Genomic DNA, 115343 nt, shown 5'->3' on the forward strand with positions numbered 1-115343 from the left:
GTCCCGGTTGGGTCTGAATGCGAATCGCCAGTTGATTGGACATGGTGCCGGAGGGGACGAAAAGGCAGAACCGCTTACCCAGCATTGCTCCGGCCATGTCTTGAAGCCGATTGACGGTCGGATCTTCACCATAGACGTCATCGCCCACATCGGCGCGGGCCATCGCCTTGCGCATCTCATCGGTCGGTTTGGTGACGGTGTCGCTACGTAGATCGATCATCCTTACGACCTCCCTAGGAGCCTGTCCGACATTGACCGTTCGACTGCAGCAAATGATCTGCAGCCATCTGCGTCGTTCTCGGCCTCGAAAAATCCTCGCTGTATTCCTGCGAATGCACGTCCGGTTTTTCATGGCCTGCGGCCTTGCAGCTCGCCGGATCTCCTTCGCTTCGTTACGAAGGCAATGTCGGACAGGCTCCTAGCCTTCCGCCACGCATTGTAGCAGATCTTCTACTTGCAGGCGACGATACACCTGATACACTGCGGGCCCATGGACGATCCACGATATGCTCGGCTTCAGCGATGGGCTGACTTCCTTGGGGCGAAGCGTGAAGAGCTGGTGCCGTTGACCTGGGCGTTCGTCTATTTTTTCTGCTTGCTGTGCGGGTATTCCATCCTCCGTCCCGTGCGTGACGAAATGGCCATCGAAGGAGGATTGAAGCATCTCCCGTGGATGATGACTGCGACGTTCCTCACCATGCTTGCGGCCACACCGTTATTCGGGTGGCTCTCTGCACATTGCTCACGCTATCGATTGCTGCTGACGGTCTACGGTTTCATTATTGTAAATCTGCTGATCTACTACGCGTTCATGACGAGCCATGCCTATCCCGAGTGGGTGGCCCGCAGCTTTTTCGTATGGCTTTCGGTGATCAACCTGTTCATTGTGTCGGTCTTCTGGAGCTTCATGGCCGACCTCTTCACACCTGAGCAGGGAACGAGACTGTTCGGAGTGATTGCGGCAGGTGGAAGTAGCGGGGCGTTGATCGGCCCCTTGATCACAACGGGGCTCACATTTGTCTTCCCGGTGCCGGTGCTCATGCTCGCCTCGGCGGGATTTCTGTTCCTCTGTCTGGGATGTATCTATCGACTCGAGCGATGGGGACGTGAACAGTCAGCGCATCATCAGCCCCAACCGGGTGACCCGCTTCACGGGAGTTTTCTAGCGGGAGTTCGCTTGACCTTCTCCTCGCCCTATTTGATGGGGATCTGCGGATATCTGGTCTGTCTGACCATGACCGCCACCTTTCTCTATCTTGAGCAGACCCGCCTGGTTTCGGAATATTTTGACCAACCAGAAGCCCGCACCCGTCTCTTTTCCAGCCTGGACTTTACGACTGGCCTGTTGACGTGGTTGACCCAGCTATTCCTCACGCAGCGAGTCATTCGGCGATTCGGTCTGGTCGCGCCCTTGCTGTTTCTGCCGGTGATCAGCGTGGTGGGGTTTTTAGGCATTGCCTTGTGGCCGACTCTTGGACTCTATGTCGTCTTTTCCGTCCTGCGGCGAGTCGGGGAATATGCGCTGTCGAAGCCGGCGCGTGAAGTGTTGTTCACCGTCGTCAGTCGAGAAGAGAAATACAAGGCGAAGAATTTCATCGATACAGCCATCTCTCGCGGCGGCGATGCCTCGACTGGGTGGCTGGTCACGGGTGTGAAGGCGCTCGGAGCCACGACGGCTCAGATCGCTTGGGTGATGGTGCCCTTGATGCTGGTCTGGGCCTGGTTAGCCACGGTGTTGGCTCGGCAAGAAAAACGTCGATCGACAGAATGAAGATCGTGAGAAGAGGGACCCTGGTGTTCATCTATTTGGGCGGAGGAAGTTCCTATGATGTTAGAAAAATGTAATCCTACTCACAATTCTCGATATGGTGCGCGAGATGTGCGTTTACAGAAATGCTGTTTGCGCTGAGCGGTTCAGCACGCCCAGAACAGGCTTCTCGCAGCACGAACGGATGTGGGAGGACGCTGTGTTTAGTCCCGGACCGTCACTGAACCGATCACGTAGGAGCTGGTTCGACCTGCTTTGGCTCCACGGATCCGTACTTCCGAGACATCACGCACATGGTCACGAAGTGTCCAGGTAGCGTTGGCCTGCAGTTCGGGCCAGAACCACCAGGTGCCGTCGCGTTTTCGGAACCAGAGCTGGATTGAGGTATCGGGGAGCACCTGGATCGATTCCAGGTCGAAGTACATAGGCGCACGGGTGTCGGTCGTGCTAAGCCAGATTTTCACCCACTGACTTTGGTCATGGGAGGTCAGGACACGCGGGGTTCGCACCCAATCCACATCGGTGCATTTCCATTCCACGAGTCTGCCGAATCCTCGGCCGAGGCCGTCTCCTGGATCAGGAAGGGTATAGCACTCGATACCTGTTTCCATGCTCAAATGATAATGGGCCGAGCCGATGGTGTCGAGGTTGATGTCGCTGCGCGAACAGTGCTGGCGGTAGGTCCAGCAGTTGGTGTGCTTGGTACTGTCGCAAATCTGCAGTTGTCCATTCGATCCACGGCTGGTTTTGAGAGCCAAGGTCGAGCGGGCCTGTCCGTAGATTTGTCCGAGTGCGGCTTCATCGTCAAAGGTGACCCGACAGGATTGATGAGAGTTTTCGGCTGAACGGGCCTGCACCGCCTTCGGCAATTGGCTTTCCCGCTCTCGTTCCGCAGCTTGTTCAGGAGTGGCCTGTGTTGGTGTCGATAGTGTATGGGCGGACTTCAACTGAGCACAACCCCCCAAAGTCGCTGCCAGGATCAGGCAGAGCGCCAGGTCGCACCCGCGTCTGTTTATCTGTACTCCAGACCGCATTGTTCCTCCTTTATCCGGCCCACTTCACGTGCCTGTGCCGGCTTGTTATTCGTTACCCTTATTGATCGGTGCCGTGCTCGACACATCCGAGCTCGTGTCCGTGGTTTACTGATCGAAAAAACGCGTGTTATAGTCCGCCGATACATCCGTCCGTGTTGTGCTCAAGGAGAGATCGTGATGATAACGACTCAGCTGAACCTGTCTGGATTGGATCATGAGGCCTATGACGATTGACGTTCCTGCCAAATTATACATCGAGAAACTGCTCAAAGATTCACGGCGTCTTGCTCGCGCACTGGCACTCCTTCCCGGCGCGGTCAAGGCGGCTGCCCTCCATGCCATGGCAGAACGCGTGAACTCGGACCACGACACAATTTTAACTGCGAATGCGAAGGATGTCGAGGCAGTTGGGAAGTCTTTTGGGGAGGGGGCTGCGAAGGAGCGAATGAAGGCGGCCGTGGCGCATGTCCGGGTGACGGCCGAGCAGATCCGCGACATGGTCGAGCAACTTCATCAGATTGCCGAGTTGCCGGATCCTGTGGGGCTGGTTGTGTCACGGCAGGAGCGTCCTGACGGCTTACAAGTCTCGCGGGTCAAGGTGCCGATTGGAGTGCTCGGGGTGCTTTCGGAGCGCAGTCCGCTCATCACGGTGGAATCGATTGCGCTGGGGATGAAGTCGGGGAACTTCTGTGTTCTTCGCGGCGCACCAGAATGGCGGCATACGTATCAGGCGATTGACACGGGATTGCGTGAGGCCGCCGTGAAGTGTGGAGTACCGACCGGGGCCTGGGTTCTGATCGATCGGTCGGACAAGGATGTGGCGCTTGAGCTGATGCGAGCGGCAAAAGGGATTGACGCACTCATCGTGCGCGGCGGAGCCGGGTTACGCAAGGCGGTCGCGGAGCAGGCGAAGGTGCCGGTGCTCTGTGATGACGGGGGGCTGACGTATCTGTACGTCGACGATGACACCGATATCCCGATGGCCCAAAATCTGGTAATCAACTCGAAGGTCCAACAACCGGGATCCTCTAACTCGCTGGATACCCTGTTGGTCCAACAGGTCATCGGTCGGCAGTTCCTGCCGCCGTTGATCAATCGGTTGCTCGACCAATTTAAAGTGGAAGTGCATGCTTGTCCGAAGACAGTCGCCCTCATGGGACAGATGGCCATGACAGGCCATACGGCAATTGTCCCTGCAACGGAAGCGGATTGGCAGACTCAGTTTGCCGGACCGACCGTAGCCATTAAGATGGTGGAAGGGTTGGACGAGGCGTTGGCTCACATGGCTGCCCATCGTCCCTGTCTGACGGCGGTGATCGCCACCAATCGGTACGAGTCCGCGATGCGATTCACCAAAGAAGTCGATGCCGGTGCCGTGTTGGTGAATGTGTCGACCAGGCTTCACGCCGGTGACAGTTTCGGAATGGGACGTGACATGGGGTTGAGTGTCGGTAAATTGCACGCGAAGGGCCCGATTGGCCTGGAGCAGCTGACCTGTGAGAAGTATGTGGCATTCGGTTCCGGCCAGCTGCGGTTGCCCCATCCGGTGCCGGAGACGTACTTCGACGCAATCATGCTGAAGAGGCCTTAAGCGCCTGCTGAAAACGTTCCCCAGCTTCGTGCTCAGCTGTTCGAGCCACTCAATGTACCCTCACCGCGTACGCCTCGTGGTCCTCACTCCTTGCGGTCTTGCCGGGAACTGTGTTGAGCAGGTGTGTGCCGAATGGCGAATGATTCTCTGCGACAATTGCTCCGTGAGCATCTGGCCTGGTGGGGACTCCGGCAGTTCACGTCCGATCGCGACTACTTTGCCTGGCAGCAGCGACAGTTTTCCTCTGAAGATCTGAAACAACTTGCGTCACGCGCTGAACGAAAACGTGACGGTGGTCGTTACGATGAGATTGCCTTCTATGACATCGCTGCCCATCCGAAGATCTTTCCGGTGCTGTACAGTCAGCGGTACGACTATTACGAAGCGATTGGCCCGCTGATTGCTGCACATTGCGGTGAGGCGAACGACATCCTCGATTTCGGTTGTGGGTTGGGTATCCTGACTTCCTTTTGTGCGCGACTATGTCCGGAAAAGAATTTTGTGGGGGTTGATCGATCATCCGCTTCTCTCGCCATCGCACAGGAAAAGGCCAATCAGCTCGGATTGCACAACCTCCGATTTGCATGTGTCGATATCGAGGTCGAAGAACTATCAGGCTCGTACGATCTCATTGTGGCGACCCATGCGTTGATGCAGGCTGAGCAAGACCCCGGTCTTCCAAGCCACAGTTGGCAGACCTTTGAACGAGCGCGAGATTCAGTTCAGCAGGCGTCATTCGAACAGCGAACCGGGCTTGGCCGTCGGTTGGACAATATCATGAAGGCCTTGTCCTCAGATGGCCGCATGATGCTGTGTGAAAAAACACGGCAACTGGCTAGACGAGTCCCCTTTCAGCGAGCCCTGGCGGCCAGGGATTTGCAGCTCATCCAACCTCCAACTCCAGTCAGCTATCACTCAGTCGAAGAACTGGTCGGCGACGGGCCATTCTATCGGTTACAGCGCGGAAGTCAGAAGCGGGTTGCCTGGGATGAATTACCGGAAGCAGATGACGGTCGTCCATTTTCTCCTGAAGTGATTACGCCCCCCACTGATCCCGAGCATCCTCTCTATGAGAATCATTGGCCTTCGGCTCAAGCCGCATGGGAGCGGTTAGCTGATCGTGACGTGCTCGCAGACACCACACGCCAGGACCCGGATGGTCGGCAGGTCCATGTCGAGCGCGGAAGGTTTCCAGGGTTTCACTATCTGTACTGCGCGAATACCTTCGACCAACGCCAATTGGTCATTGTGGAGCAGGCTCGCGCCGCGATACTGGAGACGTACTACCAAGAAATTGTGCGTGGGCTCTCTTAGGACAGCGGCTGGTTCGTATTGAGTCGAGTAGATGGGGAAGAATCCTCATCAGCAAATGGGTGATATCTTCATCCCCCTCCCTTATTTCTGGAGCATGCTGTATGTGTCCTACAACTTGTTGCTCCTCTGGTTGACAGAGATGATTGAAGAGGAGTAATGAAGAGTTACTTCGATACACTGGATCAGACGGTGCAGGTTGATATGGTTATGTACACCCTGTGCCGAGGCGTCCAGCAACAGGAGGAGGTGGCGATGGAAGACCTCAGTCCACCGGATCACACAGGCCCGCCGAGTCTTGGGTGGGTGTTTCGCCAGCTCGGTTAGCGGGTTCCTCATCGGCTGTCGCTGTCCCATGTCGGGAAGCCATTGGCTAAGCAAATGAAGCCTGGTGTGGGCCGTCGCTAATACCGTGATGTAAGAGCTGGCGTTCCTTTTTTTCCTCTTGCAACAAACACGTCTCACCCTATTTCTCGCGCGGGTCTTTCTTAGTACGGATAAAAGTTGATGGCGTCCTAAGCGCCGTAGGCGGGCGACTCTTCTCATCAGAAGAAAGAGTCGCCCGTAACTGCTTCGTTGGAACGTGCAGGGGAGAGTAATTTTCCTCATGACAGTTGCAGAGAGTGTGGGGGGTGTTGAAACTACTACAGCATTCCACTTCATGGAATGAATGGGAGGAGTAAACCATGGACAGCACATTGCTCATGTTCGCATCCGTCATGCTTGCCATCTTCGTCGGCGGCCTCTTCGTGTACAAGAAAAGCCAGTAGCAACTGAACGGGGGAGTTTTTCACCCACCTACGCAAGAAGCCACAACTGTACAACTGTGGAGGCATGTGCAGTGGGTGTCCTCCGACCCGTCGGTCATCGCAGCCGGAAATGGCTGCTTCGGCGGGTTCCCCCGAAGACAGAAAAGGGACCACGGCTGTCAAGCCGTGGGGCGCCACTTTCCTGTATGGGAAGTGAGCTGAGGCCACAGCACCGGTAGCGGGCGATAAGCAGTGTCAAACAGCTGGTGGAGGGGATGTCGCTAATGCGCCGGTCCTGGCGGTCCACGGCCGTACAGAGAACGTGCAGATAACACATTGAAGATGAGGCACGGGTGGTTTCGCCCTGCGGCACAAATGAGAAGTGCTCCGGGTCAAGCAAACGAAAAGGATCCGCGGCGGTGCTTATCCGTCGACGTCAGTGACGATACGACGATAACGAGTCAGTGCCACGTACGAGGTGTGATATCAAGGGAGGAAGACACTGCAAGCGTGGTATGGAGCCGGTGAGAAGCAGCGACCGTCCAACCGTCGCTGCTTGGCTCTGACGCCTGCCTCACAACTTCTACAGAGGGGGCCGCCCCCTTTGCAGGCTCGCTACGAAGGGACATATCCCCTTTGGAACACCGTGGGTGGAGGTTCGCTGTGTGTGGAAAGGGTTGGAGCTGGCGAGAGGAATCGAACCTCCAACCTGCGGTTTACAAAACCGCTGCTCTGCCGATTGAGCTACGCCAGCATCCTAATGATTTGAATGAGTTGCAGTTTTACAGACTCTCGGCCTTGGGGTCAAGTGTTCCGAGCCTGTTCTCCTGGCGAACCTCGCTCGGTTAAGACCGAAGCGAAGTTGCCATGCCCTGCTCCCACCGCGCAATCATGTGGTTGCCGACGTCCTCGAACTCCGGGTGATCTTTGATGTAGGGGCGTATTTGCGTGGTGACGGCCTCCATCGCATCCACAACGCGTTGCAGGATCTCACGGATACGGGCTGGAGAGCCGCCTATGCGTGTCTCTCCAAGCCGTTGGAGTTCTTTCGCGGTCGGCCAGTTCGTCGAGCCATTGAGCGTCAAGGCCATACTGTCTTTAGGCAGATAGACCGAGGTAGTCACCAGATCATAGACGGGAGCCAGCCTCGCCTCGCCTTGGATGTCGTCATAGACGATGCCGAAGTTCTTGAGATGCGCATCGCCGTTCCGTATGGCGCAATTGATGACGATGAGGGTGAAGAGCCGTTCCAGGCCTTCGCCAACCTGCGATGAGCTCGCAAACTGGGTGAATCGCTTCATGATCGAGGTTTCGTAACTGCCGCTATATTTCTGATCGGTGCGCTTGGCATTCAGCACACAGAAATCCTCGAAGCCATAATAGGTGCCGTCCGACCGCAAGTCGAAGCGGTCAATGACCAACGCGAGTGCATCCTCAGCAAGCCGACAGGGCGGCACCTCAAGGCCGCACAGTTCGGCCACTTTGAGGCAAAAAAACTCATTCGCCGCGAGTTGAGGGTATTCGTGTTGTTCCCAAAACTTCACAATATGCGTCGCGCCCTGATAGCTCTGCGAGAGCCTGTGGTCTGCCTTGTTGAGTGGCACGGAGGTGCCTTCGTCGCGCACGAGAATTTTGGGCTGCACGCCGCTGATACCGGAGAAGGATGCGAATTTATCGAGCAGGTAACGAAACAGATCCCCACCGCGGCGCTTTTCTAAAATTTCATCGATGGACTGAAAGGGGACGCTTTCCTGAAGTTCTTCTTGTGCGCCGGTATAGCGGATACGTCCGACCTGCGAGCGTCCGACGATGCCAAGCAGGTCGAAGTCATCAAAGGTGCCCGTGGCCTTGGCGAAGGCGAGCCGGAGGCGTTCGCGAAGCACGCCCTCGGGTAAGTTCATCTCAAAAATGGGAAGCAGTCCGAAGGAGGCGTTATACGAGGGTAGGCGAACGGGCATGGTCACGGACACCGCACGGAGAGGCAGCGTGTTCGTGTGATAAGCGAAGGTACTGCCTCTCGCACCGAAGCGATCCAGCAGACCCGCTTCAGCGGCGTCGGTCCAGACCTTGATCATCCTGCTCCTCGCTCATGAGATCGTCGAGCGTGGGGCGGCGCGCACTGGCTTCCTGCAGTTTGAGCTCCAGCCCCAGGGCCGTCAGAATATTGGTGATTTTCGCATAGCCGAGCTCGCCCAGACGCGCGTTCTCCAACGCCTCAAGTGTGGAGCGTGCGACTCGTGCCTTCTTCGCGAGTACAGTCTGACTCCAGCCCAGCGCGTTACGCTTTCTTGCGATTGCTTCTCCTAAGGAGAACAGAGGGAGCATGTGACTAATATACTAGTCATTAATCAATATTTCAAGCTTATATGCATCGTATATTAGGCATTCTGTATTGCCTGAATACGGACCACTCACAGGCTAAACCATGAGTTTGATCAAAATGTTCGAAGGCTGGTATTCAGGTCTCAGATCAAGGTCGGCTGCTGTGAGGCGACCGCGAGAGTCCTGTCGGAACTTCCTCAATCATCTTTTTAAGCAGATGAAGTCTGTCGATAAGTTCGGAAGATTCCAGATCCCTACCACGAGTGGTGGTCTGCTTCTGACACAGCGGACGCCTAGAAAATAGGCAACATGCTGCAAAGGCCATGTGGCGCTCTCACTCATAAGTTCAAATCGACTTGTGCGCAAGGTTCTTCCCTGGAGTATTCAAGCCGACAGTGTGCAGGTCATCGCGAAGAAATTTACAGAGTTCCTCGACCGACTTGTGGGTGAAGAAGGACGCTATTATTTTAACGAGCCTTCTTTTCAGTCTGAGCCGTTGTTCTAGGCAGTTCACGGAACAATTCCGACGCCGGTTCTTCAATTTGTGCTGTCGATAAAAATAAACATATCGAGTCAGTCTGGCAATTCGATTGAGCGATGCCAGCCTATCGATGTCTGTATAAGCATGCCGTGTGCCGAACAGTCTTAATAGGCCGACAAGCCTGTCAAGAAACCTGCTTCTCCTTTCGATCCTTGTCACACTAATTGATATCGCTTGCAATGGGTGCTCCGGGCCATTATTCTAAGCGCGCCACGCATTTCGTATTCCAAATTGTATGAGTACCAATCAAGTCAACGTGCTGGTAGTCGATGACGATGCCGCCGTCCGGGCGATTCTGCAGGAGGTGCTGCTGCAGGAAGGTTATGGCGTGACCATGGCTGAGGACGGCACCACGGCGATCCAAATTGCCAAGGAGTCAGTTGTCCATATCGTCATCACGGATTTGCAGTTGCCTGATATCGATGGGTTGGAGATCATCGATCGTCTGGTCAAGCAGGATGCCAAGATCATCTCCATCATGATGACCGGGTTCGGGACGATTGAAACCGCGGTGCGGGCCATGAAGTCCGGGGCCTTCGATTTCATAACCAAGCCCTTTGATCTTGAGACTGTGGCGGTGGTGGTGCGAAAGGCGGCGGAGTTTTATCGGCTGCGACAGGAAAACCACCTGCTACGGAAGGCCGTCCGGGATCAGTATCGGTTGGAACAGTTGGTCGGAGTCAGTGAGCCGATGCAACAGGTGCTGGAGTTTGTGCAAAAGGTCGCCGACAGCGACAGCACGGTCATGATCCAAGGTGAGAGCGGCACCGGCAAGGAACTGGTCGCCCGCATGCTCCACTTCAACAGTCTGCGACGAGACCGACCGCTCGTTCCGGTGAATTGCGGGGCGATTCCTGAAAATCTACTGGAGTCTGAACTCTTCGGACATGAAAAAGGCGCGTTTACCGGTGCCACCCATTCGCGGATGGGTCGGTTTGAATTGGCGAACGGCGGGACGATTTTTCTCGATGAAATCGGCGAAATGAGTCTTCCCTTACAGGTCAAACTGCTGCGGGTATTGCAGGAGCGGGAATTTGAACGGGTCGGCGGCAATCGCACGATTCATGTGGACGTGCGCATTATCGCGGCGACGAATCAGGATTTAGAGCTGCAGGTGGAGGAACGGCGATTTCGGAAGGATCTCTTCTATCGGCTCAATGTCATTCCCATCCTGATTCCTCCTCTTCGAGAACGGCGAAGTGATATTCCGCTGCTCATTGAGCACTTTCTGACACGTTTCAATCAGAGCAAGCATACGGATGTGTCGGGTTTTTCGTCGGATGCGCTGCAGGTTTTGATCGAGTACGATTGGCCCGGCAACATCCGTGAGTTGGAGAACATGATCGAACGCTTGGTCGTCCTGAAAAAGCAGGGGACCTTGGTTGTGGAGGACTTGCCTCCCAAAATCGGTCGCCGGTCACCGGCGCCTGAATTCAAGGAGCAGTTCATTCGGTTCAACGATGACGGGATCAATCTCTCGAGAGAGGTGGAGCAGTACGAGAAGCATCTCATCATGGAGGCGTTGCGCAAAGCCAACGGCGTCACCTCCAGAGCCGCGCAGTTGCTCCATCTGAATCGAACCACTTTGGTTGAAAAATTGAAACGCAAGGGAGTTGATCCACGCTCCCACGTTGAAACCCTTCCTCTCTGGCCCCGCTCATCCAGTCAAAAGATTGACGACCTTCCGACCTAGGCGACGCCTGCCCTGACGCCATTCGCACAGGTTTTCAACTTCTGGCGCTAACTCCGTTGATTTCATTCGAATTTTTTATTGTAACGAGGGGCATGAGCTTTGCTGATGTCTTCGCGCTGTGGATCTCTGTCGTCTCCCATATGTCCGGGTGATCCTCCAGTTCGTTGTCTGGGCGGTCGTGCCTCCTGTGGCAATCGGGCAAACGCTTCCCTCCGGGAAGAGTGCCGGTCTTCCGGCCAGTGAACGTCCGGCAGCCGTGAAAAACCAAGCCCCGGTCGAACGACTGACACTCTTGTTGCCGGACGACGGTCCACGCTTCGAGGGGCAGTCCACCGGGATCGATGGGTTGGCCTGGCAGGAGGGGCAGTCTGCGTACAAGAAGCAGACCTGGGCGGAGGCGCAACGATTCTTTGCGAAGATTGTCACGGATTATCCTGAAAGCCCGCTTGTGCCGTCGGCGAAGGCGTTCCTCATTGAATTGGCCCTTCGTGAGGACTCCTCAGGCCAAGGTCGTTCTCTGGGAATCCAAGAGTACAAGAAACTCCTGCGAGACCATCCGCAGTCGCTGAATGCTCGGAGAGCAGAGTGGCGGATTGCTGACTTGTATTTTGAGCAAGGATGGTATCAAGAGGCGAAAGTGTTCTATGAGCAAGCCCTGGCTCACAGTGAGGGCCATCAGTTCGATGGTCCGCGGTCGTTGCTTGGTCTGGGCTATGCGTGCATGGCGATGGGAAAGTGGAGCGAGGCCGAGCATGCGTTTTCGAATGTCCGCACACGAACTGAGCATGAGCCGCTGTTGCAAGGGGCTACGCTGGGATTAGCCCATGCCTTGTATCGACAGCAGCGATATGCCGATGCCCAACCCTTCTTCGATCTCGCCTATCGACGATGGCCGCATCTGGTGAAAGCGGATCCTCTTGCGATTCAGCGTTTTGCTGTGACCGAAATCAGGCTTCAACATGAGGCTTCCGCAAGGGAGTTGCTGCTGTTGTTGTACAACCTCTACCCCCGCCATGAGCATACGCCTGCGGCGCTGTTGCAGCTTGCCGAGAGCCTGCGGGCCGGCGCCAACCAGCGACTCGCGGAGTTTGTCTACGCCCTGATTCCGGCGCTCTACCCTTATAGCCTGCCGGCCGCGACCGCCAAGCTCCGCTTGGCCGTTCAGCGGGCTGAGACAGCACAGGCCACGGGAATCGAGTCGCTGGAGCGGACCGTCAGCGCCATGATGCGTGATGTTCCGCAGGCAGCCCAGACTGCCGCATCGTATCGGTCGTTGTTGGAAGACATTGCCGCGCGAGAAGCCGCGAACCCAACCGGGAATGAAGCGCTCTTTTATTTAGCGAAAGAAGCGGAGCAGGCCAATGAGATGAATCAGGGCGTTCGTCTCTACCGAGATATCACCCTGAGGACGGCGAATGGGAATGACCCTTGGGCTGTGAAGGCGGCGGACCGCCTTGTCGCACTGTTGACTCCATGGATTGAAGCGGCCGTCGCATCGCAGGATGATCTGACGGTGGTCAGTTTGTTCCACCGGCATGGGGCTGTGGCCAGGCAACGCTATGCCCGCTTGCCTCTGCTGCTGCAGATCGCTGAAGCACATCGTCGACTGGGGTTTGCTGCGGAAGCCATCAGTCTTTATCAACAGGTGATCAAGATGCACAACGATCCGGCATTGATCGAGCCGGCCTTGATCGGGCTTGGAAAGATTTATCTCGATCAGCGTGATCCCGATGCGGCGCGGAAGGTGCTTGAGCGGTATCGTTTTCAGTATCCGCTGGGTACCTACGAAGGGGAAGTCGTGCTGTTGCTTGTGCAAGCCATGCGGCAGCAGCGAGATATGCAGGGGCTCCTCCACCTGTGTCGGACGTGGCTACTGCGCCATCCCGGTCATCGAGAGCGTCCTGCGATGTATCTCGAGCTGGCCAAGACGTTGGGAGAACTTGAGAAACTTGAAGAGTCGGTGCTCGCCTATGAAGAAGGCTTTAAGGCCGGGGCAGTCGCGTCCCCCAATGCATTGCTGGCCTATGCCGATACGTTATCTCGACTCAATCGACATGAACGGGCGATCGCGGCGTATCAGTCGGTATTGGAGAAGAAACCCAAGGCCCGCCAAGCAGAATGGGCTCGCCTGCAAATGGCTCAGCATTGGACTGCATTGAAACAATACGATCGCGCCACGGTGGCACTGGCGGAACTCGGCCGTGCGGATGATGAGATGGTCAACCGGCTCTCAGCATCGCTCAAGGGGGCTGTGCAGACGGTCAGGAGTTCCGGAAAGGCGGAGGGGCTATGACCAGCATCACGACGAATCCTGAGGAACGGGCGCTCCTGCAGGCAGCGTTTCGGAGTTTCGATGAAGCCGCGCACACGTTACAGCAATCCTATAGCGCTCTTACGGCGCGTGTGGAGGAAATGGATGCGGAACTCGCGCAGAGCAACGATGCGCTCCGTCGGCAGCTTGCCGACAATGAAGCCATGCGCGTGCGGTTGGACGGCATTCTGGAGTCGTTGTCGACGGGGGTGGTGGTGGTGGATGAGTGCGGGATCATCACCCGCAGTAATCGAGCCGCCGAACATCTGCTTGGGGCGGGTGATGTGGGATTGCGAAGCCGTTCCGTTCCGGAGGTGTTAGAGCGCCGGGGTCTTACGGTCTCTGATCGTCCTCAACGCATTGGACAGAGCGTGGTCTCCATCAGCCAAGTTCCGCTCCGAAACGCCTCCGGTGGGGATTCCGGACACCTCGTTCTGCTTCAGGACATCACCCAGGTCTATCAGCTCGAGGAGCAATTGCAGCGCAAGGATCGGCTTGCTGCGATGGGTGAGTTGATCGGTCGGATCGCTCATGAGATCCGGAATCCATTGGGCAGCGTGGAACTCTTTGCGTCTCTGCTGCAACGTGACCTTGAGGAACATCAGCCCACGCAACGGTACGCGCAGCAGATTTCACAGGCCGTTCAGTTGATGGATGGCCTCTTGGCAAACCTGTTGCTGTATATGCGTCCGGTGCATTTGACGCGGGCCTGGCATGAGGCGGAACCGTTACTGAACGAATCCATAGAGTTGGCCGCCCATGCCATCACGAAAGTCCCCGTGGAGATCCACGTAGACATCAGCCAAGAGGTGCCGTTGATCTGGTGTCATGACGGGCAGTTGAAACAAGTCATCGTCAATTTGGTGGTCAACGCGGTACAGGCGATGCCGAATGGGGGGGAGCTGGCCATCAGTCTCTGCCGAGAGCCGCTTCAGACGCTGGGGAGATCTGCCGTGCGATTGACCGTCCGTGACTCCGGAGTCGGCATCGATCCTGCCCATCGTTCGCGCCTGTTCGACCCATTTTTTACGACGAAAGACGAGGGAACCGGCCTAGGGCTCGCCATCGTCCACTCCATTGTGGAGGCTCACCATGGGCGGATTGATGTGGAGAGCACGGTCGGGCAAGGCACGGCCTGTTCAATCATCCTCCCTCATCCCTCGGTCACTGGAGATACGGGCCCCACGTTCAGCCCAGGCTGCGAAGCGGATGATATCGGGGACGCTGAGCGAACGGCGCGCGAGGTCGTCTTCATGGAGGATTCGTCTTATGACTGACCGTGAGAAACACACGCAGACGGCGGAAGCCGGCGAGGAGCAGGAGCGCATTCTGGTCGTCGATGACGATCCGTCGATGCGCATCGCCTTGATGGAAACCATGAGGCGACTCGGTTATGACGTGCAGGGAGCGGCTGACGGAACGGAGGCATTGGAGCGCCTCACCAAGTTTCGTCCCTGGTTGGTGTTGACGGATTTGCGCATGCCGCGCCTCACCGGTCTCGATCTGATCAAGGAGATGAAGGCGCGTGCTCCTCACACGATGATCGTGCTCATGACGGCGTACGGGACGATTGAAACCGCTGTTGAGGCCATGAAGCTGGGGGCCAGCGAGTATCTATTGAAGCCCTTTTCCATGGATGTGCTGGAACGAGCGATCGCCAATCTGAAAGTCGGTCGTGAGGAGGGGATTGGAACTGGGCAGCCTATCCATCAGGTAGAGCACCGAGCGCTGCTCAGTCAGGACCCCGGGATGGTGCGGTTGCTGAGCACGATTGAAGGGGTCGCCTCGAGCCAAGCCACGGTGCTTATTCATGGCGAAAGTGGAACGGGCAAAGAGCTGCTGGCACGGTTCATCCATCTGCGGAGTCCACGGGCCCATCGTCCGTTTATTGCCGTGAACTGTGCCGCGCTTCCCGATGGACTATTGGAGAGTGAACTCTTCGGACATGAGCGAGGTGCGTTTACCGGCGCCGTCATCAGAAAAGTCGGGAAGTTTGAGATGGCTCATACCGGCACGCTGCTCTTGGACGAAATCAGCGAGATGAATCTGGCCCTCCAGGCAAAACTGTTGCGTGTTCTGCAGGAACGTGAGGTCGATCGGATCGGTGGGCGTGACCCGGTTCCAGTCAATATTCGGGTCATCGCGACGACCAATCGTATGCTCTATCGGGAGGTTGAGCAAGGCCGTTTCCGTGAAGATCTCTACTACCGGTTGAACGTCTTTCCCGTGACGGTGCCTCCATTGCGTGAGCGCCTCGCCGATATTCCCTTGCTTGCACGTCATTTTGTGAACCAATCGGCGATGAGAAATGGTGTGCCACCGCCGAGCCTATCGGACGGTGCGATCGCGCACTTGCAGCGGTTGCCGTGGAAAGGAAATGTACGTGAGTTGGAAAACGTGATGGAACGAGCCCTGTTATTGGCCGGTCAGGGGCCCATTTTACCGGGACATTGCCCTCCGGACAGGAGCGAAGAGATGACGATCCCGCTTGTGCGCGCGTCACAACCGGCGAATGGCTCGCTGTGGGAAATGGAACGAGAGCTGATTTTCAAAACCTTGGCGCGTGTGAAAGACAATCGGACCCATGCGGCGAAAGAGTTGGGCATCAGTATTCGCACGCTCCGCAACAAACTTCGGGAATATCGGGAAGGAGAACACTCGGCCTCCAGTTCACTATGAAGGTGGCCAGAATTGCCGATGGGCAAATTTGTTCTAGTCAATCACCGCTCTCGACAGGGTTCTGGAGGTACAGAACTGCTGACGGCAGGAGGTGTGGTCTGGCGGAGCGCTGTTGGGTGAAATCTACGGAAAGAGATAGGCACTCGGGTTGCAAGGACGACGGTGTGGCACATCGAAAGGAGTGGAGAGCATGACGATCTTCGATCGAACGATGCGGTTGCTGGAGCGTACGTTGGACCTTCGCAGTGGTCGGCAACGGGTGATTGCCTCGAATCTCGCCAATGAAGAAACTCCGGGGTATCGAGCGTCCGAGCTGACGTTTATGGATCAATTGCGGTCAGCACACAAAGGACGTCTCCCCATCGTCTTGGCAGCGACCCAGTCGGGACATTTCGGTCTACAGGGACCGCAGGGGATGCAGTCTGTCACTGGAAAACTCAATGAAGTGCCGGCCGGAGATATTCCCCTCGATGCCAACTCCGTGAATCTCGAATTGGAGATGGCGAAATTGTCCGAGAACGTGATGCAGTACAACGCCGCTGCCACCATCCTCACAAAAAAGTTTAACGGATTGTTGAGCGCGATACGGGAGGGAAGATAACGGAGTGTTGAGCCTTCCACGGTAGGGAGGCTGATGATGCGTCACTATTGCTATCAGGAGGTTCACCATGGAGATGTCCGACAGTTTGGCCGTTTCGGTTTCAGGGTTAGACGCCCAACGGCGACGACTCAACGTCATCGCCAGTAATCTTGCCAATGCGCAGTCGACCAAAACACCGTCCGGCGGTCCGTATAAACGCCGAGATGTGGTGTTTCGATCGACGGCCGTTCCCAGCGCATTTCAGCGATCCTTTCGGCAGGTCGCGTTGGGTCCCTCGGCCCATGCTCTTGAAGGGGTCTCTGTCTCACGGGTGCTGGAAGATCCCAAGCCTGGGCAGCTGATCTATGATCCGCATCATCCGGATGCCGATCCGAAAGGATTCGTCAAGTTGCCCAACGTCAATGTCATGGAGGAAATGGTGAATATGATCGGGGCGTCCCGTGCCTATGAGGCGAATGTGCAGGCGATCAATGCAACACGCGCCATGTGGAACAAGGCGCTGGAAATCGGGAGGTAATGATGGGGCAGATTACGGGTGTGACGACCGGCATCGCTCCCATCGCCGATGTCGCATCGGTCGGATCGACGGGAACAGCCGGAAGAGCGGGAGGCCCAGGCTTCGTCGATTCACTCAAGTCGGCCATCGGCAACGTCAATGATGCCCAACGAGAGGCGAGCCGAGCGGTAGATGCGCTCATGACCGGCGATACGCAGGATATTCATCGGACCATGGTCGCACTGCAGCAAGCCGATGTGTCGTTTCAATTGATGATGCAGGTCCGAAATAAGCTCGTGGCTGCCTACGAGGAAATTCAACGGATGCAGATTTGATCGAAGCCGGCGACTGACGACTAAGGGGTGGGCATGTTTTCCAAGTTCTCCATCAATCAACGGATGATCGTCCTTGTTGCGTTGGCGGGGTCGATCGCAGGATTGATCGCCATCGCATTGTGGACGCAACAGCCTGATATGCAGGTGTTGTTTACCCATCTCGGCAGCGAAGATGCCGCAGCCATCATCGACAAGCTCAAAGAAACCAAGGTGCCGTACGAAACGACCGGCGGGGGGGCGACCGTACTGGTGCCTAGCGACCAGGTTCATGAGCTGCGCTTGCAACTGGCGACTCAAGGGCTTCCCCACGGCGGTGGAGTTGGGTTCGAGATTTTCGACAAGACCTCGATCGGGATGTCTGAATTTGTTCAGAAGCTGAACTATCGTCGCGCGTTGCAGGGTGAGTTGGCGCGAACCATTGCGCAGATGCCGGAAGTGGAACGGGCACGCGTTCACCTGGCCATTCCGGAACGGCGATTGTTCGCGAGCGAACAGGAGAAAGCGAGAGCCTCCGTGATCGTGACGCTTCGTGGCGGACAGCAACTCTCACCATCACAAGTGCAGGGGGTCATTCATTTGGTGTCGAGCAGTGTGGAAGGGCTTCAATCTCGTGATGTCACGGTGGTGGACGGGCATGGACGTCTCTTGTCGACGACGGCGACGGATGAGACGGCCGGGCTTACCAATACGCAACTCGATTATCAACGAAACATTGAAAAAGATATCGAGACCCGCATTCAGACAATGTTGGAACGCATCGTCGGGCCCAATAAGGCAGTGGTGCGTGTGTCCAGCGTGGTGGATTTCCGAAAGGTCGAGACGACGGAAGAGCGCTATGATCCGAATAGTCAGGTGGTGAGGAGCGAACAGCGAGGCCAAGAGAAGTCCAACGGGACCAATGGGGTCGGTGGTGGCGTGCCCGGTGTTCAATCGAATGTGCCGCCGGGGACGGATCTTGAGCCGTCACAAACCAGTTCGAACAGTAGTCAAACCAAGAACGAAACCGTGAACTATGAGATCAGCCGTACCGTCTCAAAAATTGTGGAACCTGTCGGGGCCATCAAGCAGTTGTCCGTCGCCGTGTTGGTCGACGGGGTGTATGAAACGGCAAAACCCACTGAGGGCCAGACGGGGGAGGCAACGACTGCAGCACGAAAATATACGCCACGATCGGAGGAGGAGCTCAAACGTATCGAAGACATCGTGAAGAAGGCGATGGGGTTCTCGGCTGAGCGACAAGATCAGGTACAAGTCGTGAACGTTCAGTTTGGAACCGAGCCGGAAGAACCGCAGACCGCCGCGGCAGAAGCCGCGTCCGAGGGACTGAAACCCTGGATGCCCTACCTTCGCTATGGGGTCGGCATTCTACTCTTTGCCGTCATTCTGTTGTTTGTCGTGCGGCCGTTGCTGGTTATGTTGGGGGCAACGACGGAACAGGCGCGGGCAGAGACGTCTGTGGCTGAGCTTTCCGGTGCAACCGCATCGGCTGGATCGAGCTTGACGAGTGGTCCGGATCGAGCCCAAATCATTGATATGGCCAGAAAGAATCCTGATGCGACGGCGGTGGTCGTCAAAGAATGGTTAAAGAATCCAACGTAGCGTGTGGCGATGGCACATACACTGACTGGTGAACAAAAAGCGGCGATTCTGCTTCGTGCGATCGGAGAAGAAGCGGCGGCCCAAGTCATGAAGCAACTGGATCCGAAGGAGATCAAGAAGCTGGGAAGCTTCATGAGCGGGACTGCCCAGATTTCCCGGGAGGATGAAGAAGCGGTCATTTCAGACTTCCAGACGGCGAGCGCTTCCGGCGGCGTTCAATTTCAAGGGCGAGAGTTCATCAAAACCGTGCTGACAAAGGCACTGGGGCCAGAGAAAGCGGCGCGGATCATGGAGTCGATGACGCAGAAAAACTATCCTGGGATTGAGGCCTTGAAGTGGGTCGACGTGAAAACGCTCACGCAAATGTTGAAGATAGAACATGCGCAAACAGTCGCCGTGATTCTTGCGCATCTGGAGAGCGACCAGGCCGGGCAGGTCCTGGCCTCGCTCCCCGAGGATATGCGAGGGGATGTCGCGCTTCGGCTTGCCACAATGGAAGAGGTGCAGCCGGATGTGTTGGAGGAACTGAGCGATACGTTGCAGGAAACCTTGTTGACGGGCACAGGGGGGGGCGCACATAGCGTCGGAGGGGCCGAAGTTATCGCCAATATTCTGATGCGAATGGATAAAACCAATGAAGGCGGGATCATGGCTCGTATCACGGAGAAAAGCCAAACGCTCGCCGATAACATCCGGGCGCTGATGTTTGTATTTGACGACATGGTGAAAGTGGATGATCGTGGAATCCAGGAACTCATGAAGGAAATCAGCAAGGAAGACTTGCCCGTGGCTCTGCGTGGCGCAAATCCGGAGGTGAAGGACAAGTTCTTGAAGAATATGTCGAGTCGTGCTGCAGAAATGTTGAAGGATGATATGGAAGCCAGGGGACCGGTTAAAGTGTCGGATGTCGAAAAATCGCAACAAAATATCCTGAAGGTCTGTCGAAAACTGGAGGAAGAAGGCCGTATTGTCATCGCCGGGGTCGGAGAGGAGATGCTCTAGTGGCAGCATCGGCTATGCCGGCGGTGACCACTCACAAGCGAGAACGCTCCCGGGTTCAGGGCACTGTCCTTGTCGTCGATGACGAGGAAAGCATTCGGAATCTCTTCCTGGAACTATTCGGGTCGGAGGGCATCGGTGTCCGCGTTGCCAGTTCAGGACAGGAAGCGATGGCGATGGTCAAGCAGATAGCGCCGACTCTGTTGATTGTCGATGTGTTGCTGCCGGATGGAGACGGCATTGCCGTTCTGGAAGAAGTACAGAAAATCGACAATCGGATCATCGGAGCGGTGATGACTGGTGCGGCGACCATCGAGCTTGCTGTCCGAGCGATGAAGGCCGGGGCTCTGGAGTTCTTCTTGAAGCCGTTTCAGACTGAGGTGCTCATTGCCGCAGTCCGTCGTTTGCTGGGGATTCATCGTGCACGGGCGGAGAATTCGGTGGTGAAACATGCGACCGTGCAGTCTGGTGCGGTTCGACTGCAGAATTTGCCCTTTCATACATTTGAAGAGGGAGGGGTATCACGAAGAGCTGATGGGCCGGAGGAATACGCACGCGGAATGGCGGACGGACGGCGGGAAGTGGAGGTCCAACGGCGGCAGGACCTGACCGTGCTGATCAATGCCGCCCAACAGTTTGACATGGCGAGCAAGACGGTGCGGCAGACGATGGAAGAGGATGTGATCAGACTCGCGTTTCAAGTGGCCTCCAAAATCCTGCACGAGTCGGCCGACTCGTGCAAGGAACAAATCATTGTCCAGGCTAAGGCTGGAATCAATGCGCTGCGAGACGCTGAGAGCGTGCTGATACAGGTACACCCATTAGACGTCAGCGTGTTGGAGGCTGCCAAGGCTGAGCTGTTGTCAGAACGGGACACCGCTTTGGTGATTAACGTGGAAGCCGTCCCATCACTCCCACGGGGAAGTTGTCTTCTGCATACGAGTACGCGATTAGTCGATGCGTCCCTTGATACGCAGTTGGCCCGGTTGGGCCATGCCGTGCAGCATAGGGGCCAACGTGAGTCTTAGCCATTTCATCGAGCACGTTGAACCCCTTGAGATCTCAGGACGTGTGGCTCAGGCCGTAGGGATGGTGGTCGAAGGATATGGTCCGATGACGACCGTCGGCGAGCTCTGCCATATCACGAGGGAGGTGGGTGAGGGCCCGATCATCGCAGAGGTGGTCGGATTTCGTGGAGATCGTGTGCTCTTGATGCCGCTTGGAGAAATGCGCGGAATCGGACCTGCCAGCCGCGTCACCATGACAGGGCAGGTGGCGAGTCTGGCGGTCGGACCTGACTTGTTGGGTCGGATTCTGGACGGATGTGGGAACCCAATTGACGGGAAGGGGACCGTGAAGACGAGCCAGTGGTATCCACTACACGCCGAGGCACCGAACCCACTCCAACGGGCCCGTATCCAGGATCCACTTGATCTTGGCGTTCGATCGATCAATGGATTCCTGACTTGCGGACGCGGGCAAAAGATGGGGATTTTTTCAGGATCAGGGGTCGGAAAGAGTGTGCTGCTTGGGATGATCAGCCGCTATACCAAAGCGGATGTCAATGTTATTGCCCTGATCGGGGAACGAGGGCGAGAGGTGAACGAGTTTCTTGAGCGTGACCTGGGAGCGGAGGCGCTTGCGCGGACCGTTGTGGTCGTCGCCACCTCAGACCAGGCCCCTTTGATACGTCTGCGAGCTGCGTTGGTGGCCACGACGATTGCCGAGTATTTCCGTGATGCCGGACAACAGGTTCTCTTGTTGATGGATTCACTCACACGATTAGCCTATAGCCAGAGAGAGGTCGGATTGGCCATCGGCGAGCCACCGACGACAAAGGGGTATACACCGTCTGTGTTCGCACTCCTGCCGAAACTCTTGGAGCGTGTGGGAACAGGGCCGGGGCCTGGAACGATTACTGGCCTGTACACAGTGTTGGTAGACGGCGATGACCTGAGTGATCCCATTGCCGATACGGCCCGTTCGATCTTGGACGGCCATATTGTGCTGTCACGCACCTTGGCTGCGCGCAATCACTTCCCGGCCATTGATCTGCTCCAGAGCACAAGCCGTGTCATGCGGGACATCGTCGGCAAAGCACACCATGATGCCGCCAGACGGGTTCTTGAATTGGTGGCTCGGTATCAGCAGTCCGAAGACCTCGTGTTATTGGGCGCTTACAAGTCTGGAATGAATGCGGGACTCGACAAAGCCGTTCAAGCCCAAGATGCGATCAACGGGTATCTCCGACAAGCGATCGACCAGCCGGCGAGCTTGGCGTCATCGGTGCAGGAGCTGGAGGTGCTCGCCAGGCAGGCGGCATGAGTCTTGATTCAATCCGGAAGGTGCACGCGCAGACCGTTGAGTTACTGATGATGGAACTGTCCGATATTGCCCACACACTCACACGTAGTGAAGAGCAGTATCGCAGTATGGAAATTCAGATTCAGAGGGATGCCGAGACCTATGCACAACGGACCAGGCAGGGCATAACGATCGAGGAACTGTTGGAATGGCAGGGGAAAATGAGTGCCCATCGGGACGCGCTGCAGGAAGTCCATGCCTCGATTAATCGTGCGACTGGTTTATGGCAGCAGACCCAGGAGCGTCTTATTCAAGCCAGGCAGGAGTGCAAGCTTCTTGAGCGAGTTGCTGAACGGCGGAAGACAGCCGTGTGTGCGGTGATGGCCAGACGGGAGCAACGAGAGACGGATGAAGCGGCACATCGTCAGGTCTCCATTCGAGGAAACGGCAAATCATGAAGAGCCGAGCGAGACATATGAAGAGTTCGCCGTTCATCCTCAGTAGTCGGTGGTCATGGGCTGTGCCAGGATTGAGGATGAATCGGCGTGGGTCGCTCTGGACGATGGTCGGGGGATTGGTCGTCTCGACGGTCCTGTTCTGGGTCATGGTTCAACTGGGTCAAGCCTCTTCGGATCCCAAGCTCAAAGCCCAGACACCGCAACCTGCTGTCAAACAAGAAGGGCAACCATCTGCCTCAGGGGGGGCACATCATGAACCCGAAGCCAAGGACGGGATAAATGCTCCAGCCCGATCGACACCGCAGGGGCCGGCGATCGAGATACCCCGTGAAGTGCTTGAGATGTTGGACCAACGAAAGCGTGATCTCGATCGACGTGAAGAGGTCCTGCGTCAGAATGAAGAGCGGCTCATGATTGTGAGGGGTCAGGTTGAGGAGCTGCTTGAGCAAAACGAGGCCCTGGAAAAGCGAGTACAGAGTGCAAAGGCCAAAGAGGAACGGCCTGCAGCCCAATCGACCAAGATCCATGCGGACAAAGATCGTGCGGCACAGGAACAACGGACTCAGCTGGCCAAAATCTTCGAATCGATGCCGTCGGAGGATGCCGCGGCACGTCTTGAGCGGATGCCGGACAGAAAAGCGATTGAGATTCTACGGATGGTCAAGTCCAAGACTGCAGGGGCGATCCTTTCTCAGGTGAAGGCAGATCGAGCGGCAAAGCTCACCGAACAGTTGCTGGTGCAAACTCCCTAGCCCACATTACTCCCGATCGTTTCGACAACCGTCGATACATCACCGTGCAGTTTCATCCCTCGACCGTCGGCTTATCGCTGGGTCGATCCTGAACGGGGTCGAAGTCTCAACGGACTCAGTACGAGCGGCATGCCCTACGCGTTGACCTATTCTCATTGAGAGATTAGGATAGACCTATGTTTCGATTGTTCTCATCAGTCGCGTTGGTGGCAATGTGTCTTGGAGGACCGGCTGTTTCCAGGGCTGGCGACACCGTGAATTCTGATCAACCGTTCCAGGAGGTGCTGAGCCTGAACCTTCTTCGATCGTTATTCAACCAGGCGGTGAATCAGCTGGAAGATCACGTGGAAATCTCCGGTCACCTGAGCCAAGCTGACTCGACCACAAATGGCCAACGGTCTCTGCGTTTCAAGTACTATCCAGAAGGCAAGTCTAGGTCCAATCGGCATCTCAGTGCGGAAGGCTCGTTCAGTTCTGCTCCGGAGTCCGGACAACTGGATTGGCATTTCCGCTTCAAATTGCCGGAGGAGCGCGCCAAGGCCAATCTGCAGCACATCGAGAGCCCGTTATAAGGAGCGTTGAAGCGGGCTCGTTTCTCTCCGGATCCCTTTTGCCTACCGCTCAGAAAAAAATTCCCCCTTCACGATGAGAGTGGTCTCGAGTCTTCTTCCCACGTCTTTGTAATTCGCTTACTTAGAAATGACTGATTTGGCATAGGGCTTGTATTCCACTTGCCAGAATTCTAACAAGGACTGGTCTAGGTGGACTTCGCTGCTCTCAATGTGCCTCTCGCTCCAGCCGGTTCCCCGGTGACTAGGAGTGCCGTAACAAGTCGGACTGTCAACTCCTCTGAATCCAGTTCTGTTGAAAAAGGCTTCTCGTCGGTACTCCATAGAGTTCGGAGCGAGGAGGGCAAGGGCGGTAGTAGTACAACGGAGGATGTTCGTTCATCGAACAAGACGGAGCACCCTCCCCGTTTCAAGGAGACCAAGGGCCTTCGTGCTTCGTCGTCTCACATCGAACGTTCCGACACCATGTCCGATCAGGTGACAAACGAAAGTATAAGCAAAAATGGTAAGGACAAGGACGAGAAGAATTCAAAGGCCGAGCCAGAATCTTCTCAGCAGGGCACTGTCGGTTCAGCCTCAGAAGAGCAAGGCCTTGCGGTACTTGCATCAGCCATAGTGGTGCCGGGGCAAGGGCACGTAACAAATCAGACGGAGCTCGATTCCAAGGACGACGTTCAGTCAGTCAAGAGCGGAGATGAATCTGTCGGAGGCTCGGCGAAGCCTGCCGTGCAGGCTTCTGTCTTGATGAATTCTTCTCTGACTACACCTGAGCCTACTGAGAGCCATTTTTCCGATCATGATGCGGTTACCCCGCCGCAGAGTGCACCGGAGCAGAAAGTGGATGCCTCGATGACTCAGAAGAAAGCCAATTCGCAAGTTGCGTTAGTTGACAATAAGGGTCTGCCGATCGTGGTCGATCAGAGCGGGAACAAGGCAACCGAGCATGTTGACACTCGTCCAGTTCCCATAGAGGCGCAAGCGGAAGCGACCATTTCGTCTCTTCCCGAACCTGGCGCTCAGCGTGTGGCTCAGGTGTCCACCGACACGATGGTGTCAGACGTGAAGTCAACCCTCGTCAAGGTCGTCGCAACTGAAGGCAAAAACCTTCCACCCGCTGCTTCACCCATTGATCAGCCTCATGCGTTTGCACAGCCTTCCGGAGAGCAGGAAGACCCCAGTTCGAAACCACAAGTGGTACTTCCTCATGAGCAATATGTGAATGATGAAAGGACGGAACATATCAGCGAGTGGTGGGCAGATCAACATGGTCGACAACCAAGCACCCCTGAGAACCAGGCTTCTCAAATGAAAGCTGATCCTCTCCCCGTCATGAACGGTCAGACCGTGGAATCTTTTGCTGTGGCCTCACAGAGTCAGGCGACTCTGGCTCCTACAACGTCTTCTGGCTCGCCTACATCTCATACACATCCACCTCTGCCTGTTGTTGAGCTCAGTCCACAACCCCTTGCCTCAACGATTCGATCAGTGGTGGTGGATGTGGCTCAACCGGATTTGGGACATGTGAACATCCGCGTCGCCATGATGAACGATTCCGTCCATGCTCATTTCTCGACCGATCGAACCGAGGTTGGACAGTTTCTTATCAATGGACAAGACCGGCTTCAAACGACGCTGCAAGCGAGTGGACTTGATATGGGGCAATTCCGGGTCGACATCGATCGTCAGAATGGTGGGCGGTCGTTCCAACAGGGATTGTTTCAAGAACAGGGGCAATCCGGACATCAAGGATTCCAGGGGGGCGCGAAAGAGCAGGCTCAAGGATGGCCGGATGACACTCGCTCGTTACTCCAGGGGCGACTGAATTTGGTGGCCTAAGAAAAGGGAGACGCCAGATGGCCGAGATATCAGGAATCAACTCAACAACGCCTACGCCGGCATCGCAACAGACCGGGCCAAAAACGCTGGGGCAGGATGATTTTCTCAAGCTGCTGGTAACGCAGCTCAAGAACCAAGATCCGTTGAAACCGACCGACAATACGGAATTCATTTCTCAACTTGCTCAATTCAGCCAGTTGGAACAGAGCTCGAAGCAGGCTGATCTTCTGCAAAAAAGCCTCGATGCGCAAACGGCCTCCCAAGAGTTCTCATTGGTTCCCATGATCGGACGTACCGTGACCGTCGGTCAGCCGCTTATTCAGCTCGGTTCTACACCGGCTACGTTTGGATACACGCTGGATAAGAACGCCACAAAGGTTGATATCAGTATCATAGATTCCCAGGGGCAGGTTGTGCGGAATTTAGAATATCGTGACCGATCATCTGGAGCCAATGTTGCCGATTGGGATGGCAAAAACAACAATGGAGTCACCATGCGATCGGGTCTTTATCGCTATGTTATTTCTGCGACGGACTTAGAAGGCAATGCCGTGAAGGCAGAGGGCCGTGCCTCTCTTACCGTGTCCGGTGTCCGAATGGACCAGGGGCAAGCCAAACTTCTTGTTGGTGATGTGGCAATTGATCCGTCCACAGTCGTCGAACTGCGATAATTAAGAGGAGGATTGAACCGATGGGAATTCTATCGTCGCTGTTTACAGGCGTCAGTGGGCTCAATGCAAACGGAAATGCATTATCAGTCGTGGGAAACAATATCGCGAATATAAGCACGGTCGGGTTCAAATCGAGTCGTTCCGTGTTCGCCGACTTGGTCAGTTCGTCACTGGGAGGGGCGGGTGGCGCGATTCAGACTGGTTTGGGAGTTGCGCTCAACGGAGTACAGGGAGACTTCAGCCAGGGGTCGCTCAGCACCACGAGCAATTCGCTCGATCTTGCCATTGACGGCAACGGCTTTTACGTCCTTCGCGATGCAGCTGGCGCGGCGTACTATTCTCGCGCAGGACAGTTTCATCTGGATTCGCAAAATCGTATTGTCGACCCAAGCGGATTCTTTCTTCAGGGGTATCAGGTCGATGCCAGTGGTCTCACTACTGCCAACATCAGCGGTGTCACGCTTCCCACGACAACGGCTCCGCCGAATCCGACCAGCACGGTCGACATCGGCGCCAATCTTAATTCGCAATCGACGTCCGGGACGTTCTCGCTTACAGACCCCGCTGGGACCGCTCAGTTTTCTACGTCGCTCACTGTGTATGATTCCGTCGGCAACAGTCATCTCCTCACCACTTATTTTACAAAGACCTCAGCGAATACCTGGACCTATAACATCGTGGGCAGTTCGAATGAGATCGTCACGGGCAATTACAATGCCGCCAACATTAATACTTCGAATGGGATCGTGCGGTTGGCGTCCGGCAGCCTGACGTTCACGACATCCGGTGCGCTTGACACCGAGAGTGTGGTCACAAGCTATGATAGCGGCACCGCCGGAGGCACGGCCGGAAGCACGGTCGGACAGTCTCAAATCGATTTTGTCGGCGCGACTCCGAATCAGGCGATTACCTTCAATTTCGGCACAAGTGTGACGACTGATGGAGGGGCCGGAATGAATTTGACGACGCAATTCGGAGCGGCCTCAGGGTTGGTTCAACAATCTCAGAATGGATTTGGCGCCGGAGCGCTCCAGACGTTCAGCGTGGAGACCAATGGGATGGTCAACGGGAGATTCTCCAATGGGCAGGTTCGTCCGTTGGCCCAGTTGGCGTTGGCGAGATTCCCGGATCCGCTCGGTCTTGTGCGAACCGGAAAGAACACGTTTGCCGAATCCGGCACCTCCGGACAACCCTTAATCGGCGCGGCGACCTCTGCCGGCCTTGGGAGAGTCCTCTCCAATACCCTGGAGTTGTCCAATGTGGATCTTGGCGAACAGTTCATTGACATGATTGCCGCGCAACGAGGGTTCCAGGCAAATTCCAGAGTCATCACGACTTCGGATGAGGTGCTTCAAGAGTTGGTCAACTTGAAACGATAGGTTCATCGGTTCTAGCCCGGGAGGAACAGTCTTCCCGGGCCGTACGTTCAGCCTGAAACGCGTCCGCCCATCACGTCAGTTTCTTGACGGTGTCAATCACTCGCCTGACGGTACAGTCGTAAAGTGCCGGTTACCTGGGCTACTTCTTATAAAACTTCGCGTCAAATACATCTATTGCGAAGTATCGAGGCCGGTGGCCACAAATCGTTCAATGGCATATGCATTGCAGACGCTTTAGGGGGCGTTGAGGCCTTCAAGGAGGAGCTATGGCAGATGCAGCCGAGACGGATGACAAAACTTCGGGAGTGGCCCCTGCTCCGGCATTTCCAATCAAGTTGCTCATCATTGTGTCAGTGGTCGCCCTCCTCTTCGGCGTCGGAGGAGCGATCGTGGCCGTCAAGTTCTTCGGCGGATCCGACAAAAATGCCGAACATGCCGACGAGCATAAAGCCGAGGCAGCGGCCAAGACCGACCCTCATAGCGAAGCGGGTGGCAAACCAGGACAGGCGACAGCCCCAGGGGTCATGTTTGACCTGGATCCGTTCATCGTGAATTTGGCGGATGTGCCGGATGTGCGCTACCTGAAGCTGACGGTCAAGCTTGAAGTCGACAATGATGCGGTGTCCGCCGACCTGTCGGCGCGCGTTCCTCAGGTCCGTGATGCGGTGTTGGTGTTGCTCAGCAGCAAGGATGTGAATGCGGTGAGGACCACGCAAGGGAAGTTTCAGTTGCGGGATGAGATCACACAGCGGATCAATGGGCTGCTCCCCAAGCCGGGCGTTCGTTCGGCCTATTTCACGGATTTCGTCGTTCAGTAACGATCGCCAGCATGGAAAAAATCTTATCACAAGACGAAATCGATGCACTTCTGAAGGGGGTCGTCTCAGGAGACGTCGACACGGCTCCCAAGGAAAGTGAACCGACCGCAAAGGGAGTCACGGCATACGATTTATTCAATCAGGAGCGGATCATTCGCGGGCGAATGCCTACGATGGAAATGATCAACGATCGGTTTATTCGCCGTCAATCCGTTGCCTGGACCAATATGTTTCGTGATGCCATTGATTTTTCGGTGGTCGGGACCCAAGTGGTCAAGTTCGGCGAATTTCTCAAAAAGATCCCACAACCCGCTTCATTGAATGTGTTTCACATGTCCCCCTTGCGCGGGAGCGCGCTCTATGTAATGGACGCATTTCTCGTCTACTTGATCATCGATTACTTCTTTGGCGGCAAGGGGCAAACTCACGTGAAACCGGAAGGTCGAGACTTTACCCCGGTGCAGTTACGCGTGATCAAAAAGCTATTGCTTCAGGCGTTGGCTGATCTTGAAAAGGCGTGGCACGCTGTCGCGCAGGTGAAAGTGGAATACGTACGATCGGAAAGCAACCCGCAATTTGCAATGGTGGTGACGTCTTCTGAAATCGTGATGGTCGTGACGTTGCAGGTGGTTCTTGGGGAAACCGCCCGTGAGCTCTACATTGTGTATCCCTACACCATGCTCGAACCGATCAAGGAAAAATTGTATTCCGGCTTGGTTTCCGACCAAATCGACCAGAATGGTGACTGGAGTCAACGATTCCAAGACCGCCTGCAGGAATGTCCTTTGCCGATTGTGGTCCGGCTGGGAACCGCCACGGTAACCGTCAAGGATGTGCTCAACTTCTCCCCCGGTGATGTGGTGTTACTGGATCAGCGACCGGGAGATCCGCTCGAATGTTTTATCGAAGGATACAAGAAATTAGAAGGGAGTCCTGGGATTTACAAGGGCAATCACGCATGTCGCGTGACCAAAGTGCTGACCTAAACAGGACCGGAGGACGCGAACGACCATGGCCGAATCAGAATCCACGACATCTCCGAATCTTCAGGCCAGTGGAGGGACTTCTCCACAGCTCGCATCGTTTCCGCCTGTTCAGGGTTCCGAAAGCGGAGGCAGTCCGAAGAATATCGATTTTATTCTGGATATTCCCATGAACGTCACGGTGTATGTGGGATCCAGCAAAATGGCGATCCGCGACCTGTTGCAGTTGGCGCAGGGGTCTGTCATCGAGCTTGACAAATTAGCAGGCGAACCAATGGACGTGATGGTGAACAATAAACTGGTTGCGCGCGGCGAAGTCGTCGTGGTGAACGAAAAGTTCGGTGTTCGGTTGACTGATGTTGTCAGTGCGGCCGAACGTGTTCAGCAATTGCGGTGAGTGCTGAGAAGGAGAGCCTGTGATCGACATATGGGACAGCCTGATTCGAACGGTCTCGGCGCTGGCCGTGGTGTTGCTCTGTATCGGCATCGTCGCCTGGGTGGCTCGTCGGATGATGGGAGGGCGGGCAGGGAAGTCCAATGGTCAGCCACTGGTCCAGGTGCTGGCCAGTGGCTACCTTGCTCCACGCAAGACGATCAGTCTTGTGGAGGTCGCCGGCGAGTACCTCATTGTTGGGGCGACAGCGACGGATCTCATTCCCCTCGGACGGATCAGCGATACCGCGCATCTACGGAAATTGCTCGGGTTACGAGATCAAAAGCCGTCCACTGAGACGACCTCGGTCCCAGGAGGGGATATTGCCTCATGGCTTCAACGACAACCGCTTCAGTGGGCTGATCATGAGAAGGAACCGCATGGTCGCTGATCACGTTCATTCAAGATTCCTCGGCAGGTTGATTGTCGTCGGGGTGGGGATGCTGCTTGTGGCGTCGACCGCGGACGCAGCCGCAAACGGCCCATCCGTCAGCATTGATTTGGGGACCGGCGGGCCGAAACAGATTGCCGTGGTTCTCCAGATTCTCATCCTCCTGACGGTGCTCTCTTTGGCGCCGGCCTTATTCATCATGGTCACGTCGTTCACCAGGATCGTTATTGTCTTGGCGTTCTTGCGCCAGGCGCTTGGGACTCAAGCAGTGCCCCCGAATCAAGTGTTGTTGTCCTTAGCTCTGTTCCTCACGGTGTTCATTATGGCACCGGTCGGACAGTCGGTGTACAGCAACGCGCTGCAGCCGTTGCTTGCCGAACAAATCTCCTATGAAGATGCGTGGAAGAAGGGGATCGAACCCGTTCGAGGGTTCATGCTGAAACAGGTGCGGGACAAAGACCTTGAGTTGTTCATTCAGTTGAGTCGCATCCCCAAGCCTGATCGGGTGGAAGAGGTTCCCACCCATGCCATCATTCCCGCATTTATTCTGAGCGAGTTGCGGATTGCCTTTCAAATCGGGTTCTTGATCTATATTCCCTTTTTGATCGTCGACATGGTCGTTGCGAGCATCTTGATGTCGATGGGTATGATGCTCCTGCCGCCGGTCGTGATCTCCCTCCCATTCAAATTGATCCTCTTCGTGTTGGCTGACGGCTGGTATCTGGTCGTCGGCTCGATGGTGCGCAGCTTTCAGTGACTTCACGATCCTTCGTGTGCGTGGGGCGACAGGGCTTGTGGATGAGTCTGCTGGCAACGAGTTGAGACGAGGACCTGTGAGGAGAAAGCCATGACACCTGAAATAGTAACGGAACTGGGTCGGCAGGCGCTGGAAACTACGCTCCTCGTTTCAGCTCCGATCCTCGGACTGAGTCTGATCGTCGGGCTGCTCATCAGTGCGTTTCAAGCCATGACTCAGCTCAACGAGGCCACGCTGACGTTCGTCCCGAAAGTGTTGACGCTTTTCGGAGCGCTCTTGGTGTTTCTTCCGTGGATGTTGAACGTCATGACGACGTTCATGGCGAATCTCCTGATGAATATTCCCAACTACGTGCACTGACACATTGCTGAACGACGATGGTGATGTGTGACGTTCCGGGGGGGATGGCGAGCTGCTCAGCGACGTGAGGATGAGGTTGAACGGACCGTTGTGAGGTCTGCTAGGAAGGGATGATGGGGTTAACCCAGACCATTCAGATACTGCTTCCTGAATTCCAGGCGTTTTTAGTCCTCATTTCTCGAATCGGAGGACTCCTCGCCGCATTGCCGGTGCTGAGTGGACGCACGGTCCCAATGAAGATCAAAGGAGCATTGGTACTGTCGTTGGGAGTGCTGCTGGCGCCCTTCATCAATCTCCCGACGGTGCCCTACGATCCCCTTGTCCTGGCCGTCGGGCTGCTCAGCGAACTGGTGATTGGATTAGCGATTGGTTTGGCCGTCCGGCTGTTTTTTGGAGCCTTTGAGGTGGCGGGAGAAATGATCGGCATCCAAATGGGGTTCGGTGTTGTCCAGCTTTTCGACCCTGCCACGTCCCGTCAAACACCGATTATGGCTCAGTACTTTACACTCATCGCGTCTCTTGTTCTGCTCTCGTTGAATGGACACATGCTGATTGTCGCCACGATCTTGTCCAGCTACGAATCTATCCCGGCATTCGGGGCCTCGTTTCCGTCCGGAGCCGGAGATGATGTCCTGCGTCTCTCTCAACAGATGTTCATGGTGGGGCTCAAACTTGCCGCGCCGGTGCTGATCATCATTCTAATGATCAATATCCTACTGGCCATACTTGGACGGGCGGTCAGTCAAATTAACGTGTTCGTGCTGAGTTTCCCCATCACCATCGTCGGAGGCCTGGCGGTTCTTAGCTTGTCGATGCCTTTTACAGTGGAACTGTTGATTCAGGAAATCGAGCGATTGCAGTTTACGATCCTCGGTCTCATGAGGGTACTGGGACATGGCTGACGACTTGGGAGATAAGACGGAGCCGGCGACCCCCAAACGCAAGGAGGAGGCGCGCAGGCAAGGGCAGGTCGCAGTGAGCCGCGACGTGTCGACGGCGGCCGTGCTCCTCGGTGGTGTGGGGTTGTTGGGGGCCATGTTGCCGGTCGGTCTCCAGAAAATGACGGAGATGACTCGGCAAGGGTTAACCCTCTCGTTTCCCGGAGAGTGGTATCGAGACATCTCGATCGATCAGGTCTACACGATCCTGATTCAGACCGGTGTGACGGTGGGTGCTTTGAGCCTTCCGATCGTGCTGGGGATCGTCGCGCTGGGAAGCCTGGCCACCCTCCTCCAAACGGGGTTGTTGTGGCGAACGACCGCCTTCAAGCTCGATTGGAGCCGAATCAATCCGGCGAAGGGATTCTCACGTCTGGCCTCGCTGCGTTCTCTCGTCGAACTCATCAAGGGGCTGCTCAAGATTGCGATCATCACCGGAATTGGGGTTTGGGTGACCCGTCATGATGTGCTGAGGGTTCCGGAGTTGATTCAGTTTGAGTTGAGTGCCGTGTTGCCCATGGCGGGGAGCCTTGCGTTCAAGATCGGATTGGCCGTGTCGGGGGCGATCGCCCTACTGGCTGTCTTGGACTATGCCTATCAGCGTTACGAATGGGAACGCAGTCTCCGCATGTCGAAGCAGGAGATTAAAGAAGAACAGAAAGCGGCGGAAGGCGATCCTCTGATCAAGAGTCGCGTGCGAACGGTGCAGCGGGAGTTGATCAAGAAGCGCATGCTGGCGGCCGTCAAGACTGCCGATGTCGTGATCACGAACCCCACGCACTTGGCTGTGGCGCTGAAGTATGACACGGCCACGATGACAGCCCCGGTCGTGGTGGCTAAAGGCGCCGGCGTGCTCGCGGAACGGATTCGGGAATTGGCACGGCACCATAGCGTGCCGGTCGTGGAAAATAAGTTCGTCGCGAGGACGGTCTTCAAGCTCGTCGATGTCGGCAAAGAAATTCCACAGGATCTGTATCGCGCGGTAGCGGAAATCTTGGCCTTTGTGTATCGCGCGAAAGGGGTCACGGCGTAAGTCGGGCGTATAGGCTCTAACCACGATGGCAACCGTCACAGAACCAGCGGGTTCATCTCCGCTCGTCAAACACCCGGACGTGCTCATGTCCGTGGGGGTGGTCGCCATTCTGATGGTGATGCTCCTACCGTTGCCGCGGTTCATCCTCGACTTGTTGCTCAGCTTTGACATCACCCTCTCCGTCATCATTCTCTTGGTTGGGCTCCAAGTACGTCGGCCCATCGAATTCTCGGTGTTCCCATCCATTCTCTTGATGATTACGTTGTTTCGCTTGTCGCTGAATATCGCCTCGACGCGGCTCATCCTCCTGCATGGCAATGAAGGGGCCGGGGCGGCGGGTGAAGTCATCCGGGCGTTCGGCAATTTCATTGTCGGCGGCAATTACACTGTCGGCCTCGTCGTCTTCACGATCCTCGTCGTCATCAACTTTGTGGTGGTCACGAAGGGAGCAGGCCGTGTGGCTGAGGTCGCGGCTCGGTTCACGTTGGATGCCATGCCCGGTAAACAGATGAGTATCGATGCGGATCTGAATGCCGGTTTGATCAATGAAACCGACGCACGGCGACGAAGGCGGGAAATCACCGAAGAAGCGGACTTCTACGGGGCGATGGACGGTGCGAGTAAGTTTGTTCGCGGCGACGCCATCGCGGCGGTGATCATCACCCTCGTGAATATCCTCGGTGGGCTTGCCATCGGTATTTTGCAGCAAGGGATGAGTCCGGGACTCGCAGCTCAAACCTATACGGTGTTGACCGTCGGCGAGGGGTTGGTGGCACAGATTCCTGCCCTGATCGTGTCGACGGCAGCCGGTATTGTCGTGACGCGGGCGGCTTCCGAAATGGACCTCGGGGGGGCGATGGCGAAGCAGCTGCTGATGTCCTCAAAGCCCGTGGGGATTGCAGCGGGGATTCTTCTCGCTCTCGGGTTGGTCCCGGGTTTGCCGCATCTGGCGTTCCTGGTGTTGGGCGGTGCGGTTGCGTGGATGGCGTACCACTTGTACCAGGAGGAACTCCGGGAAGCCGCTCCACCCCCAGCACCTGCGTCTCCTAAAGCTGATGAAGGGCCAACCCGTGTGACGCCGTTGGATCTGATGGAAGTTCAGGTGGGCTATGGATTGATCGGTCTGGTGGAAGGGACGCAAGGCACCGCGTTGCTTGATCGGATCAAAGCGATCCGGCGGCAGTTTGCAGAGACCATGGGATTTCTTGTGCCCCCCATCCATATTCGTGACAACCTTCAGTTGAGGCCGAACGAATATGCCATCCTTTTGAAGGGGGTGGAGGTGGCCAAGGCGGATGTCTTGCCGGGGCATCTGCTGGCAATTGATCCAGGGACGGGGCAGAAGGGGTTGGTTCAAGGCATTGCGACGAAGGAGCCTGCCTTTGGGCTGCCGGCGCTCTGGATTCCTGAAGATGGGCGAGAACAGGCTCAGATGGCCGGCTATACCGTTGTGGATGCGAGTTCGGCGATCGCCACCCATCTGTCCGAGCTGGTGAAGCGGTATGGTCATGAATTATTGGGACGCCAGGAAGTTCAGGCACTTCTGGATGAGGTCGGCAAATCCCATCCGAAGCTCGTGGAAGAGCTGATTCCAACGATGGTCCCGTTGGGAACCGTTGTCCGGGTTCTCGGCAATCTGCTTAAGGAAGGCATTCCGATTCGAGATTTGCGTTCCATTCTGGAGGCCATTTCCGATCAAGCCGCGCATAGTAAAGATCCGGAACTGCTGACCGAGTATGCCAGGCAAGCGCTTGCGAGGACGATCACCAAACAGTATCAAGCATCGGACGGCAGCCTGCAGGTGATTACCTTGGATCCCCGGCTGGATCAGTCGTTGGCTGACCAAGTTGCGGCGCTTCCGCCGGGCGCTGCATTACAGCTCGATCCGACCGTCCTGCACAAACTTCTGACGGGGATCAAACAGGCAGCTGAACGGGTGGCGGCTCGTGGGCAACAACCGATCATCATTTGTTCACAGGCCGTTCGGCGGCATCTTCGTCGCCACAGCGATCGCATTCTTCATTCGGTCCCAGTGATGGGATTCAATGAGGTCGATTCGTTTGTCCGATTACAGTCGCTTGACACGGTGCGGGTCGATTTCGAGTTGGCTCAGCCGTCCTAGGATAGCCGATGAAGGTCAAGACATTTCATGCGCTGACGATGCAGGATGCCCTTCGGGCTATCAAAGAGGAATTGGGACCCGATGCCATCATCCTGTCCTCCAAAGAGGTGCGGGAGGGGGGGCGAATTCTGCGAGCCTTCAACCATCCCGTGTTAGAGGTCATGGCGGCCGTTGAGCGCGAGCGCCCGCTGGTTGTACCGGAGGGCGTCAGAGTTCAAGCATCCGCTCCCGCAATACCACCGCCTGGAGATCATCCCTCGACCGTTGTCTCGATGACGACCTTCCAGCAGACCTTGCGAGGTGTCTTGGAGCCCATCAGTGAGACCAGGACCGTCGTGCGCAATAGACCAGAGACGCCCAAGAAGTCTGCCGTGTCGAAAGGCAAACCAAACCGCCTCCGTCAGGTACGGGCAGTGTACGGCGAATTGAGTCGGTTACTTCAGGACCTTTCGCCAGAAACACGTGAACCACGGGCCGGTCAATCATTGCCGTTTCTTTCGACGCTCCGTCGATCGTTGTGTGATCAGGGGATGCAGCCGTCCACGATCGAATCGCTCTTGAGTGAGGCGCTGAAAGCAGAGCGCGTGGTCGACCTCTCCGACGAGCAGTCAATAAAACGCGCATTTCATCAGGAGATCATACAGCGTGTGCGCGCGGCGGGACCGTTGCTCCATGACCATGCACGTCCTGCGATTGGATTGCTGATCGGCCCGAGCGGATCCGGGAAGACCTCCGCCGTCGCCAAGCTCGCCGCGTACTATCGCCTGGAACAGCGCAAGTCGGTCGCCCTGATTACGTTTGATACCTATCGAGAGACTGCAGTGGAACAGCTTAGGCGGTATGCCAAGATCATCGGCGTCCCCTTTGCCTGTGCGATGTCTGCCCGACAGGTGCAAGCCGGACTACGTCGTCATGCCCAAGTGGACCTTGTGTTGATGGATATGCCGGGGATTGCGCCGGAAGATCTGGCATTGGCGAACGAACTGCGACGGCTGTTGAAGCACGAGACGATCACGTCGCATCTGGTCTTGCCGGCTTCCACCAGCGCACGAGAAGCCTGCCGGATGATCGGATGCGTCAAGACACTTCCCCATCTCCGTCTCCTCTTCAGCAAACTCGACGAAACGGAATCTTGTGGCACGATGTTCGAAGTAGCACATGCCACGGGTATTCCGCTGTCGTACTGGAGCGTCGGGCGGCGAGTTCCAGGGGATATTGAGATCGCGTCTCCGGAAGCGCTGGCGATCCGGCTCACGACGTCCGTCGCTGAGGATGGGCACGGGCAGGTTCGACAGGCCGTTCGATCAGCGGGACTCAAAGCGGTGTTGGCAGCAACGGGAACTTATCACCGATAACTTGGTTGGAGGTCACACTATGCCACTCAGATCCAGATCATCTGCCCTGCTGTCGGATCATGTCGGATCGGAAGGTGCGTCGTTTCCCAAAGTGATTGCCGTCTCCAGCGGAAAAGGCGGTGTGGGGAAAACCAATGTCGTGGCGAATGTGGCCATGGCGCTCACGAAACTTGGGAAGCGGGTCCTGATTCTGGATGCCGACCTCGGTCTGGGTAATCTCGATGTGCTCCTTGGTCTCGTTCCTCGGCATACGATTGAAGATGTGCTGGCCGGGACCCATACGTTTGACGAAATCGTGTTGAAGGGCCCTGCGGATGTGTATGTATTGCCGGCGAGTTCCGGGGTTCCGCATCTGACGACATTGACGGAATCGCAACAGTTGATCATCCAGGAACAGTTGGCGCAGTTTGCCGGCGGGATGGATGTGCTGTTGATAGATACCGGTGCCGGTATTTCCACAAGCGTGACATTTTTTGCCTCCTCGGCTGATGACACCCTGGTTGTGGTGTCGCCAGAACCCACATCACTGACCGACGCCTATGCCTTAATAAAAGTCTTGGCACGCCAATATCGAGAACGACGCTTCAAAATACTCGTGAATCAAGCGAAGAGTCCTCGGGAGGCATCCGAAGTGTTCGGGAAGCTCGATGTCGCGGCGGATCGGTTTTTGCATGTCGCTCTCGAATTGGTTGGGGCCATTCCCTACGATGATTATGTGCCGATGGCGGTGATGCAGCAGAAAGCCGTCTTGGAGGTATTCCCGGAGGCTCCGTCATCGGAAGCGTTCAAGAAACTCGCCAGGCAGATCGTGCAATGGCCGAAACCTGTCCTTCCGAAGAGCTCGATGCAGTTGGTGTGGCAACGGTCGGCGGCGCATGCCGGTAACTAGTGAAGGGTTAGACAATTACTATGAGTAAGGCGGCATTACCACACGAGCGGAAATCTTTCTCGGCACAAGTGGGAAGGCGGGAGCAACTGATCAAGGAGTTTGCTCACGTCATTCGTGCCATGGCCCATCGGTTGGCCTTCCGGCTTCCGGCCTACCTGGATGCGGAAGATCTGATTTCGGTCGGTACCATCGGATTGATGGATGCCATGACGAAATATGATCCGACACGAGAAGCCAAGTTTAAGACCTATGCGGAGTTCCGTATTCGAGGCGCCATGCTCGATGAGATCCGTGCCATGGATTGGATTCCACGATCGGTCCATGAACGCATTTCCCTCCTCCAAAAAACACACACCGTCCTGATGAGTCGCCTCGGTCGGCCGCCGCAGGATGAGGAGGTCGCGGCCGAGTTGAAGATGTCGTTGGAAGAGCTGGATGAGTTCATCACACGGGCTCGGGGAGCGGTCATGATCAGTGTGGACGATCTGAGCCTCCATGAGCCGGACGGTCACAAAGTGGTGAAGATGTTAGCGGACACCCATACCCCCGATCCCCTCTCTTCACTGGTGAACGAACGTGAGCGCGAGTCGATTGCCGGGGCGATTCAGATGTTGCCGGAAAAAGAACGGCTCGTCCTCACGCTGTATTACTATGAAGAACTCACCATGAAAGAAATCGGAGAACTTCTCAAGGTCACTGAATCGCGAGTCTGCCAAATCCATACGAAAGCCATCATCCGACTCAAAGCAACCCTGGAAGCGATCAGCTAGCCCGCACGATTGATGGTTGCTTCTCCGGCACCTTCCGATATGCCGCTCTGACAATATTCGTGGCTCGTTGTTCGCAAGGCGTGAAGCGCATGTCGTTTCCACATTTGGACACATCGTGCACGACGCTCCATGAAATACGTTGCCCAGGTCGTTTCATCGCTCGATAGTGGTCGGGGGTCTGAGTTGCTGAACGGTCATGAATCATGTGGCTGAGGGTGAGGTGTCGGCCAGGAATAATGTGCCGCTCGCTGGGTAGAATCTATCCTGCTTAGACGAACGCTGATCTGCCACGATGACATTGCTCAGGCTGCACCATCGTCATTCGCCCATATTTTATGGATTTTGAAGTCTGAGACAATGAAATGGACGAAGTGAAGCCCTGGCACAAGGGTTGCTGTCTTTGTGGAGAGACTGAGAAGGAGTTATCCAGATGAATCGTGGCATTTATCCAATTCTATCGGGCGCGTTGGCGCATGAGCGGCGGATGCAAGTCTTTGCCAACAATATGGCGAATGTGAATACGGCCGGCTTCAAGCAGGACGAGCAGGCCTTCCAAGCAATCTTTCCCAGATACCAAGCCGTGATTCCAACGATTAGCCAGAGTGCAGGATTAGCACAGCAGATCGTGGCCAGACCATTTGGAGCGACGGAACGTGCGTTCGTTGCGCCGCACACGATGAAAACGACGTTCGAAGCGGGTCGCATCCGGCTGACCGGCAATCCGCTGGATCTCGCGATTCAGGGGAGAGGGTTCTTGGAAGTCGAGACGCCTCAAGGGGTTCGTTACACCAGGAACGGCATGCTGTCACTGGACAATCAACGCAGGTTGGTGAATGGGCTGGGCTATCCTGTGATGGGATCAAAAGGGGAAATCAAGATTCCTGCCGGGAAGTTGGAAATCACTCCTCAAGGCGATATCAGAGTGGACGAGAAACCAGTGGCGACAATTAAGATCATGGATTTTCCCGATGAGGCGATGCCGGTCAAGTCTGCCGAAGGGCTGTTCACGTCTGATAAAGGCAAGCCAGTCAAGAATCCGCAGATTCTGGCCGGACATATCGAGGAATCGAACGTCAATTCCATCGGTGAAATGGTGAAGATGATTGAGGGGATGCGGAGTTATGAGTCTGCACAAAAACTCATTCAAACACTCGATCGCATGGCTGAAGTGGCCATTCAAGACATTGGGCGAGTCGCATAGGGATAGCGTGTAGAGTGCCGCAAGTTTGATCTGTATGAATCACCAAGGTAGGGGAGAGAAACAATGATTCGTGCTATGTGGACAGCCGCGACGGGGATGACGGCGCAACAGATCAATGTCGATACCATTGCGCACAACCTTGCCAACGTGAACACGAATTCCTTTAAGCGAAGCCGGGCGGAGTTTGCTGACCTGGTCTATCAAATCCAACGACTCCCGGGCACGAACGCATCGAATGTCGGCGTCTTCCCCGTTGGGATTCAGGTTGGGACCGGGGTTCGTCCGACCACCGTGGCAAAAGAATGGCTGCAAGGGAATATGCGTCAAACGAATAACGAGACGGATCTGGCGATCGATGGTAACGGATTTTTCCAAGTGTCCCGTCCTGACGGCACCATCATGTACACCAGGAATGGCTCATTCAAGCGAGACAACGTCGGGAACCTCGTCACCGGTGACGGCGATCTTCTGAATCCAGTCATTACGATTCCATCCGGTGCGCTCAAGGTGGATATCGGTCAGGATGGTACCGTGTCGGTGTTGCTTCCGGGTGTGACTCAAGCCTCACAAGTTGGTCAGATTCAGCTGACCCGGTTCGACAATCCTTCGGGTTTGGTGGCGATGGGGAACAACCTGTTCATCGATAGTTTTGCATCGGGTCCTCCCACACAAGGAACCGGCGGTTTCACGACCGGGTTCGGCACGATTCAACAGGGATTCTTGGAGAGCTCGAATGTCAACCTTGCTGAGGAGATGGTCAATATGATCATCGCCCAGCGAAGCTATGAGATCAATTCGAAGACGATTCAAGCCTCAGACGAGATGATGTCCATCGCCAATAATCTTCGTCGATAGTGAGGGGTAGTATGGTGAAGGTCGGGATCGTTCTCATGTCGCTCTGGGTGGGGTGTTTGAGCTGGACTTCTGTGGCCTCAGCCGGGACACGAGTCGACACACGCACCGTCACACCGGTGAATGCGGGACATGAGATGCGATCTGTGGAGAAGGAGCGTGAAAGACCCACGATGCAGGAGCTCAAGGCCGAACTGCTGCAGGGGGCGATTCATCAATATTTGGAGCATGCCTGGTCTCATAAAGTGAGGACGATCACGGTGGCGGTGCTCGATCCTGCTGAACCGATTTCTGTACCGCCGGGAATCATCGAGTTTCAAGTATTGTCGACTGGTTCCGACGATGGCCTAGGGAGGCGGGTCTTCCCAGTGGCGGTTGCAGTGGGCGGAAAAGCGTGGAAGACCATTCAGGTGTTGGCGGATGTATCGGCGATGATCGACGCCATCGTGCCCGCACGACTGTTGAAGACGGAGGAGCTGATCGACGACGCAGATCTCAAGACCGCGCGTATTCGAATCCACCAGTGGAATCATCCGTTTCTGACGGATCGTGATGAGGTAATCGGCAAGAGCGCTGCACGACCATTACCCCCTGATACCCCATTGCGACCAACGTTTGTGAAGCTTCCCCTTGTGGTGAAGAAGGGGGATCGGGTCATGATCGAGGCGCGTCGAGGAGGTCTGTCGATTCAGACCTATGGCATCACAAAATCAAGCGGCCAAGTCGGACAGACCATTATGGTTGCCAATCTTGATTCGGGCCGAGAGTTGAGAGCGAAAGTCGTGGCACCTAGCCTGGTACAGGTGGAGTTCTAGGAGAGCATGGCGAGCCCTACAATGTCTGGTCATCGAATTCAGTCGGATCTCGCTCTTGCGAAACTTGCAATTGTCGCAGCCGTGTTCTTTCACGGCTGTTCAAGCCCACCAAGCCCATCGAGCAAGGTGACTGTGCCGTCGCTTCCTCCTCCGAAGACGCTTGGCTCGCTCTGGCAGGAAGAAAACGGACGAGCCTATCTCTATGAAGACATGCGCGCCATGCGGATCGGGGATATTCTGACCGTGAAAGTCTCCGAAGTTCATAAAGGGTCAAAGTCGGCGGATACGGCGGTTCAACGTGATTCGACAATTAAGAATAGTATGATCGGCAGCGGCGCCGGGTATATCGGATTGCCTGGCATTCGATTCAGTGATGAGACAAAACGTGGGTTCGGAATCAATGCGAGCGCCAATAACAAGTTCGACGGGAAAGGTTCCACTAATCGTGAAGGCACATTGACAGGGACTATCTCTGCGATTGTGACGGAGGTGCTTTCCAACGGGGATCTTCGGATCGAGGGGCGACGCGAAGTCACCGTCAACAGTGAGAAACAGCTGATGACCATTGCCGGTATCGTCCGTCGTGTGGACGTGGATACCAAGAATACCGTGGCGTCGAGTGCCATTGCGGATGCCAAAATCGAATACTCAGGCCTAGGTGTGCTGGATGATGTTCAGCGTCCCGGCTGGTTTATTCGAATCCTCGATTGGATCTATCCGTTCTAAGGAGTAAGTGTCGCTATGCCGACTCCGATGAAACGCACAGTCCTCAGAAAAACGCTTTCCAAACGGCGAGTGGTGAACGTGCAATCGCTGCAACTCATGGTCAGAAGCGGCGTCGTCCGGAGGGCAGACTCCATGCCCCCGCTTCCACTCAGACAAGCTCGCGTGCAACTATCGGATGAACAGAAACGAGCCGTTTGCAAAGAAGTGGTGCAAGCGCAAGGGTGGTTGTCACGTGTCATTTTTGGCCCAAAGCCCCAAGCTGCACTCACGAAGCGTTCCTAACTCAAAGGAGGACAATAGCAGTATGGTATTACGGTGGTTGGTATTGCTGTCCTTCTTGACTGCCGGCTCCCTCTGGCCTGTGAAGGCCGAAGCGGTGAGGATCAAGGACATCGGTGCGATTGAAGGGGTTCGTGAAAACCAGTTGCTCGGTTATGGTTTGGTGGTTGGGTTGGACAGTACGGGTGATCGTGTGATCGGTGGGCAGTTTACGATTCAAGCAATGATGTCGATGTTGAACAAGATGGGGGTCCATCTGGTCATCGATCCCATTCAGCTCCTGACGAGAAATATTGCGTCGGTGATGGTCACCGCGAAACTTCCTCCATTCTCGAAGCCCGGCATGACGTTGGATGCCGTGGTCTCCTCGATGGCCAACGCAAAGAGTTTGCAAGGAGGCACGCTGCTGCTCACGCCGCTCAAATCTGCGAACCAGCAAGTATTTGCCGTGGCACAGGGGCCCGTATCAATAGGAGGATTTCTTGGCGGCACTGGTGGGGCGGGCGGGGCGACGGTGACCAAGAATCATCAGGCGGCGGGCGTGGTGCCGGGTGGAGCCATTATTGAAAAGGAACTTCCCGTCGACATCGAGTCGTGGGAGACCGTCTCTGTTCTGCTGCGCCAGCCGGACTTCACCACTGCGATCCGGACGGCAGAGGCTATCGAACATGCCTTTGGAAAGGGCAGTGCGTCAGCCGTCAACGCCGGCTACATTAAGGCCACGATTCCTCCGGTCTTTCATGGCCGGGTTGTTGAATATATTGCGTCGATTGAAGGGCTTGATGTTTCCGTCGATGCCATTGCGAAGGTCGTTGTCAATGAGCGGACGGGTACGGTCGTACTTGGCGAACACGTTCGGATTTCAACCTGCGCCATTTCTCATGGGAATCTCACGATTTCAGTCAAAAACACGTTGAACGTGTCTCAGCCGACGGCACCGCTTGTGGGGAATGCTGCAGGACAAACCACTGTCACCCCTGATGTCCAGACTGAGGTGAAAGAACAGGAGTCTCGTCTGATCGTCGTCGATGAAACAGTGACATTGGGAGAGGTTGTTCAGGCACTCAACGCCGTGGGCGTCACGCCTCGGGACCTGGTGGCGATTCTCTCAGCGCTCAAGTCAGCCGGCGCACTTCAGGCGAATCTGGAGATCATCTGAGGGCTCCTATGGATGAGATTACCCAAACAGGTCTGGAGAGGAGTCGAGCCTTGATGGTGTCGTCATTATATATGGACCCTGGGGTGCTACTTCCGCCTGGTCAACTGAATGGTCCTCATAACTCATTGACAGTACAGGATGTTATGAAGGAGCGTCAGAAGCTTATCGAGGCCGGGAAACAGTATGAGTCCTATTTTGTCTCGTATTTACTGAAGGTTATGAGAGAAACCGTCCCTCAGGGAGCTATTGCCAATAAACAGGGCGCGTATTTCTATTCATTCTATGATGAGGAAATCGGACGGCGAGCGGCGGAATCCGGAGGAATCGGCATTGCTCAGATGGTCCAAGAGCATGCCGAAAAATATTTTTCAGGCTCCCCGGCAGAACCCTCAAGTTTTCCTGTGAGAGACCGATAAGGCACTCGACAGGGATAAAGGGCACCGATCGTTTAGGACACGAGTCGGGGAAGTGAGGGAAGGAGTAGGACGATGCAGATTTCAGGTCATGGGAAAGTTGACCATCTTGCAAAAGTGTTGCTTGGAGTGCATGAGGCAGGGAATGCAGGCGCTCGACAAGCGGTGGTCCAAACCAAGGCCGGTAAGGATGAGGTCCAGATATCCGCGCAGGCAAAGGAGCTGCAACGGATTCGAGAACTAGCAAATCAGCCCGATCCTGAGCGTGACGCACGTGTGGAACGTATCAAACAGAGCATTGACAGCGGCACATACGATATTACTGGTCGTGCAGTTGGGGACGCTCTGATAAAACAAGTTTTGACCGACGCCGTGCTCTAGGCGGCTGAAATTCAGTAGGTCGGGGCACAGCAAATTGGCCTTGATCTGGTCCATGGATGGGCAGGTTTTCAATCGTGAATGCCTCAATCTCTCTCGATCAGTTGATACAGATCCTGACCCGTGAGTCCGCTCAGTGCGATCTTCTTGCTCAGAACATCGTTCATGAACGAAACGCCGTCAAGAGCTTGGCACTCCAAGAGTTTCACTCGATCAACCAGGCCAGGACTTCGATTCTTAATTCTCTAGGCCTTCTCAGAGAAGAGTTGGACGCGTTTCTCAGAGAACTTGGGGAGAGATGCCATGTTCCTGCCGCAAATCGAACGCTGTCCGAAGTCTTACACCAGGCTTACGGCACGCAGGCTGAGGTCGTGCTGCAGCAGTACGAGAGGCTTGCCGAAAAGGCTCGGGCGGTGAAACAAGATATTGCGGTCAATCAGCTCCTGATCAAGAATGTTCAATCGTTTTTGATGCGAGCGGCAGAAGCGTATCGCCAGGGCCCGCAAGAGGATGAACTGTATTCGGCCTCGGGTGTTCGAGGTGCGGCCGCTGGTCAAGCCGTGATGTTGAAGCGGAAAGGCTAAAGATCGATGGGACTGGATTCGCTCATGAGCATCGGGAAGACGGCCCTCTTCACTGCTCAACAGGCGTTGACGGTAACCGGGCATAATATCAGCAATGTCAATACACCGGGTTATTCCCGGCAGCAAGTTGTCTTGACGGAGGAACGACCGGCAGATGGCAGCCCCGGCCAAGTCGGTACCGGCGTGAAGATTGCCGAAATTCGCCGTGCGGTCGATACATTTATCAATCGGGAATTTACGGCTTCCCAGCAAGATCTCGGACAGTTCACGGTTGCACGAGACGAACTCAGCAAGCTGGAGGGGCTTCTGGGAGATACGAGCGGGCAGGGTTTGGCCGGACAATTGAACGAGTTTTTTAAGGCGTTGCAGGATGCAACGACGGCGCCGTCTCAGGTCACGCCACGCTCGGTGCTGCTGGGGAAAGCCGCGACGCTGTCCAATTCATTCCATCAGCTCAGTGCGGATTTGACCGATACTCGCCAGGCAATTGACGTGCAGGTTGATGTGACGATCAATGAAATCAACAATCTCGCCAAAAAAGTCGCTGAGCTCAATACACAAATCAAGTCTGCTGAAGTCAGCGGCCAGAATGCGAATGATCTTCGGGATCAGCGTGACTTGGCTATCAATGATTTGGCGACAAGAATCGATGTATCGACTCTTGAACGCACTGACGGTACCGTTTCCGTTTTCACGGCTCGTGGACTGGTCCTGGTCGATCAAGAAACGACACGCAATCTTGTTGGAGTGGAATCTCCGGACAATCAAGGGTTGCTGGATGTCGGGTACGACATCGGAGGAAATCGACCGGCTATCATTGGCAGCCTGATTTCCAGCGGGAAACTTCGCGGACTCTTGGATGTGCGAGATCAGACGATTCCTTCGGTCTTGCAGGGAGTCGACGCATTAGCAGGATCCCTCTTGACGGAGGTCAATCAAGTTCATCGTCTGGGATACGGCCTCGATGGCTCGACCGGGCAAGACTTCTTTTCCGGCCTATCCGTCTCGACCAAGGCGCCCAGCTCAAACGTCGGGTCTGGTTCGATCGGCAACGGCGCCGTGACTGCACCCAGTCTTCTGACCTTCCATGACTATGAAATCAAATTCAGCGGACCCAGTAATTATTCGATTGTCGATGCCACGACAGGGAACGGGATCCGAGGCAACTACACTGGAACTGCCCTCACTCCCCCGACAGTGGATGCGCCATTAAGTATCGTGACGGGTGTCAATGATACCCTGGTTGTGTCCGTCGATGGGACCACCTCAGGTACGATCACGCTGAACGGTGCTGCCTCACCGGGGCAGCCGTATACATCCGGCTCTGCACTTGCAGCCGAACTAGAGAGCAAAATCAACACGGATTCGACACTCGCCTCAGCCGGCCGAAAGGTGACAGTGGCTTTTGACAGCACGACGAACAGACTGGTCCTACAATCCAACACGATCGGCGGGAGCAGCTCCGTGAACGTGACAGGCGGGACCGCGAGGGCGAATCTTGGTCTCTCCGGCGGTACCAGCACCGCGGCGTCTGGAACCTATAGTGGGCCGCAAACGTTCCAAGTCGACGGCATCGCGGTGACTGTTTCCGGCACGCCGGCCGCAAACGATATTCTGACATTTAACTCACGGGAAAACGCCGCTCGTGATCTCTCTGTGGAGCTATCCGATCCATCAAAGGTGGCTCTGTCGTCGACACGCGCTGGGGTTCCTGGGAATAATCAGAACGGATTGGCGCTAGTTGCTCTGCAATCCAAAGCCGTTGCTGGTCTCGGCAACACAACGGTTTTTGATGCGTATCGAAAGACGGCAACCGATCTTGGCGTCTCTTCTCAGGTTGCGAGTCAGCGTTTCGACGCCGAGAACGTTCGCAGCGAACAACTACAAACGTTTCAATCTCAGGTTTCCGGTGTGTCGCTCGATGAAGAGTTGGTTAATTTGCTCAGGTATCAGCGGGCATTCCAGGCCGCATCACGTTTGATTACCGCTGCTGATGAGATGATGGCTACCTTGATCTCGCTCAAACAATAGGAAGAGGAGCGCTCTTATGCGCGTCACTGATCAGCAGGTGTTTGGGTTTCTTGTCAACAACTATCAGAGAGCCCGCTTGAAAGAAATCCAGCTGCACGAGCAGCTGGCCACCGGAAAGCAGGTCCTGCAACCTTCAGATGATCCGGGTCGTTTTAATCGGATTCTGGGAGAGCAGACAACGTTGGCCAAGCTTGAACAACGCATTCGCAATGTGGCAACGGCCACCACGCGTGTTGATCTAGCCGATACGTCTCTTCAAAACACGACGACTACGCTCTCGCGAATCAGGGAATTGGCCGTTCAGTATGCCTCCGACACGAACAATGCCTCTGATCGAATCAATGGGGCGCAAGAAATCGAAGCCTTACTGCAACATCTGCTTCAGTTGGGAAATACCACATTCGACGATAATCAACCGGTCTTCGGTGGGACGAGCCGACATGGGTTTGCCGCTGGATTGGCGCTCTCGACACCGGTTACGCTGACGAATGCTGTTGGAGATTCTTTGACGGTGAAGATTGATGGTGTGACATCGGGAGCGATTGATCTGACCAGCGGTACTGAGACGTTAAACGGGTCGGAATTGGCCGCGAGGGTGCAAAGCCGTATTAATGCGGATTCTACCCTGAGTGCTGCAGGGAAGAGCGTTTCCGTCATCTACGCGAATGGACGATTGGCCATCGCCTCGGATTCCGACGGTTCGACGTCGAATGTCGAAGTTCTCAGCGGATCGGCCCGCACATTGCTTGGGTTCAATGGGGGAAGTGCCGCTTCCGGTGGAGCGACCTTTGCGGCGACGGTGGCAACGGATGTGGCATCTACCAATAGCGGTGGTGCGTTGGTGTCGCAAGGGCAGGTTGTGGATACGAACAAGACGTCCTTCGATAACTATGTGGTCCGATTCACGGGCGCAGGGAATTTTGATGTCCTGAACATCTCTGCGCCGGTCGCGGTCGCTCAGAATTCCGCCAATGTAGGCAAGGTTGGTGCAACCGATACCGGAATCGTAGACCCTCAGCGGGTGACACTTGATACCTATGAGGTACAGTTTACTTCCACCTCCCAGTACTCTGTTCGGAACACGACGACTGGCGCGACGCTCTCAACCGGAAACTCCTATGTATCCGGAGGGGCCATCGAATTCGACGGTCTCCGCGTGGTGCTCTCGAACGGGCAGGGGAGCGGGCCGGCCGCGGGAGATCGATTTACCGTCGCTGTCGCTCCGAAATCGGTGCTCACCAACCAGACGTATACGTCCGGCGCTCCCATTGAGTTTGACGGAATCCAGGTCCGAATCACCAATGGTTCGTCGGCGCCGGCTGCCAGAGATCTGTTTCATGTTGTCAGTCAGACTCAGTACGCTGGAGATTCCGGTAGTCATCAGGTGGAAGTAGCGGACGGAGAAGTCATCACGACCAATGTCCCGGGAGACCAAGTGTTTAGCGGTTCCGATATCAATCTCTTTGACACAGTGCAACAACTTGTTGCCTCACTGCGCGGAAATTTCAAGGCTGGGATTACGGCGAGCTTGGGCGGGCTCGACCGAGCCTTGAGTCAGGTCACTACCGGCCAGGGGACCATCGGTGCCTTGGCGAACCGATTGGAATCCACCACTTCGGCGTTAAATGATACGAAATCGTCGGCCACGAACACACTCTCGTCATTTCAAGACATCGATTTGGCCAAGACCATTTCCGATCTGACGTTGCAAAGTTATGCCATTCAGGCGGCCGGTCAGACGCTGTCTCGGATCTTCGACAACTCCCTTCTGAAATATTTACCCTCTTAAGTTTAGCGGATTGTAACCGATAGTTCTATGCAGCACCGTATGGCTATGGAAGGCAGGTATGCTGGTACTGACCCGTCGATGTGGAGAAAGTGTCACGATCGGCCAGGATATCCGTGTGGTCGTGCTCGGTGTGAAAAGCGGGCAAGTTCGTCTTGGGATAGAAGCTCCACCGGCGGTCGCCGTCCATCGGGAAGAGGTGTATACGCGAATCCAAGAAGAGAATCGATTGGCCGCCAAGATACAGGCTGTTCCCCTCGATGCATTTCGTCGACTGATTCCCAGGAAACGTGGAATGGCCTCATGAGGATGTCGCGATGAAATGCAGATCGACCCGGTTCGGGTCATTCGACGTCTCTGACGACAGCATCATCAGGTTTCCTGCCGGCGTGTTGGGGTTTCCGGAGTCCCAACGGTACGTCATTCTCGATCATGACACGGAGGCTCCATTTAAATGGCTCCAGTCGATCGATGAACCTGGGCTTGCATTTGTGATCCTTGATCCAGCCATATTTCATGCCGACTATCATGTCAGTGTGCCTGCCGATATCTTGGCCGAGATGAATAACGAAGATTTGGCATTGGCCGTCATCTTGACCATTCCTTCCGACGATCCAGCTCAGATTACAGCGAATCTACGAGGTCCGTTGGTCATGAATCACAAGACCAGATCGGGCATACAGCTGGTCCTCTCCGAAGAGTATCCAACGCGGTATCCGCTCTTCCCTACATCGTTTTTCCAGCCATCAACCTCCGATAAGGCACGACCCGCTGCAAAGTGTCCTGCCTAAGATGTTGTAAGTGTCAGGTTTGAGGGTCGCTGCGCAGCTTGAAACGCTGAACATGAAACCTGAAGCGTAGAGCAGAAGGAACGCGCGATAAATCTTATCGCCGCGGTGTAGTGGCATACCTGTGCGTGCCGCACGCAGGCGGTTGCAGTCGATGCGTTCGTGAATATTGTGGGTTAGGCGGCCGCCTGTCTCAGGGGAAGGTACCCATTGCGATAGGCTTCCAGGGCATGGACCAGCCGTTCGACTTCGATTTCAAGTTGCGCATACACGGGAGGGGCGTCGTGAAGGGCTTGCAGACGGCCGACTGCCTCAAGACGACTGGCAATCAAGCCAACCTCCGAGGCACATAGGTTGCCTGCCGTTCCTTTAAACGAATGTGCTGACCGCTCGACTGCGGACGAGTTCCCATCGGCCAGGGCCGTTCGAATGTCGGCCAACATTGTCTGATAGCGATCCAAAAAGAGACGGATGAGTTGGCCAAACAACTCATTGTCATTCCCGATGTTTTGATACATCTGTGCGTGATCGAAAATGCATTGCGCAGGATCCGTGGTGCCGGGGGGTGGCGTGTGCTTGCTCAGATGGACCTTCTGAGGTGGAGTCGGCGTCCAACGTGCCAGTGCGGCTCGTAGTTCCTCGAGCTTGATCGGTTTCGAGAGATAGTCGTCCATGCCGGAGGCTAGGCAGCGTTCACGATCACCCTGCATGGCATTGGCGGTAACGGCAATGATCGGTATATGTCGGCGGGTTTCAAGTTTCGAAGCGCCGGTGTTGTGTCGGTGGTCTGTATTTTCAGGTCTTGAATCTGAAACCCGGGACTCGGGACTCGAAACGGTTTCTGATGCCTCGCGTTCCCGAATGATTCGGGTTGTTTCAAAGCCATCCATGAGGGGCATCTGACAATCCATCAGGATGGCGGCATATCGTCCTTTTGAGAGCGCCGCCAAGGCTTCTCGTCCATTATCGACGACATCCGGTCGGTATCCCAGTTTCTCGACCATTCGAACGGCAAGTTTTTGGTTGACCATATTGTCTTCTACCACTAACACATGCTGGTGCTGAACATTTTCGGCGACCGTATGTCTCGTAACCAGTTGTGGGACGATGGAGCCGGTGTGCTCGGTTTTCCGTTCTTGATCGTCCTGTATCCCAAGAACGGTTCGGAGACATCCTCTCAATTCGTCGTGACGAACCGGTTTGGGGAGATAGCCCATTGCGCCGGACGATCGCGCCTGTTCCGCGTGTCCTCGTTGAAGAATGGACGTCATGACAACAAGACGAGTATGAGATCCCTCAGGATGGCTGGTGAGCTCGCGTGCGAGCTGCAAACCGTCTTTCCCGGGCATAATGACGTCCAAAATGGCGAGATCGTACGGTGTCCCTTTCTGGTTGGCCTCTGAGATACGCTGCCATGCCGACTCGGCATCTTCGGCCAGGTCGTCCACCATTCCCCATCCGGAAACCAGATGGTGGAGAATCATCCGGTTTGATTCGTTGTCGTCAACAATCAGGACGCGTTTCCCAGCGAGCTCACCGGAGGGAAGAATGGCACGGAGAGAACCAATTTGTTTCTGGAAGCGTGCCGTACACCAGAAGGTACTGCCTTGACCTTCGACACTCCGTACTCCAATCCGACCTCCCATCAACTCCACCAGCTGTTTTGAAATCGACAGACCCAGGCCGGTCCCTCCGTATTTTCTTGTCGTCGAGCTGTCCGCTTGAACGAAAGGACGAAAGAGCTTGTCGATAGTCCTGGAACTCATGCCAATTCCACTGTCCGTGACTTCGAATCGGATCTCCACAGTATCCGTGGAGTCGTTCTCGAGATAGGCTTGGAGGGTCACCTCTCCGTTGTCCGTAAACTTCACGGCGTTGGCTACCAGATTGGTAAGGATTTGGCGTAGACGTCCTGGGTCCCCTTTGAGCCCTGTCGGAACGGCCGCGTGTACCAGCCCCGTGAGTTCGACTCCTTTGGTCTCGGCTCGTTCGGCGAATTGTGCCAGGACCTGTTCCACAGTGGTTCTCAGATTAAAATCCAGACACTCCAACTCCAGTTTGCCGGCTTCGATTTTGCTGCATTCGAGTACATCATTGATCAACTGCAAGAGTGCTTCACCGCACTGACGAATGGTTTCAGCGTACGAGTGTTGTTCAGGCGTCAGAGGAGTCTCCATCAGCAGGCTGGTCATGCCGATCACCCCGTTCATGGGCGTACGCAATTCATGGCTGACCGTTGCCAAGAATGCCGACTTCACGCGTGCGGACTCTGTTGCCTTCTCAAGCGCCTGATCGAGGCGTTGATTGCTCTCGCGAAGTTGAATGGCTGTCTGTTGGAGTGCATGTTGTGTCTCGTAGACGGTCGTCATATCCGTCGCGTACCCTCGGACGACTCCGTGGGAAAGGATCGGACAAAAGGTCCATGAAAAATTGGCTTTCGGAAGCATGACGTCTTCCCCATGTACGGTTTGGCCGGTCGAGAGGCAGCGTTGGATGATGGCCATGAGCGGAGTGGGTGCCACGCTGGGAAATCCTTCGAGGCTATAGCCGAAGCGAGAGAGCAACGAAATCATGGCGGGATTGGCATACAAGAGGCTGCCATGTCTGTCCAACTCAATCATGGGTGAGGGACTTTCATGCGCAATGGCGGCGAGGCGGTCACGCTCGTGCTTGACTTCCATTTCCTGAGACAAGTCACGGACACAGACCATCAGCACAGCGCCGTCGCCAAATATGTTGGGGGTACATGTCCATTCCACGGGAATGAGTGCCTCCGTCCGTTTCATATGGAGGTGTTGTCTTGAGGCAATTGGATGACCACTGCGCAAGACTCTGGTCAGTTGTGCCGTGATCACGTCTGCATCGGATGCCGTGAGCACCGACCAGAAGGCTGGAAAGGATTGTTTCATGGGGAGCCGCGAGCGTGGTCCCAGGAACCGGCGTCCTTCGCGGTTGACGGCAAGAATCGTGAGATCGGGGTTAAGGATGATGGCACCGATCGGCAAGCCTTCGAGCATGTCAGCGACGTTGGCGATAGGCCACGAGTTGGTTGCCGTCCGTCGGCTGGATCGTCCGTGCTTTCTCTGGGATCGAGGCATTACGCTGCTCGCAAGTCAGAACTGTCCAGAAGTACGCCGATGTTGACTCGTTCACGCGTCGGGTCGAGTACACGGAGGACCGAACGTACCGTATGGTCCGCAGATGGGGCGGCGAGATCGACCTCAATTGGTGTGGGATAGGAGCCTCCCTGTGGGTCGGTCGTGATCTTGACGAGTGGTTTGAGTCGTTGCTGAGGGTTGACCCCAACGACCACCGCGTGCTCTCCAGTATTGAGTCTGACCAAACTTCCCACAGGATAGACGCCGATGCTGCGAATCATCACTTCTACGAGAGGTTTCTCGAATTGACCTCGCTCGCCGGCCAGGAACAGTTGACGAACCGCATCATGGGGCATCATGGACGGACGTGTCCCACGTCGGCTCACCATGCCGTCATAAAAGTCGACGATGCCGACGATTCGCGCGAGGTGCAAGGTCTGGTCGTTTTGTAGAGCGGCAGGAAATCCGCTTCCATCGCTCCGCTCATGATGCTCCCTGACGATGCGCAGGACATCCTCAGGCATGCCGGGTTGTTCGGCGAGCACTGCGACTCCAAGCTTGCAGTGCTGCTCCAGAAGGGTCTTGTCTTGCCCGGTGCACTCATCTCGCTTGCGCACTAAATTGCGGGGCAACCGCACATATCCCGCATCGTGCAGCAATGCTCCCATTCCAACGAGTTCCTGTGCTGATTGATCCAGTCCGCTCTCAAGAGCCAAGATGAGCGACAGGATGCAGGTATCCAGTGCATGAGTCGTCAGGGACCGGTCGAACTGCTTGATCTTTTGAATGGCGAGCTGAGTGACCATCGCGGCATGATCGCGGAGCACGTGCTCTAGGACGGTCGACACGAGCGCTTTGGTCGCTTCAGGTGAAGGAGGAATACCACGTTCAAGGTCTGTGAAGATGCGCTCCACGGCTTCTTGAGCTTGGGCATAGATGACTGAGGCTGGTTGTGAGATCGGTTGATTGGCGTCGTGTGCTGCGGTGACTCCGACGACGGTGGTCGTGTTGGCAGAGGGTGGTGATTCAAGGAGGGCCGGTGGGGTGGATGCGGTGTGCTCAGCACTGTCCTGGCTAGCAGGGGGAGGAGCCGGTGGAACGTCAAGCCCCTTGCTGGTGTCGATCTTGACCATCCTGATCCCATGCCGCTTCATGAGTTGAACGGTCTCTAGGTCTTTGATAGGAAATTTATGAGACAGAAACGGCGTGCGGTACCAGGGGACGTCCATTTCGACGAGATACATCCCTGGGATCAGCTGATCGATTGAGATCCGGTTTATGGCCATAGATCGTGGGCTCCAGGTCAGAGACGTGGTCCAACGGGCGTTCCTCTTGCAGCTGGTTCGCGTGTGTTATCGGCGAAGCAGGCGTCGAACTTGATCGGTGCGTGTACGACCTTGCACGTTGCCGTTCATTTTGAATCAATAGGCCTCATCTCATGTCCTTGCTGCTCAAGAAAAGTCTTCGACAGGCCGATAGAGCCCATCAGAATCCGTTTGTTGAGACTGCTCAACTGGGAAGGAACACGATGAACGAATTAGTCGAGCCGACTCCCTCACCAGCATCGTTCTTATCAGTGGGATTGCCTATCAAACTGTCACTGACGCTTGAAGGGCAGAAGGTAATGTACGGCTCAACGCTGTTGGGGTGGAAGGACCACGCGTGGCTTGTCTGTGAATGGCCGTTGCCGTTGAGTCATGATCAGCGTGTCGAGAGTGGACGCCCGTGCACCGTGAGTTATCTTCACGAGGGCAAACTGGTCGGGTACCGCAGTGAAATTCGCGATCTGATTGCGTCACCGGTGCCGCTCCTCTTCGTGGCCTATCCGAAGACCGTGGAGGAAATGCACCTGCGCAAACATATTCGGACGTCTGCGAACGAACCAATTCTGTTAATGCAAGCGGACGCCACGAACCTATCGGCCTCCGTATTACCCACGAACGGTTGTTTTGGTGGTTTACTGAAGGATCTCAGCGGAGGAGGATGTCGTGTGTTGCTGGATCAACGACCGGTGTGGTTGCGACAGGGAGCGACTGTTCGTCTGGAGTTCGAGTTGCCGGGGATTGGACATATCACAAACTTGACGGGCTTCGTGAAAAACACCGATGTGTGGCAGGGCAGTGAAATGATCGGCATCGAATTCCGATTCAATGAACTGGAATATATCGAATACCGAGGGTGGGGTGGTTCAGTTCGTCAGGCGATCGAGCAGTCTGTCTGCCAGAGAACCAGCACGGCAGTTCGCTCTTTCTAGACAGGCGTCCTCTTGTTCTGTTGCGCAACAACCCGAGCCGTCCTTGTAGTTTCTCGCTGGTGACAGAAACACCTGCTCATGAATGCGATGAAACACGTCGAACTCTCCTGATCGAAGTACGTTCGGCTCCTGGACAAGTTCACGATCATTCACGGCATCGAGGTTGAGGCTTTGTAACAAATCGCCCCTCATTCATCCTTCCGTTGCCGGGTAGACGGCCAGGCCTGGCAGTTCCTTCCGCTCCTACTCGGCAAGACTTGCCGATGTCGTTCCGCCTGGATCCAGGGATCTCACGATTTCCCCAAAAACGACACTATTCTCAGAGTTGCAGCTGGCATGCAACTTGTTACGGGGGAGGGAGAGGAGTTGCAGATATGCCAATTCGTTCCACAGTAATGTTCGCTGCAGATATGGTCATGGATCATCCTGAACTGGTCGATCTCCGCGGGCATCAGCACGGAACAGAGGCGAAGGTCAGTGCAAGCGACTCGGGCGGTATGGTCCTACTTACGTTGACGGGAAACCGTTCGTACGATGCGATCTCCTGGATCTTTCTCACAGGCCAGATCAACTCGCGGTTCCTGCGTCCCGACCCAACGATCGGGCAGATCGGGTTTCAAGAAACGGATATTGTCGCGATGGCGGCTCCCGTAACCAAGTACGCCAAGACGATCGTCAGGCCCGAGGACGTCCGCTATCTTTCCCGCGAGGAATTCAGGAGCAATATGCTGATCGAACCGGCGGAAGGCTGGATGAGCCCGGAGTATCCGGACGTCGTCAAACCGAGAGACACTTCGAGAAAGGAAGCGGCATGAGTAGCGAGCAGAGCAGGGGCGACGGCCGGAGTTCGTTGGAATTCGAATACTACCGGTACTGTCGAAGCCAAAACAAACCGTACTTTGGGCGCGTGATGTGGGCTTCGCAAGGCCTGCCTTTGCGACACGTCGTCATGCAAGAGCTGGTGCGCCTGGAATCGGTCCGTGTCGGTTCCGGCCCGCTTCACATTCTCGAGGTGGGATCTTGGGCGGGAGGGTCGGCTATCACGTGGGCCGACGCCCTCAAGCGACATCATGGGGGAAATGGCCGCGTGATCTGCGTCGATCCATGGAAGCCCTATTTCGACCTTACCAAACGACCGGAAGCTCCGGTCTATCGTGAAATGTGGAACGCGTTGCAGGATGATTCGATCTATGATTTGTTCCTGCACAACATTGCGGCTGCCGGCCATCGTGATGTGGTGCTTCCGTTCCGCGGTCAGAGCAGGGAGATGCTGCCCGCTTTTCCGTTTCGGTACTTCGACATTGTGTTCATCGACGGCGATCATTCCTATGCCGCTGTCGCGGCTGATCTGAAGCTCGCCTCAGCGCTGGTGAAGGACGGCGGCATTTTATGCGGTGACGATCTGGAGCTTCAGATCGAAGAAATCGATCAGGCTTACGCAAGAACGCAGACCGAGTCCGATTATGTCCGCGACCCGCGATCCGGCCGGGAGTATCATCCGGGCGTCACCTTGGCTGTGGGAGAGAGCCTCGGTCGAGTATCAAGTATCGTCGGCTGCTGGGCGGCCCGCAAAAATGGAACAGGATGGGAGGCTACGGAGATGTCCAAAGTGGTCTGCGCCGCAGATCACATTCCAGCCCATCTTGCCCCACAGGAACCTCTCAGCGACTCTGCATTCTTGGCCTGGAGAAAAACGTTAGGGACGGCCGTTAAAAAGCCGGCAAGTTCGGCGGCGGCGGATGTGCCGGCGCATCGGACACGGGTACTCCTCATTCAACTCGATTTTCTGACATGGAAGACCGCCCGCCCGTGGAGTTACAGCGGTGCGTACGGCGTCAGTGACGGTCTGCGAGCGAACGGCGTGGAATGTATCACCATTCCAGCCATCGCGGAGATTCCTTGCTCTTCGCCTGCCTCCTGGCTGTCCCACGCCAAGCAGTTTTTTCAAGGCCAACGGTTCGATCAGGTGTGGATCTGGCTTGTTCATACCGCTCTCGATTCCAGGACGTTGGAATGGATCGCGGAGCTGGCTCCGATCCGCGTCGGTGTTCTGATGGAAACGCTTCTCTATGACGAGGACGACTATCTTTGGGCGCCTCACCTTCGGCACCGGATGCCAGAGCTTGAAAAACAGCTTCCTTATCTCACGCACCTACTGGCTCCGGACGAGCGCGATGCCGTCGCGTTGAAAAACCGAGGGAAGACGGAAGTACTCTGGTGGCCGCCCATGGTGCCGAGGCGATACATCCCCTCGTCCGAGTCGACTCCTCGCTTTGATCGAGCCGTATTCCACGGCGTGCCGTATGGGCCGCGGCGGAATTGGGTGGCTCATCCCGCGCTCCGTGACCTCATGACGTTCCAGCAGCCCGCTGATCCACCCACTGATTATCAACGCATGTTCGATCGTCTGCAACAGGCGTCGCAGCAGCTCTTGACCAGCGGTCGGCCTGTGTCCGAATCGCAATTGAACGACTATGCGGCTTGTCTGCAACAAGTCCGCGAAGGTGAGTTCACGGAATGGATGGCGGCGCTTGGCCACTGGGCCGCGATCGTGAACTTGCCGAGCCTCGCGAAGTTTTATGGCGGCCGCGTATTCGAAAGCATGGCATCCGGACGCCCGGTCTTGTCCTGGTCGATCCCGGCTCATCCAAAGAATCGCAATCTATTCGAAGCGGATAAGGAGATCATCCTGTTTCCCGGCGATCAGCCGGCAGCCTTAGCGGCCAAGCTGGAGCGGGTGCTTCGCGATCGTCCCTTTGCCGAAAGAGTCGCGCGGGCCGGGCGGCGGAAGGCTGAGCGATACCACACCAGCGAATACCGGATTCAGCAAACCTTGAGATGGATTGAGACAGGAGCAGAGCCGGATTACGGCACCAGGGCAGGTTTCCACTTACCGATTAGTTTAGGCGCGTCCTCGGCATCTTGTCCCCCATCATACGACACCAAAACCACGGTTTTCGTGCTCACAGTTGATGACCCTGCCTTTCCGGCGTGCAAGACAGCGTTGGATGCGCAACTGGGCACGACGTTCAAACTGGAGATCATCCGGAATGTTTGCCCTTTCAGCGCGGCCGCTCAACGCATGATTTCGGATTGCCGGACCGAGTACTTCATCCAGGTCGATGAAGACATGATTCTCCAGCCGGATGCCGTGGCGTCCATGGAAGCGGTGATGGAAGCCGCACCTGACGACGTCGGAATGATCTGTTTCCATTTGTTCGACGAGGATCGCGGCATCCCGATCCAGGGAGTCAAAATCTATCGAGCCGCGCTCATGAAGCCGCTGATGTTCCAAGACGTCAAAGCCAGCGAAATGGATCTGCTCGATCAGATGGGGCGACAGGGGATTGCTTGGATTCTGCATCCCGATGTCATGGGCCAGCATGGTACTCACTACACGCCGGCAACGATCTATCGTCGATACAAAACGATGTATGAAAAGGATATCCGGCAATGGAATACATTGACCGTCGATATCCGGAGAAAAGCGGACCAGTTTAGGGAATCGGGCGATTTGTTGGCACTCTTTGCCTTGTTGGGAGCGGCCCATGGCATTGTGTTGGCCCCGCTGGTGTCAAATCGGGAAAAGGATGCCCGCCAGTATGCGTTGAAAGAGCTAGAGGTCTTCACGCGCCTCTTCCTGTCGGAGCAGCCCACGACTCAGCCGTATGATCCATCGAAATCTGACATGCCTCTCTCGAATCCGCCCATTCCGTTCGATCAGGTCCAGTGGAAGCCGGGTACGTTGGAGTCAAAGATAACTAAGGTCAGCAATTCCGCGGCAAGATCGAAACCGATCCTGATCGTGACGCCCCATTTCTGGCCCTCTGTCGGTGGGGTAGAAATGGTGGTGGAGGACTTGGGGATTGGTTTGACGGAAGCGGGATTTTCAGTACAAGTCGCGTGCCATCGTCAGGCGGATCGAGCGTCTCGAATGTATCGGGGCATCGAGATCATCGAAGTATCAGGTCCCGAGGTGATGCACGATGGTTTGCCTGTGGCTGGAGGCGAAGTGGCGCAATTGGTGGCGTCGGGCCGGTATGAGGCGGTGATTGTGCTTGGGTCCCCGATCCATCCGTTTTTCTACGTTATGCTGGAGATTCCGGATCTGAAGTCCCGGCGCATTTTCTTCCAACCCACGATCAACCAGGAGGGGTATGACTTCTTGCGCAGCTGCCAACATGGTCAGTCGGTGCTGAGGCAGCTCGCGGATCAGTCTACCGCGGTCATTGTCCTGGGCGAGCAGACGCCGGATGCCCGTTACTGTCGGGAAGAACGGATTCCCACCATGATGATCCCAAATGGCACCAAGCCACTCGCACCAACGGGAGATTTCCGGAGGCGGCATGGGATTGCCGAGGATACATTCGTGCTGCTCCAGGTCGCGAATTTGTATCGGGTGAAGAATCATCTGAGATTGCTTAACACCTTCACGCCGGTTCCGTCAGGGGTCAAGCTGGTGATGATTGGGCATGAGACGTGTGAAACGGAGTATGTCGCTGAGGTGCGTACGGCGCTTGCCGCCAGACCAGAGGTGCTGTTTATCCCAGGACTGGATCGGCAGGGGGTGGCTGAGGCGATGCAGGCGGCTGATCTGGTCCTGCTCTGCTCCGAGGGGGAAGTTTCTCCGCTGTGCTTGCTGGAAGCCATGAGTCTCCGGCGTCCGTGGCTCGCGACTCCTGGGTGTGGGACCGCGACAGCACAAGCCGGTGGGTTGGTACTACCGCTTGCGGAATTCCCGGAAGCTGTATGGGTGCTGAGGCAGCATCCGGATTACCGATCCCGGTTGGGCCAGGCTGGATATGAACATTGGGACATGTGCTTTCAATGGGAGCCGATACTGGCTGCTTGGATCACTCTGCTGGAGACCGGCCGGTTAGCCACGCTGTTTGAAATGCCTGCGACTGTGGCGCGGGAGCGGGACGAACTTTTGGCTACGTATGGACGGCTTAAGACGGGTAGCTCTGCAGGATTACAGGACCGCATAAGCTCTCCGGCTGAAGCTCCGGCGACGAGAGCAACAATAGCATGTGTGAAACAACAACCGACTACGCATGACGTGATAATCCCATCATACGAGGGTCTCATGGATCAGGATCAGTTCTACGTCAACCTGTTCGTTAACAGCCCCTACTGGTCGATGCCTGAGCCGAATCCTGACGAGGCGGCACGCTGGGTGAAGATCGCTGTATTTCTCGAGCATATCCTGCAGCGTGTGCGTAAAAATCATCCGGACGCCTCGTTGCGGATCATTGAGATCGGATGTGGGCGCGGGTGGTTGACTAACCTTGCCTCTGCGTACGGCACGGTGGAAGGGGTCGAGCCGGTGGCTGGAGTTGTGGCGCACGCCAAAACGCTTTTCCCTCAGTATCGATTTGAGCCGGGGACAGCTGAGACGGTGCTCGCGCGGTCTGATTTCCGTCCCTATGACGTGGTGTTGTGCTCCGAAGTCATCGAGCATGTGCCGCATGAACAGAAACCGACCTTCTTGGAGGGGCTCAAGCGGCTGTTGACACCGGATGGCTATCTGATTCTTACCACACCGCGCGGGGAGATGTGGGAACGCTGGCAAACTATTGCGCCGCCTAACCAGCCGGTTGAGGCTTGGGTGACCGAACAACAATTGGAAAACTACCTCATCGGGCAGGAATTCGCCCCTGTGGGGATCGAACGCGTTCATGTCGAGATTCCTTCTCTGCGGTATATCCCGTCGGTGACGGCGCATGACCTGAAGACTCGAGAGCTGGTCCCTATTTACCAGGTGTGGGCGGCGCAACGGGCGGCAGCAAAGATGGGTCGGCCATCGATGAAGCGGCCGCCCATGGTCAGCGTCATTATCCCGACCTACAATCGGCCCGACCGTTTGCGGATGGCCATCGAGAGTGTGGCGAGCCAGGAGTACCAGGATTTTCAGATCATCGTCGTGAATGACGGCACCGTTCCGGTCGAGGCTATTGTGTCGGACCTGAATCGAGATGGACGGATCATGCTGGTGACCCATGACCGCAATCGTGGTCTTGCAGCCTCCCGTAACACCGGACTGCGTCAGGCTACGGGCAAGTATGTGTGTTATCTGGATGATGACGATCGATTTCTTCCAGACCACCTGAGCACTTTGGTGAAGCGACTGGAAGTCGGTGACTGCAAAGTGGCCTATACGGATGCCTGGCGTGTGCATGAGCGGGTGGTTAATGGACGGATCACTGAATACCAACGTGATCGCCCATATTCTCACGAGTTCAATGCCCACCAACTCTTGATCAATAACTACATGCCGGTGCTCTGTGTCATGCACGAGCGGGCATGTTTGGATGAAGTCGGGGGATTCGACGAAAGTCTCTATGTGCATGAAGACTGGGATCTGTGGATCAGGCTTGCGGCTTGTTATTTGTTCATCCATATTCCGAAGACAACTGCCGAATTTACCTGGCGGATCGATGGTTCAACGATGTCCAGCCAGCCGCGAGAGGCTTTTGTCAGAACTGCGGAGATTATCTATCGGAAATATGTGCACCATGCCGCCCCGTATCCGAAGATCGTCCAGCACCAGCGTGAGCGTCTGGCCGCGATGAGGCGAGAGCTCGCCGTGAAGCGGTTCGACTGCTCCATCATTATTCCCGTATGGAACAAGGTGGACCTGACTACGCAGTGCTTGATCGCTTTGTCAGAGGTGACGGACGGCGTTTCGTACGAAGTCATTGTCGTGGACAATGGTTCAACCGACAGTACCCAGGAATTTATGAAGTCCTTGAGCGGCGATGTACAGGTGATTCGCAATTCAGAGAATTTAGGATTTGCCAAGGCTTGCAATCAAGGAGCTGCTGCTGCCACAGGCGACTATTTGGTGTTCCTCAACAATGACACGATTCCTTTGAAGGGATGGCTTTCTACGTTAGTGGATGAGGTGAAGGCTCACCCGAACGTGGCCATTGTAGGAAGTAAACTGCTCTATCAGGACCGGTCCGTACAGCATGCCGGAGTGGCGGTTGATCGACGTAGTCATACGCCCTACCACATCTACAGAGGATTTGCGGAAAGCCATCCCGCAGTCAACAAACGGCGTGAGTTGAATGCGGTGACCGGCGCCTGTCTCTTAATCCGGCGTTCGCTGTTCAGCGACGTGGGTGGATTTGAAGAGGGCTATGTCAATGGCTTTGAGGATGTGGACCTCTGCTTCAAAGTGCGCGAACGAGGCCATACCATCGTGTACCAGCCGAAGAGTGTCGTATTCCATCTGGAAAGCCAAACACCTGGTCGCAAGCAGCATGAGGCGGAGAATGGTCGGCGGTTGATGCAGCGATGGGGGAAGGCTTGGTGGCTGGTTGATAATGACAGTCTCTTCGTCAGTGATGGGTATAAGGTGGTCGAGGTTTCGCAACATGGACGAAGCCAGCAGGCGCTGCAATTATTGGAGGACCCCAAGGACCGACAGGCGTGGGAAGTGGTGGCAGAGACACAACAGGCTGGCAAACACCGCGATGAGGCCGCAGTGGTGCGTCAGTTGGCACGCTATGCTGAGTGGCCGGCTGACCGCGATGTGCTGATGTGGGGCGCTTCGGTGGCTGAGGCTGTCAAGCAGCCGACGATGGCCGAAGCGTTCAGACGGCGTGTGGCGACGATTGATAACCCGTTTGAGGAACAGATCACCATCATTCGAGAGGCTTTGACCAAGGGCCAAGTGGCCACGGCCGAGGCCCGCTTGGAATTATTGCTGAAACAGCATCCTATGCATGCAGAGGGGCTCTTGCTCAAAGGTATTCTCTGTATGCAGCGAGAGCAGCATGAACAAGCGGAGATGGCATTTGGGACCGCACTTCATGGCGGTGTCGAACGCAGGAAATGTCTGATGGGGATGGGAATGGCCGCAATGGGAAGAGGTTACGCACAGGGAGCCTGGGAACGGTTTCGGGAAGTATTGGTGGACTATCCCGATGATGCAGAGGCGATTCATTGGTTGCTCCGTGCGGGCGCCGCGCAGAACCGTTGGCATGAGCTGGGCGAACAATTGCATTCCTATGTAAAGAGAAATCCGGAGGACCTCGCTTCCCGCTTTGCGTATGCCGGCGTCCTGCTGCGAGCCGAACAGATCAATGCCGCCAGGCGGGAGTATGACGCGCTCTTGCGGATCGCTCCTACGTATGACGGGTTGGAGCAACTCGGGCGGGCAATTTCGGGGAGGGAAGCAGTGCTGATCATGGAAGCGGCTTCGTTGTAGAGAGATGGGAAAACGAGTCCTCCTCATCCAATTAGCCAGACTCGGTGATCTTGTGCAAACGATCCCGGTCATTACAGCGTTCAAGGAAGCGCATGGGGACTGGACTGTCGATCTGTTGTGCCCTGCGCACTTGGAAAAGATCGGGCGAATGATTCCAGGAATTGCAGCGGTGGTGCCCTGGGATGGTGCCGCATGGAATCAACGGGCACGCGTCGCGGAGAGAGCATTCCATCCGGACTCTCTCGTCGAAGCCGATGCCGCTCTTCGTGCGATTGCAAATGATCCCTATGACTGTGCCTTCGTGCTCAACCAACATCCACGTGCGGTCTTAGCAGGAGCGCTTCTTGCGCGGGAAAGCATCGGAGCCATAGTCGGGGGGCCGCTCGACCGGACACTGTCACCATGGGCGACCTATGTGAGGGCCATCGCCAGTGATCGAAGGGAGAATCGTATTCATTTAGCGGATGCATTTTGCGGGATGTGTGGCACCTCTCCACCGAAACTAATGCGACCGATGCATGTGCCAGTTGCATCGCTTCCCGATGAGCTCAACGAGATCGGCCGGTCTGAGGGGCGGTGGATTGGATTGCTCGTAGGGGCAGGAGAAGAAGACCGATTGGTGCCGATCACAGTCTTGGCTTGCTTGATCATAGCCTGTTTGAACACGCTTCCACGAAGTCGTCTCGTCTTATTCGGCAGCAAGCAAGAACAAGAGCGAGCCCATGCAATTCAATCTCTCCTTCCATCCTCACTCCTGGGTCGGGTGTGGGACACGACAGGTCGCCTTTCTCTGACCGAATTGGCACTGGGCTTGACTCGTTGTCAGGTCGTGATTGGGGCCGACACCGGTCCGCTCCATTTGGCGGCTGCCCTGGGGATCAACGTGATTGGATGGTACTTTGCCAGAGCACGAGTTCATGAGACAGGGCCATATGGGTTGCACCACTGGGTGTGGCAGGCGGAAGGGGAAGGTGAAAGCGATTCAGTCTCACGGTCGCTCTGTCCTAAAACTTGGCCGATCGATGAAACGATTGCGATCTTGGCGAACAAGCCAGTGCCTGTTCCTCCGAACTGGTCGGTGTGGGAAAGTCATCGAGATACGTGGGGTGCCTATTATGTTCCGGCAGGACAGGAACCGACAGTACCGCGTCAACGAGAATCAATCTGGCGGGAGTTGCATCCCACTCCGGTGGGATAAGGAGATTCTGTGGAGTATCTGAATCACAATCTTGCAGGTCTTCGCCAGACTGCTCCTGATCTTGCGGAGGCGGTGCAGGGTAGTCAGGGCGGTCTCCTGACGATTGTACCCTCACGCGAAGGTGCTCCCTCGGCGACACACCAGGGCCAATGGGTCCATAGTGCGTACGATCCCAAGAAAGAAGCCAGGTCTTGGGCCGAGCAACAAGCCAAAGAATGGCAGTCCGGTGAAGTGGGCGTGGTATTGGGGGTAGGGCTCCTCTATCACGTAGAGGCGTTGGTGGGTGCTTGCCGACCGGATGCACGACTGGTCGTCGTAGTGCCTGATCCGTCCGTGCTCAAGGATGCGTGTGGTGCGAGGCCGCTTGGAGCATGGATGAACAAGATCCACTGGGTTGCGGGCACAGCCGAAGATATGGCTGCGCAGCTGGCGGCACAATCGTCCCCTCTCCGGTTCTTCACGTATGAGCCGGCGGCACGGTTTCATACCGAGTTCCATCAGCGCCTTGAGGCAAGGCTGCGTCGTGCCATGGCGGCAAAAGCCGGAGGTCAGTTGCACGTAGCCGTGGTCGGACCTATTTATGGAGGATCTCTCCCGATCGCCCGGTATGTCGTCTCCGCCTTGAACGAGCTGGGTCATCGGGTGAGTTGGCTCGATCATCAGGTGCATCAATCCAGCTACGAGGTCTTCGGATCATGCCGTGAATTACGACACCGCTTGATGCTCCAAAGCCGATTTGCCGATGTCCTGAGCCTGAGCACGATGGCGCATCTTGCAGAGGATCCACCTGATCTGGTTCTGGCCATAGCCCAAGCCCCGTTGAGCTTGGCAGTGCTGCAGCATCTGCGCAAGAAGAAGTTTCTGACGGCGATGTGGTTCGTCGAAAACTATCGCCATCTGACCTACTGGCGTCAATTGGCGGGAGGGTACGATTACTGGTTTGTGATTCAACAAGGGGACTGTCTCGACGCGTTAAAGCGGGCCGGGGCGCCTCAGGTTCACTATCTTCCGATGGCCGCGGACCCTAACGTGCATCGTCCGATGTCGCTGACCTCGTCTGAGCAGCAGGAATATGGAGCCGACGTGTCGTTTGTGGGAGCTGGCTATGCGAATCGGCGGAACCTATTGCCGCACTGGCGGTCGAAGGAGTGGTCGCTGAAAGTATGGGGTAACGAATGGGAGGGAGCGATCGACCTTTCCGGTGTCCTGCAGCGGAACGGTGCGCGCATCGATACTGAGACCTGTGTCAAGGTCTTTAACGCTACCAAGATCAACCTGAATCTTCATTCATCTTCGGGTCTCGGCCTCGATCCGCAACCGGATTTCCTCAACCCTCGTGCCTTTGAGCTTGCCGCATGTGGTGCGTTTCAATTGGTGGATAAACGGTCGCTTCTTTCGGAACTCTTTACGTCGGACGAAGTCGTGTGCTTTCGGCAAGCAGAGGACGTCCCGAGGCTGATCGGGGAGTGGTTGACTGACACCGATGCCCGGGATGCTCACGCTGAGGCATCGCGTCGACGGGTCCTGCGTGACCATACCTATCGTCACCGCGTTCAAGATCTTCTCTCCGTAGTTGGTCTGCACCAACCGGACCGAATCGGTTCGATTCTTCGAGGAGACCGGTCGACCCGAGGACTCACAGCGCGAGCGACAGAGGTGCCGGAACTTGTTCCGTTGTTGGGTCGATTCCCTGTTGAACAGCGGGTCGAGTTGAAGGACCTCGCCGCCGATATCCGAGCACGGGCACCGGGTCGGCAGCTGGCTCGAGAAGAATTGCTGATCCTGATGCTCGACAGTTATCGGGCGGAAACCCGAGACCTGGTCTAACGTGAATCGTGAAGCGTGAGTCTCAAGAACAAGGCGGCACGTTGCAGTGAAACAAGTCCTTATCATTAACATCACACGAATGGGCGATCTCGTCCAAATGGGCGCATTGTTGGATCGACTTCAGGAAGAATGGCCGGGAGTGGCGGTTGATCTGATCGTGGATCGACGATTTGCACCGGTTGTATCGCTGCTGAGTGGGTTGCGCGAGGTGATCACCGTTGATTTCCACGAACTGATCGATGACAGCCGGGCGGCTGTGAAGGATGTCATCACGCTCTTTCGAGATGCAGTCTCATGGGTTAAGCCGTTGGCAGGGCGGGGATATGATCGTGTGATCAATCTGACCTTCAACAAGCCAAGTGCGCTCCTGGCGGGACTCATCGGAGCACCCGACATCCGAGGGGCACAAAGCGCGTGGGACGGTGGCACGGTCGTCGAGAATCCCTGGATGGCGTATTTCTGTGACTTTCACCAGTTTCGGCGATTGAATCGCTTCAATCTTGTCGACATCTACGCACTTGGTGGAAGTCGCCCAGGGACATTTGCACCGCTTCGGCTGTCGTGCTCTCCTGAGGATTACACGTGGGCGAGGGAAACCCTCACGGGAGCGGCAGAGTGGATTGCCGTACAGGCAGGAGCAAGCGACGGCATGAAGGCTTGGCGTCCCCATCTCTTTGGCCTGGCGTTGGCCCATGTAAGCAAACGATGGCACGGTGGAATTCTTTTCATCGGCAGTCAAGAAGAGGAAGCTACCGTTGCAGAAGTGATGCAGGTCTATCGAGAAGCCGGGGGGAAGAACCAGGTCAAGGCGATGGCGGGGTGCACAACCGTGAATCAACTTGCTGGGTTGCTAGCAAAATGTCGATTGTTGCTGACCAACGATACGGGGCCAATGCATATCGGCGTGGCGGTCGGCACATCGGTCGTTGATCTTTCTGTGGGACATGTCGATTTTCAGGAAACCGGCCCCTATGGGCCCGGTCATTGGGTGATTCAACCGGAGCTGGAATGTGCTCCTTGTGGGTTTGAGCAAGTCTGTGCCCACCATGCGTGCAAGGACCGTATCTCGCCGGACTTTGTGGCTGATCTCATGTGTCATGTACTGGAGGCAGGGCCGTGCCCCACGAGGGTAGCTGGGGGACGCCTCTATGAGTCCGGAGTGGATGAGGATGGGCTGGGCACATTTCGCTTGAAGGGGGGAATAGAGTCTCCTGTTACAGAATGGTATGCGGCGTTTTGGCGTCGCTATTGGTATGAAACACATACGGGATTGCGGAGCCACCTGTCGCCTCCGGAAGGGTTGCCTCCCGATGCATCAGAGGTGAAAGGACAATTGCGGACTCTCATGCCTCTTCTGGAGGCGGCATGCCGAAGAGCGGAGAAGATCGTGCAATTGGCTGGTGGTGCATCAGTCGATATTTCAGAGTTGAAACGGCTTCAACGTGAGCAAAAAGCTGATCAGGAGCGGTTGCTCCGCATTGGAATGGCAACAGAGGTTCTAGCCCCTCTCGCAGCAGCCTTTGGTCGACAGGTCCAAAGCGACAACGTCCTCGGTTTGGACCGACTTGCGAAGCATCAGTCTGGCGCGTATCAAACCTGGCTGAGACGTGTGAGAGAGATTGATCGGTGTCTCACACCTGATCATGCGAGAAATCTAATCATGGTTGGGCCCGAGCGGCAAGCGGCATGAGCTGGATGATGTAGGGGGGAGACGACACATGAATATTCAATTGGACAACGAGCAATGGCAAGCCGTCAGCACCGCGACCCTTGGTGACATCCTTGCTGATCTGAGCGAACGGGCGCATGCTCGGTCTCGAATCGTGACGACCGTTATGTTGGACAGTCGTCGGATTACAGATCGAGACATCGATCCACATCTCCTCCAACAACCGTCCACTCGCTACCGCGAGTTGGTCGCGACTTCAGCGACGCAGCCGGAACTGCTCGAATCTGCACGTGGCGCGATCGAGCGATATCGTCGTGTGGTTGCGGCCGAAGGCACCTCGCTCGCCAATCAGTTTCGGATGGGGGCACAGGATCTGTCGGCATTCGATGTCTGGCTGGGAAAAGTTGCGGATGCGCTTGAGATTATTGAGAACGGCCAGAAACAGCTTGGAACCCAGTCTCCGGGGCATGCCATCGCGGGATGGATCGAAGAGCTCCTGGCTGCGAGGCATATCCGCGATACGGTGCGGATGGCGGATCTGTTGGAATATGAGATCCTTCCACGCATTGCCGTCTGAGCCTGTGATGTTCATTCGTTCTCATTCTAGCGGGTAGCCCCTCATCTCTACGAATTCCTGCGGAAGCTCAAGTCCCAGGGAGATTAGCCGATAAGACAGGCACGCCACGTACAGGCGTTAAGGGAATACGGCTTCTACACGGATGTCGGAAGCGCAGCGGCGGACGATGTTCTAGTTTCAAGGAGGAAGGCGAATGGCACTTATCATTAACAATAACCCCGCATCCATCGCGGCTCAGCGGAACCTTTCGGTCAATACCTTGGCCCTGAACCGTTCGGTTGAACACTTGTCCTCCGGCTTGCGAATTACGCGGGCTGCGGATGATGCGGCTGGTCTTGGACTATCCGAGTCCTTGCGTGCACAGATTCGCAGCATCAACCAGGCGACGCGAAATGCCAACGACGGCATCAGTCTGACGCAGATCGCCGACGGCGCTGCTGCCACGATCGGTTCGTTGCTGGCCAGGCTCCGTGAGCTGTCTTCACAATCGGCGAGCGGCACAGTGGGCAATACGGAACGGTCCTATATCGATCAAGAGTTCGTCGCGCTGCGTTCGGAAATCGATCGTATCGCGCAAGTGACCGAGTTCAACGGTCAGGCGTTGACGAGCGGCTCAACGATCAGCTTCTCCATTGCTATTGGGTTCCGCAGCGGTTCGGGGAACACGCTGAGCCTGGATCTGAACGACATCACCACAACCTCGTTGGGGCTGTCCAGCGTGAACGTCTCAACTTCCGCCAATGCCACCAGCGCGTTGGCAAATGTCGACAATGCGATCAGTGCCATTGCCACCGCGAGAGCCGAATATGGGTCGATTCAGAACCGGTTTGAAGCAACGATCAACAATCTGCAGGTCACGAGTGAGAACCTCACGGCTGCAGAATCTCGGATCCGCGACGCTGATGTCGCACAGGAGACCTCGGTGTTTACCAAGAATCAGATCTTGGTGCAGGCAGGCATTGCGACGTTGGCACAAGCCAACACGCTGCCTCAACAAGCGCTCACGTTACTCAGAGGATAATGGCCGCACACCGTTTACCGCCCCTCTCCTAAATCGGAGAGGGGCACGGTGAATGGAGTGACATAGGGGGTACATATGATCACCAATGTAACATCGAAGGTGGATCTCCCGGCCACTGCTAATAACAGAAGTCAAACAGCTGCTTCTCTCAAGACGAAGCCTGTAGACGAGCACACTCAAAGTGCTGACTTCTCGTTTGCCTCTCCCACGGATCGGGTAGCGCTTGAGCAAGCCGTGAGTAAAGTGAAGGATGCGTTGCAGCAATCGAGTTCGAAATTCCAGATCGAAGTCGATCCAGATCTGGAGCGGGTAGTCGTGAAGATTCTGAAGGGGGATTCTGGAGAAGTGATTCGACAGATTCCACCCAAGGAAGTGATTGATTTAGCTAAGAGTCTCTCAGGACCAAAAGGGGCGCTGTTCGAAGAACATGCCTAACTGTGTGCACAAGGACGTGGTATGGCTACTATAAGCTTTGGAGGACTCGGTAACGGGGTAGATTTTGGACAGGTTGTCGATGCACTGGTCAAGGTGGCGCAGCAGCCGGTTGATGAACTGACTAAAAAAAAGTCCGACCTCAATACGAAGTTTACGGATCTGACCACCCTGAGTACGAAAGTGGTGGCCTTGCAGAGCGCTGCCGAGGCGCTGAAGTTGCCTACGTCATTTGACAGAACAGCGATCTCCGTGTCTGATTCTACAGTTCTGTCTGCATCGACCTCGTCCACGGCCACAGCGGGATCGTACAGTATCCGAGTTGTTCAGCTCGCACAGTCTCACCAGATCGTCAGTAAGGCTGCTAAAGCGGTGCCCTCCGCGACGGCCGACATCGTGAGCGGTAGTTCGGCTACATTTACGTTCAAAGTGGGATCTGGAACCAACCAGACCGTGACATTGGGTTCGACCGGGACGTTGACTGACTTGCGTGACCAGATCAATAACCTGGGAGCTGGTGTGACCGCGTCTGTGATCAATGCTGGTACGGAAGCCGCGCCATCTTATCGGCTGGCTATTTCCTCCAATAATACCGGTAGCGCTAATGCGGTTACTATCCTGGCGGATGATACTGATTTGGATCTTCTCAATGGCAGCGGGACGGGAGGAACCGATACTCTTGCCGCGGCCCAAAATGCACAGATTCAAGTGGGCGATCAGGCACTCACCCCTCTGACGATTGAACGAAGTTCGAATACCGTTTCCGATGCGCTTCCAGGTATCGTACTGGCGCTGACGAAAACCACGGGAACCGGAACGATCCAAGTCAACGTGACTCAGGACGTGAATGCCGTCAAAACAAACATTAAAAATCTGGCGACAACGTACAATGACATCGTGAACTTCATCAATCAGCGGAACAGCTACGACGTCACTACCCATGAGGGGGGAGACTTCTTCGGCGAGTCCTCGGTCAAAACCGTGTTGTCGCGGTTGAGAACGGCCTTGTCTTCGACGTCGAGCGGTGCAGCGACCTATTCCAGTCTCGGACAGATCGGGTTCAAGACTGAGCGGGATGGGACCATCACGGTGGACGAAGCCAAATTGAGCACGGTATTGAGTACCAACTATGCCGACGTCAAGGCGCTTGTCAGTAACCAGGGAAGTGTGGCTGGGCTTGCTCAATCTGTGAGCACGGCCGTAGACGCTTTAACCGACGTCTCCGGAGGTGTTCTTACTCTTCGGAAGAACGGCTTGACCAGTCAAGTCTCTCAGCTCGGGGACGAGATCGCGAGAAAACAAGATTCTGTAAATCAGTACCAAGACCGCTTGAAACTTCAGTACGCGGCCCTGGATGGACTCTTGCGGCAGCTCCAAGGGCAAAGCAGCTTTCTTCAGTCTCAATCAACACAGAGTCAGCAATCCTAGAAACGAGGCATTTGCGCTATGATCACTCAGTACGCTCGCCAATATGAACAGACTCAGGTCGTCACCTCTTCCGGTGTTCAACTCGTGGTTCTGTTGTATGACGGCGCGATTCAGTCGCTTGAAATCGCGAAGCGCGAGATTCCGGCTAAAAATGTCCGGGAGAAAGCTCGACATCTGGGACGAGCCATCGCGATCGTCGGCGAACTGAACAGTGTGCTCGATCTTGAACGAGGCGGTGAAATCGCGCGATCTCTCCGAAGATTGTACGACTACATGATGATTGAAATGGTAGAAGCCAATGCGCGGAATAACGAGCGGAGGTTGGATGGTCCTCTCCGTTGTCTCAACATACTCCGCGAAGCCTGGCGTGAAGTGGCTGCGCAGCAGCAGACTCGTCTGGTCGGTACCCGATGAGGCTCTCGGTGAGCGGAAGCCAAGCCGACATCGTGCGCCTGACTAGGGTGGCTGGGGAAGCCGCTCAACAGGGGCGATGGGATGAGGTCATTCAGTGTTATAGCGAACGAGGTCTGCTCCTGGCTTCGACCCCTGCATCAACGCTCCCCATCGAGGAGCTGTTGAAGATGGATGACGAACTTCGTGACCGCATCCAGACCGCTCAAGCCGTCTTAGAAGATCTGCTGATGGAGGCGCAGATGACGAAGCGGCGAGTGCAGGTATTAGGTCAACGTCTAGGTATCCCCCCATCCCCACCGGCGGCTGTGTCCATAGAAGCCTAAGGCGTATCTTGTGACGCGTGAAATGTGACGTGTCCCACGAGGTGTGAATCATGGCATCACCTATCATGACTGTGTCATCGACGTCTCGCAGTACAGAGCCGGACGAACGACGTGAGTGGATGAGAATCGATGATCGGGTCCTGATGGAATACCGATTGGTGACCGATGGAGGGATGAGTGTGCCGGTAGATGTGAGCCATGCGACGCCGGAGTCGATTGCAGTAGTCGTGAACAAACCGACGTCGGATCTTTTGGCACGTTCTAGTGAGATAGTGGTCGATTCAGCGGTTCTTCCCTGGATCAGAAAAGTCGATTACCTGCTCGAAGTGATTTTGAATGCGCTTGCCACCAGTCAGCCGTCCAACGTCACGCTGGCACAACCTACGGATGTTAATCTGAGCGGGGGAGGGATCGGGTTTGTCTCTTTGCAGGAATTCGCAGCCGATGCTCAACTGGCGATCAAGCTCATTCTTCCACCGTTCACCATGATCCGGGCGCATGTGAAAGTCATTCGGGCAGTTCCTGTCGACGACGGTCAAGGGTTTACGATAGCCACCGAGTTTATCGACCTGACGCCTGATGATCAGGAACACTTGATTCGCCACATTTTGCACGTGCAAGCCCAACGATTGCGCGCAGGCCGAGGTCAACCCAACTAGATGGAAAGTGACGTTCGTCATACAAGGGCTCTGCTGTATTTGAGAATTCACTCCTGAGTCGATCCAGCATCAAGGGAATCGTCACGACAGTCGAGAAGCGGATCGATACCTGCCGAAACGAAACTCCGAGAATCAGCAGCCAGATTACGCTTCTCTCACTGAACGCTACGATCGAAACGTTCGGAGCTGGGAAGCCGGATGAGGAGGAATTGGCGTTGCGGCACGCAAGGTGCGCACACTGGCCTTCCAGGTAGGCACTGCATCGGAAGTTCTCGGATGCTTGTGGAATGAGTGACTGCAGCCGTTCACAGAACGGGAGTGGGACCGACGGTCCGATGTCGCACAGATGCTGGTGTAGTTGCGAAGACGATCGGATACCAGGAGTATGACGGGTAGGAGGGGATGCCGTGATCGTCCAGAAGCCGTAAAGCTGGTTGCAGGGAGGGAACGCGAACAGCCGGCGAGCGGAAGTTAGGCGGCTGAGGGAGTGGCTGTGGCCAGCATCATCAACAAGGCATCAGCTATTTGTCCCAGGGCAAGTGCGGCAGGAGAAGATGGGTTATGCTGGATCACCGGGACATACGCCCGTACTGCTTGTTCTATCGAAGAATCATCCGGAATTTCCCCCAGCAAGCTTAAATCCCCCCCGACATATTCCTTAAGGAGCTTCTTGAGCTGCGGCACATTCACGCGGGCACGTCCGGAGGTCCGGTTAAGGATGAGCGACGGGTGAAAGGCTTGCAACGTGGTTTCCGCAATCTTCCGACCGGATTCATCTGTCTTGCCTGCGACGTCCAGTACCTCTTCCACGCTACTGTAGTCCCGGTTCGCAAGACCTTCTGCGGTCACGTCCCGCATCAGAAACATCGAAAGCACACGACGAATAGCCGCCAGCTTAATGAATCGATAGAGGTCCAGGACCGACGTCGGGTCCGGAGTCGCAACGGCGATATGGTGGTCGGCCATCAGAAAAAAATCGAGTGCATGATAGCTCGTTCCGGCTCCGATATCGACAAGGATGATGTCCGTATGGATGTCTTGAAAATGGCGAATCAGACGCTTTTTCTGGGAATAAGGCATGTTGGCAGTGGCCAAGGTATCGCCGGTGCCGGGGATGATCCTCAAGTTGGGATGAAGCGGGAGCCGTTGAGCCACGGCATCCAATTGTTCGACTCGATGAGTGAGAAAGTCGGTCAAGGTTATGGACGGGTTGAGGAGGCCAAGGAGGATATGGGCATCAGCCCCGCCGACGTCCAGGTCCGCGAGCACTACCTGCTTGCCCTTTCTGGCGAGGAGCAGGGCCAGATTGGTTGCGACGACACTCTTTCCGACTCCACCTTTTCCTGATGCGACGGAGATGATCTGTGCCATTGAGATTGGTTTCTGCTTGTTTGGGGAAACTGTCAGAGTCTTCTTCGGTCGCTATCCGTGAAATCTGAACAACCCCGCTTCCAGCTGCACACAGTGGAAAGAAATGACTTCTGACGACGGAGAGATGGTCTAAACGGCAGCTTAAGTTTTCCAGCTGATACGCCGATACATCAGTCGTTATGAATAGTGATGTATCTGCTGAAACGGCGACTCAATCCGAAACGGGCGCCAGTCGGGACGGAGAAATTCTCACCGTCATGGAGGTGGCACGGTTTCTTCGCGTGCCCAAGTCCACGGTCTACAAACTGGCACGAGGCGGTGAACTCCCGGCGTCCAAAATCGGAAAGCATTGGCGCTTCCTCCGGCGTGACATCCATGAATGGATGCACAGCCGGTCCAAGCAAGCCGCGTGACGCGCCGAACATCGCGTGAGCCGTTGAAGCATGGTCACCTGCTGTCCCGGTGCACGCCGAATGGGGGTGCGGGCATGAGCGGCGAGTATGAAGTGTCCCGCGATGTGTTCATACGAGTGAGCCGCTCTCCACACGCACACAGGAGCCCCTCTCTGCTTGGTAAGCGTCAAGCGCGGTCGTCCATCAGGATCCAGGTCGTTCAATAATCACTCCGATCTATGATGAAAGATTTCGGCATTCTCAACCGATCATCTACTGCGGTTGGAGTTTTGGCAGTGAGCTGAGAAAAGGAGGCACTATGCCGGCCGATCCAAGCATGAAAATTCTCGTCGTGGACGACATGGTCACGATGCGAAGAATTGTGAAGAATGTTCTGAAACAACTTGGCTTTTCCAATATCGACGAAGCCGAAAACGGACAAGATGGTCTGCAGAAACTGAAAACGAGGAAGTATGATTTCGTCGTCTCAGATTGGAATATGCCGGTGATGACGGGGATCGAGATGCTTCGAGCCATCCGGGCCGACGAACAATTGAAAGCCATACCTGTCCTCATGGTCACGGCTGAGGCGCAACAACGCAATTTGGTGGAAGCCGTACAAGCGGGAGTCAGTAATTACATCGTGAAACCGTTTACGGCTGAGACCTTGCAAGAAAAACTTGCAAAGATATTCAAGTAGCATGGGGTGCACGAGACATTCGTGCCTGAGCGGACTCAAGGGTGACCAGAGTGAACAAACGAGAGCATAAACTCTACGAAGAGCTGGGCGACTTAGCACGGTTTGTCGACAACGCGACGAAAGCTATTTCCGAAGCGGGACCCCAAATCATCTCCAGCAGCCAGCAGCTGCCGACGGCATCCTCCCATCTGAGTGACCTGAACAAGATGACAGAAGAAGGAACGCTGGAGGTGATGCGATTGACGGAGTTGATTCAGGATGAGCACAGCCATATCGGGAAAGAACTGAGAGCAGTCATTGAGGTCTTACAGACCATGGACTGTGCCAAGCTTGCAGAGCGACTGAACACCATCAATACCGTGGTGACTCAAGAGGGGAAATATTTAACCGACATCATGACGGCATTGTCCTTCCAAGACTTGGTGGCACAGCGGGTCAAGAAGTTAGTCTCGATTCTCGATGAAGTGCAGCATAAGTTAATGGAACTTGTGGTGGTATTTGGTCTGCAACAGAACGGAGAGACGGTGGTGAAGAACGGCACGGCAGGCCATTTGTTGAAACAACTTGAAGAGTCAAAGACCACCGCCATGAAGCAAAAGGTGGTCGACGATATTTTGGCGCAATTCGGGTTCAAATAGGGGTCCAGAGAGTAGGTTGTGGCGTGCCCTGTTGACGGAAAGCTCAAACCCGCACACTTCCAAACAGAAACCGGTAACACTTGATCGGTTGCATGCGTGAGGGCGATGGCGAATGGATATCGCAACAATTCTTGGGATTGTGATCGCCTTAGGCTCCATTATCGGAGGCCAGATCCTCGAAGGTGGGCACGTCGGCTCGATCATGCAGCTGACGGCTTTCATCATCGTGATCGGAGGCACGTTTGGTGCCATTTGCATACAGAATCCATTGCCGGTGGTGATCAAGGCCTTCGGCGCGCTGACCATCGCGATCTCAGGCCCCCACATCGACAACAAAGGTACGATCCAGCTCATCTTGGAGCTTGCGAATATCTCGCGGAAACAAGGATTGCTCGCCTTGGAGGGGAAGCTCAAAACCATCACGGACCCTTTCATGAAAAAAGGGGTTCAGCTCATTGTCGACGGGACAGAGCCCAAAGCGGTAATCGAGATTCTCGAAATTGAGGTCGAGCACCACGAGGAGCAAGGTGTGATCGCGGCGAAGGTCTGGGAAGCAGCCGGTGGGTATGCACCAACCGTCGGGATTATCGGAGCCGTGCTCGGCCTCATTCACGTAATGGAAAATCTAGCCGATCCATCAAAGTTGGGCGGCGGAATCGCGGTGGCATTCGTGGCGACGGTGTACGGAGTGGGGGCGGCAAACCTCTTTTTCTTGCCCTTGGCCAACAAGATCAAATTGAAGCTGAAGGAAGAAGCCGGCTCCAGAAACTTGATGATTATGGGGTTGGCAGGGCTTGCGCAGGGGGAAAACCCTCGACTCTTACAGGAGAAGTTGGAAGGCGTGCTGCCGCACAACGAACGGACGAAGGAAGGGAAGAAGTGAAGCGTCGTTCAACCTGACTCCAAGTTTCTCGTTTCGGGCTTCAGGGTGATCAGTTCGGCCACTGAAGTTCAGAGGACGAACTTAAAGCGCTTACACGAGATGCGCGGCACGTCTCACGGGGGACGGTTGTAGATGGCGAAGCACAAGCATGAAGAGCATGAAAATCACGAGCGATGGCTCGTCTCCTATGCGGACTTTATCACGTTGCTGTTCGCCTTTTTTGTCGTGATGTACTCGATCTCCTCCGTCAATGTCGGAAAGTACCGAACCGTGAGCGAGTCGATCAAAGCCGCGCTGAATCCGATCGTCAGCCCACCGTCCTCTCCAACCCCGTTGACGTTGAGTACCAACAAACAGGCACTGACGGCACCTGATGCTCCGGGGAGCAAGGATGTGGCGATCCGTAAACTCCGAAATCTCGTGAAAGGGATTAAAGCCTCGCCGCAGTTGGCCTTGGTGCGGATCACCGAACGAGTGAACGGAGATATCGTCATCACCATTCCGGATCAGCTGCTGTTCAACAGCGGCGAAGCAGCCATACGCAGCGAAGCGCTGCCGTTTCTTGAAGGTCTGAGCACGGCCATCGTGGAACTCAACCGGTACACCAGGGTTGAGGGGCACACGGACAACGTTCCCATACGGACTGCACAATTTCCTTCCAACTGGGAACTTTCTGCGGCACGTGCGGTGATGGTCGTCAGAGTCTTGTCTGAGTTGTTTGCCGTGCCGTCGGAACGACTGGCTGCCGTGGGGCATGCCGATACAAGGCCGGTCACGGCCAATCTTGATTCGGAACAGCGAGCCAAAAATCGCCGGGTGGAGGTCGTCATTCTTGAACAGGCTCCGCCCGCTCCAATTCCTCAGGCGGAGAGTGGCTCGGACATGTTGGGACGATCGACGGACGATGTGCCAATGAACGCATCGGAGTCGGTGGCGGAGCCGACCAGAGAAGGACACGTGCGAATACCATAGAGCATCTCTGGGTTTCGGCCAACTCCTGCTCAAGCCTCGATGAAAAACAGCCGACAAGATTCGTGAGTGATTGCAAAGAAAGGATACCTGGCTCGATGACGGCTGATTCCTCCGCACCCGGCTCCTCTAAGGACGAGAGTCAGAATCTCAGACACTTGGCTCCAACAGGCGATCTGACTATTTTTGAAGCAGCTGAATTTAAGGAATCATTGATGAACCTCCTTGCAAACGATGGTTTGGTGTCGTTGGACCTGAGCGGCGTTGTCCGAGTAGATACATCCGCGATCCAGCTGCTGCTGGCGGCACGCAAGCAAGGGCGCATGTTGGTAACGGGTCTTTCCCCGGATCTACAGACGAAATTGAATCGATTGGGGTTTACGGATTCCCTGAGTGAATAGTGAGACTCATCTGGCAAGCGGACAGCAGGCCTTTAGTTGCAGGAGTAGATCGATGAATTCTGCTGAAGCCGAGAATGCAAGACTGAGGCGTTGGGATGACGACAGGGAGGCGACTTTCAGCCTGCTGCAAGAGCAGCAGCAGGCGTGGGAATCCTTCGCGGTCGAAGCCGTGCGCATTATCCCTGCATTGAAGGCACAAATGATTGCCGTGATCGGTGAGACCGAACGTGCGGCGATGGACTTGATGCTGCATCTCCGAATCTTGTCGACTGACAATGAGGGGATCATGGCAGATGAACAATCGGCAAGTCTTTCCAAGGTTGTGATGGCTATGCAGTTCCAGGATATGACGCGTCAAAAGCTAGAGCATGTCGGCGTGGCATTAGACCAGCTGAAGCAACATCTTCACGCGTTGCTGAAAGGTCCGCGGGATGAAGAGGCGAAGAAGGAGATTGCTGCGCTTCAGCAAATTGAACATCTGTATACGATGGAAGCGGAACGCCGCCTCCACGAGGCGGCAATACAACCGAACTATGGAGAGCCGGTGCCGATCGATCGATCGGGAGAGGATGCCGATTCTGTCACGCTATTCTAACGAGTGCCGCTGAAACAAAGAAACATATCCCTGCAGTTGATGTCGGAGGGCAACATGAGGAAGACCGCACTGATCGTTGATGATTCACCCACGATGCGGCAGATGGTGGCTTTTACCCTCACCAAGGCTGGGTTTGCCGTTGTGGAGGCCGAGCATGGAAAAGATGCCGTGAACAAAGTCGCGACAGCGGGCAAGATGGACATCGTGGTGACCGATCTCAACATGCCGGAAATGGACGGGATTACTCTCATCAAGGAATTGCGCAAATTGAGCGCGTTCAAGTTTACGCCGATTCTGATGCTCACGACCGAATCGGCGCTCGAGAAGAAACAGGCCGGGAAGGAAGCCGGGGCGACGGGATGGCTCGTCAAGCCGTTCAACCCTGAAACACTGCTGAAGACTATTGCGAAGGTACTGCCGGCTTGAAGGTAGTGTGAACGTCCTCGAGCGAGAAGGCTTGACGACGTTGGGACGTGATGGCGTGAAAATGGTCTGAACGAGGATAGGATGAGTGACGATTTCGCACAATTTCGGGAGGCCTTTTTCGAAGAAGCAGCCGAGCATTTGGCGATCGTTGAAGAAGGCTTACTGGCGTTGGAGCAGCATCCGGAAGATCTTGAGTTACTTGCCAAAATCTTCCGTTCAGCCCATTCGATCAAAGGGGCGAGCGGGATGTTCGGATTCAATGCCGTGACCCAATTTACCCATAAAATGGAGACCTTGCTCGACTTGCTGAGAAACGGGGAGAAAGCGGTATCACCGCAGATTGCTGATTTACTGCTCAAGTCCACTGATTGCCTGAAGACCTTAATTGAAGCCGTGAAGTCCGGGATGGCGGTGGATGATGAGACGGTTCAGCGCCTGACGGCAGAGTTGGCGTCCGCGAGTGCATCGGGTGTTCAGCCGCCCGCCGTGCCGCAGGTACAGCCGGTGGCTGCTTCTGCGCAGTCCGGTGCTCAAGAACGCAGCTATCTCATCACGTGGACTCCGCCGGAGTGGTTGTTTCAACGCGGACTTGATCCTCTGCAGATCTTAAAGGAGTTGAGCGGTCTTGGCGATCTGAGTTCGGTGACGCTCGATATGTCTCGAGTGCCGGATCTGGCCGAGGTCGACCCGGAAAAGTGCTATCTCTCCTGGGAGTTACGACTTGTCACCGGCAAGGACCTGAAAACCATTGAGTCCGCCTTCGAGTTTGTCCGTGAGGACAGCAAACTCGTCATTGAAGAGGTCAGGGGAAAGGAGTTGGCGGGAAGGAGTGATGTGGCGTCCGATTCCAGTCAGCCCACAACCCCTCCCCCCTCCCTTCTCCCCCCTCACGCGGACAGTGATAAGCCCAAACATCTTGGGGAAATCTTGGTGGAGAGCGGTATGGTGTCACCGGCCGTTCTTGAACAGGCATTGTCCCAGCAGAAACGAGTCGGCGAGATTCTCGTTGCGCAGAAGGCTGTCACCCCGCATCAACTCGAACAAGCGCTCAATACCCAACGACAGCAGGAAGCGGCGGTACAAACGAAGAAAACAGACACCACATCCATTCGTGTGGATACCGCGAAAATCGACAAACTGATTAACCTCGTGGGCGAATTGATCATTACCCAGTCCATGCTGAGTGATCTGGGGGCTCGGTTTGAGATGCGGCGACTCCCGTTGCTGTTGGAACGAGTCGCCCAATTAGAGCGCAATACAAGGGAGATTCAGGAACGTGTCATGGGCATCCGCATGCTCCCCATCGGCACGGCATTCAGTCGGTTTCCAAGGTTGGTGCGCGATCTCTCCTCGAAGGCGGGAAAGAAGATCCAACTGGTTCTCTCGGGCGAAGAAACTGAACTGGACAAGACCGTCATCGAGTCCATCGGAGATCCCTTGACCCATCTGGTCAGAAACTCGGCCGATCATGGATTGGAACTGCCGGAAGAACGGCTCGACAACAACAAGTCCGAGGTGGGCACCATCCGCCTCAATGCCTTTCATGAGGGCGGCAGCATTTGCATCACGGTGGAGGACGACGGTCGTGGTCTCAATCGCGAGAAAATCCTCGCCAAGGCCGCGAAGCAGGGGCTGATCGGCGAAAGTGAAAAACTCTCGGATGAGCAAATTTGGGGGCTGATCTTCCGCCCAGGATTTTCGACGGCCGAGAAAGTGACGGATGTCTCCGGACGCGGCGTGGGGATGGATGTGGTCAAACGCAACATCGAAGCGCTGGGAGGGACCGTCAGTATCAAGACGGCGCAAGGAACAGGTACGACATTCACGCTTAAATTGCCGCTCACGCTCGCGATCATCGACGGCATGACGGTCCGAGTCGGCAAAGAGACCTATATCGTGCCGTTGCTCTCGATCTTGGAGTCGACTCAGCCGAAAGCGGAGTCCATCAAAACGATCGTAGGAAAAGGGGAGCTCATCAACGTGAGGGGCACCTATATCCCGATGACGCGTCTCTATGAAGTGTTCGGCAACGATCCTGACTATACTGATCCAAAACAGGCGATTCTCTTGATCCTGGAAACGGAAGGCGAACGTGTGGCCGTCATGGTCGATGAAATCCTCGGTCAACAACAGGTCGTGATTAAAAGCATGGAGCAGAACTTCCGCAAGGTCGAAGGCATTGCCGGTGCGACGATCTTAGGCGATGGGACCGTCGGATTTATCGTGGACGTCCGCGGGCTGATCGAAATCGCGCGCCGCGAGCGTCCTGTCGCTGCCTGACTATGATGACAATCATAACCATGGATGGTGTTGGTGAGTTTCTCGAGCGAGAGTTGTCCGGAGAATAGATGGGCGTAGACGACCACCAACCTCACACCGGACAGGAGGCCTTGTCACATCATGAGTCTCGTTAAGGACCTCAAGACATCAGTGAAATTGATCCTCGCGTTCGGCATAGTCGGCGCGATCATGGCCGGTGTCGGGTATTTTGGAATCAGCACCGCTGAGACCGTCAACGGTACGGTAAAAGCCTTATATGAGCAGGAACTCCAGGGAGTGTCCGCGATCAAGGATGTCAACCTGGCCATCACCGGCATCAGTCGGTTGACCCGCGCTGCGATCATTTCAACGGATCAGAAGGAAAAGGAACAATTCGCCCAAGATATCGCCGGACTCACACAGCGATTTCATGGCAGGTTATCTGACTTCAAGCAGCTGACGTCCCTGGATGAAGCGAAAACCATGGTGTCCGAGCTTGAGCACATCTTCCCTCCCTACATGGCGGTGATGGACGAAGCCGTACGCTTGACCCTGCAGAATGACAATGTCAATGCGATCAAGAAGGTCCATGAGGTCATACCGGGTGCGCAGCAGGTGATGAGTCGAGCCATCAAATTGGCAAGTATTACGGAGATGCATGCCGAAGCGGTCTATAAGGAGAGTCTGGCTCTGTACGAACACGCCCGGAATGTCTTAGTGGGGCTCATCATCGGTGGGATGTGCGTAGGGCTGATACTGGGTGGGATGATCTCACGGATGATCGGCCGTTCGTTGGGCAATCTCGGGCAAGCGGTTGCAAAACTTGCTGGAGGTGATCTCACGGCTCGAGCGGTTGTGGAATCGAAGGACGAGATCGGGCAGTTGGCAGAAGCCTTCAATCGGATGGGCGAGGCATTAGAACAGTCCATGGCGAAGCAACAGGAAGCAATCGAAGAGATGAATGCTCGTGTGGACATCATGAATGTTACGAGTATTGTCTCGGAGGCCGACTTGAAGGGGGATATCATTACGGCCAATGACAAATATTCGCAGGTCTCCCAATTATTCGAAGGAAGAATTGCTCGGCAAGCCACACAGCATCACGCGGCATCCTGATACGCCGAAGGAGATTTTCAAGACGATGTGGCAGACGATCGGGCGGGGGGAGATATTCCACGGCGTCATCAAGAACCGTAGGAAAGACGGCACACCGTATTATGTCGATGCGGTCATCAAACCCATTATGGGGACAAACGGCAAGCCGAAGAAGTATTTGGGTGTTCGCTACGACGTCACGGAGTATGAGCTCGCTCGCCTGAATATGAAAGGAATCGTCGACGCGATTAATACGTCATATTCCATGATCGAGTTCGACCTCAATGGAAACATTGTCTCGGCGAACAGCAATTGTTTGCAGTTGCTTGGTTATACGATCAACGAGATCAAAGGCCGGCATCATCGCCTGTTCTGCGATCCTGTCTTTTCCGGCAGCAGCGAGTATCAAGCCTTCTGGCAGAAGCTGAGTCGGGGTGACTTCGACGCGGGAGTGTATAAGCACCTCACGAAGGGCGGCAAGGAGGTCTGGCTGCAGGCCAGTTACAATCCGGTCAAGGATGAGATGGGGCGGCCGTACAAAATAGTGAAGCTGGCCGTCGACATCACGGGACAGAAGCAGGCACAAGTCGAAGTGGAAAAGCTGATTGTCGTGGCGGCAACCGGGCAGCTGTCGGAGCGTATCAAAACCGAACAGTTCGATGGCGCGGCCAAGGCGCTTACTCAGAGCGTCAACCAGCTCCTTGATACCATTGTCGCGCCCTTGCACGAAGCCCAAGTGGTGCTCACCGCGCTGGCGAGCAACGATTTGAGGCAGGAGATGACGGGATCCTATCAAGGCGAATTCGAGCAGATGAAGACCAGCTTGAACAGCGCGCTGAGGAATTTGGCCAAGACGATCATCACGGTGCGGGAAGCGGTGGCGAGCGTGGCGTCGGGAGCGGATCAGATCACGAAGGGGAACGAGGACTTGGCGCAGCGGACGAGCGAACAGGCGGGGTCGTTGGAAGAGACCAGCGCGTCGATGGAGGAGATGACGAGCACGGTGAAGCAAAACGCCGATAATGCGAAACAAGCCAACCAACTGGCGGCGACCGCACGGGAGACGGCGGACAAGGGCGGGACGGTCACGAAACGGGCCGTCGACGCGATGGCGGAGATCAACAAGAGCAGCAAGAAGATCGCCGACATCATTACGGTGATCGATGAGATTGCGTTTCAGACGAATCTGTTGGCCTTGAATGCGGCGGTGGAAGCGGCCCGGGCCGGGGAGCATGGGCGGGGGTTTGCGGTGGTGGCGGCGGAGGTGCGGAATCTGGCGCAACGATCGGCGACGGCGGCCAAGGAGATCAAAGGGTTGATTAATGAGTCGATTCAGCGGGTGACGGATGGGAGCGAGTTGGTGGATCAATCGGGGAAGACGCTGGAGGAGATCGTGCATTCGGTGAAACGGGTGAGCGACATCATTGAAGAGATCACGGCGGCGTCGCAAGAACAGGCGAGCGGGATCGATCAGGTGAATAAGGCGATCATGGCGATGGATGAGACGACGCAGCAGAACGCGGCCCTGGTTGAGGAGACCACCAGTGCCAGCCAGTCGATGAAGGAACAGGCCAAGGAACTCATGCGGCAAATCGATACATTTCGAATTGACCATGCCGCTTCGACGGGTTCGGTGAAATCAATCTCCAGATCCGAGGCGTCCGGGCTTGTGGGGAAGGTAGTGAGCAACAAGCCGATGGCCGCGGTGAAGCCGACGAAAAAGAAAGAGCGAAGCAGTGTCACCGTCGGCGTTGTCGGTCATGGCCGCACCGGAGACGCAGAGTTTGAAGAGTTCTAGCGGTGGGGGAACGCCGAGCATTGCCGAGCGATGTGGGCGTGCGCGGCCGAAACCAAGGAGGACATCATGTCGGCAGATGGGACATCTGGCATCACGAGCGAGACGCAGCAAATCGGACTGGCGACCGACGGCAGTCAATTCCTCACCTTTAGTCTCGGCGACGAACTGTATGGAGTCGATATTCTCCGGGTGCAGGAGATCAAGGGCTACACCACCGTCACCAAGATTCCGAATACCCCGTCACATATCAAAGGGGTGCTCAACTTGCGCGGCACGATCGTGCCGATCATCGAACTGCGGACGAAGTTCGGTATGCCGATGATCGACTACACGATGTTCACCGTCATCGTGGTGGTGGTCGTGCAGGACAAAGTCATGGGGTTGGTCGTGGATGCGGTGTCGGACGTCTTGAACATTGCAACGAAGGATATCCAGTCGCCGCCGGAATTCGGACAAAAGGTAGATGTCAGCTTTCTGAACGGAATCGGCAAATCCGGCGACAAGCTGGTGTCGTTGTTGGATATGGATCGCCTGTTGACCGACCGCGAAATGCAGGAGTCCGGTGTTACGACGCAAGCCGCCTAGCCGGATGAGAGAGAAGAGCGGGACTGGGGGCCTCTGAGCTGAACGCATCATGATCCTCAGGTCGGATACATCGAATACGTAAGACCTTGTCGTCTTGGCTGACGCGATGAATTGAGCGCACGCGATCATCGAGTTCGACCTTGATGGGGCCGTACTCACCGCCAACGAGATCTTTCTTCTCAAGGGTGAGATGAGCAGGCCGTTGATCGTCCACGCGTTCTCCTCGTGGTCATGTTTTCACTTCTCGAAGATTCAATGGTGATCGGCGCTCAAGATTTTCCATCCTAAGCCGATAGCTGTAGAGCAAACGGTTGAATATCTGTCGAGCACACAGGCTCGACAGCCTGGGCGGGCAGGAGAAAGACCTGTCAGTTGTAGGCGCATTCATGAGAACTCAGCACAGGGGTCTCATGAGCGCGCTTTTTTTATTGGCGAACTTCGACGTGACTGCGACCACGCTGAACAATAGAGGCGCCGCGTGAATGGGTGTTGTAATTTGAGGACGGAGTTCCAATTGAGCGCCGCTTTTGAACACGGGAATGCTCCTGATGTGTTTGGGGGAGATGGCCGAGAAAGAGCGACTAAACATGAGGTGTCACATGAATGAGTGGTGCAAAGCTCTCAATAGGGTTCAAGCCGTTTGCGAATGCGATCTCGACGGGACTTTCATCGTCGCCAATGACTATTTCCTGACCCTGCTCGGCTGTACGCTCAACGAGATCAAGGGTAAACATCGGCGAGTGTTCAGCGATCCGGCACAGATGGAACAGCCGGCGTTCCAAGCGTTTTGGGACAAGGTGAAGCGCGGAGAGTCCGGCTCCTGCATCTATAAGTGGGTGGGGAAGGGCGGCAAGGAAGTCTGGGTGCAAGCCATGGGCGCCTCCGTGATCAGCGTCCTCGGCAAACCGGTCAAGATCATTGAGTTCGCCATTGACGTGACCCAGCAACAACTTGAGCTTGAGGATCTCCGGGATGAACTCAACGCCCGCGTCGATATCATGAATACGACCAGCATTGTGTCGGAAGCCAATCTCAAAGGCGATATCCTCACCGTCAACGACAAGTACATCGATATCTCCAAATACTCGAAACAAGAATTGATAGGCAGCCCGCATAGCATCACCAGGCATCCCGACATGCCCAAGGACGTGTTCAAGGCCATGTGGCAGACGATCGGGCGGGGGCAGATTTTCCGCGGTGTCATCAAAAATCGCGCGAAGGACGGATCGCCGTACTATGTGGATGCGGTGATCAAGCCGATTCTCGGCAAGAACGGCAAGCCTCGCAAATATCTGGGGGTGCGTTACGACCTCACCGAGCAAGAGATCCAGCGCCATAACATGAAGGGGATCGTGGATGCGATCGATAAATCGTACATCTGCGTCGAGTTCACGCTGGAAGGGGCGGTTCTGACGGCGAACGAGAATTTTCTGAAGACCATGGGATACCGGCTCGATGAGATCAAAGGCCGACATCATCGTATGTTCTGCGATCCGGCCTACACGAACAGCGACGGATACACCGCCTTGTGGCAGAAGTTGAATCGCGGCGAGTTCGATACGGGCGTCTATCGTCGGCTGGGCAAGGACGGTAAGGAGATATGGGTCCAAGCCTCCTGCAATCCGGTCAAGGACGAGATGGGGCGAACGTTCAAGGTGGTGGAATTGGCAACCGATATCTCGGACCAAAAACGGGCTCAGAATAAAGTCGAAAAGTTGATCGAGGCGGCGTCAGCGGGGCAATTGTCGGAACGGATCGCATCCGAGGAATTCATCGGTGCGTCGAAGGAATTTACGGAAGGCGTCAATCGTCTGCTCGATTCGGTGGTGACGCCGCTCCATGAGGCGCAGCAGGTGCTGGCGGCCTTGGCCGCCAACGATCTGACGCAGCAAATGACCGGCGCCTATCAGGGCGAATTTGAACGGATAAAGGGCAGCATCAATTCCGTGGTCCGCAACATGTCGCAGACTCTGTGGGCGGTCCGGGAAGCGGCTGAAAGCGTGTCGTTAGGCTCCGAACATATTACAAAGGGAAATGAAGATCTCTCCCGGCGCACCAGCGAACAAGCCTCCGCGCTCGAGGAAACGTCGGCCTCGATGGAAGAGATGACGAGCACGGTGAAACAGAACGCCGACAACGCGAAGCAGGCCAATCAGCTGGCGGCGGCGGCGCGCGAGACGGCGGACCAGGGAGGCGACGTGACCAAGCGGGCGGTGGAGGCGATGGGTGAGATCAACAAGAGCAGCAAGAAGATCGTCGACATCATCACCGTGATCGACGAGATCGCGTTCCAGACGAATCTGCTGGCCTTGAATGCGGCGGTGGAAGCCGCCCGGGCCGGGGAGCATGGGCGGGGCTTCGCGGTGGTGGCGGCGGAGGTGCGGAATCTGGCGCAGCGGTCGGCGACGGCGGCGAAGGAGATCAAAGGACTGATCACTGAATCGATCCAGCGGGTGACGGAGGGGAGCACGCTGGTGGATCAGTCGGGGAAGACGCTGGAGGAAATCATGATCGCGGTGAAGCGAGTCACGGACATCATCGCGGAGATCAGCGCGGCGTCGCAGGAACAGGCGAGCGGGATCGACCAGGTGAACAAAGCGATCATGTCGATGGACGACACCACGCAGCAGAACGCCGCGCTCGTGGAGGAAACCACCAGCGCCAGCCAATCGCTCCAAACCCAAGCGCGAGCCCTCCATCAGCGAGTGCTGAAGTTCAACATTCAGGCGACGGAAGCGGAGAAAGCCGACATGCCGCCGGTCGATCATCTGAGGCAGTTTGTGGCGCACACCGTTCATGACGCCTACGGGGAGACGAGCGAGCCTTCGATTCGAATGCGCACGTCCGTTCCGGCAATCGGGAAGAACCGGGGGCACGCTCCGATGGCGGCAGGAAAGAAGGTGTTAAAGACCAAGGTTGCGACCGGCCTGTCCGAAACCAAGCGGGCACGCGACGACAAGGACCGCCGAGCCATGGGCGAGGAATTCGAAGAATTCTAGGAATCATTTCAAAATCATCCGTTTACCCTTCGACCGGCCTGTCCTGAGTGTATCGAAGGGTTCAAGGCCAACGCATAAGCTCAAGAAAACATGATGGCTCTTCGTTCGTGCTGAGCTCGTCGATGCACGATCATGGGGGTGTGACATGCCGTCTCATTTGTGAATCGACGCTGTCGTGAGGACACCATCCGACCAGACGGTCAAGCCGTAAAGATTCCTGGATGATCACCGATAAGGGTTCTGAGGAAAACAGCGCATCCGTAAATTTCCAAGGAAACCAATTATAGGTGGAATCTAGGTTCGACGAGTCTTGACTTGGTCGGGGGGTCGACTATGCACGCATTCAATAATCTCAATACCAAATCAAAGCTGCTGCTCAGCTTCGGCGCCATCCAACTTCTCTTGGTGGTCGTGGGCGTCCTATCCGTCGTCGCGGTGATGCAATTGAGCCAGCGCGTGGAATCGATCTTCAAGATCAATGTGGTGCCGCTCAAACAACTCGGAGAACTGCAAGGGCGTTCTCAACGGATGAGCGCCCTCATTGCCTGGCACATCCTGGCCACCGACTCGGCTACGATGAAGAAATGGGCGGATGAGATCAAGAAACTGGACGAAGAGATCGACAAGTTCGAAGTGGACTATGCCCCGATCATCATGAACGACGGGGAACGGAAGATGTTTGAACGGTTCCACGAGGCCTGGGCCGGATACAAAGAAGTCCGCACGGCCGCACTCAAAAAAAGCGCCGACTTCAGCAAAGACGCCGCGTCTGAAATCCAGAACAAAGAACTGGCTGAGAAACTTTCGGCCATGCTCGGTGCTGTCGCGGAATTGGTGAAGGAGAACGAATCCCAAGCGCAAGAAAACCATGAATCGAGCAAAAGCATGGCCTGGATGCTGGCCATGGTCATGATCGTCGTCATTGTGGGCGCGCTTGCGATCGGACTGCTCGGCAGTTGGGCGGTGACGAAGTTTGTGGTGACGGGGTTGGAGAACCTGTTGGAAGCCACGAAGCAATTGCGGAGCGGGAATTTGGCGTACCGGGCGACGGTGAGGACGGAAGAGGAGATCGGGCAATTGGCGCAGGCATTCAACGCGATGGGCGCGCAGTTGGAAGAGACGGTAGAAAATCAGGAACAGGAGATTGCCTCCAAAGTAGCGGAAGTCAAAGGGATTACTGATGCCATCGGGAAATCCCAGGCGGTCATCGAGTTTCAGCTCGACGGGACCGTCCTCACGGCGAACGAGAATTTTCTGCAGACCCTGGGGTATCGCCTCGATGAGATCACCGGCCGACACCACCGCATGTTCTGCAGTCCCGCCTATGCGCAGAGCGCCGAGTACCAGGCCTTCTGGGCGAAGTTGAACCGCGGCGAATTCGACGCGGGTGTGTACCCTCGGCTGCGTAAAGACGGCCAGGACATCTGGATCCAGGCCACGTACAACCCGATCCTGGATAGGAACGGCAAGGTGTACAAGGTGGTGAAGTATGCGATGGACATCACCGAGCAACAACGCAAAGCGGTGGAATTCGAGGGCACGATCAAGGCGGCGGCCCGTGCCCAAGCCGTCGTCGAGTTTCGGCCAGACGGGACGGTGATCACGGCGAACGAGAATTTTCTGCAGACCCTGGGGTATCGCCTCGATGAGATCACCGGCCGACACCACCGCATGTTCTGCAGTCCCGCCTATGCGCAGAGCGCCGAGTACCAGGTTCTCTGGACGAAACTCAATCGCGGCGAGTTCGACATGGCCGTGTATCCTCGACTGCGCAAAGACGGCCAGGACGTGTGGCTGCAAGCCTCTTATAATCCGATCCTGGATGCGCACGGCAAGGTCTACAAGGTCGTGAAATACGCGACCGATATCACCGCGCAGAAAACGGCGCAGGTGGAGATGGAGCAGTTGGTGACGGAGTCCCAGGCGGTGCTGGGAAAACTGGCGGCGAACGATCTGACGCAGCCGATGACGGGCACCTACCAGGGCGAGCTCGCCAAGATCAAGGCGAGCATCAATGCCGTCGTCCAGAACCTGACTCAAACCATCACGACCGTGCGGGAGGCTGTGGAGGCGGTGACGACGGGAGCGGAGGAGATCACCAAAGGGAGCGAAGACCTGTCGCAGCGGACGAGCGAGCAGGCGGGATCATTGGAAGAGACGAGCGCCTCGATGGAAGAGATGACAAGCACGGTGAAGCAGAACGCCGACAACGCCAAGCAAGCCAATCAGCTGGCGATCACGGCCCGCGACACGGCGGACAAGGGTGGCGTCGTCACGAAGAAAGCCGTCGAGGCGATGGGCGAGATCAACAAGAGCAGCAAGAAGATCGCCGACATCATCACGGTGATCGACGAGATCGCGTTCCAGACGAATCTGTTGGCGTTGAATGCGGCGGTGGAAGCCGCCCGAGCCGGAGAGCATGGGCGGGGCTTCGCGGTGGTGGCGGCGGAAGTGCGAAACCTGGCGCAGCGGTCGGCGACGGCGGCAAAAGAGATCAAGGGATTGATCAATGAATCGATCCAGCGGGTGACGGATGGGAGCGAGCTGGTGGATCAGTCGGGGAAGACGCTGGAGGAGATCGTGCATTCGGTGAAGCGGGTGACGGATATCATCGAGGAGATCACGGCGGCGTCGCAGGAGCAGGCGAGCGGGATCGATCAGGTGAACAAGGCGATCTTGGCGATGGATGAGTCCACGCAGCAGAACGCCGCCCTCGTTGAAGAGACCACCAGTGCCGCCCAGTCCATGAAAGGCCAGGCCAAGGAACTCATGCGCCAGGTGGAGGCCTTCAAGGTCCAGGGCGCAGCGGGGGGGCTGGTGATGAGCGGACCCTCGTCCACCGGCAGATCCGCGTCTGTTGCCTCGTCGGTCCGATCGGTGACTCCTCGGAAAGCGACGAGAACCCATGATTCCATAGGGGTCGGCTCCCCCAACGGCAAGGATCGACACGGCACGGGCGATGAGTTTGAGGAGTTCTAACGGTTTGGAAGCAGGGGTGCTTAGGTCCTGTTGACATTCAGTTCATCCACAGCATGGACGCAGCCAGATAGATGAGGCTGGCAAAGTTGCGTGCACGCTTGGCGTAGCGGGTCGCAACGGCGCGATAGTGCTTGAGCCGGTTGAAGAAGCATTCAATACGATATCGCTCGGCGTACACAGTGAGGTCAGTTTCGCGCGGGTTCTTCACACAGGAGCGTGGCGGGATGACGGCTGTTGCGCCGGACTGCTCGATGGCTTTAACGATCTTGCTGCTGTCCTATCCCTTGTCGGCAAGGACATACTGAGCGGGTAAGCCTTGCAGCAAGAGTTCGGCCTGTGTGAAGTCCGACGCCTGGCCCGGCGTCAGGATAAAGCGCAGGGGATTGCCAAGGCCATCGACTGTAGTGTGGATTTTTGTCGTCAGACCGCCTTTGGAACGGCCAAGGGCTTCCGTCTCCTGAGCCCCCCTTTTGCACCCGCACTATGCTGGTGGGCGCGGACAATGGTGGAATCGATCATCACGTATTCAAAATCGGGGTCGCCTGATAGTTCACAGAACACCCGTTCCCACACCCCTGTTTTTGACCACCGGTTATAGCGCTGAAACACACTATTCCAGGGGCCGAAGCTCTCCGGGAGCTCACGCCAGTGCGCGCCGGTCCGGGCAATCCAGAGCACCGCGTCTACAAATTTCCGGTTATCTGTGGCCGTCCGCCCGGGATCGCTGGCCTTGCCCGGCAATAATGCTTGAATCCGCTTCCATTGGTCATCTCGCAGCTCCCGTCTTGCCATCCTCCCTCCGGTGGACGTTGAACCACGTCACACTCATGCGCGGACGGGAACTGAATGTCAACAGGACCTAAGCGTTTCATCTTTTAAGTTGTCGGACAACCTGAAACGTGAAATCTGAAATCGTTGGCTGGGATACTGTACTGTACAAGATCCGCTTCCTCCAAGTAGGCTCAACCTTCGTCGCCTCGATTCATTCCATGTATGTCCGGGTCCCGTAACCGAACGTATAAATCGGTTTACTCATACAACCATGATGAATCTGAACATTCATGAGGCGAAAACCCTCTTCCTAAGTATCTGACAAAGCTGAAAGCCGGAGAGCGAATCGTGCTGTGCAAGCGCAATCCGTCCGTGGCGCAGACCTCTCCGTTATCTGAAGCTCCGACAGGTCCCCGCCCCATTAGTTTGGCCAAGCGGACGATCTCCGTTCCTGCATCATTTTTTGAACCACGTCCGGATGAACTGCTTGACGTGTTCCAGGGTGGGAAAGCATGAGGTATTTTCTCGATGCCTACATCTTTTTATGGATTATCGTAGGCTTGCGAGAGCTCTCTCCTACCGCCGCGGACATGTTTGTCGATCTTGCCCATCATCATGGACTCAAAGTCGGGATTACCAGATACCTCACGAAACACGCACTCATATCCTCTACCTTCACCAACCGGTTGTCCTGCTGAAGCACGCTGTGCAGCGGAGATTCCCCGAAGGCCAACAGGCCCTAAGAGTTTCATGCTTCACGTTGTCGGACGACCTGAAACGCCCTACCTGAAACTCACACCGCAAAACCTGGAACTTTAAACCTGAAACCCGACGCGTCACGAACGGTACCGGGTAGGGCTGCTCGGATCCGGTCCGAACGGCCCGATGGACGGATTCGCCGAAACATGTAATTAGTTAAGAGTGACGATATATCAATATAATACGTCGCGTCCATCAAGAGGTCCAATCAAGTAGGGCTAGAATGTCAACGCCATTGATGGCCTCTCCCTCCGTTCTTGTATCCTGCCTGGTTGACGGTCGGCTTCTACACCGGCTCTCTCTTTCCAATTGTGTCTCGCGATGGAATGTGGTCGTTGTGGTCGATGACAACGGTGGTGCTGAATATGAATGAGCAACGCCATCAAGGACAGAAGAGATCCTGCGTCGGTGAAGGTGCCCCAGCGGATTTCTGTCAGTGTATCCGGGCCATCATCGAGGGGACATGCGATGCGATGTTCATTAAAGATCGGGATGGCCGTTACCGGCTGTGTAATGCCTCGACGGCTCAGTTCATCGGCAAGCGATCAGAGGACATCATCGGGCAGGACGACTATGCGCTGTTTCCAGTGAGGGCTGCGGAGTCAATCAGAGAACAGGACCGGCTGGTGATGGTCGGAGCCAAGGTCGTCACATTTGAGGAAACGCTTGCGATGCCCGGCGGAGAGTTGCGGACCTTTCTCAGTACCAAAGGCCCGCTGTTCGATTCTGAGCGGCAGGTGTGCGGGTTGTTCGGCATCTCTCGAGACATTACCGAACGGAAGAGGGTAGAAGAGGCCTTACGCGAAGCGAATACTGCGGTTGAGCTTGCGATGGAGGGCATTTCGAAGCTCGATCGTGCCGGGCGCTATCTGTTTGTGAATGCACCATATGCGGCGCTGTTGGGCTATCGTCCTGAGGAGTTGGTCGGACAATCCTGGGAAATTACGGTGCATCCGGAGGACCGGTCGGCTGTTGGGGCGGCATTCAGCCGGATGCTCGCGGTCGGGAAGGCAGAAGGCGAGTTCAGAGGAATCCGAAAAGACGGCACCGTATTCGATCAGTACGTCGTCATCGTGAAACCGCAGAGCGAGGCGAAAGCGCTGTCGGGTCACTACTGCTTTGCCAAGGATGTGACCGAACGCAAGCTCACGGAGAGACGAGAGCAGGCGACGCAGCGACTGTTGGCGTCGATCACTCGTGTGCAATCGTTGTTTATCGACAATGAAAAGCCCGACGCGGTGTTTGACATCATGTTACGGGAATTGCTGCAGCTGACGGAGAGTGAATATGGATGGATCGGAGAAGTACGGCCTGACGAAGATCAGCCTGTCTTGAGGACCTCCGAGGTCACCAACATCGCCTGGAACAACGAGACTCGCACATTCTTGGCTCATCAGGCACCCATGCTCGAATTCAGGCATCTCAAGACCCTCTTCGGCCACATCATGACGAGCGGCCAGCCTGTGATAGCCAACGATCCGGCCCACGATCCACGGGTGGGTGGGATGCTCCCTGGCTACCGACCGATGCACGCGATTTTGAGCCTGCCGTTCTCCCATGGCGGAGTCATGACGGGGATGGTCTGCATCGCCAATCGGCCTGGTGGGTATGACGAGGCGCTGGTCGCCTACCTCCAACCGTTCCTCGGAACCTGTGGGCAAGTAGTCGAGGGCCTTCGCAGCAAGCGTCTGCGGAGCGAGGCTGAGCAGGCGCTCCGCATGAGTGAGGATCGGTTTCGGGTGGCTATGCAAGGAACCAATGACGGCATCTGGGACTGGGATCTTCGCACGGACAAAGTCTATTTCTCCGAGCGTTGGAAGACCATGCTTGGATATGAAGATCACGAGATTGCCGACCTCTACAGTGAGTGGGAATCCCGTCTCCACCCGGGCGATCAGCCTCGAGCATTAGCCGAGCTGCATCATTACTTACAGACTCAGGTGGGTGCCTATGATGTGGAGTTTCGATTCCGAAAGAAGGACGGCACCTATTGTTGGATCCAGGCGCGAGGGAAAGCACTGTGGGATGCCGAGGGGCATCCCACTCGTATGGCAGGGTCTCACACGGAGATTACGGAGCGCAAATGGGAAGAAGCGCTTCAGAATGCCGAGAGGCAGACGTTGGAATTGGTGGCCAAGGGGCGGCCTCTCAACGATGTGTTAGAGTTCCTATGCCGTGCGGTCGAGGCACAGACGGCGCCGATGCTCTGCGCCGTCATGCTGGCCAGCAAGGAGGGAACGCAGTTGTTGTCTGCAGCGGCACCCAGTCTTCCTGATGTCTACAATCGACTTGTTCGTGTGGTTCCCATCGGTCCCATGATCGGCTCCTGTGGAAGCGCCGCCCATTTCAGGAAACCTGTGTTCGTCGCCGACATTGCGACCGACCTCCTGTGGAAAGACTATGCACAGCTCGCGCTGCCTCATGGGCTGAAGGCCTGTTGGTCGCAGCCGATCTTGAGTTCCACCGGTATCCTGTTCGGCACCTTTGCCGCATACTTTCGAGAACAGAGGGCACCGCAACAGAAGGATCTCAGGTTGATAGAGCGGGCCAGCCACATTGCCGCACTCGCCATTGAACATGCTCGTACCCTGGAAGCATTGAAGGAAAGTGAGAGACGATTCCACGCATTTATGCAGCACAGTCCGGCGGTCACATTTATCAAGGATAGGGATGGGCGTCACCTCTTCGTCAATGCTTGGTTTGAACAGCTGTTCGGGATGTCCAGTGAGGAGGCCGTCGCAAAGACGGTCTTCGATTTCTTGCCGAATGATACTGCGGCACGGGTGCATGGGGGCGACCAACGGGTGATGGCATCCGGTCAACCGATGGAACTTGAAGAAACGATTCCCACCGTAGGAGGCCGGCCCAAACATTGGCTCACGATCAAGTTTCCTTTGGAGACGGAGCAAGGAAGGTTGCTCGGTGGTATCGGGATCGACATCACGGAACGGAAGAGGCTCGAACGAGCGAGTCAGGATCAACACGATCGTCTTCGCTTGGCGATGGACATTGCCAAATTGGCCACCTGGGATTGGAATATCCTCACCAATCAGGTCATCTGGTCAGAGAACTGTGAAGAAGTGAAGGGGCTGCCTCGAGGCTCGTTCGATGGGACGTTTGAGGCCTATCAACGGTTGGTGTACCCGGAAGATCTGCCGGGGCTGCATGCGGACATTGAGCAGGCACTCAGCGGTCAGAAGCCCTACCACACGGAGCATCGGATCGTGCCGCCGACCGGCGAGATGCAGTGGCTCGAGGGCAACGGTGTGGTCTATCGAGACGAGCTGGGCCGGCCCATCCGGATGGTGGGCACCGTGAGAAACATCACCGAACAGAAACGCGTTGAGCAGACCTTGCGGGTGAACGAGGAACGGTATGCCAGGGCCACGGCGGTGGGACAAGTTGGAGTCTGGGAATTGGATGTGCGAGCTGGCACGTACTACGGAGACAGGAATCTGAAAGCCATGTTCGGGTATCACCTCGACGAGCTGTCCGCCGATCCCTACGCCTGGCTCAACGTTGTGCATCCGGACGATCAATCCATTGCCATGACTCATTGGCAACGAATCGCGAGGGGCGAAGTCGACGACTACCAGTATGAATTGCGCATGGTCAGAAAAGACGGCACGGTTATCTGGACCGATGTGCGAGGTCATGCCGTTCGTGATCCTGCCGGACAGGTGACGCATCTCATCGGCGCCACCGTCGATATCTCTGACCGCAAGCGGATGGAAGACGCCCTGCGGGCTAGTGAGGAGCGGCACCGGAGTGTCGTGGCGGCGATGGCGGAAGGAGTTGTCATTCTGGATGGGCGTGGGATTATCCGCTCATGTAACGCCAGTGCCTGCCGGATTCTGGGACTGACCGAAGAGCAGGTGTTAGGCTGCACATCGCTCGATCCTCAGTGGCGCGCGATCCACGAAGACGGCTCGCCGTTTCCAGGCGACACCCATCCGGTGATGAAAACGCTTCGAACCGGCCGCGCTTCCGAGAACGTCGTCATGGGTGTGCATCGGCCCGACGGGTCGATCGTGTGGCTTTCGATCAACACGCAGCCCATTACCTCGGGCTTGGAACAGCCGCTGCTCGGCGTGGTCGCGTCGTTTCGTGACATCACCAGGCAGAGGCAGCGGGAAGCGGACCTGAAACTGTTTCGAACCTTGCTGGACCAAGTGACGGATTCCATCGAGGTCATCGATCCCTCCAGCGGACGGTTTCTAGACGGCAATCGGCAGTCGCATGAGAGCCTCGGCTATACGCGGGAGGAATTGTCGAATTTGACCGTACCGGACATCGACCCCCTGGTCACGAGCCCTGTTTTTCATGAGTATATGCAGCATCTGCGGGAAACAGATGTTCCCTTGCGGGTCGAAAGTGTGCATCTGCGCAAAGACGGTACGACCTTTCCCGTAGAAGTCGTCGCCCAGATCATCCGTCACCAGAACGAGTATTATGTGGTTGCCGTCGTGCGCGATATCACCGAACGCAAACGATCGGAAGCGGCTCTGCGGGACAGCGAGGAACGTCTGCGTACCTTGTACGATGATAATCCCTCCATGTACTTCACGGTGGCGCCGGATGGCACGATTCTGTCTGTGAACCGCTTCGGAGCTCAGCAGTTGGGGTATCATTCGGATGAGCTGATCGGCGGACGAGTTTTCGACATCGTGTATGAAGAGGACACAGCGTTCGTTCTTCAGGAACTGGCCCAGGCTTTCGCCGGTGCGACAGGCAGCATCGAGTCATTGGAGTTCAGGAAACGAACAAAGGAAGGGACGATCATCTGGGTGCGAGAGCGCTTGCGGATTGTGCGTACGGAAGAGGCGGGGTCAGTGGCGCTCATCGTCAGCGAAGACATCTCCGCCAGAAAAAAGATTGAGGCGGTGCTGGCCGAGCGGGAGGAGCATTTGCGGCTGTTCATCGAGCACAGCCCGGTTGCGCTGGCGATGTTCGACCAAGAGATGCGGTATCTCGCCGTCAGTCAGCGCTGGAGAGAGGATTATCAGCTTGGTGATCAACCGCTGCTCGGCCGAAGCCACTATGAGGTCTTTCCGGAGGTGCCTGAGCGGTGGAAAGCCATTCATCGCCGATGTTTGGCCGGCGCCGTTGAGAGTTGCAAGGAGGATCCTTTTGGTCGGCTTGATGGCCGCACGAATTGGTCACACTGGGAGATCCGTCCGTGGCTGAGGTCTGAAGGGACCGTCGGCGGGATCGTGATTTTTTCGGAAGACATCACGGCCCGCAAACAGGCGGAAATCGCAGCCTATGAAAGTGAGGAGCGGTTTACGTTGGCCGTTCGCGCGACAAACGATGGGATCTGGGATTGGAATATTCTGACAGGAGAACAGCATTGGTCCGGCCGTCACTTTGAACTGTTCGGACTTCAGTCAAGCGAGGTCGTCTCGACCTATGCCTCGTGGAGGGCTCTGGTGCATCCGGATGATGTCGATCGGGTAGGCCAAGCCATGTGTCATCACCTCGGCATGTGCGAACCCTACGATGTCGAAGTGCGAGTGAAGATAAACAACGGTGGGTATCGCTGGTTCCGCGACCGCGGCCAGGCGGTGTGGGATGCCTCAGGTCGTCCAATCCGCATGGTCGGATCGATTTCCGATATCACGGAGCAGAGGAATGCCGAGCAGGCTTTGCGGGTCGCGCATGCTGAACTCGAACAACGAGTTGCCGAGCGCACGGAACAGCTCGCCTTGACAAATCGGTCGCTTCAGAAAGAGATCGTTGAGCGCACCAAAGCGGAGGAGGCGATCCGTGAGAGTGAATTGCGATACAAGTTGCTGACAGAAGCGACATTCGATGGCATTGCCATTCACGATCAGGGGGTTTTGCTTGAGGTCAATCCAGGTTTGGAACGGATGTTCGGCTATCAACCGGGTGAACTGCTCGGCCGATCAATCTTGGATCTCATTGCCGAGGAGTCTCTCGACCGAGTCGCCGCCAATATGCGGGATGGTGTGAGAGGACCGTATGAAGCCATCGCGTGCCGCAAGGACGGCACCACCTTTCCCGGTGAAGTCGTGGTCAGGCCCTATCACTATCGCGGAAAGGAAGTTCGTTTGGTGGCAGGCCGCGATATTACGGAGAGGAAGCATCTTGAGGTTGAACGGCTGCGACGGACGGAAGAGCTCGAATGTCAGATCGCCGAACGGACCGCCGAGATCGCCAAGCTGGAATCGCAGCGCGCACAGGCGGAAAAGCTGGCGGCGATGGGTCGCCTCGCGGCCGGTGTCGCGCATGAAATCAACAATCCGATCGCCGGGATCAAAAACGCCTTTACGCTCGTCCGGCAGGCGATCGATCCGACCCATCCGAGCGCGGAGTTCGTCGGGCTGATCGATCGTGAGATTGCTCGTGTGGCCTCGATCATCCAGAATATGTACCAACTCTGTCGACCGGAGACTCGCTCAGGCGAGATGGTGGATGTCCGAATCCTGGTGACGGATCTGGAGGCGTTGCTCACGCCGCTGCTGCAGCAACGGCGGCTGAAGTTCGTCGTCGATCTGATGTCCGCCCCCCGATGGCTCTGCGTGCCGAGGGGGGATCTTATGCAAGTCATGCTGAATTTGCTGACGAATGCCATTGAGTGCTCGCCCGAAGGGAGTCCGATCACGCTCAGCCTGCGGGAAGAGGCCGATGGAGTTCGGTTGGTGGTGAGGGACCAGGGGGGCGGTATTGCGCCGGAGTATCTGCCGCACATCTTCGATCCCTTTTATACGACGAAGACCGGGCGGGATCAGAAGGGGATGGGGCTCGGTCTGTCCGTCTCGCAGAGTTTGGTGCAGGCGATGGGTGGAACGATTGAGGTCGACACGCAGGTCCACTGCGGATCGACGTTCACCATGTGCTTGCCACGGGATAGGGTGGGAGCAAAAGTGTAACGTTTCAGGTTTGAAGTTTCGTGTTGTCGGACAACCTGAAATTCGGAATATGAAGCACCAGAAAAACGTGAAGAATCGAACATGAAACATTGAACCGAAACTCGAAATCCAAAACTTTACAATCACACCGGAGGTCATGATCTATGTTGACTGACGCACCGAGAATGCTCTTGGCGGATGATGAAGAGACGTTTCGTCGCTCGACGGCCAGACTGTTTGAGCAAGAGGGGTATCGCTGCGATTGCGCGGTGGATTCCGACGAGGCCGGGCGGTTGCTGACGAAGGAGCACGATGTGCTTATTTCCGATATCCGCATGCCGGGGAACATGCAGTTTGAATTTCTCCGGGACGTCCGCAGCCGCTTTCCGATGTTGCCGATCGTACTTGTGACGGGCTATCCCTCGGTTCAGACCGCCGTGGAGTCTCTACGTCTCTCGTTCACCGATTATCTGCTGAAGCCGGTAGATTGGCCGGATCTGCGGCGGGCGGTGGGCGAGGCGGTGAAAAAGACGACGATGCTGCGGATGACCGCCGCCCTGCGCGAGGAAGCGAAACGATTGGTCGCGTCACTGGAGCATTTGAATCACGATCTCCCGCCGATGGGAAGCGGTACCAACGAGTCGGAGTTGGCTTGGTCGCTGGATACCTATCTCGCGCAATGCTTTGCCCAGATGGCCGTTTTGTCCGATAGACTCCGGTCTGTGCTGACGAGCCAATTCCAAGGCCATGCCGAGGCGCCCATCGATGTGTGCCGAATGATGGAGTGCCCCAGACTCACGACCTATCGAGCCGCGCTCGAGGGGACGATCGAGGTGCTCGCAAAGACAAAAAACTCCTTCCGCTCCAAGGATCTGGGATTGCTCCGGGAAAAAATCGAACAGGTGCTTCGCGAGGAGATATGAACCTGGTTTCAGGGGACGTTTCGGGTTATCGGACAACCTGAACTGTGAAACGGTCATGGGTGGAAGCCTGAGGTTCAAGTTGGAGGAGGCGTCTCCCGCTTAGTATCTCGGACCTCCGATTCTTCAACATACGACGCTTCACGGTATTGTCCGATAACTTTCAACTCGAAACCTCTTCTCTCCCACCGCTTAGGATTTCCTCGCTCATACCGATAAGGTGTCAGACAAGACAAGAGCCGTCGGTTTGAGCAGGAGGCTCAGACCGCCTGAACGTGTAGGAGCAAGACCTGCCAGTGGAAGGCGCAGTCCTGTGTCCTCTGATGAGGACGTCAGGCGTGCGCCCTTTTTGTCTGTCGAACGGAATAGATTCCCACGCCGTTCTAGGCGCGGTTCTTCATTGATGACGAGTGGGGCTCGTCCTGCTTCACAGGATTCCGCTCTCGCCCCCGCTCAAAGAGGGGAAGAGGGGTAAATTCATTCCCTAGGCAGGGCACTGCAGCTGTAAAGCCGCAACGCTTCACGTCGGCACCAGGGGCAGGCCCCACCGATTGTTGTGGGTTTTGATGAAGTGTCTTGCAGGGGCTCTCTTGTGTGCTGTGCTCCGTCCTCAGCCATCGCTTGGTCAGGGAAAATCAATAGTCCCAAGTAAATATTAAATAGTAAGGCGGTCATGCCTTGCCATGAAGACTCCTTCCGCATCGGTTCACGTCCTCACTATTATTTCAGCCTAAAGAATTACCATCGAGAGGCCGATAGTGTTGTTGAGGAAGATAAGCCGTTCTCAATTGGATGAGGGCGGGCCTGACTTAGGAAAAGGGGGCGTTCGATGATGAGACGAGTCTACGCTGGAGTTGGACTGATCATTCTTCTGAGCGGGTATCTGGGATTCTTCGTGCCGGATGCGCATGCGATTCCAGCATTTTCGAGAAAGTACGACGTGTCCTGTAATACTTGTCACGTGCCGAGCTTCCCTAAATTGAACGATTTTGGGAACCGATTTCGTGACAGTGGATACCAGATGGATTCGGATGATGACCTGCCGACCGGGCTACATATGGCGTATTGGCCGGTCTCACTGCGCACGTCGGTTGGGTATCAAACGAGTTCGATCAATCATCTCGGCGTAGGGAACCCGGCCACGAGTACGGTCGGCGCCTCCACCGGAGGATTTGGGTTTACCATTCTGGATATTCTGGCGTTTGGGACGATTATGAAAGATGTGTCCTACGGTGTCATCTATACCCCGGGTCTGGGAAGCGCGGGGTTCGGCACCGGCAGGACCGACGGAGATCTGGAGGCGGCGTTTATTCGCTTGAATAACGTGATGGGGACCAGCCTCTTGAACATCAAAGTCGGAAAATATGAGTTGGATCTTCCCTTCAGTGAACACCGGAGTCCCACCCTCAACACGCCCTTTGTCATGTATCACTATCGGTCGGGAACTCCGTTCAGTCGTATCACCGCCAACCCACTTGGCAATCCGCAGTATGGGAACGCCAATGATTTTGCGCTGGGGGACAATCAGCCAGGCATGGAACTGTTCGGCACCAAGGATATCGAGCTGGTCGATGGAACGTTCCGCTACTCGTTGAATGTCGTGTCGTCCAATGTCACGAACGTCGGCGGGTCTGGCGGCGGGCGTGCGCTTCAATTTTATGGTCATGCGACACAATCATTCAAAGGATACGGCATCGTGGACGGGCAACGGATCGGCGTATTCGGTATGTTTGGACGGGCGCCCACGGCGGCCAATCCCGCAATCGCAGGAGTGGACCAAAACGGCACAGGAGAGCAAAGCCGCACGTTTTCGCGGATCGGGGTCGACTTCAGTTTAACCGCGTTGTCCAAGGTGAATGTATTCGGGGCCTACATGATCGCCAACGACTCGGCCAATCTCTTTCGGTCGCAGGGAATCCTGAACGCGCAAGCGTCTCGATGGAACGGAGGATTTGTGGAGGTCGACTACAACTTCGTCATCCCGGCCGTCGCCTATTACCGATTCGACTGGATCAGGAATAATTTCCAAGGAGATCCGACATTCGACAAGAAATTCGGGAATGTGGAGTCGCACACCATTGCGATGCGATACCACCTCTATCAGAGCAAGCGCACCGCGCTGTCTTTCCATGGAGAGTTCTCGCATACGAAGACGACAAAGACCGGCGCGTTTGGAGAGGATCAAGTCGCGCGTGTCGGGTTTGTCGGCATGGACTTCTCGTTCTAAGGGAGAAGATGAAGGCTGCATCGATCAGCAAGGAGTATTTGGATGAATACACGTACGATATGGGGATGGCTGGCCTGTTGTGCGATCGGAGTGATTGGGAGCGGGATGGTGCTTGCCGCAGAGCGTGATCCGCTGAAACCACGTGTGCCGGATAGTGACTTGGCCGCCGCACAAAAACTGTCGAACCCCGTGGCATCGTCACCCGATACGACCGCCAAAGGGAAGGCCCTCTATGAATCGAAAGGCACGTGTTTTAAATGTCACGGGCTGAAAGGGATCGGCGACGGCCCGCTTGCGAAGAATCTGAAGCCTTCTCCCAGGAGTTTTGTGAACGCGGAGTGGCAGAAAACTCGCACGGACGGTGAGATGTTTTGGGTCATCAAGAACGGCAGCCCCGGAACCGGCATGGTCTCGCTCATTCCGTCGGATATTAACGATGAAGAGGCCTGGACGATCATCCACTACGTGCGCACACTCAAGTGAACTGAGATTGTTGAACATCTGTCACACCCCCGACCTATTATGAAACATTGGTCTGTAGGAATTCGTCTAGGGCTTGGGTTCGCATTCATCTTATCCGGATTGCTGGCCATAGCCGGCGTCTCGCGCTGGGCCATCCTGACATTGTCGGATACGATCACAAGCTTGTATCAGGACAACGCCGTCGCCGGCACCGAGCTGGCGAAAATGAGTACCGCCCTGCTGCGGTACCGAAATCAGGTCATTCAAATCATCGGGGTGCAAAGCAAGGACGACTTTCAGGAAATGCAGGCAGAGCTCCCGAAGCTTGAAACCGACGTCCGGCAATATCTGACTGCATACAAAGGCCATACCAAGGGGACATCCGGTGCACACGAGGAAAAGGCAGAATCTGTCACGGTGGAAAAAGGTATTGAAGATTATTTCGCGCTGGAGAAGCGAACGATCGATCGTATGAAATCCTCAATGGAGGCGGGAGACTCGAAGGAAACCGAACGTCTCAGGCAGGCGGCTATTCAGAATTCATTCTATGGTGCCGGACCGACCATGAATATGGCGGGTGAATCGCTGGACCAATTGCTCAGCACGGTGGCCCAGATCGCAGCTGATTCCAAACAGACGGGTGAAGAGACGATCGCCAAAGCTCAAACTATTTTACTTGGGGTATTCGGGGTCTGTCTTCTGCTCGGGACGCTCATTGCGCGTCTTCTCTCGGTGAGTATTACTCGACCATTGAAGACGTTGAGTCATGCCGTTGCGCTGATAGCAAGCGGCAATCTCAAGGCGCGGTCTGAGGTGATGGCTCGAGACGAAATGGGCATGCTAGCCGGGGCGTTCAACGACATGGGGGACAAGCTGGAACAGGCTGCCGCCAAGCAGCAGGAAATGGTCAGTACTCTCAATAACGCCAAAGCCAACCTCGTCATCTGTGACCGGAATCTCTGTATCACCTACGTGAACAAAGGCGCGGAGGAGACGTTTGGAAAGCTTGCGGACGTGCTGCGACGGATTGTTCCGACGTTTGATCCAATCCGGTTGCTGGGTGGGTGTGTGAAGCCGTTGCTGGAAGGATCTCGGGAGTTGCAAGGGGGGCTCGACAATCCGCAGCGCCTCCCGGCCCGAGAGGATGTCCGACTCGGGCCCTTACTCTTGGATATTCGGTTGAGCGGCCTGACATCGGGTAGCGGTGAGATTCTCGGCTATACGATGGAGTGGGTCAATGTCTCGGATGTGCGTCAAGCTGAACGGACCGTCGTCAGGATGCAATCGGCGCTTGAGCATGCGGGAACGAATTTTATGTTGGTGGATGAGCAAGAACTGGTGATGTTCTTGAATAAGGCCGCCCGTGAATCGTTGAAGCGATTGGAGCGCGACCTCGGAACTGAGATCTCTGGATTCAATGCCGACCGGCTCCTCGGTCAATCCATTCGCTCATTCTTTAAAGACGAAGGAGTTCTCAATCGATTGATCGCTGAGCTTGGACCCCAAGCCGTCCGACATGCTGAAATCACGTTGGGAAGCAGAGTGTTCGACTATCAAATGCGGGGGGTGTTCAGCGCCCAAGGCGAAAGATTAGCCTATGTGATCGAATGGCGTGATGTGACGCAGGAGCGCAGGACCCAGTGCCTCATCGATGATCTGGTTCAGGGGGCGACACAAGGGCGGCTTTCTGATCGTATGGCTCTGGAGGAGCTGGACGGAGTGTATCTTTCGATGTCGAAAAATATGAATCGACTGTTGGACGCCATCTCGGTCCCGATGAAGGAAGTCGGGCTGGTGATGAAAGCGTTGTCCTCATGCGATCTGACGGTGACAATGACCGGTCAGTATGCCGGCGAGTTTGAAGCGATGAAGCAAAGTCTCAACGAGGGTATGTATAACCTGACTCAAACTGTGGTCGGCGTCCGTGAGGCAGTCGAGAGTGTGGCGGCCGGGGCGGAGGGCATCACCAATGGGAATGAAGATCTTTCGCGGCGGACGAGCGAACAAGCCGGATCGCTGGAAGAGACCAGTGCATCAATGGAGGAAATGACCGCCATTGTGAAGCAAAATGCCGATAATGCCAAGCAGGCGAATCAGTTGGCGATCGCCGCACGCGATACAGCGGATAAGGGCGGTATCGTGACAAAACGGGCCGTCGATGCGATGGGGGAGATCAACAAGAGCAGCAAGAAGATCGCCGATATCATCACGGTGATCGATGAGATCGCGTTCCAGACGAATCTGTTGGCGTTGAATGCGGCGGTGGAGGCTGCACGGGCAGGTGAACATGGCCGAGGGTTTGCGGTGGTCGCGGCAGAGGTGCGCAACCTAGCGCAGCGCTCGGCCATGGCGGCCAAGGAAATCAAGGGCTTGATCAATGAATCGATCCAACGAGTCACGGAAGGAAGCGCGCTGGTGGATCAATCAGGGAAGACGTTAGAGGACATCGTGCATTCAGTGAAGCACGTGAGCGACATCATCGCGGAAATCACGGCCGCATCGCAGGAACAGGCGAGCGGGATTGATCAGGTCAACAAGGCCATCATGGCGATGGACCAGACGACCCAGCAGAACACCACCCTTGTCGAAGAGTTGGCGAGTACGACCAAATCGGTACAAGAGCAGACCCGAGAGCTCTACCACCGAGTCTTGGGGTTCAAAATTGGGAACTCTGAAGCGGAAAAGGCTTCGATGCCGGCCGTTCATTCACTGAGAACGTTCGTCGCAGAAACCATCGACCGCAGCTATAAGCATCAGGACGGCAACTCTCGGATGACCTCAATGAAGAGGCCCAGATTACGAGATGTCTCGCACCTCCCTGGACATGCGACAGCGGGTGCATCGACGCCCCTTAAGTTGGCGGACGGACCTCGCACGGACCGCTATCAAGATTCCGGGTTCGAGGAATTTTGAGTGTTCGAACACATAATCATGGTGAGCTCTCGGCTCGTATACGGAAGAAATCGATAGGGTTGTTGCTGAAGAATGTCGCCATTGTGCTATTCGTTTTTCTCGCATATCGATGTGTATCTCGTTCACGATATCTCATGCTGAATCTAAAGGAGTAATCGATGGCTCATAAAGATGAAATCACCAAAGCAATTGCCGCGCACGGCATGTGGAAAACGCGCCTGACGCAAGCCATTGAAAGCGGAAAAATGGATACACCCGTTGATACGGTTCGTATGGATGATCAGTGCGCGTTTGGTAAATGGCTGTACGGCGCATCACTGGACGCGAAAGATAAAACCTCTCCTCAATATGAAGAAGTTAAGAAACTTCACGCACACTTTCATCAAGTAGCTGCTCAGGTCGTCGAATTGGCATTGAACGGGAAGAAACAGAAGGCTCTACAGCTGGTGTCGTTGGATGGTGAGTATACAAAAATATCTTCCAAGCTCACCGCATCAATGTCCGTATGGGTCAAGAAGATGGCAGCGTAGGCATTTTCTCACAACGAATCGCCATGTCTTGACCACTCATCGAATCTTACCATGTTGCTCTATAGGTTCAGCTGGTTTAGTCCATATCATCCGAGATACGCTCGAACGGTCGGGGAGGTCGCTCCATTTTCTGCCGGAGTTGCATACACCACTCCATAAAGCAGCATAGTCGAATGTCCATCGGAGAACATCCCCAGGACACAAGGGTTCTGAGGGACCTCTCGTGAAATCCATAGGAAAACAGGCATCTCTGCTCTTATAAGCAATTTGCCCTGCCTTCTGGCCTGTTGGCGACGATGTGGGAAAAGAAGATGACCTCCGGTCGGAGGATGTCTGGCTGTTCTTGAGCCGATATCGACTCTATCACCGCAAGCTCGTTTTAATCGCCTTCGGTAAAGAATCGACAGCAACCGACCGATAAAGCCAAGACTTCGCAGGAGTGGGTAGGAACTTGGCGCGGGTCCTCCACCCAATGGATTGCTCATGGACTATGGCATTACCTCAGATGAGTTTCTCCGTTTCCGCAAGTTGATCTACGACGAAAGCGGTATCTCGCTCGGCGATCAAAAACAAACGCTGTTGGCGTCTCGGCTGTCCAAACGCTTGCGAGATCTTGGGCTGACAACCTTCACAGAATATTATGAGCGGGTCACGGGTGACCTCACCAAGGAGGAGTTCACCCGGATGTTGGACCTGATCTCGACCAACAAGACCGACTTTTTCAGAGAGCCAAAACATTTCGATTATCTGCGTGAGCGGATTCTTCCTGAATTGGGTAAGGAAAAACACATTCGTATTTGGTCCTCCGCGTGCTCGACCGGGGAAGAGCCCTACACGATCGCCATGACGCTCTACGAAAGTGTCTCTGACCCTCAATGCTGGGACTTCAAAATTCTGGCATCTGATCTTTCAACCAGGGTCTTGGCGAAAGCGGCGGCGGGTCTGTATGAGGCAGAACGCATGCGGGACGTGCCGCCGGAGATCGTGAAGCGGCATTTCCTACGGGGGCATGGCGAGCGGGAAGGGTTCTTGAAGGTCAAGCCTCATCTGGCATCGATGATCCAGTTCCGGCGGTTGAACCTCATGGATGATCGATTCCCGATTAAGAGCCCGTTGGATCTCATTTTTTGCCGGAATGTCATGATCTATTTCGATCGCCCCACTCAGGAGCAACTCGTCAACAAGTTCCATCGATATCTGAAGCCTGGGGGCTATTTGTTCATCGGTCATTCCGAGAGCCTGCAGTGGGTGCAGCACCCTTTCAAGGTTATGGGCCCCACCATCTACCGGAAGGATTGCTAGTCGCATGGCATTGAGTGAGACGAACACGTTTTCGCATATCCGCCGGATGCGAGATAACCGGTTTCCCCATGAGATCGCGGCGATCTTGCCGGGAGAGTTCTTTGTCAGTTCCACTCCCATGATTGTGTACACCGTGCTCGGGTCCTGTATTTCTGCCTGCATCCGTGATCCAGTCATGGGTGTGGGCGGAATGAATCATTTCATGTTGCCGAAACCAAAGGATGGAGGAAACGATTCCTGGGGGGAATCGACTCGATACGGCTCCTATGCCATGGAGTCGTTGATCAATGAAATCTTGAAGCTGGGCGGCATGAAGAGTCGGTTGGAAGTCAAGCTGTTCGGGGCTGGGAAAATCTACGAGGGGAATATCGACGTCGGGGCTCGAAACGCCGAATGGGTGCTTGCCTTTCTTAAAACAGAGGGGCTCAAGGCGGTGAAAACGGATTTGGGAGACGTCTGCCCGCGTAAAGTCTATTATTTTACGGATTCCGGCCGCGTGCTTCTGAAAAAGATCGAGCGGTTAAAGAACAAAACCATTCTTGAGCGTGAAAACGAATATGCCACAAAGATCCAAACGATCGAGAAGCCGGTGGAGGATGATGTCACGCTCTTCTGAACGACACAAAACGGTGCGTGCCTCGGAGTCAGCCGCTTTATGAACGACGTGAGACGAGGAGAACGATGAAAAAAATTCGCGTCCTCAACGTGGATGATTCGGCATTGATGCGCCAGGTGCTGGCGTCGTTGCTCGCGAAGGATCCGGAGATCGAAGTCATCGGTGCGGCACCTGATCCCTACGTGGCTCGCGAAAAGATCAAGGCGTTGAATCCCGATGTGATCACGCTTGATGTTGAAATGCCGCGGATGGACGGGATCACGTTCCTCGAAAAACTCATGCGTGGGCACCCGATGCCTGTCGTAATGGTGAGTTCCCTTACCGAAGCAGGGTGTCAAACGACGCTCCGAGCCTTGGAGCTCGGTGCGGTTGATTTTATCACTAAGCCGAAAATCGACCTCCGTGAGGGAATGGATGAAGTGGCGCAGGATCTGATTGCAAAGGTCAAGACGGCTGCCTGTGCCAATCTGAAACGCCAGCCGCTCGGAAATGGCACTAAAGCGTCCCCTCAGCCGAACCAGGCGTCGGTTTGCAATGGATCGCAGGCCATGATCAAGACGACTGATACCATCATCGCGATCGGTTCCTCTACCGGAGGGACGGAGGCCGTGAAAGACGTGTTGGAGGTCCTTCCTCCCAATACGCCTCCGATCTTGATTACACAACACATGCCTGAACGGTTCACAAAAACATGGGCTGACCGGATGAACGGACTCTGTCGAATCTCCGTTAAGGAGGCAAAAGATGGAGACAGCGTGTTGCCGGGACATGCCCTGGTCGCTCCTGGCGGGTATCATATGGCGCTGGAACGGAGCGGCGCCCGGTATACCGTTCGGATCAATCAGGATCCTCCGGTGAATCGACATCGACCATCGGTGGATGTGCTGTTTGCTTCCGTGGCGCGGTATGCCGGTGCCAATGCCGTCGGGGTTATCTTGACCGGGATGGGGGGAGATGGTGCAAAGGAGTTATTGACGATGAAACAGGCCGGTGCGTTTACGATCGCTCAAGATGAGGCGAGCTGTGTCGTATTCGGCATGCCGAAGGAGGCGATCAAGCTTGGAGGTGTGGATCAGGTGCTCTCTCTAGGAGATATCGCCGGCGCAATCTTGACACATGTGAGCCGTTGAGGACTGTTGAGGTGGGAGACCCTGCTTGAATGGGTCGACCATAACGGGTTTGATGCATAAGGCCACGGCCTCTGCTCAAGCCGTGTGAGTGAGCGGGAAGTGCCAATCTGACTGATCTGAATGAAGGAGGTTACTATGGCGATGCAGGCGAAAGAGCGCCCTGTCTTGAATGGCGTGGTGCTCGAATTGGCCGGGGATCTCACCTATGCCAATCGTGAGCAATTTAAAACGGCGGTGGAAGCGGTTCGGCAAAAAGGCTGTCGGCATCTGATTCTGAATATGGCTGAAGTTCGTTTTGTCGATAGCTCGGGGCTTGGTCTGCTGGCGCTTGTGTCTCAGAATTTCAAGTTAAGTCAGGGAAAGGTCAGCATGCTGAAACCGCAAAGTTATGTGCGTGAAATCATGAGCCTTGCGAATATCCAGAAACTAATCCCTGTGTATGACAATGAGCAGGATGCATTGGCTGCTCAGCAGAAAGCGGCTTAGGCGTGAAGCGTGTCTCGTGTTCCCAAATCAGCTGAGATACATTCTTACTCCGTCCTGTGCTTCACGCTCTCACGAGAGATACCTCATGCCGAACACATCCATGCAGGTTATCGAAGACGCATGCGAAACATGAAGGGCCACTGATGCCGTCAACATCGGTTGAACCAACAGGTCAGGTGACGGGGCCGACCGTGCTCATCATAGACGATGAGCCGACGGTGCGTGTCGCCTTGGCGGCTCGACTCAAACGGCTTGGGTATCGGGTCCTGCAGGCTGATGACGGCAAGGCCGGGTTGGAAATGCTCCGCCGCGAGCGCCCGGATTTGACGATCTTGGATTGGATGATGCCTGAAATGGATGGCCCGTCGTTCTGTGAAGTCGTTCGTCAGGATTCGGAACTTCTGTCAAGTCAAATTCTGATGATGACGAGCAACGATCAACCGGAGCAGATTGCGGAAGGGTTGGCTCGCGGGGCGGATGATTTTCTCAGCAAGGCCGCTAGTAAATATGAAATCACGGCTCGTGTGCAAGCCGGAATACGCGCCGCGAGTCTGATCAGGCGTCTGGAAGATGTGACCGCAGAGATTCGCCGGAAGCAGGACACACTTGAACGCGAGTTGCAGTCGGCGGCTCGGTATGTCGAGTCGCTGCTTCCTACGTCAGGAGCCATCGGCCCAGGCGTGGACATGGTTTGTGTGTATCGACCATCACTCGGGTTAGGCGGAGACCTCTTTAACGTGGTTCCGTGGAAGGATGACTTATTGGGACTGTATCTGCTTGATGCGTCGGGGCATGGTGTTTCGCCGGCGTTGCGATCCGCCTCCTTTTCCACGTTTCTTCGCCGCGAGAGCTTGATTCGTCATGTCGGGTCGAGTGATCCTGGGGCGATCCTGACCGAAGCCAACAAGCACTTTCCTCTCACGGAGAACGGACACTATTTCACGATTGTGTTTGCGACGCTCGATGTCCGCTCTCATACCCTCTCTTACGCGACAGCGGGGCATAGTGGGGTATTTCTTCACCGTAAGTCCGGCGAGGTCTGTTGGATGGCAAAACCGAATCTTCCGTTGGGATTCGATTCGTCGACGGTATACGGCACCGAGGTGCTTTCGATCGAACAGGGTGATCGACTGTATGTTCTGAGTGACGGGCTCTATGAGGTGCCGGACGCAACAGGCAATCTGTGGGGGCAAGAGCGTCTGGAGGAGGTTGTTCGTACGCTCGGCCCTAGGCCTCTGAGGGAGGTGTTATCCAGTGTTCTCAACGAGGCGGTTCGATGGCTGGGGCATGAACAATTTCCGGACGATGTGGCGGTCATGGCGGTGGAATTGAGTGAGGTGCGGTCTCATGAGTGATCGCCTGCATCATGGCCCGGTCTTCAGCCTCGAAGAGGCGCTTGCCCGCGTGGACCATGACCGAGAGACGTTCCTGATGCTGATTGAACTGTTTCTGGAGCATGGTCCAAAAGATTTGGCTCAAGCGCGGACGGCTTTGACCGCAGGGGACGCTCTCGCAGTCGCGCGATCAAGTCATCGGTTGAAGGGAGCGATCTTACAGTTTTGTGCTCCGGCCGCGCTTCAGGCCTGCAAAGAATTGGAAGAGTCCGCAAAAGCCGGAAATCTGACGCAGAGTGAGGAACTCTATGCCACGTTGGAACAGGAGGTCCAGCGTCTGCTCTCCGATCTGTGTCCGATCCGTGACCAAGGGATGGCTGCATGAACACGCCGTTACCAGTCGATCATCTCTTGATCATTGATCCCTGCGTGGATACCCAATCTCGTATCGCTCGCTATGTGCAAGGCCGAGGGTTTTCGGTTATGAGCGTCCCTGACTCTGTGGCTGCCATGGCCAAGATTGAGTCGGCCGCTCCGGATATCGTGATCACCGATATGTTTCTTCCGCAGGGTGCCGGATTGGCGCTGGTCAAGGAACTCAAGACTCGGCATGAGTCATGCCCGGTGATCGTTATGGGGTACGATGTGCCGGAGCCGGTAATCGTCGAGGCGCTACGCGGCGGGGCGATCGATTATCTCCATAAGCCCGTTACGGAGGAAGAACTGTTCTGTGTGCTGCAGCGTGCCCGAGACTTTCTGCCCTGTCATCCTCTGGATGTGCCGGGTGCTCGGCAATTTGACTATGAATTGACCGTTGATTCCGATCCCCGGTATATCCCCGGTGTCATTTCGTGGCTCCTCAAGATGACCGCTTCTGCGTTACCGCCGGTCCAGAGAGTCCATATTCGAGGTGCGCTGCAGGAGGTGCTCTTCAATGCCGTTGAGCATGGGAATCTTGAGATTCAGTCGCGTGAAAAGCAGGAGGCCTTGGCCAATGGGTGCTATGATCAGTTGTTGGCGCAACGCTTAGCGCAGGCTCGTCTCAGGAACCGCCTGGTGAGGATCCGTGTGTTCCATGAGCGGAGTGACAACCATCTGGAGTATCGGATCACCGATGAGGGAACGGGTTTCCCTTGGCGGACTGTGCTGGCGCGTTCTCATGAGATGTGCGAATCCGATGGCGCGAGCGGCCGTGGGATTTTTTTGGCGAAAGCTCTCTTCCCAAGCCTCACGTACAATGATCCCGGGAATGAGGTCACGCTCACAGTGCCGCTCGGCGACTGAGACGCAACAGTCCTTGTTTCGAGTTGTGTGTTTCTGGTCTTTCGACAAGAAACGCGCAACTTGCACCGCGAAACCCGAAACCCTTCTTGTTCTGCTAGAGAATCCGCAGATATTCCACCGTACTATCCCCCTTACTGGCATCTCGTTTCAAAATGACCAGCGAGCTCTTGGTGGTTTCATTGACGGTGATGGTCAATTGCGCCGAGAAGTAGTCCGATTTAATGTCGTAGTCGCTTCGCAGCTTTTGGCCGATTTCTTGAAAGCTGCTGATACGATCAAGTTCGGTTTTCGTCTTGAACGGCCGTCCTTGGACGATCTCCATTGCCATTGATTGAGTGACGGCCGGGTCCAGGGTCTGCAACACGATCGGATCGGCGGTGTTGACATTCATGGTTGTGCTGCCGTCCACCGGGAAGACGGTGATATAGGGTGTAATCCGATCGATGACCTCCGGAGTAAATCCCTTGATCAGTCTCAGGTCTCCCAATCCTGAGAGAGGGCTGTTGGCGGCCCGGTAGGCTGGCCTCAGAGATTGATAGTAGGGGGTCTCGGCACCGGCCGGCTGAGGCGCTTCGTCTTGGTCCACCCAATCGATGAGTGTATCAACCAGGTTGGGGCTGATCTTCAGCAATTCAAAAAGTCGCTTAATACGGGCGATCTTCCTCTTTTGCTCCGGTTCACCGCCTGAAGTCGATGCGAGATCGTTCAGGTTCACCTTTCCCGTCTCGTCTTGGATTTTGGCGGTGAGAAACCCGTCGCCGATCGGATACTTTGTGATCGGCATGCCCCAAATATCGGTCGGTGCGTCGTATTTCTGGCCGGTCATCTTTTCCCGCATCAGATCTTGGAGCAGTACCGCTTTGGTTGCCTGGACGGCGGCCCGCGTCAGCATGGTGGCCTTATAATCGTCGCGAAAGCCGGCGGCCGCGCGGTACTCCCGTCGGGCTTCTGCGTCGAACTCGAGAATGAGAGCGGTGAGGAGGGTCAGGACCAGGAGTGCAACCAGCAACGCAATGCCGCGTTCATCAGCTCTTGGCATAGCTCAGGACTCGAACGGTGGCATCGAGATTGACAGGATTATCAAATTTCGGACGGATCTGCAGATGGCGAACGTGCAAATCGTAGGGGGCCTGATCGATCGTGGCCAGGAAGGCCAACAACTCCGGCAGTTGGATGCCTTCCAATCGGAGATCGACAGCTGTTTCTTGGTACCCCTGCGCCAATGATTGGACGTGCGGTTGCATGCTGGTGATGCGCTCTCGCACCTGTGCGGTCGTTGCCGCCTCTTCCATGAAGGTCAGGAGCGAGAAATGGCTCTCGGCTGCCGGCATGCGGCCCTCGACCTTGCTCAAGCGATCTCGTTTGGTCAGGTAGGATTGGCCGAGCGAGGCCAATTCGGTCAGCTCCTTCTGCTTACGCACAGCCTGGCGGTCGAGACGCTCGAGATTGTCCAACAAGGGATCGACAATCAGCACAAACAACAAGCTGAAGCCGACGACGACCCCGCCCGCGAGCACGAGCATCCGTTCTCGTTGCGACATGTGGTGCCAGCGTTCTCGGAAGTTGTGCATCATGGTTTCTGCACCGTGACGGTCATACGAAAAACGACTTGATTGGGAGCAGCACCCACGCGAGTTTCTGTGACGGCGACTTCCGTCAGGCGTGGGCTTGAGACGAAGGTTTGCTTGATGCGTTCCACTGCGTCGAATGAGGTGGTTTCTCCCTCCATGAGGATGACGGCTCCGTCCACCGTCAGCTCGCGAACCTTGATCATCGTCCCCGGTGGCAGTTGCTTCACGAATGTCGAGAGGGTGAGGAGGACTTTCCCGTCTGTGGCATCGACCAGCCCGAGTGCCTTCTCGAGGACGCCGATATGGTACTTGGCTTGATCGACTTCTTCGCCCGGAGCGGCGCCCGTCCCTGTTCCAAAGACCTGCTCGTACTGGCTGTGCAGCGCGGTTTTCAATCGCGCGCCCCGCTGATCTTGCAGGAAATAGTGAACCGAGAAATCCGCGAGCGCCAGCAGGGCGATGATCACCCCTGCGATGGTCGCCAAGCGGCGATTCTGCTTCATGGTGGCTGCATCCGGTGATGCCGCATCCGTAATGCTCTTGAGGTCGAGCGCCAGTCCCAACGGCGAGGATTTGAATCGCCACCGTGGGCGGACCATCTTCGGGTGAATGGCCAATCCGAATGCAATGGAAAATGCTCGTGGCGTGTCGGCACCAAACCCCTGTCGTGGTCCGACTGCGTAGAGTCCCACTTGTCGGGAGAGGTGCGCCCCGATTTCTTGCATCTTTGACCCGCCTCCGCAGATCCAGCTGTGGGTCAATCGACTCCGCTCGCTTCCTTGGTAGGCCTGTAAGGTAATGCGAAGCTCTTTCTCGATCGGCTCCAGCAGGTCATTGACCTGATCCACCGAGATGGTTCGCTTGTGGCGTTCGGCTTCGGCGAAGCTACAGGCATGTCGGATGGCTAATGCATGAGTGAGATGGTTGCCGCCCCAGAGGATCGTTCGAAGCATGACCGGGCGTCCTCCCTCGACCAAACAGAGCGTGGTTTTTGAGGCTCCGATATCGATGATGGCCAGGTCTTGCGGGACGGAAGCCCCTTCTTCCTGGAGGTATTGCGTCACGGAGAACAGCGCCATGGCATCGACGTTGATTGCAGAGG

The 115343-nt window shown here is 55.8% G+C and carries 99 protein-coding genes, 1 tRNA gene and 1 pseudogene (1 of these 101 running past the window's edge); 88 read left to right on the forward strand and 13 right to left on the reverse strand.

From position 1 onward, the window contains the following. The coding region (locus tag ACYX34_RS15605) for a beta-eliminating lyase-related protein (protein WP_462077499.1) at positions 1 to 220 on the reverse strand (220 nt) is incomplete at its 3' end. Positions 221 to 490: 270 nt separating this feature from the next. Between ACYX34_RS15605 and ACYX34_RS15610 the strand changes: the two genes are divergently transcribed. Then, complete coding sequence (locus ACYX34_RS15610) at positions 491 to 1771, forward strand: NTP/NDP exchange transporter (protein WP_462077500.1); 1281 nt, start codon at positions 491 to 493, stop codon at positions 1769 to 1771. Positions 1772 to 1971: 200 nt separating this feature from the next. Here ACYX34_RS15610 and ACYX34_RS15615 read toward each other — a convergent pair whose 3' ends face one another. Beyond that, positions 1972 to 2802, reverse strand: a complete 831-nt coding sequence (locus ACYX34_RS15615; protein WP_462077501.1) for a hypothetical protein — start codon at positions 2800 to 2802, stop codon at positions 1972 to 1974. Between the two features lie 223 nt (positions 2803 to 3025). On the opposite strand from ACYX34_RS15615, the gene ACYX34_RS15620 reads away from it, so the two are divergent. The 3 genes from ACYX34_RS15620 (at position 3026) to ACYX34_RS15630 (ending at position 6031) form a co-directional block, all read left to right on the forward strand. Next, positions 3026 to 4393 carry a glutamate-5-semialdehyde dehydrogenase gene (locus tag ACYX34_RS15620; protein ID WP_462077502.1) on the forward strand — a complete coding sequence of 456 codons (1368 nt, stop codon included), beginning with the start codon at positions 3026 to 3028 and terminating at the stop codon, positions 4391 to 4393. 132 nt (positions 4394 to 4525) lie between these two features. Further along, entirely contained in the window at positions 4526 to 5707 is a 1182-nt protein-coding gene (locus tag ACYX34_RS15625) for a class I SAM-dependent methyltransferase (RefSeq protein WP_462077503.1), read from the forward strand. Between the two features lie 156 nt (positions 5708 to 5863). Further along, a complete protein-coding gene (locus tag ACYX34_RS15630) occupies positions 5864 to 6031 on the forward strand; it encodes a hypothetical protein (RefSeq protein ID WP_462077504.1) in 168 nt (55 codons plus the stop codon). Positions 6032 to 7131: 1100 nt separating this feature from the next. On the opposite strand, the gene ACYX34_RS15635 is transcribed toward ACYX34_RS15630, so the two are convergent. The 3 genes from ACYX34_RS15635 to ACYX34_RS15645 all read right to left on the reverse strand — a co-directional run bounded on the left by ACYX34_RS15635 (position 7132) and on the right by ACYX34_RS15645 (position 8778). Further along, a tRNA-Thr gene (locus ACYX34_RS15635) sits at positions 7132 to 7207 on the reverse strand. A 91-nt stretch (positions 7208 to 7298) separates the two neighbouring features. Next, positions 7299 to 8528, reverse strand: a complete 1230-nt coding sequence (locus ACYX34_RS15640) for a type II toxin-antitoxin system HipA family toxin (protein ID WP_462077505.1) — start codon at positions 8526 to 8528, stop codon at positions 7299 to 7301. Next, a complete protein-coding gene (locus ACYX34_RS15645) occupies positions 8500 to 8778 on the reverse strand; it encodes a helix-turn-helix domain-containing protein (protein ID WP_462077506.1) in 279 nt (92 codons plus the stop codon). The genes ACYX34_RS15640 and ACYX34_RS15645 overlap by 29 nt, the downstream gene beginning before the upstream one ends. 355 nt (positions 8779 to 9133) lie before the next feature. Here ACYX34_RS15645 and ACYX34_RS15650 point away from each other — a divergent pair, with 355 nt between their 5' ends. From ACYX34_RS15650 to fliW, 43 genes are all read left to right on the forward strand, one after another. Continuing rightward, positions 9134 to 9280, forward strand: a complete 147-nt coding sequence (locus ACYX34_RS15650; RefSeq protein ID WP_462077507.1) for a hypothetical protein — start codon at positions 9134 to 9136, stop codon at positions 9278 to 9280. 271 nt (positions 9281 to 9551) lie between these two features. Then, the gene (locus ACYX34_RS15655; protein WP_462077508.1) at positions 9552 to 11009 is read left to right on the forward strand and encodes a sigma-54-dependent transcriptional regulator; all 1458 of its coding nucleotides are present in this window, start codon (positions 9552 to 9554) and stop codon (positions 11007 to 11009) included. A gap of 178 nt (positions 11010 to 11187) precedes the next feature. Further along, positions 11188 to 13302, forward strand: coding sequence for a tetratricopeptide repeat protein (locus ACYX34_RS15660; RefSeq protein WP_462077509.1), 2115 nt, complete (start codon positions 11188 to 11190; stop codon positions 13300 to 13302). Next, a complete protein-coding gene (locus tag ACYX34_RS15665; RefSeq protein ID WP_462077510.1) occupies positions 13299 to 14597 on the forward strand; it encodes a two-component system sensor histidine kinase NtrB in 1299 nt (432 codons plus the stop codon). The genes ACYX34_RS15660 and ACYX34_RS15665 overlap by 4 nt, the downstream gene beginning before the upstream one ends. Next, a complete protein-coding gene (locus ACYX34_RS15670) occupies positions 14590 to 15999 on the forward strand; it encodes a sigma-54-dependent transcriptional regulator (RefSeq protein WP_462077511.1) in 1410 nt (469 codons plus the stop codon). Before ACYX34_RS15665 ends, ACYX34_RS15670 begins: the two co-directional genes overlap by 8 nt. A 190-nt stretch (positions 16000 to 16189) precedes the next feature. Continuing rightward, entirely contained in the window at positions 16190 to 16600 is a 411-nt protein-coding gene (flgB, locus tag ACYX34_RS15675) for a flagellar basal body rod protein FlgB (RefSeq protein WP_462077512.1), read from the forward strand. A gap of 67 nt (positions 16601 to 16667) precedes the next feature. Continuing rightward, entirely contained in the window at positions 16668 to 17117 is a 450-nt protein-coding gene (flgC, locus tag ACYX34_RS15680) for a flagellar basal body rod protein FlgC (RefSeq protein WP_462077513.1), read from the forward strand. Then, positions 17117 to 17431, forward strand: coding sequence for a flagellar hook-basal body complex protein FliE (gene fliE, locus ACYX34_RS15685; RefSeq protein ID WP_462077514.1), 315 nt, complete (start codon positions 17117 to 17119; stop codon positions 17429 to 17431). Before flgC ends, fliE begins: the two co-directional genes overlap by 1 nt. Before the next feature lie 33 nt (positions 17432 to 17464). After that, positions 17465 to 19030: a flagellar basal-body MS-ring/collar protein FliF gene (gene fliF / locus ACYX34_RS15690; protein WP_462077515.1), complete on the forward strand. Its 1566-nt coding sequence runs from the start codon at positions 17465 to 17467 to the stop codon at positions 19028 to 19030. A 9-nt stretch (positions 19031 to 19039) separates the two neighbouring features. Continuing rightward, on the forward strand, positions 19040 to 20032 hold the full coding sequence (fliG, locus tag ACYX34_RS15695) for a flagellar motor switch protein FliG (protein ID WP_462077516.1): 993 nt from the start codon (positions 19040 to 19042) through the stop codon (positions 20030 to 20032). Then, positions 20032 to 21057, forward strand: a complete 1026-nt coding sequence (locus tag ACYX34_RS15700) for a FliH/SctL family protein (protein WP_462077517.1) — start codon at positions 20032 to 20034, stop codon at positions 21055 to 21057. Before fliG ends, ACYX34_RS15700 begins: the two co-directional genes overlap by 1 nt. Beyond that, positions 21047 to 22354 carry a FliI/YscN family ATPase gene (locus tag ACYX34_RS15705; RefSeq protein WP_462077518.1) on the forward strand — a complete coding sequence of 436 codons (1308 nt, stop codon included), beginning with the start codon at positions 21047 to 21049 and terminating at the stop codon, positions 22352 to 22354. The genes ACYX34_RS15700 and ACYX34_RS15705 overlap by 11 nt, the downstream gene beginning before the upstream one ends. Continuing rightward, a complete protein-coding gene (locus ACYX34_RS15710) occupies positions 22351 to 22791 on the forward strand; it encodes a flagellar export protein FliJ (protein WP_462077519.1) in 441 nt (146 codons plus the stop codon). Before ACYX34_RS15705 ends, ACYX34_RS15710 begins: the two co-directional genes overlap by 4 nt. 77 nt (positions 22792 to 22868) lie before the next feature. Next, complete coding sequence (locus ACYX34_RS15715) at positions 22869 to 23543, forward strand: MotE family protein (protein WP_462077520.1); 675 nt, start codon at positions 22869 to 22871, stop codon at positions 23541 to 23543. 176 nt (positions 23544 to 23719) lie between these two features. Next, on the forward strand, positions 23720 to 24115 hold the full coding sequence (locus ACYX34_RS15720) for a hypothetical protein (RefSeq protein ID WP_462077521.1): 396 nt from the start codon (positions 23720 to 23722) through the stop codon (positions 24113 to 24115). Between the two features lie 846 nt (positions 24116 to 24961). After that, positions 24962 to 25948 (forward strand): flagellar hook-length control protein FliK, encoded by a 987-nt coding sequence (locus ACYX34_RS15725; RefSeq protein ID WP_462077522.1) that lies wholly within the window; start codon positions 24962 to 24964, stop codon positions 25946 to 25948. A 17-nt stretch (positions 25949 to 25965) separates the two neighbouring features. Then, complete coding sequence (locus tag ACYX34_RS15730) at positions 25966 to 26619, forward strand: flagellar hook assembly protein FlgD (protein WP_462077523.1); 654 nt, start codon at positions 25966 to 25968, stop codon at positions 26617 to 26619. Between the two features lie 20 nt (positions 26620 to 26639). Further along, entirely contained in the window at positions 26640 to 27998 is a 1359-nt protein-coding gene (locus ACYX34_RS15735) for a flagellar hook protein FlgE (RefSeq protein ID WP_462077524.1), read from the forward strand. A gap of 266 nt (positions 27999 to 28264) precedes the next feature. After that, positions 28265 to 28816 carry a flagellar basal body-associated FliL family protein gene (locus ACYX34_RS15740; protein ID WP_462077525.1) on the forward strand — a complete coding sequence of 184 codons (552 nt, stop codon included), beginning with the start codon at positions 28265 to 28267 and terminating at the stop codon, positions 28814 to 28816. An 11-nt stretch (positions 28817 to 28827) separates the two neighbouring features. Continuing rightward, positions 28828 to 29802, forward strand: a complete 975-nt coding sequence (gene fliM, locus ACYX34_RS15745) for a flagellar motor switch protein FliM (RefSeq protein ID WP_462077526.1) — start codon at positions 28828 to 28830, stop codon at positions 29800 to 29802. A gap of 25 nt (positions 29803 to 29827) precedes the next feature. Further along, a complete protein-coding gene (gene fliN / locus ACYX34_RS15750) occupies positions 29828 to 30196 on the forward strand; it encodes a flagellar motor switch protein FliN (protein WP_462077527.1) in 369 nt (122 codons plus the stop codon). 19 nt (positions 30197 to 30215) lie between these two features. After that, positions 30216 to 30623: a FliO/MopB family protein gene (locus ACYX34_RS15755; RefSeq protein WP_462077528.1), complete on the forward strand. Its 408-nt coding sequence runs from the start codon at positions 30216 to 30218 to the stop codon at positions 30621 to 30623. Further along, positions 30613 to 31380: a flagellar type III secretion system pore protein FliP gene (gene fliP / locus ACYX34_RS15760; RefSeq protein ID WP_462077529.1), complete on the forward strand. Its 768-nt coding sequence runs from the start codon at positions 30613 to 30615 to the stop codon at positions 31378 to 31380. The genes ACYX34_RS15755 and fliP overlap by 11 nt, the downstream gene beginning before the upstream one ends. A 90-nt stretch (positions 31381 to 31470) precedes the next feature. Next, positions 31471 to 31740: a flagellar biosynthesis protein FliQ gene (gene fliQ, locus ACYX34_RS15765; protein WP_462077530.1), complete on the forward strand. Its 270-nt coding sequence runs from the start codon at positions 31471 to 31473 to the stop codon at positions 31738 to 31740. A gap of 110 nt (positions 31741 to 31850) precedes the next feature. After that, positions 31851 to 32642 (forward strand): flagellar biosynthetic protein FliR, encoded by a 792-nt coding sequence (fliR, locus tag ACYX34_RS15770; protein ID WP_462077531.1) that lies wholly within the window; start codon positions 31851 to 31853, stop codon positions 32640 to 32642. Next, positions 32635 to 33711: a flagellar biosynthesis protein FlhB gene (gene flhB / locus ACYX34_RS15775; protein ID WP_462077532.1), complete on the forward strand. Its 1077-nt coding sequence runs from the start codon at positions 32635 to 32637 to the stop codon at positions 33709 to 33711. Before fliR ends, flhB begins: the two co-directional genes overlap by 8 nt. A 25-nt stretch (positions 33712 to 33736) precedes the next feature. After that, complete coding sequence (gene flhA, locus ACYX34_RS15780; protein WP_462077533.1) at positions 33737 to 35833, forward strand: flagellar biosynthesis protein FlhA; 2097 nt, start codon at positions 33737 to 33739, stop codon at positions 35831 to 35833. Between the two features lie 8 nt (positions 35834 to 35841). Further along, complete coding sequence (gene flhF / locus ACYX34_RS15785; protein ID WP_462077534.1) at positions 35842 to 37188, forward strand: flagellar biosynthesis protein FlhF; 1347 nt, start codon at positions 35842 to 35844, stop codon at positions 37186 to 37188. A 19-nt stretch (positions 37189 to 37207) separates the two neighbouring features. Further along, positions 37208 to 38077, forward strand: coding sequence for a MinD/ParA family protein (locus ACYX34_RS15790; protein ID WP_462077535.1), 870 nt, complete (start codon positions 37208 to 37210; stop codon positions 38075 to 38077). Positions 38078 to 38097: 20 nt separating this feature from the next. Continuing rightward, positions 38098 to 38847, forward strand: coding sequence for a sigma-70 family RNA polymerase sigma factor (locus ACYX34_RS15795; RefSeq protein ID WP_462077536.1), 750 nt, complete (start codon positions 38098 to 38100; stop codon positions 38845 to 38847). 430 nt (positions 38848 to 39277) lie between these two features. Further along, on the forward strand, positions 39278 to 40048 hold the full coding sequence (gene flgF / locus ACYX34_RS15800; RefSeq protein WP_462077537.1) for a flagellar basal-body rod protein FlgF: 771 nt from the start codon (positions 39278 to 39280) through the stop codon (positions 40046 to 40048). Positions 40049 to 40111: 63 nt separating this feature from the next. Then, complete coding sequence (flgG, locus tag ACYX34_RS15805) at positions 40112 to 40903, forward strand: flagellar basal-body rod protein FlgG (RefSeq protein WP_090750231.1); 792 nt, start codon at positions 40112 to 40114, stop codon at positions 40901 to 40903. An 11-nt stretch (positions 40904 to 40914) separates the two neighbouring features. Next, positions 40915 to 41715: a flagellar basal body P-ring formation chaperone FlgA gene (gene flgA / locus ACYX34_RS15810; RefSeq protein WP_462077538.1), complete on the forward strand. Its 801-nt coding sequence runs from the start codon at positions 40915 to 40917 to the stop codon at positions 41713 to 41715. A gap of 6 nt (positions 41716 to 41721) precedes the next feature. Then, entirely contained in the window at positions 41722 to 42441 is a 720-nt protein-coding gene (locus tag ACYX34_RS15815) for a flagellar basal body L-ring protein FlgH (RefSeq protein WP_462077539.1), read from the forward strand. Between the two features lie 15 nt (positions 42442 to 42456). Continuing rightward, positions 42457 to 42723, forward strand: a complete 267-nt coding sequence (locus tag ACYX34_RS15820; protein WP_462077540.1) for a hypothetical protein — start codon at positions 42457 to 42459, stop codon at positions 42721 to 42723. Positions 42724 to 42745: 22 nt separating this feature from the next. Next, on the forward strand, positions 42746 to 43879 hold the full coding sequence (locus ACYX34_RS15825) for a flagellar basal body P-ring protein FlgI (RefSeq protein WP_462077541.1): 1134 nt from the start codon (positions 42746 to 42748) through the stop codon (positions 43877 to 43879). A 143-nt stretch (positions 43880 to 44022) separates the two neighbouring features. Then, positions 44023 to 44295 (forward strand): rod-binding protein, encoded by a 273-nt coding sequence (locus ACYX34_RS15830; protein WP_462077542.1) that lies wholly within the window; start codon positions 44023 to 44025, stop codon positions 44293 to 44295. Between the two features lie 72 nt (positions 44296 to 44367). Next, the gene (gene flgM / locus ACYX34_RS15835) at positions 44368 to 44673 is read left to right on the forward strand and encodes a flagellar biosynthesis anti-sigma factor FlgM (RefSeq protein ID WP_462077543.1); all 306 of its coding nucleotides are present in this window, start codon (positions 44368 to 44370) and stop codon (positions 44671 to 44673) included. Between the two features lie 56 nt (positions 44674 to 44729). Further along, entirely contained in the window at positions 44730 to 45254 is a 525-nt protein-coding gene (gene flgN / locus ACYX34_RS15840; protein ID WP_462077544.1) for a flagellar export chaperone FlgN, read from the forward strand. Between the two features lie 6 nt (positions 45255 to 45260). Beyond that, positions 45261 to 47285, forward strand: a complete 2025-nt coding sequence (flgK, locus tag ACYX34_RS15845; protein WP_462077545.1) for a flagellar hook-associated protein FlgK — start codon at positions 45261 to 45263, stop codon at positions 47283 to 47285. Between the two features lie 16 nt (positions 47286 to 47301). Next, complete coding sequence (locus ACYX34_RS15850) at positions 47302 to 49074, forward strand: flagellin N-terminal helical domain-containing protein (RefSeq protein WP_462077546.1); 1773 nt, start codon at positions 47302 to 47304, stop codon at positions 49072 to 49074. A 58-nt stretch (positions 49075 to 49132) separates the two neighbouring features. Further along, positions 49133 to 49378 carry a carbon storage regulator CsrA gene (gene csrA / locus ACYX34_RS15855; protein ID WP_462077547.1) on the forward strand — a complete coding sequence of 82 codons (246 nt, stop codon included), beginning with the start codon at positions 49133 to 49135 and terminating at the stop codon, positions 49376 to 49378. Positions 49379 to 49388: 10 nt separating this feature from the next. Beyond that, complete coding sequence (gene fliW / locus ACYX34_RS15860) at positions 49389 to 49862, forward strand: flagellar assembly protein FliW (protein WP_462077548.1); 474 nt, start codon at positions 49389 to 49391, stop codon at positions 49860 to 49862. A gap of 173 nt (positions 49863 to 50035) precedes the next feature. Here fliW and ACYX34_RS15865 read toward each other — a convergent pair whose 3' ends face one another. Then, the gene (locus tag ACYX34_RS15865) at positions 50036 to 52957 is read right to left on the reverse strand and encodes a response regulator (protein ID WP_462077549.1); all 2922 of its coding nucleotides are present in this window, start codon (positions 52955 to 52957) and stop codon (positions 50036 to 50038) included. Beyond that, complete coding sequence (locus tag ACYX34_RS15870; protein WP_462077550.1) at positions 52957 to 54243, reverse strand: HD-GYP domain-containing protein; 1287 nt, start codon at positions 54241 to 54243, stop codon at positions 52957 to 52959. The genes ACYX34_RS15865 and ACYX34_RS15870 overlap by 1 nt, the downstream gene beginning before the upstream one ends. 242 nt (positions 54244 to 54485) lie before the next feature. Here ACYX34_RS15870 and ACYX34_RS15875 point away from each other — a divergent pair, with 242 nt between their 5' ends. From ACYX34_RS15875 to ACYX34_RS15935, 13 genes are all read left to right on the forward strand, one after another. Next, the gene (locus ACYX34_RS15875) at positions 54486 to 55211 is read left to right on the forward strand and encodes a flagellar brake protein (protein ID WP_462077551.1); all 726 of its coding nucleotides are present in this window, start codon (positions 54486 to 54488) and stop codon (positions 55209 to 55211) included. Between the two features lie 374 nt (positions 55212 to 55585). Continuing rightward, positions 55586 to 56026 (forward strand): hypothetical protein, encoded by a 441-nt coding sequence (locus tag ACYX34_RS15880; RefSeq protein WP_462077552.1) that lies wholly within the window; start codon positions 55586 to 55588, stop codon positions 56024 to 56026. Further along, positions 56023 to 63426, forward strand: a complete 7404-nt coding sequence (locus ACYX34_RS15885; protein ID WP_462077553.1) for a glycosyltransferase — start codon at positions 56023 to 56025, stop codon at positions 63424 to 63426. Before ACYX34_RS15880 ends, ACYX34_RS15885 begins: the two co-directional genes overlap by 4 nt. 4 nt (positions 63427 to 63430) lie before the next feature. After that, positions 63431 to 64624, forward strand: a complete 1194-nt coding sequence (locus ACYX34_RS15890) for a glycosyltransferase family 9 protein (RefSeq protein WP_462077554.1) — start codon at positions 63431 to 63433, stop codon at positions 64622 to 64624. A 9-nt stretch (positions 64625 to 64633) separates the two neighbouring features. Continuing rightward, positions 64634 to 66451, forward strand: a complete 1818-nt coding sequence (locus ACYX34_RS15895; RefSeq protein ID WP_462077555.1) for a CgeB family protein — start codon at positions 64634 to 64636, stop codon at positions 66449 to 66451. A 46-nt stretch (positions 66452 to 66497) separates the two neighbouring features. Beyond that, on the forward strand, positions 66498 to 68141 hold the full coding sequence (locus tag ACYX34_RS15900) for a glycosyltransferase family 9 protein (RefSeq protein WP_462077556.1): 1644 nt from the start codon (positions 66498 to 66500) through the stop codon (positions 68139 to 68141). Between the two features lie 28 nt (positions 68142 to 68169). Continuing rightward, positions 68170 to 68697 carry a hypothetical protein gene (locus ACYX34_RS15905; RefSeq protein ID WP_462077557.1) on the forward strand — a complete coding sequence of 176 codons (528 nt, stop codon included), beginning with the start codon at positions 68170 to 68172 and terminating at the stop codon, positions 68695 to 68697. Positions 68698 to 68890: 193 nt separating this feature from the next. After that, positions 68891 to 69718 (forward strand): flagellin N-terminal helical domain-containing protein, encoded by an 828-nt coding sequence (locus ACYX34_RS15910; RefSeq protein WP_462077558.1) that lies wholly within the window; start codon positions 68891 to 68893, stop codon positions 69716 to 69718. Between the two features lie 75 nt (positions 69719 to 69793). Next, on the forward strand, positions 69794 to 70153 hold the full coding sequence (locus ACYX34_RS15915) for a flagellar protein FlaG (RefSeq protein ID WP_462077559.1): 360 nt from the start codon (positions 69794 to 69796) through the stop codon (positions 70151 to 70153). Positions 70154 to 70174: 21 nt separating this feature from the next. Next, positions 70175 to 71578 carry a flagellar filament capping protein FliD gene (gene fliD, locus ACYX34_RS15920; protein WP_462077560.1) on the forward strand — a complete coding sequence of 468 codons (1404 nt, stop codon included), beginning with the start codon at positions 70175 to 70177 and terminating at the stop codon, positions 71576 to 71578. 18 nt (positions 71579 to 71596) lie between these two features. Next, positions 71597 to 71992: a flagellar export chaperone FliS gene (fliS, locus tag ACYX34_RS15925; RefSeq protein WP_462077561.1), complete on the forward strand. Its 396-nt coding sequence runs from the start codon at positions 71597 to 71599 to the stop codon at positions 71990 to 71992. Between the two features lie 8 nt (positions 71993 to 72000). Then, positions 72001 to 72315 carry a flagellar protein FliT gene (locus ACYX34_RS15930; protein WP_462077562.1) on the forward strand — a complete coding sequence of 105 codons (315 nt, stop codon included), beginning with the start codon at positions 72001 to 72003 and terminating at the stop codon, positions 72313 to 72315. Positions 72316 to 72365: 50 nt separating this feature from the next. Next, on the forward strand, positions 72366 to 72974 hold the full coding sequence (locus ACYX34_RS15935) for a PilZ domain-containing protein (protein WP_462077563.1): 609 nt from the start codon (positions 72366 to 72368) through the stop codon (positions 72972 to 72974). A 471-nt stretch (positions 72975 to 73445) separates the two neighbouring features. On the opposite strand, the gene ACYX34_RS15940 is transcribed toward ACYX34_RS15935, so the two are convergent. Further along, positions 73446 to 74345: a P-loop NTPase gene (locus tag ACYX34_RS15940; protein WP_462077564.1), complete on the reverse strand. Its 900-nt coding sequence runs from the start codon at positions 74343 to 74345 to the stop codon at positions 73446 to 73448. Between the two features lie 179 nt (positions 74346 to 74524). On the opposite strand from ACYX34_RS15940, the gene ACYX34_RS15945 reads away from it, so the two are divergent. The 12 genes from ACYX34_RS15945 to ACYX34_RS16000 all read left to right on the forward strand — a co-directional run bounded on the left by ACYX34_RS15945 (position 74525) and on the right by ACYX34_RS16000 (position 85086). Continuing rightward, positions 74525 to 74758, forward strand: coding sequence for a helix-turn-helix domain-containing protein (locus ACYX34_RS15945; protein WP_462077565.1), 234 nt, complete (start codon positions 74525 to 74527; stop codon positions 74756 to 74758). Between the two features lie 316 nt (positions 74759 to 75074). Continuing rightward, positions 75075 to 75437: a chemotaxis response regulator CheY gene (locus ACYX34_RS15950; RefSeq protein WP_462077653.1), complete on the forward strand. Its 363-nt coding sequence runs from the start codon at positions 75075 to 75077 to the stop codon at positions 75435 to 75437. A 50-nt stretch (positions 75438 to 75487) separates the two neighbouring features. After that, positions 75488 to 76075, forward strand: a complete 588-nt coding sequence (locus ACYX34_RS15955; protein ID WP_462077566.1) for a protein phosphatase CheZ — start codon at positions 75488 to 75490, stop codon at positions 76073 to 76075. A gap of 112 nt (positions 76076 to 76187) precedes the next feature. Continuing rightward, the gene (locus tag ACYX34_RS15960; protein WP_462077567.1) at positions 76188 to 76958 is read left to right on the forward strand and encodes a flagellar motor protein; all 771 of its coding nucleotides are present in this window, start codon (positions 76188 to 76190) and stop codon (positions 76956 to 76958) included. A gap of 132 nt (positions 76959 to 77090) precedes the next feature. Next, on the forward strand, positions 77091 to 77930 hold the full coding sequence (locus ACYX34_RS15965) for a flagellar motor protein MotB (protein ID WP_462077568.1): 840 nt from the start codon (positions 77091 to 77093) through the stop codon (positions 77928 to 77930). A gap of 95 nt (positions 77931 to 78025) precedes the next feature. Further along, complete coding sequence (locus ACYX34_RS15970; RefSeq protein WP_462077569.1) at positions 78026 to 78328, forward strand: STAS domain-containing protein; 303 nt, start codon at positions 78026 to 78028, stop codon at positions 78326 to 78328. A gap of 52 nt (positions 78329 to 78380) precedes the next feature. Then, positions 78381 to 78923, forward strand: coding sequence for a hypothetical protein (locus ACYX34_RS15975; protein ID WP_462077570.1), 543 nt, complete (start codon positions 78381 to 78383; stop codon positions 78921 to 78923). Between the two features lie 54 nt (positions 78924 to 78977). Then, positions 78978 to 79349 (forward strand): response regulator, encoded by a 372-nt coding sequence (locus ACYX34_RS15980; protein ID WP_462077571.1) that lies wholly within the window; start codon positions 78978 to 78980, stop codon positions 79347 to 79349. Between the two features lie 81 nt (positions 79350 to 79430). After that, on the forward strand, positions 79431 to 81629 hold the full coding sequence (locus ACYX34_RS15985; protein WP_462077572.1) for a chemotaxis protein CheA: 2199 nt from the start codon (positions 79431 to 79433) through the stop codon (positions 81627 to 81629). Positions 81630 to 81749: 120 nt separating this feature from the next. Then, positions 81750 to 82724 (forward strand): MCP four helix bundle domain-containing protein, encoded by a 975-nt coding sequence (locus ACYX34_RS15990; protein ID WP_462077573.1) that lies wholly within the window; start codon positions 81750 to 81752, stop codon positions 82722 to 82724. After that, entirely contained in the window at positions 82645 to 84501 is a 1857-nt protein-coding gene (locus tag ACYX34_RS15995) for a methyl-accepting chemotaxis protein (RefSeq protein ID WP_462077574.1), read from the forward strand. The genes ACYX34_RS15990 and ACYX34_RS15995 overlap by 80 nt, the downstream gene beginning before the upstream one ends. Positions 84502 to 84567: 66 nt before the next feature. Further along, on the forward strand, positions 84568 to 85086 hold the full coding sequence (locus ACYX34_RS16000; protein ID WP_462077575.1) for a chemotaxis protein CheW: 519 nt from the start codon (positions 84568 to 84570) through the stop codon (positions 85084 to 85086). On the opposite strand, the gene ACYX34_RS16005 is transcribed toward ACYX34_RS16000, so the two are convergent. Continuing rightward, the gene (locus ACYX34_RS16005) at positions 85067 to 85300 is read right to left on the reverse strand and encodes a hypothetical protein (protein ID WP_462077576.1); all 234 of its coding nucleotides are present in this window, start codon (positions 85298 to 85300) and stop codon (positions 85067 to 85069) included. The two genes, ACYX34_RS16000 and ACYX34_RS16005, sit on opposite strands and share 20 nt — an antisense overlap. A gap of 385 nt (positions 85301 to 85685) precedes the next feature. Here ACYX34_RS16005 and ACYX34_RS16010 point away from each other — a divergent pair, with 385 nt between their 5' ends. Further along, entirely contained in the window at positions 85686 to 88085 is a 2400-nt protein-coding gene (locus tag ACYX34_RS16010) for a methyl-accepting chemotaxis protein (protein ID WP_462077577.1), read from the forward strand. A 333-nt stretch (positions 88086 to 88418) separates the two neighbouring features. Then, positions 88419 to 91064 (forward strand): methyl-accepting chemotaxis protein, encoded by a 2646-nt coding sequence (locus tag ACYX34_RS16015; protein WP_462077578.1) that lies wholly within the window; start codon positions 88419 to 88421, stop codon positions 91062 to 91064. A 37-nt stretch (positions 91065 to 91101) separates the two neighbouring features. Here ACYX34_RS16015 and ACYX34_RS16020 read toward each other — a convergent pair. Continuing rightward, positions 91102 to 91856: pseudogene (locus ACYX34_RS16020) on the reverse strand (IS5 family transposase). A gap of 491 nt (positions 91857 to 92347) precedes the next feature. Between ACYX34_RS16020 and ACYX34_RS16025 the strand changes: the two are divergent. From ACYX34_RS16025 to ACYX34_RS16090, 14 genes are all read left to right on the forward strand, one after another. Further along, complete coding sequence (locus ACYX34_RS16025) at positions 92348 to 92533, forward strand: hypothetical protein (protein WP_462077579.1); 186 nt, start codon at positions 92348 to 92350, stop codon at positions 92531 to 92533. Between the two features lie 426 nt (positions 92534 to 92959). After that, positions 92960 to 99487 (forward strand): PAS domain S-box protein, encoded by a 6528-nt coding sequence (locus ACYX34_RS16030; protein ID WP_462077580.1) that lies wholly within the window; start codon positions 92960 to 92962, stop codon positions 99485 to 99487. A 143-nt stretch (positions 99488 to 99630) separates the two neighbouring features. Next, on the forward strand, positions 99631 to 100389 hold the full coding sequence (locus tag ACYX34_RS16035; RefSeq protein WP_462077581.1) for a response regulator: 759 nt from the start codon (positions 99631 to 99633) through the stop codon (positions 100387 to 100389). An 826-nt stretch (positions 100390 to 101215) separates the two neighbouring features. After that, positions 101216 to 102613 carry a hypothetical protein gene (locus ACYX34_RS16040; protein WP_462077582.1) on the forward strand — a complete coding sequence of 466 codons (1398 nt, stop codon included), beginning with the start codon at positions 101216 to 101218 and terminating at the stop codon, positions 102611 to 102613. Between the two features lie 42 nt (positions 102614 to 102655). Then, positions 102656 to 103096, forward strand: coding sequence for a c-type cytochrome (locus ACYX34_RS16045; protein ID WP_462077583.1), 441 nt, complete (start codon positions 102656 to 102658; stop codon positions 103094 to 103096). Positions 103097 to 103135: 39 nt separating this feature from the next. Beyond that, complete coding sequence (locus tag ACYX34_RS16050; RefSeq protein WP_462077584.1) at positions 103136 to 105988, forward strand: methyl-accepting chemotaxis protein; 2853 nt, start codon at positions 103136 to 103138, stop codon at positions 105986 to 105988. Positions 105989 to 106146: 158 nt separating this feature from the next. Then, complete coding sequence (locus tag ACYX34_RS16055; RefSeq protein ID WP_462077585.1) at positions 106147 to 106518, forward strand: CZB domain-containing protein; 372 nt, start codon at positions 106147 to 106149, stop codon at positions 106516 to 106518. 483 nt (positions 106519 to 107001) lie between these two features. After that, positions 107002 to 107820 carry a CheR family methyltransferase gene (locus ACYX34_RS16060; protein ID WP_462077586.1) on the forward strand — a complete coding sequence of 273 codons (819 nt, stop codon included), beginning with the start codon at positions 107002 to 107004 and terminating at the stop codon, positions 107818 to 107820. Positions 107821 to 107824: 4 nt separating this feature from the next. Next, a complete protein-coding gene (cheD, locus tag ACYX34_RS16065) occupies positions 107825 to 108436 on the forward strand; it encodes a chemoreceptor glutamine deamidase CheD (protein ID WP_462077587.1) in 612 nt (203 codons plus the stop codon). 65 nt (positions 108437 to 108501) lie between these two features. Beyond that, a complete protein-coding gene (locus ACYX34_RS16070; protein ID WP_462077588.1) occupies positions 108502 to 109566 on the forward strand; it encodes a protein-glutamate methylesterase/protein-glutamine glutaminase in 1065 nt (354 codons plus the stop codon). Between the two features lie 135 nt (positions 109567 to 109701). Further along, complete coding sequence (locus ACYX34_RS16075) at positions 109702 to 110052, forward strand: STAS domain-containing protein (protein ID WP_462077589.1); 351 nt, start codon at positions 109702 to 109704, stop codon at positions 110050 to 110052. Positions 110053 to 110195: 143 nt separating this feature from the next. Next, positions 110196 to 111407, forward strand: a complete 1212-nt coding sequence (locus ACYX34_RS16080) for a PP2C family protein-serine/threonine phosphatase (RefSeq protein WP_462077590.1) — start codon at positions 110196 to 110198, stop codon at positions 111405 to 111407. Continuing rightward, positions 111400 to 111771: an Hpt domain-containing protein gene (locus ACYX34_RS16085; RefSeq protein WP_462077591.1), complete on the forward strand. Its 372-nt coding sequence runs from the start codon at positions 111400 to 111402 to the stop codon at positions 111769 to 111771. The genes ACYX34_RS16080 and ACYX34_RS16085 overlap by 8 nt, the downstream gene beginning before the upstream one ends. After that, positions 111768 to 112670, forward strand: a complete 903-nt coding sequence (locus tag ACYX34_RS16090) for an ATP-binding protein (protein WP_462077592.1) — start codon at positions 111768 to 111770, stop codon at positions 112668 to 112670. The genes ACYX34_RS16085 and ACYX34_RS16090 overlap by 4 nt, the downstream gene beginning before the upstream one ends. A gap of 94 nt (positions 112671 to 112764) precedes the next feature. On the opposite strand, the gene gspK is transcribed toward ACYX34_RS16090, so the two are convergent. The 3 genes in view from gspK to pilM are tightly spaced (each overlapping or abutting the next) and all read right to left on the reverse strand, a layout consistent with a single transcriptional unit that may run on beyond the window. Next, positions 112765 to 113709, reverse strand: a complete 945-nt coding sequence (gspK, locus tag ACYX34_RS16095; protein WP_462077593.1) for a type II secretion system minor pseudopilin GspK — start codon at positions 113707 to 113709, stop codon at positions 112765 to 112767. Next, positions 113696 to 114244, reverse strand: a complete 549-nt coding sequence (gene gspM, locus ACYX34_RS16100) for a type II secretion system protein GspM (protein WP_462077594.1) — start codon at positions 114242 to 114244, stop codon at positions 113696 to 113698. The genes gspK and gspM overlap by 14 nt, the downstream gene beginning before the upstream one ends. Continuing rightward, on the reverse strand, positions 114241 to 115343 hold the 3' portion of the coding sequence (gene pilM, locus ACYX34_RS16105) for a pilus assembly protein PilM (protein ID WP_462077595.1). Its footprint extends 487 nt past the window's final position; only the last 1103 of its 1590 coding nucleotides appear in the window; its start codon lies beyond the right edge, outside the window; its stop codon occupies positions 114241 to 114243. The genes gspM and pilM overlap by 4 nt, the downstream gene beginning before the upstream one ends.

The sequence above is a fragment of the Nitrospira sp. CMX1 genome, from assembly GCF_054902215.1.

Coding starts and splice junctions, on each gene's coding strand:
- ACYX34_RS15610 (WP_462077500.1), top strand. CDS start 491: ATGGACGATCCACGATATGCTCGGCTTCAGCGATGGGCTGACTTCCTT.
- ACYX34_RS15615 (WP_462077501.1), bottom strand. CDS start 2,802: ATGCGGTCTGGAGTACAGATAAACAGACGCGGGTGCGACCTGGCGCTC.
- ACYX34_RS15620 (WP_462077502.1), top strand. CDS start 3,026: ATGACGATTGACGTTCCTGCCAAATTATACATCGAGAAACTGCTCAAA.
- ACYX34_RS15625 (WP_462077503.1), top strand. CDS start 4,526: ATGGCGAATGATTCTCTGCGACAATTGCTCCGTGAGCATCTGGCCTGG.
- ACYX34_RS15630 (WP_462077504.1), top strand. CDS start 5,864: ATGAAGAGTTACTTCGATACACTGGATCAGACGGTGCAGGTTGATATG.
- ACYX34_RS15640 (WP_462077505.1), bottom strand. CDS start 8,528: ATGATCAAGGTCTGGACCGACGCCGCTGAAGCGGGTCTGCTGGATCGC.
- ACYX34_RS15645 (WP_462077506.1), bottom strand. CDS start 8,778: ATGCTCCCTCTGTTCTCCTTAGGAGAAGCAATCGCAAGAAAGCGTAAC.
- ACYX34_RS15655 (WP_462077508.1), top strand. CDS start 9,552: ATGAGTACCAATCAAGTCAACGTGCTGGTAGTCGATGACGATGCCGCC.
- ACYX34_RS15665 (WP_462077510.1), top strand. CDS start 13,299: ATGACCAGCATCACGACGAATCCTGAGGAACGGGCGCTCCTGCAGGCA.
- ACYX34_RS15670 (WP_462077511.1), top strand. CDS start 14,590: ATGACTGACCGTGAGAAACACACGCAGACGGCGGAAGCCGGCGAGGAG.
- flgB (WP_462077512.1), top strand. CDS start 16,190: ATGACGATCTTCGATCGAACGATGCGGTTGCTGGAGCGTACGTTGGAC.
- flgC (WP_462077513.1), top strand. CDS start 16,668: ATGGAGATGTCCGACAGTTTGGCCGTTTCGGTTTCAGGGTTAGACGCC.
- fliE (WP_462077514.1), top strand. CDS start 17,117: ATGATGGGGCAGATTACGGGTGTGACGACCGGCATCGCTCCCATCGCC.
- fliF (WP_462077515.1), top strand. CDS start 17,465: ATGTTTTCCAAGTTCTCCATCAATCAACGGATGATCGTCCTTGTTGCG.
- fliG (WP_462077516.1), top strand. CDS start 19,040: ATGGCACATACACTGACTGGTGAACAAAAAGCGGCGATTCTGCTTCGT.
- ACYX34_RS15710 (WP_462077519.1), top strand. CDS start 22,351: ATGAGTCTTGATTCAATCCGGAAGGTGCACGCGCAGACCGTTGAGTTA.
- ACYX34_RS15715 (WP_462077520.1), top strand. CDS start 22,869: ATGAATCGGCGTGGGTCGCTCTGGACGATGGTCGGGGGATTGGTCGTC.
- ACYX34_RS15720 (WP_462077521.1), top strand. CDS start 23,720: ATGTTTCGATTGTTCTCATCAGTCGCGTTGGTGGCAATGTGTCTTGGA.
- ACYX34_RS15725 (WP_462077522.1), top strand. CDS start 24,962: ATGACTCAGAAGAAAGCCAATTCGCAAGTTGCGTTAGTTGACAATAAG.
- ACYX34_RS15730 (WP_462077523.1), top strand. CDS start 25,966: ATGGCCGAGATATCAGGAATCAACTCAACAACGCCTACGCCGGCATCG.
- ACYX34_RS15735 (WP_462077524.1), top strand. CDS start 26,640: ATGGGAATTCTATCGTCGCTGTTTACAGGCGTCAGTGGGCTCAATGCA.
- ACYX34_RS15740 (WP_462077525.1), top strand. CDS start 28,265: ATGGCAGATGCAGCCGAGACGGATGACAAAACTTCGGGAGTGGCCCCT.
- fliM (WP_462077526.1), top strand. CDS start 28,828: ATGGAAAAAATCTTATCACAAGACGAAATCGATGCACTTCTGAAGGGG.
- fliN (WP_462077527.1), top strand. CDS start 29,828: ATGGCCGAATCAGAATCCACGACATCTCCGAATCTTCAGGCCAGTGGA.
- fliP (WP_462077529.1), top strand. CDS start 30,613: ATGGTCGCTGATCACGTTCATTCAAGATTCCTCGGCAGGTTGATTGTC.
- fliQ (WP_462077530.1), top strand. CDS start 31,471: ATGACACCTGAAATAGTAACGGAACTGGGTCGGCAGGCGCTGGAAACT.
- fliR (WP_462077531.1), top strand. CDS start 31,851: ATGATGGGGTTAACCCAGACCATTCAGATACTGCTTCCTGAATTCCAG.
- flhB (WP_462077532.1), top strand. CDS start 32,635: ATGGCTGACGACTTGGGAGATAAGACGGAGCCGGCGACCCCCAAACGC.
- flhA (WP_462077533.1), top strand. CDS start 33,737: ATGGCAACCGTCACAGAACCAGCGGGTTCATCTCCGCTCGTCAAACAC.
- flhF (WP_462077534.1), top strand. CDS start 35,842: ATGAAGGTCAAGACATTTCATGCGCTGACGATGCAGGATGCCCTTCGG.
- ACYX34_RS15790 (WP_462077535.1), top strand. CDS start 37,208: ATGCCACTCAGATCCAGATCATCTGCCCTGCTGTCGGATCATGTCGGA.
- ACYX34_RS15795 (WP_462077536.1), top strand. CDS start 38,098: ATGAGTAAGGCGGCATTACCACACGAGCGGAAATCTTTCTCGGCACAA.
- flgF (WP_462077537.1), top strand. CDS start 39,278: ATGAATCGTGGCATTTATCCAATTCTATCGGGCGCGTTGGCGCATGAG.
- flgG (WP_090750231.1), top strand. CDS start 40,112: ATGATTCGTGCTATGTGGACAGCCGCGACGGGGATGACGGCGCAACAG.
- flgA (WP_462077538.1), top strand. CDS start 40,915: ATGGTGAAGGTCGGGATCGTTCTCATGTCGCTCTGGGTGGGGTGTTTG.
- ACYX34_RS15815 (WP_462077539.1), top strand. CDS start 41,722: ATGGCGAGCCCTACAATGTCTGGTCATCGAATTCAGTCGGATCTCGCT.
- ACYX34_RS15820 (WP_462077540.1), top strand. CDS start 42,457: ATGCCGACTCCGATGAAACGCACAGTCCTCAGAAAAACGCTTTCCAAA.
- ACYX34_RS15825 (WP_462077541.1), top strand. CDS start 42,746: ATGGTATTACGGTGGTTGGTATTGCTGTCCTTCTTGACTGCCGGCTCC.
- ACYX34_RS15830 (WP_462077542.1), top strand. CDS start 44,023: ATGAAGGAGCGTCAGAAGCTTATCGAGGCCGGGAAACAGTATGAGTCC.
- flgM (WP_462077543.1), top strand. CDS start 44,368: ATGCAGATTTCAGGTCATGGGAAAGTTGACCATCTTGCAAAAGTGTTG.
- flgN (WP_462077544.1), top strand. CDS start 44,730: ATGGGCAGGTTTTCAATCGTGAATGCCTCAATCTCTCTCGATCAGTTG.
- flgK (WP_462077545.1), top strand. CDS start 45,261: ATGGGACTGGATTCGCTCATGAGCATCGGGAAGACGGCCCTCTTCACT.
- ACYX34_RS15850 (WP_462077546.1), top strand. CDS start 47,302: ATGCGCGTCACTGATCAGCAGGTGTTTGGGTTTCTTGTCAACAACTAT.
- csrA (WP_462077547.1), top strand. CDS start 49,133: ATGCTGGTACTGACCCGTCGATGTGGAGAAAGTGTCACGATCGGCCAG.
- fliW (WP_462077548.1), top strand. CDS start 49,389: ATGAAATGCAGATCGACCCGGTTCGGGTCATTCGACGTCTCTGACGAC.
- ACYX34_RS15865 (WP_462077549.1), bottom strand. CDS start 52,957: ATGCCTCGATCCCAGAGAAAGCACGGACGATCCAGCCGACGGACGGCA.
- ACYX34_RS15870 (WP_462077550.1), bottom strand. CDS start 54,243: ATGGCCATAAACCGGATCTCAATCGATCAGCTGATCCCAGGGATGTAT.
- ACYX34_RS15875 (WP_462077551.1), top strand. CDS start 54,486: ATGAACGAATTAGTCGAGCCGACTCCCTCACCAGCATCGTTCTTATCA.
- ACYX34_RS15880 (WP_462077552.1), top strand. CDS start 55,586: ATGCCAATTCGTTCCACAGTAATGTTCGCTGCAGATATGGTCATGGAT.
- ACYX34_RS15885 (WP_462077553.1), top strand. CDS start 56,023: ATGAGTAGCGAGCAGAGCAGGGGCGACGGCCGGAGTTCGTTGGAATTC.
- ACYX34_RS15890 (WP_462077554.1), top strand. CDS start 63,431: ATGGGAAAACGAGTCCTCCTCATCCAATTAGCCAGACTCGGTGATCTT.
- ACYX34_RS15905 (WP_462077557.1), top strand. CDS start 68,170: ATGAATATTCAATTGGACAACGAGCAATGGCAAGCCGTCAGCACCGCG.
- ACYX34_RS15910 (WP_462077558.1), top strand. CDS start 68,891: ATGGCACTTATCATTAACAATAACCCCGCATCCATCGCGGCTCAGCGG.
- ACYX34_RS15915 (WP_462077559.1), top strand. CDS start 69,794: ATGATCACCAATGTAACATCGAAGGTGGATCTCCCGGCCACTGCTAAT.
- fliD (WP_462077560.1), top strand. CDS start 70,175: ATGGCTACTATAAGCTTTGGAGGACTCGGTAACGGGGTAGATTTTGGA.
- fliS (WP_462077561.1), top strand. CDS start 71,597: ATGATCACTCAGTACGCTCGCCAATATGAACAGACTCAGGTCGTCACC.
- ACYX34_RS15935 (WP_462077563.1), top strand. CDS start 72,366: ATGGCATCACCTATCATGACTGTGTCATCGACGTCTCGCAGTACAGAG.
- ACYX34_RS15940 (WP_462077564.1), bottom strand. CDS start 74,345: ATGGCACAGATCATCTCCGTCGCATCAGGAAAAGGTGGAGTCGGAAAG.
- ACYX34_RS15945 (WP_462077565.1), top strand. CDS start 74,525: ATGAATAGTGATGTATCTGCTGAAACGGCGACTCAATCCGAAACGGGC.
- ACYX34_RS15950 (WP_462077653.1), top strand. CDS start 75,075: ATGAAAATTCTCGTCGTGGACGACATGGTCACGATGCGAAGAATTGTG.
- ACYX34_RS15960 (WP_462077567.1), top strand. CDS start 76,188: ATGGATATCGCAACAATTCTTGGGATTGTGATCGCCTTAGGCTCCATT.
- ACYX34_RS15965 (WP_462077568.1), top strand. CDS start 77,091: ATGGCGAAGCACAAGCATGAAGAGCATGAAAATCACGAGCGATGGCTC.
- ACYX34_RS15970 (WP_462077569.1), top strand. CDS start 78,026: ATGACGGCTGATTCCTCCGCACCCGGCTCCTCTAAGGACGAGAGTCAG.
- ACYX34_RS15975 (WP_462077570.1), top strand. CDS start 78,381: ATGAATTCTGCTGAAGCCGAGAATGCAAGACTGAGGCGTTGGGATGAC.
- ACYX34_RS15980 (WP_462077571.1), top strand. CDS start 78,978: ATGAGGAAGACCGCACTGATCGTTGATGATTCACCCACGATGCGGCAG.
- ACYX34_RS15985 (WP_462077572.1), top strand. CDS start 79,431: ATGAGTGACGATTTCGCACAATTTCGGGAGGCCTTTTTCGAAGAAGCA.
- ACYX34_RS15990 (WP_462077573.1), top strand. CDS start 81,750: ATGAGTCTCGTTAAGGACCTCAAGACATCAGTGAAATTGATCCTCGCG.
- ACYX34_RS15995 (WP_462077574.1), top strand. CDS start 82,645: ATGACAAATATTCGCAGGTCTCCCAATTATTCGAAGGAAGAATTGCTC.
- ACYX34_RS16000 (WP_462077575.1), top strand. CDS start 84,568: ATGTCGGCAGATGGGACATCTGGCATCACGAGCGAGACGCAGCAAATC.
- ACYX34_RS16010 (WP_462077577.1), top strand. CDS start 85,686: ATGAATGAGTGGTGCAAAGCTCTCAATAGGGTTCAAGCCGTTTGCGAA.
- ACYX34_RS16015 (WP_462077578.1), top strand. CDS start 88,419: ATGCACGCATTCAATAATCTCAATACCAAATCAAAGCTGCTGCTCAGC.
- ACYX34_RS16025 (WP_462077579.1), top strand. CDS start 92,348: ATGAGGTATTTTCTCGATGCCTACATCTTTTTATGGATTATCGTAGGC.
- ACYX34_RS16030 (WP_462077580.1), top strand. CDS start 92,960: ATGAATGAGCAACGCCATCAAGGACAGAAGAGATCCTGCGTCGGTGAA.
- ACYX34_RS16035 (WP_462077581.1), top strand. CDS start 99,631: ATGTTGACTGACGCACCGAGAATGCTCTTGGCGGATGATGAAGAGACG.
- ACYX34_RS16040 (WP_462077582.1), top strand. CDS start 101,216: ATGATGAGACGAGTCTACGCTGGAGTTGGACTGATCATTCTTCTGAGC.
- ACYX34_RS16045 (WP_462077583.1), top strand. CDS start 102,656: ATGAATACACGTACGATATGGGGATGGCTGGCCTGTTGTGCGATCGGA.
- ACYX34_RS16050 (WP_462077584.1), top strand. CDS start 103,136: ATGAAACATTGGTCTGTAGGAATTCGTCTAGGGCTTGGGTTCGCATTC.
- ACYX34_RS16055 (WP_462077585.1), top strand. CDS start 106,147: ATGGCTCATAAAGATGAAATCACCAAAGCAATTGCCGCGCACGGCATG.
- ACYX34_RS16060 (WP_462077586.1), top strand. CDS start 107,002: ATGGACTATGGCATTACCTCAGATGAGTTTCTCCGTTTCCGCAAGTTG.
- cheD (WP_462077587.1), top strand. CDS start 107,825: ATGGCATTGAGTGAGACGAACACGTTTTCGCATATCCGCCGGATGCGA.
- ACYX34_RS16070 (WP_462077588.1), top strand. CDS start 108,502: ATGAAAAAAATTCGCGTCCTCAACGTGGATGATTCGGCATTGATGCGC.
- ACYX34_RS16075 (WP_462077589.1), top strand. CDS start 109,702: ATGGCGATGCAGGCGAAAGAGCGCCCTGTCTTGAATGGCGTGGTGCTC.
- ACYX34_RS16080 (WP_462077590.1), top strand. CDS start 110,196: ATGCCGTCAACATCGGTTGAACCAACAGGTCAGGTGACGGGGCCGACC.
- ACYX34_RS16085 (WP_462077591.1), top strand. CDS start 111,400: ATGAGTGATCGCCTGCATCATGGCCCGGTCTTCAGCCTCGAAGAGGCG.
- ACYX34_RS16090 (WP_462077592.1), top strand. CDS start 111,768: ATGAACACGCCGTTACCAGTCGATCATCTCTTGATCATTGATCCCTGC.
- gspK (WP_462077593.1), bottom strand. CDS start 113,709: ATGCCAAGAGCTGATGAACGCGGCATTGCGTTGCTGGTTGCACTCCTG.
- gspM (WP_462077594.1), bottom strand. CDS start 114,244: ATGATGCACAACTTCCGAGAACGCTGGCACCACATGTCGCAACGAGAA.